The 90,059-nt window shown below is 54.2% G+C and carries 81 protein-coding genes and 2 pseudogenes; 32 read left to right on the forward strand and 51 right to left on the reverse strand.

Annotation, left to right across the window (positions count from 1 at the left end; all coding sequences use genetic code 11):
• Window positions 1-1,094 (reverse strand): MFS transporter (locus tag KB554_RS12115; protein ID WP_211036340.1); only part of this gene is annotated, 1,094 nt, incomplete at its 3' end.
• Between the two features lie 272 nt (window positions 1,095-1,366).
• Here KB554_RS12115 and KB554_RS12120 point away from each other — a divergent pair.
• Window positions 1,367-2,065 (forward strand): pirin-like bicupin family protein, encoded by a 699-nt coding sequence (locus KB554_RS12120; protein ID WP_211036341.1) that lies wholly within the window; start codon window positions 1,367-1,369, stop codon window positions 2,063-2,065.
• A 176-nt stretch (window positions 2,066-2,241) separates the two neighbouring features.
• Here KB554_RS12120 and KB554_RS12125 read toward each other — a convergent pair whose 3' ends face one another.
• Entirely contained in the window at window positions 2,242-3,825 is a 1,584-nt protein-coding gene (locus KB554_RS12125; RefSeq protein WP_141428818.1) for a peptide chain release factor 3, read from the reverse strand.
• A gap of 154 nt (window positions 3,826-3,979) precedes the next feature.
• Window positions 3,980-5,536, reverse strand: a complete 1,557-nt coding sequence (nadB, locus tag KB554_RS12130; protein ID WP_141428820.1) for an L-aspartate oxidase — start codon at window positions 5,534-5,536, stop codon at window positions 3,980-3,982.
• A gap of 69 nt (window positions 5,537-5,605) precedes the next feature.
• Here nadB and KB554_RS12135 point away from each other — a divergent pair, with 69 nt between their 5' ends.
• A complete protein-coding gene (locus tag KB554_RS12135; protein WP_211036342.1) occupies window positions 5,606-6,817 on the forward strand; it encodes an S-adenosylmethionine:tRNA ribosyltransferase-isomerase in 1,212 nt (403 codons plus the stop codon).
• Window positions 6,818-6,891: 74 nt separating this feature from the next.
• Here KB554_RS12135 and KB554_RS12140 read toward each other — a convergent pair whose 3' ends face one another.
• Together KB554_RS12140 and KB554_RS12145 are read right to left on the reverse strand one after the other, a co-directional pair.
• Entirely contained in the window at window positions 6,892-7,533 is a 642-nt protein-coding gene (locus KB554_RS12140) for an outer membrane beta-barrel protein (RefSeq protein ID WP_211036343.1), read from the reverse strand.
• Window positions 7,530-8,732, reverse strand: a complete 1,203-nt coding sequence (locus KB554_RS12145) for a sodium:proton antiporter (RefSeq protein WP_211036345.1) — start codon at window positions 8,730-8,732, stop codon at window positions 7,530-7,532. The genes KB554_RS12140 and KB554_RS12145 overlap by 4 nt, the downstream gene beginning before the upstream one ends.
• Before the next feature lie 326 nt (window positions 8,733-9,058).
• Here KB554_RS12145 and eno point away from each other — a divergent pair, with 326 nt between their 5' ends.
• Window positions 9,059-10,345 (forward strand): phosphopyruvate hydratase, encoded by a 1,287-nt coding sequence (eno, locus tag KB554_RS12150; RefSeq protein WP_141428826.1) that lies wholly within the window; start codon window positions 9,059-9,061, stop codon window positions 10,343-10,345.
• Between the two features lie 398 nt (window positions 10,346-10,743).
• On the opposite strand, the gene KB554_RS12155 is transcribed toward eno, so the two are convergent.
• The gene (locus KB554_RS12155) at window positions 10,744-11,505 is read right to left on the reverse strand and encodes a DeoR/GlpR family DNA-binding transcription regulator (RefSeq protein WP_232522855.1); all 762 of its coding nucleotides are present in this window, start codon (window positions 11,503-11,505) and stop codon (window positions 10,744-10,746) included.
• A 309-nt stretch (window positions 11,506-11,814) separates the two neighbouring features.
• Here KB554_RS12155 and KB554_RS12160 point away from each other — a divergent pair, with 309 nt between their 5' ends.
• From KB554_RS12160 to KB554_RS12215, 12 genes and pseudogenes are all read left to right on the forward strand, one after another.
• Window positions 11,815-12,948, forward strand: a complete 1,134-nt coding sequence (locus KB554_RS12160; RefSeq protein WP_141428830.1) for an SIS domain-containing protein — start codon at window positions 11,815-11,817, stop codon at window positions 12,946-12,948.
• A gap of 24 nt (window positions 12,949-12,972) precedes the next feature.
• Window positions 12,973-14,199 (forward strand): class II D-tagatose-bisphosphate aldolase, non-catalytic subunit, encoded by a 1,227-nt coding sequence (locus KB554_RS12165; RefSeq protein WP_211036347.1) that lies wholly within the window; start codon window positions 12,973-12,975, stop codon window positions 14,197-14,199.
• A 12-nt stretch (window positions 14,200-14,211) separates the two neighbouring features.
• Window positions 14,212-15,171: a PfkB family carbohydrate kinase gene (locus KB554_RS12170; protein ID WP_211036349.1), complete on the forward strand. Its 960-nt coding sequence runs from the start codon at window positions 14,212-14,214 to the stop codon at window positions 15,169-15,171.
• A 2-nt stretch (window positions 15,172-15,173) separates the two neighbouring features.
• Complete coding sequence (locus KB554_RS12175; RefSeq protein ID WP_211036350.1) at window positions 15,174-15,998, forward strand: class II fructose-bisphosphate aldolase; 825 nt, start codon at window positions 15,174-15,176, stop codon at window positions 15,996-15,998.
• Between the two features lie 37 nt (window positions 15,999-16,035).
• The gene (locus tag KB554_RS12180) at window positions 16,036-17,142 is read left to right on the forward strand and encodes an amidohydrolase family protein (RefSeq protein ID WP_141428837.1); all 1,107 of its coding nucleotides are present in this window, start codon (window positions 16,036-16,038) and stop codon (window positions 17,140-17,142) included.
• Window positions 17,143-17,155: 13 nt separating this feature from the next.
• Window positions 17,156-19,168, forward strand: a complete 2,013-nt coding sequence (locus tag KB554_RS12185) for a glycoside hydrolase family 36 protein (RefSeq protein ID WP_211036351.1) — start codon at window positions 17,156-17,158, stop codon at window positions 19,166-19,168.
• A gap of 34 nt (window positions 19,169-19,202) precedes the next feature.
• The gene (locus tag KB554_RS12190; protein ID WP_211036352.1) at window positions 19,203-22,187 is read left to right on the forward strand and encodes a TonB-dependent receptor; all 2,985 of its coding nucleotides are present in this window, start codon (window positions 19,203-19,205) and stop codon (window positions 22,185-22,187) included.
• A 24-nt stretch (window positions 22,188-22,211) separates the two neighbouring features.
• Window positions 22,212-23,894, forward strand: a complete 1,683-nt coding sequence (locus KB554_RS12195; protein ID WP_211036353.1) for a RagB/SusD family nutrient uptake outer membrane protein — start codon at window positions 22,212-22,214, stop codon at window positions 23,892-23,894.
• Between the two features lie 34 nt (window positions 23,895-23,928).
• Complete coding sequence (locus KB554_RS12200) at window positions 23,929-25,356, forward strand: hypothetical protein (RefSeq protein WP_211036354.1); 1,428 nt, start codon at window positions 23,929-23,931, stop codon at window positions 25,354-25,356.
• Window positions 25,357-25,464: 108 nt separating this feature from the next.
• Window positions 25,465-26,862, forward strand: coding sequence for a DUF4832 domain-containing protein (locus KB554_RS12205; protein WP_211036355.1), 1,398 nt, complete (start codon window positions 25,465-25,467; stop codon window positions 26,860-26,862).
• Between the two features lie 10 nt (window positions 26,863-26,872).
• On the forward strand, window positions 26,873-27,757 hold the full coding sequence (locus KB554_RS12210) for a DMT family transporter (RefSeq protein WP_141428848.1): 885 nt from the start codon (window positions 26,873-26,875) through the stop codon (window positions 27,755-27,757).
• A gap of 751 nt (window positions 27,758-28,508) precedes the next feature.
• Window positions 28,509-28,976: pseudogene (locus tag KB554_RS12215) on the forward strand (multidrug DMT transporter permease); the annotation flags it as partial.
• 218 nt (window positions 28,977-29,194) lie between these two features.
• Here KB554_RS12215 and KB554_RS12220 read toward each other — a convergent pair.
• From KB554_RS12220 to KB554_RS12230, 3 genes are read right to left on the reverse strand one after another with little or no spacing between them, the layout of a single operon-like run.
• Complete coding sequence (locus KB554_RS12220; protein WP_211036356.1) at window positions 29,195-30,316, reverse strand: glycosyltransferase; 1,122 nt, start codon at window positions 30,314-30,316, stop codon at window positions 29,195-29,197.
• A complete protein-coding gene (locus KB554_RS12225; RefSeq protein WP_141428854.1) occupies window positions 30,313-31,038 on the reverse strand; it encodes a glycosyltransferase family 2 protein in 726 nt (241 codons plus the stop codon). Before KB554_RS12225 ends, KB554_RS12220 begins: the two co-directional genes overlap by 4 nt.
• Window positions 31,039-31,094: 56 nt before the next feature.
• On the reverse strand, window positions 31,095-31,493 hold the full coding sequence (locus KB554_RS12230; RefSeq protein ID WP_339328769.1) for a DapH/DapD/GlmU-related protein: 399 nt from the start codon (window positions 31,491-31,493) through the stop codon (window positions 31,095-31,097).
• Between the two features lie 1,047 nt (window positions 31,494-32,540).
• Between KB554_RS12230 and KB554_RS12235 the strand changes: the two genes are divergently transcribed.
• The 10 genes from KB554_RS12235 to KB554_RS12280 all read left to right on the forward strand — a co-directional run bounded on the left by KB554_RS12235 (window position 32,541) and on the right by KB554_RS12280 (window position 36,800).
• Window positions 32,541-32,756 carry a hypothetical protein gene (locus KB554_RS12235; RefSeq protein WP_008645962.1) on the forward strand — a complete coding sequence of 72 codons (216 nt, stop codon included), beginning with the start codon at window positions 32,541-32,543 and terminating at the stop codon, window positions 32,754-32,756.
• 11 nt (window positions 32,757-32,767) lie between these two features.
• Window positions 32,768-32,989, forward strand: coding sequence for a hypothetical protein (locus KB554_RS12240; protein WP_005850431.1), 222 nt, complete (start codon window positions 32,768-32,770; stop codon window positions 32,987-32,989).
• A gap of 12 nt (window positions 32,990-33,001) precedes the next feature.
• Entirely contained in the window at window positions 33,002-33,598 is a 597-nt protein-coding gene (locus KB554_RS12245) for a hypothetical protein (protein ID WP_008645966.1), read from the forward strand.
• Window positions 33,599-33,614: 16 nt separating this feature from the next.
• The gene (locus KB554_RS12250) at window positions 33,615-34,037 is read left to right on the forward strand and encodes a PcfK-like family protein (protein WP_008645968.1); all 423 of its coding nucleotides are present in this window, start codon (window positions 33,615-33,617) and stop codon (window positions 34,035-34,037) included.
• Window positions 34,038-34,039: 2 nt separating this feature from the next.
• Entirely contained in the window at window positions 34,040-35,329 is a 1,290-nt protein-coding gene (locus tag KB554_RS12255; RefSeq protein ID WP_008645969.1) for a PcfJ domain-containing protein, read from the forward strand.
• A gap of 24 nt (window positions 35,330-35,353) precedes the next feature.
• Window positions 35,354-35,611, forward strand: coding sequence for a hypothetical protein (locus KB554_RS12260; protein WP_008645971.1), 258 nt, complete (start codon window positions 35,354-35,356; stop codon window positions 35,609-35,611).
• Window positions 35,612-35,631: 20 nt separating this feature from the next.
• Window positions 35,632-35,865, forward strand: a complete 234-nt coding sequence (locus KB554_RS12265; RefSeq protein ID WP_008645973.1) for a DUF3873 domain-containing protein — start codon at window positions 35,632-35,634, stop codon at window positions 35,863-35,865.
• Window positions 35,805-36,107, forward strand: a complete 303-nt coding sequence (locus KB554_RS12270) for a hypothetical protein (RefSeq protein WP_171028087.1) — start codon at window positions 35,805-35,807, stop codon at window positions 36,105-36,107. The genes KB554_RS12265 and KB554_RS12270 overlap by 61 nt, the downstream gene beginning before the upstream one ends.
• Window positions 36,108-36,152: 45 nt before the next feature.
• Entirely contained in the window at window positions 36,153-36,461 is a 309-nt protein-coding gene (locus KB554_RS12275; RefSeq protein WP_008151539.1) for a hypothetical protein, read from the forward strand.
• 117 nt (window positions 36,462-36,578) lie between these two features.
• Window positions 36,579-36,800, forward strand: coding sequence for a hypothetical protein (locus KB554_RS12280; protein WP_008645976.1), 222 nt, complete (start codon window positions 36,579-36,581; stop codon window positions 36,798-36,800).
• A gap of 63 nt (window positions 36,801-36,863) precedes the next feature.
• Here KB554_RS12280 and KB554_RS12285 read toward each other — a convergent pair whose 3' ends face one another.
• From KB554_RS12285 to KB554_RS12370, 18 genes are all read right to left on the reverse strand, one after another.
• Window positions 36,864-37,391, reverse strand: a complete 528-nt coding sequence (locus tag KB554_RS12285; protein ID WP_032536910.1) for a lysozyme — start codon at window positions 37,389-37,391, stop codon at window positions 36,864-36,866.
• Window positions 37,388-37,891: a DUF3872 domain-containing protein gene (locus KB554_RS12290; RefSeq protein ID WP_008645978.1), complete on the reverse strand. Its 504-nt coding sequence runs from the start codon at window positions 37,889-37,891 to the stop codon at window positions 37,388-37,390. Before KB554_RS12290 ends, KB554_RS12285 begins: the two co-directional genes overlap by 4 nt.
• On the reverse strand, window positions 37,888-38,790 hold the full coding sequence (locus tag KB554_RS12295; RefSeq protein ID WP_008645979.1) for a toprim domain-containing protein: 903 nt from the start codon (window positions 38,788-38,790) through the stop codon (window positions 37,888-37,890). The genes KB554_RS12290 and KB554_RS12295 overlap by 4 nt, the downstream gene beginning before the upstream one ends.
• A 10-nt stretch (window positions 38,791-38,800) precedes the next feature.
• Window positions 38,801-39,376, reverse strand: a complete 576-nt coding sequence (locus tag KB554_RS12300) for a conjugal transfer protein TraO (protein WP_008645981.1) — start codon at window positions 39,374-39,376, stop codon at window positions 38,801-38,803.
• A 2-nt stretch (window positions 39,377-39,378) separates the two neighbouring features.
• Window positions 39,379-40,365 (reverse strand): conjugative transposon protein TraN, encoded by a 987-nt coding sequence (gene traN, locus KB554_RS12305; RefSeq protein ID WP_008645982.1) that lies wholly within the window; start codon window positions 40,363-40,365, stop codon window positions 39,379-39,381.
• 42 nt (window positions 40,366-40,407) lie between these two features.
• The gene (gene traM, locus KB554_RS12310) at window positions 40,408-41,757 is read right to left on the reverse strand and encodes a conjugative transposon protein TraM (RefSeq protein WP_008645984.1); all 1,350 of its coding nucleotides are present in this window, start codon (window positions 41,755-41,757) and stop codon (window positions 40,408-40,410) included.
• Window positions 41,738-42,046: a TraL conjugative transposon family protein gene (locus KB554_RS12315; RefSeq protein ID WP_008645986.1), complete on the reverse strand. Its 309-nt coding sequence runs from the start codon at window positions 42,044-42,046 to the stop codon at window positions 41,738-41,740. Before KB554_RS12315 ends, traM begins: the two co-directional genes overlap by 20 nt.
• 5 nt (window positions 42,047-42,051) lie before the next feature.
• Window positions 42,052-42,675, reverse strand: coding sequence for a conjugative transposon protein TraK (traK, locus tag KB554_RS12320; RefSeq protein ID WP_004308925.1), 624 nt, complete (start codon window positions 42,673-42,675; stop codon window positions 42,052-42,054).
• A gap of 30 nt (window positions 42,676-42,705) precedes the next feature.
• The gene (gene traJ, locus KB554_RS12325; RefSeq protein ID WP_008645989.1) at window positions 42,706-43,710 is read right to left on the reverse strand and encodes a conjugative transposon protein TraJ; all 1,005 of its coding nucleotides are present in this window, start codon (window positions 43,708-43,710) and stop codon (window positions 42,706-42,708) included.
• Window positions 43,711-43,713: 3 nt separating this feature from the next.
• Window positions 43,714-44,343 (reverse strand): DUF4141 domain-containing protein, encoded by a 630-nt coding sequence (locus tag KB554_RS12330; RefSeq protein WP_008645990.1) that lies wholly within the window; start codon window positions 44,341-44,343, stop codon window positions 43,714-43,716.
• 23 nt (window positions 44,344-44,366) lie between these two features.
• The gene (locus KB554_RS12335) at window positions 44,367-44,747 is read right to left on the reverse strand and encodes a DUF3876 domain-containing protein (RefSeq protein WP_008645992.1); all 381 of its coding nucleotides are present in this window, start codon (window positions 44,745-44,747) and stop codon (window positions 44,367-44,369) included.
• Between the two features lie 50 nt (window positions 44,748-44,797).
• Entirely contained in the window at window positions 44,798-47,302 is a 2,505-nt protein-coding gene (locus tag KB554_RS12340; RefSeq protein WP_032535928.1) for a TraG family conjugative transposon ATPase, read from the reverse strand.
• A complete protein-coding gene (locus tag KB554_RS12345; RefSeq protein ID WP_032535929.1) occupies window positions 47,299-47,631 on the reverse strand; it encodes a DUF4133 domain-containing protein in 333 nt (110 codons plus the stop codon). The genes KB554_RS12340 and KB554_RS12345 overlap by 4 nt, the downstream gene beginning before the upstream one ends.
• A 10-nt stretch (window positions 47,632-47,641) precedes the next feature.
• Window positions 47,642-47,953 carry a DUF4134 domain-containing protein gene (locus KB554_RS12350; protein WP_008645602.1) on the reverse strand — a complete coding sequence of 104 codons (312 nt, stop codon included), beginning with the start codon at window positions 47,951-47,953 and terminating at the stop codon, window positions 47,642-47,644.
• Between the two features lie 198 nt (window positions 47,954-48,151).
• Complete coding sequence (locus KB554_RS12355; RefSeq protein ID WP_008645601.1) at window positions 48,152-48,880, reverse strand: hypothetical protein; 729 nt, start codon at window positions 48,878-48,880, stop codon at window positions 48,152-48,154.
• A gap of 21 nt (window positions 48,881-48,901) precedes the next feature.
• Complete coding sequence (locus KB554_RS12360; protein ID WP_008645600.1) at window positions 48,902-49,249, reverse strand: DUF3408 domain-containing protein; 348 nt, start codon at window positions 49,247-49,249, stop codon at window positions 48,902-48,904.
• Between the two features lie 2 nt (window positions 49,250-49,251).
• The gene (locus KB554_RS12365; protein ID WP_005944168.1) at window positions 49,252-49,692 is read right to left on the reverse strand and encodes a DUF3408 domain-containing protein; all 441 of its coding nucleotides are present in this window, start codon (window positions 49,690-49,692) and stop codon (window positions 49,252-49,254) included.
• Window positions 49,693-49,694: 2 nt separating this feature from the next.
• Window positions 49,695-50,744, reverse strand: coding sequence for a ParA family protein (locus KB554_RS12370; protein WP_008645599.1), 1,050 nt, complete (start codon window positions 50,742-50,744; stop codon window positions 49,695-49,697).
• Between the two features lie 422 nt (window positions 50,745-51,166).
• Between KB554_RS12370 and mobA the strand changes: the two genes are divergently transcribed.
• From mobA to mobC, 3 genes are read left to right on the forward strand one after another with little or no spacing between them, the layout of a single operon-like run.
• Entirely contained in the window at window positions 51,167-51,592 is a 426-nt protein-coding gene (gene mobA, locus KB554_RS12375) for a conjugal transfer protein MobA (RefSeq protein WP_005944180.1), read from the forward strand.
• Window positions 51,571-52,821 carry a conjugal transfer protein MobB gene (gene mobB, locus KB554_RS12380; protein WP_008645598.1) on the forward strand — a complete coding sequence of 417 codons (1,251 nt, stop codon included), beginning with the start codon at window positions 51,571-51,573 and terminating at the stop codon, window positions 52,819-52,821. The genes mobA and mobB overlap by 22 nt, the downstream gene beginning before the upstream one ends.
• Window positions 52,822-52,853: 32 nt before the next feature.
• Entirely contained in the window at window positions 52,854-54,863 is a 2,010-nt protein-coding gene (gene mobC / locus KB554_RS12385) for a conjugal transfer protein MobC (protein ID WP_008645597.1), read from the forward strand.
• 113 nt (window positions 54,864-54,976) lie between these two features.
• Here the strand turns inward: mobC and KB554_RS12390 are convergent, their stop codons facing one another.
• The 8 genes from KB554_RS12390 to erm(F) form a co-directional block, all read right to left on the reverse strand.
• Window positions 54,977-56,971, reverse strand: coding sequence for an ATP-binding protein (locus KB554_RS12390; RefSeq protein WP_008645594.1), 1,995 nt, complete (start codon window positions 56,969-56,971; stop codon window positions 54,977-54,979).
• Between the two features lie 2 nt (window positions 56,972-56,973).
• Window positions 56,974-58,431 carry an ATP-binding protein gene (locus KB554_RS12395; RefSeq protein ID WP_008645592.1) on the reverse strand — a complete coding sequence of 486 codons (1,458 nt, stop codon included), beginning with the start codon at window positions 58,429-58,431 and terminating at the stop codon, window positions 56,974-56,976.
• 149 nt (window positions 58,432-58,580) lie between these two features.
• The gene (locus KB554_RS12400) at window positions 58,581-59,198 is read right to left on the reverse strand and encodes an RteC domain-containing protein (protein ID WP_008645591.1); all 618 of its coding nucleotides are present in this window, start codon (window positions 59,196-59,198) and stop codon (window positions 58,581-58,583) included.
• A gap of 210 nt (window positions 59,199-59,408) precedes the next feature.
• Entirely contained in the window at window positions 59,409-59,822 is a 414-nt protein-coding gene (locus KB554_RS12405; RefSeq protein ID WP_008655868.1) for a dihydrofolate reductase family protein, read from the reverse strand.
• Window positions 59,823-60,101: 279 nt separating this feature from the next.
• On the reverse strand, window positions 60,102-61,424 hold the full coding sequence (locus KB554_RS12410) for a sigma-54 dependent transcriptional regulator (RefSeq protein WP_008645588.1): 1,323 nt from the start codon (window positions 61,422-61,424) through the stop codon (window positions 60,102-60,104).
• Complete coding sequence (locus tag KB554_RS12415; protein ID WP_008645587.1) at window positions 61,417-63,735, reverse strand: ATP-binding protein; 2,319 nt, start codon at window positions 63,733-63,735, stop codon at window positions 61,417-61,419. The genes KB554_RS12410 and KB554_RS12415 overlap by 8 nt, the downstream gene beginning before the upstream one ends.
• Window positions 63,735-65,660, reverse strand: a complete 1,926-nt coding sequence (gene tet, locus KB554_RS12420) for a tetracycline resistance ribosomal protection protein (protein WP_008645586.1) — start codon at window positions 65,658-65,660, stop codon at window positions 63,735-63,737. The genes KB554_RS12415 and tet overlap by 1 nt, the downstream gene beginning before the upstream one ends.
• Window positions 65,661-65,946: 286 nt before the next feature.
• On the reverse strand, window positions 65,947-66,747 hold the full coding sequence (gene erm(F), locus KB554_RS12425) for a 23S rRNA (adenine(2058)-N(6))-methyltransferase Erm(F) (RefSeq protein WP_004295323.1): 801 nt from the start codon (window positions 66,745-66,747) through the stop codon (window positions 65,947-65,949).
• Between the two features lie 39 nt (window positions 66,748-66,786).
• Between erm(F) and KB554_RS12430 the strand changes: the two genes are divergently transcribed.
• A complete protein-coding gene (locus KB554_RS12430) occupies window positions 66,787-67,767 on the forward strand; it encodes an IS982-like element IS1187 family transposase (protein ID WP_032536584.1) in 981 nt (326 codons plus the stop codon).
• 474 nt (window positions 67,768-68,241) lie between these two features.
• On the opposite strand, the gene KB554_RS12435 is transcribed toward KB554_RS12430, so the two are convergent.
• Window positions 68,242-69,099 (reverse strand): GNAT family N-acetyltransferase, encoded by an 858-nt coding sequence (locus KB554_RS12435; RefSeq protein ID WP_007366527.1) that lies wholly within the window; start codon window positions 69,097-69,099, stop codon window positions 68,242-68,244.
• Window positions 69,100-69,110: 11 nt separating this feature from the next.
• A complete protein-coding gene (locus KB554_RS12440; protein WP_007366528.1) occupies window positions 69,111-69,488 on the reverse strand; it encodes a nuclear transport factor 2 family protein in 378 nt (125 codons plus the stop codon).
• 139 nt (window positions 69,489-69,627) lie between these two features.
• On the opposite strand from KB554_RS12440, the pseudogene KB554_RS12445 reads away from it, so the two are divergent.
• A pseudogene (locus tag KB554_RS12445) lies at window positions 69,628-69,885 on the forward strand (DUF418 domain-containing protein); the annotation flags it as partial.
• 186 nt (window positions 69,886-70,071) lie between these two features.
• On the opposite strand, the gene KB554_RS12450 reads toward KB554_RS12445, so the two are convergent.
• The 6 genes from KB554_RS12450 to KB554_RS12475 form a co-directional block, all read right to left on the reverse strand.
• Complete coding sequence (locus KB554_RS12450; RefSeq protein WP_008655861.1) at window positions 70,072-75,912, reverse strand: N-6 DNA methylase; 5,841 nt, start codon at window positions 75,910-75,912, stop codon at window positions 70,072-70,074.
• The gene (locus KB554_RS12455; protein WP_008645575.1) at window positions 75,902-76,354 is read right to left on the reverse strand and encodes a DUF1896 domain-containing protein; all 453 of its coding nucleotides are present in this window, start codon (window positions 76,352-76,354) and stop codon (window positions 75,902-75,904) included. The genes KB554_RS12450 and KB554_RS12455 overlap by 11 nt, the downstream gene beginning before the upstream one ends.
• A 163-nt stretch (window positions 76,355-76,517) precedes the next feature.
• Window positions 76,518-78,608 (reverse strand): type IA DNA topoisomerase, encoded by a 2,091-nt coding sequence (locus KB554_RS12460; protein WP_008645574.1) that lies wholly within the window; start codon window positions 78,606-78,608, stop codon window positions 76,518-76,520.
• 59 nt (window positions 78,609-78,667) lie between these two features.
• Window positions 78,668-80,245: a DUF4099 domain-containing protein gene (locus tag KB554_RS12465; RefSeq protein ID WP_008645573.1), complete on the reverse strand. Its 1,578-nt coding sequence runs from the start codon at window positions 80,243-80,245 to the stop codon at window positions 78,668-78,670.
• Window positions 80,246-80,264: 19 nt separating this feature from the next.
• Entirely contained in the window at window positions 80,265-80,615 is a 351-nt protein-coding gene (locus tag KB554_RS12470; protein ID WP_008655857.1) for a helix-turn-helix domain-containing protein, read from the reverse strand.
• A gap of 3 nt (window positions 80,616-80,618) precedes the next feature.
• Window positions 80,619-81,011 carry a helix-turn-helix domain-containing protein gene (locus tag KB554_RS12475; protein ID WP_008655856.1) on the reverse strand — a complete coding sequence of 131 codons (393 nt, stop codon included), beginning with the start codon at window positions 81,009-81,011 and terminating at the stop codon, window positions 80,619-80,621.
• Between the two features lie 250 nt (window positions 81,012-81,261).
• Here KB554_RS12475 and KB554_RS12480 point away from each other — a divergent pair, with 250 nt between their 5' ends.
• Window positions 81,262-81,555: a helix-turn-helix domain-containing protein gene (locus KB554_RS12480; protein WP_032535412.1), complete on the forward strand. Its 294-nt coding sequence runs from the start codon at window positions 81,262-81,264 to the stop codon at window positions 81,553-81,555.
• A 39-nt stretch (window positions 81,556-81,594) separates the two neighbouring features.
• Complete coding sequence (locus KB554_RS12485) at window positions 81,595-81,900, forward strand: helix-turn-helix domain-containing protein (RefSeq protein WP_008645571.1); 306 nt, start codon at window positions 81,595-81,597, stop codon at window positions 81,898-81,900.
• A gap of 79 nt (window positions 81,901-81,979) precedes the next feature.
• Here KB554_RS12485 and KB554_RS12490 read toward each other — a convergent pair whose 3' ends face one another.
• The 8 genes from KB554_RS12490 to KB554_RS12525 all read right to left on the reverse strand — a co-directional run.
• Window positions 81,980-82,342: a hypothetical protein gene (locus tag KB554_RS12490; protein ID WP_008645570.1), complete on the reverse strand. Its 363-nt coding sequence runs from the start codon at window positions 82,340-82,342 to the stop codon at window positions 81,980-81,982.
• Between the two features lie 11 nt (window positions 82,343-82,353).
• On the reverse strand, window positions 82,354-83,589 hold the full coding sequence (locus KB554_RS12495; protein ID WP_008645569.1) for a site-specific integrase: 1,236 nt from the start codon (window positions 83,587-83,589) through the stop codon (window positions 82,354-82,356).
• A gap of 487 nt (window positions 83,590-84,076) precedes the next feature.
• Entirely contained in the window at window positions 84,077-84,901 is an 825-nt protein-coding gene (locus tag KB554_RS12500) for a glycosyltransferase (protein WP_211036358.1), read from the reverse strand.
• Window positions 84,898-86,040: a glycosyltransferase gene (locus tag KB554_RS12505; protein WP_211036359.1), complete on the reverse strand. Its 1,143-nt coding sequence runs from the start codon at window positions 86,038-86,040 to the stop codon at window positions 84,898-84,900. The genes KB554_RS12500 and KB554_RS12505 overlap by 4 nt, the downstream gene beginning before the upstream one ends.
• Before the next feature lie 18 nt (window positions 86,041-86,058).
• On the reverse strand, window positions 86,059-87,084 hold the full coding sequence (locus KB554_RS12510; RefSeq protein WP_211036360.1) for an EpsG family protein: 1,026 nt from the start codon (window positions 87,082-87,084) through the stop codon (window positions 86,059-86,061).
• Window positions 87,085-87,111: 27 nt separating this feature from the next.
• On the reverse strand, window positions 87,112-88,098 hold the full coding sequence (locus KB554_RS12515; protein ID WP_211036361.1) for a glycosyltransferase family 2 protein: 987 nt from the start codon (window positions 88,096-88,098) through the stop codon (window positions 87,112-87,114).
• A gap of 21 nt (window positions 88,099-88,119) precedes the next feature.
• On the reverse strand, window positions 88,120-89,658 hold the full coding sequence (locus KB554_RS12520) for a sugar transporter (protein ID WP_211036362.1): 1,539 nt from the start codon (window positions 89,656-89,658) through the stop codon (window positions 88,120-88,122).
• A gap of 36 nt (window positions 89,659-89,694) precedes the next feature.
• Window positions 89,695-90,059, reverse strand: a 365-nt coding sequence (locus KB554_RS12525; RefSeq protein WP_211036363.1) for a GDP-mannose 4,6-dehydratase, incomplete at its 5' end; no start/stop codon positions are given.

Consider the following 90,059-nt stretch of genomic DNA (forward strand, 5'->3'; position numbering starts at 1 on the left):
TGCGCCCATGCGGCGCCCGAGAGGAATGTACCCAGCGTGCCGCCCGCGAAATAGGTGCTCATGAAGATCGTATTGATGCGGTTCGAGGCCGCAGGGCATAGCCCGAACAGCGGAGCCTGGTTGCTCAACTGGATGCATTGCATTCCGATGTCGATCGCTACGATTCCGAAAACGAACGAGGCGTAGCTCTCCGCGCCGAACAGGAACAGCGCCCAGGCGATGAACTGCAGGAGTGCGCCGATGCAGTTGAAGCGGTGTATGCCTACGCGGGTGATGTATTTTCCGGCGACGGTGGCGGTCAGTGCCCCTGCGATGCCGCATAATCCGAGTATTCCGACGATGTCGCTGCCGGCATGGAACGGCGCCTGCGCCATCTTGAAAGCCAGCGAAGCCCAGAAACAGAGCAGTGCGCCGAATGCGAAGGCGGCGCGCACGGAGTACAGCCGGAGGAGCGGGTATTGCCTGAGAAGCGTGAAGAGCGAACGCATCAGCGCGCCGTAGCTGCCCGAGAAATTGGGACGGGTGTCGGGCAGGATGCGGAATGCGGCGATGGCCGAGAGCGTCATCAGCCCCGTGGCCATGACGTACATTTCACGCCATCCGAGCCATTCGCCCACGGCGCCGCTCACCACGCGCGAGGCGAGGATTCCCGTGAGAAGTCCCGAGAGGACGATGCCCACGTTGCGGTTTTTCTCCTCGGGGCGGGAGTATTGGGCCGCGAGCGGGATGAAGAACTGCGGGACGACAGAGCAGATGCCGATGACGAGCGAGAAACCGTGGATCGCCCGGATGTCCGAGGCCGCGGCGGTCGCCGCCAGCGACAGGATCAGCAGGGCGAAGACCGCAAGAAGGATGCGGCGGCGGCTCACGAGATCGGCGAGCGGGATGAGGAATAACAGTCCGAGGGCGTAACCCGCCTGGGAATAGAGAGCGATGTGGTTGGCCGCGAGCGTCGAGATGCCGAGGTCCTGCCGGATCATGTCGAGCAGCGGCTGGTTGTAGTAGAGGTTGGCGACGGAGACGCCGGAGATGACGGCCAGCGTGTAAAGCAGCCGGCGCGGAAGCCCGGCGTCCTCTTTCAGCATCGTTTTCATCGTTTGCGGTTTTTTCGAAAGCAAAGCTACGAAGAAAATCGGCAACCCCCGAACCGGTCCGGAGAAAACTCCGGCCGGACCGGTTGCTGCGGCCCGGAGTGTCGGTTGGAGCGGCACGAACCGCTGTGTAACTCTGTCGGATTGTAACGTGTTGCTGTCGAATATGTTGCCGGCCGAGTCCTTCCCGCTCCGGCGACCGGCCGCCGCCGGAGTGACGGATGGAAGTCCGGCCCGGTTTTTGCATCGTGACCGAAAATCGAAAGGAGAAAAAGATGGACAAAGTACTGCACCGTGCGGCGACGCGCGGCCATGCCGACCACGGTTGGCTCGATACCTATCATACGTTCAGTTTTGCGGACTATTACGATCCGAAGCGGATCCATTTCGGGGCGCTTCGGGTGCTGAACGACGATACCGTGGCTCCCGGCGAGGGGTTCGGAACCCACCCGCACGCCAATATGGAGATCGTTTCGATTCCGCTTTCCGGGGCGCTGCGACACCGTGACAGTATGGGGTATGTACAGGAGTTGCGGCCGGGCGGGATACAGGTGATGTCGGCCGGTACGGGAATCACGCACAGCGAATTCAACGCCAGCGACACCGAGCCGGTGAAGTTCCTGCAAATATGGGTGCTGCCCGATGCCCGCGGGCACAGGCCCCGGTACGATCAACTGACGCTGGCCCCCGCCGTGCGCAATGAGCTGCGGCCGATCGTGGCGCCCGAGGGTTTCGGGAACGAGCATGTGGGATGGATTCACCAGCGGGCCTGGTTTCATACGCTCGACCTCGATGCGGGACGCGGGGCGGATTATCGCCTGCGGCTCTTCGGCGACGGCGTTTACCTGTTCGTGCTGGAGGGGTGCGTCGAAACGGCCGGAGAGACCCTGTCGCGCGGGATCTGCGGCGCGGGGGAACTGCGTATTGATGCTGCGGCCGATGCCTCCGTGCTGCTGATCGAAGTGCCGATGTGATTCGTCCCGGCCGGTTCCGGCCGATTCGTCCGGGTTCTACCGCATGCCGTTTCCCGGTGGGGAGGGTGTATTCGATCGGGAAGGCGGTTTTTCCGTAGTGCCGGAGAGGCGGACGCATCGCACAGCTTTTGTTCCGGGACCGGCCTTCATGTCAGACGAATGGGCTTTTCGTCGGATCAGAACTCCGAGGTGAAGTGGAAGCGGATCTCCTTGAAATTCTCCTGCGCCAGGGCGAGCGCATAGCTCGTGTCGGCGAGGAAGACGTCGCGGCCGTGCTTGTCCACGGCCATGTTGGTGTGCTTGCGGCGTTTGAAGTCGGCCAGTTGCGCGGCGTTGTCGCTCTCGATCCAGCAGGCTTTGTAGATCGAGATCGGCTCCCAGCGGCAGGAGGCGTTGTATTCGTGCTCGAGGCGGTACTGGATCACCTCGAACTGTAGCGCGCCCACCGTGCCGATGATCTTGCGGCCGTTGAGCGACGAGGTGAAGAGCTGCGCCACGCCCTCGTCCATGAGTTGGTCGATGCCCTTGGCCAGTTGCTTGAACTTCAGCGGGTCTGCGTTCTCGATGTAGCGGAACTGTTCGGGGGCGAACGACGGGATGCCCGTGAAGCGGAGCTTTTCGCCCTCGGTGAACGTGTCGCCGATCTTGAAGTTGCCCGTGTCGTGCAGGCCCACGATGTCGCCCGGGTAGGCGAAGTCGATCACCGACTTCTTTTCGGCCATGAAGGCCGTCGGCGAGGAGAATTTCATCTGCTTGCCGCTGCGGACGTGCAGGTAGTTCCGGTTGCGTTCGAACGTGCCCGAGCAGATTTTCAGGAAGGCGATGCGGTCGCGGTGGTTGGGGTCCATGTTGGCGTGTATCTTGAATACGAAGCCGGTCATTTTCGGCTCCCCGGGCTCCACCGTGCGCGTCTCGGTCGGGGCCGGACGCGGCGAGGGGGCGATGCGCACGAAGCATTCGAGCAGTTCGCGGACGCCGAAGTTGTTCACGGCCGATCCGAAGAATACGGGCGCCAGCTCGCCCCGGAGGTAGGCGTCGCGGTCGAATGCGTCGTAAACCCCTTCGACCAGCTCGACGTCCTGCCGCAACTGGTCGGCGAATTTCGCGCCGATGCGCTCGTCGAGTTCCGCCGATGCGAGGTCTTCGATCTCGACCGTCGAGGCGTCGGCCGTCAGTTTCTCGTCCGAGGTGAAGAGCGACAGCCGCCGTTCGTAGAGGTTATAGACTCCCTTGAACGTCGGGCCGTTCGAAATGGGGAAGGCCAGCGGACGCACGCGGATGTGCAGCTCCTTCTCCACCTCGTCCAGCAGGTCGAACGGCTCCTTCGAGGGGCGGTCCAGCTTGTTGATGAAGACGATCACGGGCGTCTGCCGCATCCGGCAGACCTCCATCAGCTTGCGCGTCTGCGCCTCGACGCCCTTCGCTCCGTCGATGACGATGATGACCGAATCGACGGCCGTGAGCGTGCGGTAGGTGTCCTCTGCGAAGTCCTCGTGGCCGGGGGTGTCGAGAATATTGATCTTGCATCCCGCGTATTCGAAGCCCATCACGGCCGTGGCCACCGAAATGCCTCGCTGGCGCTCGATCTCCATGAAGTCGGACGTGGCGCCCTTCTTGATCTTGTTGCTCTTGACGGCTCCGGCCACGTGGATCGCGCCGCCGAAGAGCAGCAGTTTCTCCGTGAGGGTGGTCTTGCCCGCGTCGGGGTGGGCGATGACGGCGAAGGTTCGCCGGCGTGTGATCTCTTCCTGTTGTGTCATAGTCGTATGGCGAATTGGCTCCGGGACCGGTCCCGGATTGCGGGACGCTGTTTCGCGGCGGGCCGCCGCGCCTGCGGGGCCCTTTCGTCCGGCCCTTTCGGCAAGGACCCGCCGCATTGCGTCCGGGATGCGGGCGGGGGCGTTCCGGGCGGGGCTACTCCTTGGGGTAGTCCATGTTGTAGTGGCAGCCCACCGACTCCTTGATCTCGCGCCCCTGCTTGATTACGAGGTACGCCACGGCGATCATGTTCCGCAGCTCGCACAGCTCGCGGTTGGGCTTGGTCTTGCCGTAGAGCTCTTCGGTCTCTTCGAAGAGGATCGACAGCCGCCGCATGGCGCGTTTGAGCGAGAGGTTCGAACGCACGATGCCCACGTAGTTGGACATGATCTGCTGCACCTCGCGTTTGGACTGGATGAGCATGAGCATCTCCTCGGTGTGCTGCGTGCCTTCGAAATCCCAGTCGGGAATGCCCTCCTGGAAATCGACCGTGCCGACGAGCGACGCCGTGCGGCGTGCGGCCTGGTCGGCATAGACGACCGCCTCGATGAGCGAGTTCGAAGCCAGCCGGTTCGCGCCGTGCAGCCCCGTGCAGGAGGTTTCGCCCAGCGCGTAGAGGCGGCGGATGGAGGTTTCGCCGTTGGTGTCCACCTTCACGCCGCCGCAGCAGTAGTGCGCCGCGGGGGTCACGGGAATCCAGTCCTTCGTGATATCGATGCCGATCGAGCGGCACTTCTCGTAGATGTTGGGGAAGTGGCTGCGCACGGCCGCGGGATCCTTGTGCGTCACGTCGAGGTAAACGAAGTCCTCGCCCCGGCGGGTCATTTCGCGGTAGATGGCGCGGGCCACGACGTCGCGCGGCGCCAGCGAGCGCATCGGATGGTACTTGTCCATGAACTCCTCGCCCGACTGCAGGCGCAGGATGGCCCCGAAGCCGCGCATGGCCTCGGTGATGAGAAAGTTGGGCTTCTCGCCCGGGTTGTAGAGCGTCGTGGGGTGGAACTGGATGAACTCCATGTTCTCGGTGATGGCCTTGGCGCGGTGGCACATGGCGATTCCGTCGCCCGTGGCCACGACCGGATTGGAGGTCGAGGAGTAGATGTTGCCGCAGCCGCCCGTGGCGACGACGGTGAATTTCGAAAGCATGGTCTCGATCTCGTTGGTCCGCTCGTTGAGCACGTAGGCGCCGAAGCACGTCAGCCCCCGCGTGTGGCGCGTGACGAACTCGCCCAGGTGGTGCTGCGTCAGCAGGTCGATGGCGAAGTGCCTCTCGAGCACCGTGATGTTCGGGTGGCGGCGCACCGACTCGACGAGGGCCCGTTCGATCTCGGCGCCCGTGAGGTCCTCGTGGTGGAGAATGCGGTGCTCCGAGTGGCCGCCCTCGCGGTTGAGCTCGAAGCGTCCGTCGGGGGTCGTGTCGAAGCGCGTGCCCCAGGCGATCAGGTCGCCGATCAGCTCGGGAGCACGCCGCACGACCAGCTCCACGGCCTTCCCGTCGCATTTGCCCGCGCCGCATACGAGCGTGTCGGCGATGTGCTTCTCGAAGGTGTCGGGGGCGTAGGTGACCGAGCAGATGCCGCCTTGTGCGTAATTGGTGTTGCACTCCGCGATCTCGCCCTTGGTCACGACCGTGACATGGCCGTGGGCGGCGGCCTTCAGCGCGAACGAAAGGCCCGCCGCGCCGGAACCGATAACCAAAAAGTCGGTTTTCATTGTTTTCTGACCATTAAGCGCCGCAAAGTTACAAAAAATAGTAACTTTGCCGCACAAATTCCGGCAAATATGGAGCGACATATAGATATAAACAGTTTCGACTACGCGCTTCCGGACGAGCGGATCGCCCGGTTCCCGCTCGCCGAGCGCAGCGCCTCGAAACTGCTCGTCTGGCGCCGCGGACGGATCGCCGAGACGCGTTTTTCCGACATCGGCGACGTGCTGCCCGCGGGCGAGCTGCTCGTGTTCAACAACACGAAGGTCATCCGCGCGCGGATCATCATGCACAAGCCCTCGGGGGCGCGCATCGAGGTATTCTGCCTCGAACCGCACGCACCGGCCGACTACGAGCGGGCGTTCGCCGTGCGGGGCGCGTGCGAGTGGTCGTGCATCGTGGGCAACCGCAAGAAGTGGAAGGAAGGGTATGTCGCCGTCGGCTTCGACTGCGCGGGGCGGGCCGAGCACCTTCGGGCGCGGATGGTCGAGGACCGCGGGCGCGAATGCGTCGTGCGTTTCGAATGGACGGCCCCGATGACTTTCGGGCAGTTGCTCGAGCACTTGGGGCGGATTCCGATTCCGCCCTACCTGAACCGCGAGAGCGAGGAGATCGACAACACGCGCTACCAGACCGTCTATTCGAAAGTGGAGGGGTCGGTGGCAGCCCCTACGGCGGGGCTGCATTTCACGCCGGAGCTGATCGGGGCGATGGAAGCCCGCGGATTCGGTTTCGAGGAGGTGACGCTCCACGTCGGGGCGGGCACGTTCCTGCCCGTGAAGGACGAGGACGCCGCGAAGCATCCGATGCACACCGAGCATTTCGAGGTGCGGCGCGCGACGGTGGCCCGCCTGCTGGAGCGGTGGGGGCATATCACCGCCGTCGGGACCACCTCGGTGCGCACGCTCGAATCGCTCGCGGCTCTGGCGTGGCGCATCCGCACGGGCGGAACGCCCGATGCGGAGCGGGCGATCGGGCAGTGGGAGCCGTACGACATTCCTTCCGGTTATACGGGGCGCGAGGCGCTGGAGGAGCTGCTCGCGTGGATGGATGCGCACGGCTGCGACCGGCTGAAGGCCGCTACGCGGATCATGATTACGCCGCTCGGTTACGAGTTCCGCATCGTAAGGAATATCGTCACGAATTTCCACCAGCCCAAATCGACCCTGCTGCTGCTCGTCTCGGCCTTCGTGGGCGAGGAGTGGCGGAACATCTACGACTATGCGCTGGACCACGGGTTCCGCTTCCTGAGCTACGGCGATTCGTCGGTGCTGCTGCGGGAGTAGCGGCCGGATGGCCTGCCGGACCGGAAAGACGAAAGGACGCCCCGCAGGGCGTCCTTTCGTCTTTCCGCAGCGGTTCAGAAGCGGTAGCCGATGCCGATGGAAAGGTTGCGGCTGCGGAATCCGTCGAATCGGAACTTCGTCAGGTCCCCGTCGGGATCGGAGGGAAGGGTGTACTCTTCGGAAAGGGTGTTCAGACATCCCACGTCGCAGCCTGCGCGGAGCTGGATCCGCCGCCACTCCATGCCGAGGGCCAGCCGGATGCCGAAATCCGACCGGCGGAGCGCGCCGTGCGGCCCGAACAGGTCGTACCATGCCCCGCTGCTGCGGATCTTGCCGCCCAGCCCCACGGCATACCACGCTCCGGCCGCCGGGATGAGATCGAGCCGCCGCCCGAGGCGGATGCGGACGTTCAGCAGCAGGGGAACCTGCAGATACATGGGACGTATGGCGAGCCCCTGGTATGCGCCGCCGGCGCTCGTGAAACCGATGCCCGTTTCGACGTAGAGGGGCAGACTGCGGTGGAGCAGCACCTCGTCCGCCACTTCGATATGGTAACCCGTGCGTGTTTCCGTGGCGGCCCGAAGCGAGCCGAGCGTGACCTGCAGGTGGGCGAAGGTCGCGCCGCCGCGCACGGACAGCATGTTCTTCGCGCGTTCCTGCGCCGCGGCGGGCGCGATCAGCAGCACGGCGGCGACGAGCGGCAGCAGACGTCTCATTCGGTTTTTCCGTTGGCCGTCTCCGGCGTGTAACTTTTGAGCGCCAGTTGCTTGACCCATACGACGAAGCCGCCCGTGAGCACCAGATTCAGCACCAGCGTCAGCACCGAGACGACGAGCGCCGGGCCGCCCAGGTTGTATCCCAGGGCGATGAAGATGACCCCGGCCCCCACTTCGCCGCGGGTGAACATGCCCACCGAGAGGGCCAGTCGTTCGCTCAGTTTCCGGTCGCGGTAGAAGAATAGCGGGACGAGTTTGCCGAGGTTCGAAAGCAGCGATACGGCCACCACGTGCAGGGCCACGACGCCCCACGGCATCATCGGCTGCGACGCCGTGACGGAGGAGGCCGCGGCTGCGGCGGCGTCGGCTCCGGAGCCGGTCATCAGCGGCATGCTCATTCCTACGAGCAGCATGAAGAGGAACGAGATGCCCGTGGCGATGCGGCGTTCGGCGGGCGTGTCGATATGCCGGTGGCGCATCAGCATCCCGACGACGAAGGCCGGGAGCAGCACCTCGATATGGATGCTGTTCTCGGGACCGTACCAGTGTTTCGTGGCGAGGTAGATCGCCTGCGTCAGCGCGCAGACCGCGACCGAGAGCCCGAGGATGCGTTTCCAGTCCTGCCGCACGTCCCACGTGCCCTGCCGGCGCCAGCCGACGGCGAGCAGCACGACGACGATGGCCACGATGGCGAACATCTGCCACCGCAGGCCGATCATCAGGATCTGCAGGGGGATCATCAGCAGGATGGTGTCCAGGTCGTCGAAGATGGCGAGCACCTGGATTTTGCGGTAGATCCAGCTCTCCTTGAGCTTCAGCGCCGCCAGCATCGTGAAGAGGATGCCCGCCGAGGTCGGGGCGGCGAAGCGGCTCAGCAGCAGGTTTTCCTTCCAGGCCGCCGGGTCGCTCCAGAGATCGGAGGGAAGCAGCACGAAGACGTAGTAGAGTACGATGAGCAGCCAGGGAAGCGCCGCTGTGGCCATGGCGATGAAGTAGTCGGCCGTGTAGGAGCGCCAGCGCGTCTTGTCGATTTCGAACTCGCGGCCCACGTTGATCATGATGAATCCCAGGCAGACGTACAGCAGCGTGTCGGCCGCGGCCTTGAACGGGCCGTAACCCGCGCCGAGCGCGCCGGGAAGCAGTTGGGAGGCCACGAGTCCCGCCATGAGGAAGAGGGAGAAGGAGAGTACTTTGCGCATGGAAGCGAATCTTTGTTTGGACGGTCCTATTCCTTCGGGCGCATCCGGCCGCGGGGGCGCCGGTGCATTCGAAAGTATATGAACACGTTCGGTTGTCGTGTGCGGACGCCGTTCCGCGGAACGGCGTCCGGGTTCACGGGACAAAGATACGATTTTGCGGCGGATTCCCAAACCGGGGGGGGGAAGCGGTCGCGGCCTTCGGCGTGGAATTCCGCGGCGTGAAAAAAATAACAGCCGGCGAATCCGCAATTCACAATTATTTTGTAACTTTGCGGTGCAAAACGGACAGAAAGTTTTAAGACCGTATAATTCAAATTATTACAACTATGCAGATTGTAGAGATTCACGCAAGGGAGATCCTCGATTCGAGAGGCAATCCGACCGTCGAGGTCGAAGTTCGTACCGTATCCGGCGCATTCGGCCGTGCCGCCGTTCCGAGCGGCGCATCGACGGGTGAGCACGAGGCCCTCGAGCTTCGTGACGGCGACAAGAGCCGTTATCTGGGCAAGGGTGTGCTGAACGCCGTGAAGAACGTCAACGAGGTGATCGCTCCGGCCATTATCGGCATGAACGTGGCCGATCAGGTGGGCATCGACAAGGCGATGATCGCCCTCGACGGCACGCCTACGAAGTCGAAGCTGGGCGCCAACGCCATTCTCGGCGTGTCGTTGGCCGTGGCCCGCGCCGCCGCCGACTACTTCGGCATGCCGCTCTATCGCTATATCGGCGGTTCGAACGCCAAGACGCTGCCCGTGCCGATGATGAACATCATCAACGGCGGTTCGCACTCGGACGCTCCGATCGCGTTCCAGGAGTTCATGATCCGTCCCGTGGGCGCTCCGTCGCTCAAGGAGGGCCTGCGCATGGGCGCCGAGGTGTTCCACAACCTGAAGAAGGTGCTCCACGAGCGCGGCCTCTCGACCGCCGTGGGCGACGAGGGCGGTTTCGCTCCCGCGCTGAACGGTACGGAGGATGCGCTGGATTCGATCATCAAGGCCATCGAGAAGGCCGGCTACGTTCCCGGAAAGGACGTGATGATCGGCATGGACTGCGCTTCGTCGGAATTCTATAAGGACGGCGTGTACGACTATACGATCTTCGAGGGCGAGAAGGGCGCCAAGCGCACTTCGAAGGAGCAGGTGGAGTACCTGAAGGGCCTCGTGGAGAAGTACCCGATCGACTCGATCGAGGACGGTATGTCGGAGAACGACTGGGAAGGCTGGCAGATGCTGACCGCCGAGATCGGCGGCAAGTGCCAGCTCGTCGGCGACGACCTGTTCGTCACCAACGTCGAGTTCCTGAAGAAGGGCATCGAGATGGGCTGCGCCAACTCGATCCTCATCAAGGTGAACCAGATCGGCTCGCTGACGGAGACGCTCGACGCGATCGAGATGGCGCACCGCGCCGGCTATACGTCGGTTACGTCGCACCGTTCGGGCGAGACCGAGGATTCGACGATCGCCGATATCGCCGTGGCTACGAACTCGGGTCAGATCAAGACCGGTTCGATGTCGCGTTCGGACCGTATGGCCAAATACAACCAGTTGCTCCGCATCGAGGAAGAGCTGGGCGACGAGGCCATCTACGGCTATAAAAAGGTTTACCGCAAGTAAAATTTCCGGCGGCTTCGGCCGCGGATATTCCGAGGGTCCGGTCTGTGAAGGCCGGGCCTTTTTTCATATCCGGATTTTTGCATCCGGGTTCCGTGCGGGCGGGGGCGTGGTCAGGGATAGGCCGGAGAGTATGCGTCGGTCGGACGTATCCGGCTGAACCGGGGTCCGGGGATTCTGCCTCCCCGGGGGGGCCGGCTCCGGTTTCCGCCTGTTTTTGTTCGGGCTTTTTCCGGTGCGTCTTCCGGACGGACGGGCCGGAGATGCGGAAGAAGGGGGGGGCTGCGATCCGGAACGATCGCAGCCCCCCCCCTCTTCGGTCTGTCCGTCCGGTTGGTTCCGCGGACGCTGCGGGCGCCTGACAGGCAGAAATATATTTCGAAAGTTTCGAATGCGGCCGGTTACGGATGCACTTCGGCCGCGTAGACTTTGATCTGCATGGACCGTAGCTGGTTCCGGATATTGGCCGGCAGGTTGCTGTCCGACACCACGACGTCTATTTTGTCCACCGGGGCGATGAAGGCGAAACTGCGCTTGTTGCACTTGCTCGAGTCGAACACCGCGATCACCCGTTTCGACATCGAGAGCATCATCTGGTTGATATTCGCCTCTTCGATATTCGGGGTGGACAGTCCGCATTCGATATTGAAGCTGTCCACGCCCAGAAACAGTTTGTCGCAATAGAAAACCTTGAGGTTCATTTCGGCGATGGGTCCCACCGTGGACTGCGACGCTCCGCGCAGATTGCCTCCCAGCAGAATGATATTGAACCGTTTGTAGCCCAGCAGCTCGGCCGCGATGTTGATTGAGTTGGTGATGATCGTGAGCCGCTGGAACTTGTGGAGGTTGCGCGCTATTTCGAGTGTCGTGGTGCCCGAGTCCAGCAGGATCGTGTCGTTTTCCTCGATCAGCGTGGCCGCGACGCGGCCGATCGCCTGTTTTTCTCGCGTGTTGAAAAACCGCTTGTTGTGGATCGGCGTGTCCTCCTTGCTCTCGGCCTCGGTGTTGGGGAGGCCGATCGCTCCGCCGCGGGTCCGAATCAGCAGATTCCGTTCGTCGAGTGCGTTGAGGTCTTTGCGGATCGTAACTTCCGATACGCCGAATTCCCGGTGGAGTTCTTCGACCGAGATCGCCGACTGGCTTTTCAGTCGTTGCAGAATCATTGATCTTCTGCCTTTTGTCGTTTTTAGCGTGTTGTCCATCGTACTGCCCGGTGTAAGATTGGGTTAGAGGTCGTGTTACGGATGCAAAGATATGAAAAATTTCCGTCATAAACTGAAATGGGAGTTTCGAAACTTTGTGAAATTAAATTTCGGCCCGGATTGTTGAGGATTATTTCATTGTTTTATAGTTTATTATGTGCTATTTTTCTCTCTGGTCCGGTCGTGGTGTCTGAAAAAATATCGTATTCGAAACATTGCGAAATTTTCGGTTTGCGTATTTTTGCCTTCGTCGAATTAAAAGTCCTGATTATGCAAAGTAAAGGCCAATATACCTATGCCGAGATCATGCAGCAACCCCGTGTCTGGAAACAGCAGTACGACCGGATCGCGGCGCGGCGGCAGGAGATCGAAACGTTCGTGCGCTCGCACATCGAGCGAGGCTACCGGGTGCTTTTCACCGGAGCGGGCACTTCGGCCTATATCGGCGATGCGCTGGTTCCGGCCGTCGCGGGTTCGCTCTTCGAGGGGGCGGCGGCGGTTCCCACGACCGACATCATCACCCATCCGGCCTCCTGGTTCACTCCGGGGCGCAACGTGCTGCTCGTGTCGTTCGCCCGTTCGGGCAACAGTCCCGAGAGCCTCGGCGCTATCAAGCTGGCCGACAGGCTGGGAGGAGAGCGGGTCGCGCATATCTTCATTACCTGCAACGCCGAAGGGCGGCTGGCCCGGATCGCTGCGGCGCACCGCGATTCGCTGCTGCTGCTCCTGCCCGCCGAGACGGATGACAGAAGTCTGGCCATGACCAGCAGTTTCTCGACCATGCTGCTTACGGCGTTGCTGGTTTCGCGCATCGACCGGATCGGCGGGGACGCCGCGGCGGTCGAATGCCTGGCGAACCAGACCGCCCGTGCGCTGGAGACTTACGACAGCCGGATCGCGGCGGTCGCACGGCGGAACTTCTCGCGGGCGGTCTTCCTCGGATCGGGCGCGCTGAAGGGTATCGCCGAGGAGTCGCATCTCAAGTTGCAGGAGCTGACCGACGGGGGCGTCATGTGCGGCTTCGATTCGTTTCTCGGATTCCGCCACGGTCCGAAGGCCGTCGTGAAGGAGGATTCGCTGCTGGTTTACCTCGTTTCGCGCGATCCCGCCGTGCGTCGTTACGAGGAGGACCTGATTCGGCAGATTGATGCGAACAACCGGACGGCCGCCGTGGTGGCCGTTTCGGCGGAGCCTTACGCCGTCGGGGGCGTCTCCTTCGATCTGAACGTGGTGCTCGGCGGCGGCGATACGGGTGTCTATGGCTGCATCCCCTATGTCTTTACGGCCCAACTGCTGGGTTATTACAAATCCCTCGACCGGGGGCTGAATCCCGATTCGCCCTCCGTGTCGGGCAATATCCACCGTGTCGTGGAGGGGGTCACGATCTATCCTTACGAACGATAATACAACCGACTTTCCGGAATCGCTATGAAAAAAACCGAACAACTGCTCGAATCCATCGGCCGGATCACCCGCGAGACGGGGATTCCCCGCACCATCTTCGCTGTGTGCCCCAATTCGGTGGCCGTGACGAAGGCCGCATTCCGCGCCGCACGCCGCAACAACGCCCCGATCTATTTCGCCGCGACCCTGAACCAGATCGACGTGGACGGAGGCTATACGGGGATGACGCCGGCCGACTTCGTACGCATGGCGCGTCTCGAGGCCGAGGCCATCCATTATACGGGTACAACCGTCATCGCCATCGACCACGGCGGTCCGTGGCTCAAGGACCGGCAGGCCGTCGAGCGCTGGTCGCCCGAGGAGGCCATGAACGGCGTGAAGAGGTCGTTCGAAGCCGCCGTGCTGGCCGGCTACGACCTGATCCACGTCGATCCCACGGTGGATATTTTCGTGCCGAAGGGGGAGATCATCAGCATCCATCTGGTGGTCGCCCGCACCGTCGAGCTGATCGCCCATGTCGAGCGGTTCCGCCGCGAACGCGGACTGCCGCCCGTCTCCTACGAGGTGGGAACCGAGGAGGTGCACGGCGGACTGGCCGACGAGAAGACCTTCGACACGTTCCTCGCGGAGCTGAAAACCGCTCTGAAGGAGGCCGGGCTGGAGGACGTATGGCCCTGCTTCGTCGTGGGCAAGGTGGGGACCGACCTGCATACCGCGACGTTCGATCCCGGAGTGGCGCGTGTGCTGACGGACAAGGTACGCCCCTACGGCAGTTTCATCAAGGGCCACTATACCGACGGGGTGAGCAATCCCGAGCAGTATCCCCTCTGCGGCATGGGCGCCGCCAATGTGGGCCCGGAGTTCACGATGAGCGAATACGACGCGCTGGCCGAGCTGGAGCTGCTCGAAAGCCGCGAGCTGGAGAAAGGCACGGTGGCGATGGCCTCGCGCATGACCGGGGTGCTGGAGCGGCTGGTCCGCGAGTCGGGGCGCTGGCGCAAATGGCTGCATGAGGAGGAGGCCGGACTGGAGTTCGATCAGCTCGGCGCGGAACGCCGGATGTGGCTCGTCAAGACGGGCTGCCGCTATATCTGGCAGCGGCCCGAGGCGCTGGCCGCCCGCTACATGCTCTGCGACAACCTGCGTCGTGCGGGATACGATCCCGAGGAGATGGTGCTGGGGCGTATCGAGCGCGACATGGACAAGTATTTCACGGCTTTCAACCTGGTCAATCTGAACGACCTGCTCTAACCGAGACGCGCTATGAAAACTTTCGATGTCATCGCGCTGGGCGAACTGAACGTGGACCTGATCCTGAACCGGATCGCCGGGTTTCCCGAGGTGGGCAAGGAGATTTTCGCCCGGGACATGATCTGTACGCTGGGCAGCTCGACGGCCATTTTCGCCGCCAACGTCTCGGCGCTGGGCGCCCGCACGGCGTTCGCGGGCATGATCGGCCGCGACGCCTTCGGGGAGCTGGTGCGCGGAAGTCTCGAGGCGCGCGGCGTGGATACGCGCTATGTGATCGAGGCGGCGGACCGTGCCACCGGCGTCACGGTCGTCATGAGTTACGGCGAGGACCGGGCCAACGTCACTTATCCGGGAGCCATGGAGGCCCTGCGCTTCGCCGACCTCGATCCGGAGATTTTCCTGTCGGCCCGGCATATTCACCTCTCGTCGCTTTTCATGCAGCCCGGGCTGCTGGCCGATATCGTGCCGATCCTGCGGGCGGCGCACGACGGCGGCGCGACCGTCTCGCTCGATACGCAGTGGGACCCCGCCGAGGAGTGGCGGATCGACTGCCGCGAGGTGCTGCCGCTCATCGACGTCTTCATGCCCAACGAGGCGGAACTGACGGCGCTCGCGCATGCGGCGTCGCTCGACGAGGCGATCGGGAGCGTGCGGCCGTGGCTGCGGCGCGCCATGATCGTCAAGCGCGGCAGCCGGGGCTCGGTGCTCGTCACGGCCGGCGGGGAATGCCGCGAGGTCGGGGCGCTGCTCAACCGCGAGGCGGTCGATACCATCGGTGCGGGCGACAGCTTCAATGCCGGGTTCATCCGGTGCTTCGTCCGCGGCGGTTCGCTCGGGGAGTGCCAGGATGCGGGCAACCTCACCGGAGCGATCTCTACGACGGCGGCCGGAGGCACGGGGGCGTTCGCCGACCGGGAGGCGGCCGTCCGTACGGCGTGCGAGCGGTTCGGAAAACAACTGAATCTGGATTGATTATGCACATACGGGAACGACTCAAGGCGTGTCAGGCCGCCGGAACGGCGGTCCTCGCCACCAATTTCTACAATTTCGAGACGCTGACGGCCGTCCTGAAGGCCGCCCGGGCGGTCGATGCTCCGGTCTTGCTGCAACTCACGCGCAGCTCGATCGACTACATGGGGCTCGAACAGGCCGTCCGCATGGGGCGTCAGGGACTGGCCGACTACGGTCTCGAGGGGTGGATACATCTCGACCACGGACCGAGCGTCGAGCTGGCGCAGCGTTGCCTGGAGGCCGGATTCGACTCGGTGATGATCGACGCCAGCGAGCGGCCTTTCGGGGAGAACGTGACCGTGACGCGCCGTGTCGTCGAGCTGGCGCGTCCCTACGGGGCCAATGTGGAGGCCGAGCTGGGTTACGTGGCCAAGCTGGGGCAGCGGCAGGGCGGCGGGTTCACGACTCCGGAGGAAGCCGCGCGCTTCGTGCGGGAGACGGGCGTCGATGCGCTGGCCGTGGCCATCGGTTCGGCGCACGGCTTCTACCGGGAAACGCCGCATTTGGATATGGAGCGGCTGAAGGCGATCCGTGCGGCCACCGACGTGGTGCTGGTGCTGCACGGCAGTTCGGGCATTCCGCATCCGATGGTCCGCGAGGCGATCGCGGCCGGCATTTCGAAGGTGAACCTGGCCACCGAGATCAAGGATACCTTCATGCGCTCGCTCAAGGGCGTCCTGACCGCCTCGGACGAGATCGACCTGCGCAAGGTCTTTCCGAAGGCCGTGGAGCCCGTGACGGCGCTGCTCGAAGAAAAATACCGGATGACGGGCACGGCCCGTCGCTGACCGGAACCGAAGATACTGACCTGAAAACCATGATCCGATGAAACCTGTTTGTCTGATGACCATCGCCCTGCTCGGGATTCCGGCCGCCGGCTCCGTGTCGGCGCAGAGCCTCGAAGAACGGAAAGCCGCCGTGCAGGAACTCCGGCTGAAGGATTACGAACCGCGGTCCGTATTCCGCATTCCCCGGACCGATGTCCGGCGGGCCAAATTCCCCGTCGTGGACATGCATTCGCACGACTACGCCGCCGACGATGCCGGAGTGGCCGCATGGGTGCGTACGCTTGACTCGTGCAACATACGCTATTCGAGCGTCATGCACTGCGAGTGGATCGGTGCGCCCTTCGAGGAGTATATACGCAAATACCGGCCCTACGGCGACCGTTTCCTGTTCTGGTGCTGTTTCGACTACACGGGATTCGGCGAACCCGGATGGGCCGAACGGGCCGTCCGCGAGCTGGAGCGCTGTCATGCGCTGGGAGCCCGCGGCGTCGGCGAGATGGTGGACAAGGGGCTGGGCGACACCTATGCCCGTCCCGTGCCCGGACGGGGCATCCACCTCGACGATCCGCGCCTGCGCCCGCTTATCGAACGGTGCGGCGAGCTGGGAATGCCCGTTAGCATCCATATCGCCGAGCCGATCTGGATGTACGAGCCGCTGGACCGGCATAATGACGGACTGATGAACGGTGCAGACTGGGCCGTGGACACCTCCGCGGAGGGCTGCCGCGGTTACGAGGAGCTGATGGCGACCTTCGAACGCGCGCTGGCCGCCTATCCCGGGACGACCTTCATCGCCTGCCACTACCTGAACATGAATCAGGACCTGGAGCGGCTCGGGAGGCTGCTCGACAGGTATCCGAACCTCTATGTGGACATTGCCGGCCGGGCGGGCGAGTCGGCCGCCACGCCGCGCGCCACGCGCCGTTTCCTCGTCCGGTATGCGGACCGCGTCCTCTTCGGCACGGACAACGGTACGGACCCCGGCATGTACCGCATGGTCTTCCGGATTCTGGAGACCGACGACGAACACTTCTACAACCCCGACTACGGGTATCACTGGGCTTACAGCGGCTTCCGTCTTCCCGACGACGTGCTGCGGAAAATCTACTACGGCAATGCCGCCCGGCTCCTTCACCTCGACTAACACCCGAACGAACATGAAAAAACTGCTGATCATCGCCCTTCTGCTCTCGGCGGCCGCGTGCTCGTCGCCGCAGCGCATCTCGAACGGCGGAATTGAAATGGAAGTGGACGGCCGCATGCATGTGCGTATCCGTTCGCTGCACGGGGGGACGGCCCCCTTCTGCGACGACTTCAGACCCTTCGACCGGCTGGTGTGCGACGAGGCCGAAATCGTCGATTTCAGGCTCGGACGCGTCGAACGCTGCGAGGGCGGCTATTGCCTGACCGGGCTTGCGGAGTGCGACGGCATCGCGGTCGAAAAACGGATGACGGTCACGGTCCCCGAAGGGGATTGCGACGGAATGCTGCTCGTAAGCACGCGCTATATCAACCGGGGCGGCGACCTGCACGTGCGCCGTCTGGTGGCGAACGAACTGCGCATCGGGGCCGACTCGCTGTTGTGGTCGTTCCAGCCCACCTCCACCTCGGCCCGGGCGGACTGGGTGCTTCCGGTGCGTCCGGGATTCCGGCAGGAGAACTACCTCGGCATGAACAACACGGATTACGGCGGCGGCATTCCGATGGTTTCGCTCTGGCGGCGCGACGGCGGCGTGAGCGTCGGACTGACCGAACCCTGTCTGCGTACGGTCTCCATGCCCGTCGTCTGGAGCCGCAGCAGCGACGCGGCGACGATGTCCCTCGTGCGCGGATTCGACGAGGAACTGCTCTTCGCCCGGGGCGACACGCTGGCGGCTTACGACAGCTTCGTGGCCGTGCAGCAGGGCGATTTCTTCGATCCGCTGCGCAGCTTTTCGACCTACATGCAGCGCCACCGCGGCATCCGCATGGCCGCTTCCGAACCCGGGGCCTTCGAGCCGGTCTGGTGCGCTTGGGGATACGAACGGCAGTTCACCGTCGGCGAGGTGATCGGAACGCTGCCCAAAGTGGCCGAACTGGGCTTCAGGTGGGTGGACGTGGACGACGGCTACCAGATCGCCGAGGGCGATTGGGAGACGAACTCCCGTTTTCCGGGAGGCGGCCGCGACATGCGCCGTATGACCGATGCCATTCACGCGCTGGGCATGAAGGCCAAGCTGTGGTGGGCGCCGATGGCGGCCGATCCCGGCACGCGCATCCTGCGCGAACACCCCGAGATGCTGTTGCAGACGGCCGAAGGGACGCCCGAATACATCACCTGGTGGGACAGTTACTACCTCTCGCCGGTCAATCCCGCCACGGAGCGCTACACGCTGGGATTGGTGGACCGTTTCATGCGCGAGTGGAATTTCGACGGTCTGAAACTCGACGGACAGCATCTGAACCTCTGCCTGCCGGATCACAACCCGGCGAGCGGGCTGGACGATCCGGAGCAGGCCGTGGAGCGCTTCCCCTCCTTCTTCCGCGCGATCTTCGACCGGGCGCGCGCCATCAAGCCCGATGCCGTGGTGCAGCTCTGCCCGTGCGGATGCGCGGTAAACTTCTTCAACATCCCCTATATGAATCAGGCCGTGGCCTCCGATCCCACGTCGAGCTGGCAGGTGCGGCTGAAGGGCAAGAGTTACAAGGCGATCAATCCCGGGCTGGCCTATTACGGCGATCACGTGGAGCTGACGGACGGAGGCGACGATTTTGCCTCGCAGATCGGGATCGGCGCCGTGATCGGTTCGAAATTCACCTGGCCCGAGAACAACCCGGCCGTCGAGGCGGATTACCGGCTCACGCCGGAGAAGGAGCGGCTGTATAAGAAATGGGTGAAGATCTACACCGACAGAATGCTCTCGCTCGGCGACTACCTGAATCTTTACGACATCGGTTTCGACCGGCCCGAAGGACACGTCATCCGCAAGGACGGGGCGCTCTACTACGCCTTCTATGCCGACCGCTGGGACGGCGGTCGCATCGAGCTGCGCGGTCTGGAGCGTGGCCGGACCTATGTAGTCACGGAGTATGCGGCCGACTATCCGCGCAGCTACGAAGTCAGCGGCGACGACCCCTTCATCGCTCCGTCGTTCGATCGCAGCTATCTGATCGAAGTCCGTGAAAAATAGCAAGCATAAACCAAACCATCAAAACCTAATTCGTATGAATCTTAAATCATTCCTCAGAACTCAACTGCCGGCTTTCCTCCTCTTGGCGGGGAGCGCCCATGCGCAGACCGCCGTTCAGGGTACGGTGCTCTCGGCAGAGGACAAATCGCCCCTCCCGGGTGCGACGGTCGTCGTCGAGGGCACGACGCGGGGAACATCGGCCGGTGCGGACGGTCGCTATGCGCTGGAAGCCGTCCCGGGCGAAGTGCTCGTCTTCTCGTTCGTGGGATTCGAGGACCGGAAGGTGACCTACAGCAACCAGACGACGATCGACGTGGAGCTCGAGCCGCAGTCGAACAGCCTCGACGAGGTGGTCGTGATGGGTTATTCGTCGCAGCGCAAGACGGAGCTTTCGAGCGCCGTGGTTTCGCTCGACGCGGAGCAGCTCACCGACGTCACCTCGCCCGACATCGGGAACATGCTCCAGGGCAAGGCCGCCGGCGTGCTGGTCTATAATACTTCGGGGCAGCCCGGTTCGCAGGCTACGATCCGTATCCGCGGCACGGGCTCCATCACCGCAGCCAGCGACCCGCTCTACGTGGTGGACGGCATCATCGGCGGTACGTTCAACCCCAACGACGTGGAGACGCTCACCGTGCTCAAGGATGCCGGAGCGACGGCCATCTACGGTTCGGAGGGTGCGGGCGGCGTCATCGTCGTCACGACCAAGTCGGCGAAGCAGGGGCAGAAGACGACGGTCAATTTCAAGTTCTCGGCCGGCGTGAAGTCGGTGTTGCAGGGCCGCCTGAAGATGATGGATTCGGAGGAGCTCTACTATACGCAGAAGAGCTACATGCCCGAGGTGCTTTTTCAGGCGCAGCGTCCCGAATCGCTGCTCGGACAGGATTTCGACTGGGTGGACGCCATCTTCCGCACGGGCGTCGTGCAGAATTACTACGCTTCGGTATCCGGCAGCTCGGGCAAGACCAATTACTATGTCAGCCTCGATCATTACAGCGAGGACGGAACGCTCATCAATACCGACTTCCACCGCACGACGGCCCGCATCAACCTTTCGACCGAACTGGCGCGTTCGCTGCGCATGACCACGCGCGTCGCCTACACCAATTCGCGCGATTACAGCTCCTCGTCGTATCAGACGCTCGAGTGGGCCTACTGCATGGTGCCGTGGGACAGCCCCTATTATGCCGACGGCTCGCTCATCGACCTGAACAAGGACACCGAACACGCCTGGCTGTCGCAGTACCGCTACAATCCGCTCTTCGCCGAAAAGTACAACTACGCCAAGTCGCATTCGGACGATCTGGTGGGCGACCTGCAACTGGTGTGGAATCCTACCGACTGGCTGACGGTCTCCTCGTCGAACCGGTTCAACCGCAGCGGTTCGAAGTACATCACCTGCATCGACCCCCGCACGGTGGGCGAGTCGGAGCACGGCAGCCTTGCGAACAGCCTGTCGGAGGGATGGGGCATCTCCTCGTCGAACCTCGTCAAGGCGGCGCACTCGTTCGGCGACCACAACCTCGGCGGACTGCTGGGCTACGAGTACGGAATCAACAAGGAGGAGTACCTCGACGTGACGGGACAGGACATGCCCGAAGGGATGGGTTCGATGAACTCGACGATTCCCTTCGAGAACGGCGGGTACGACCTCTGGGGCGAGGGCTGGTCGGTCTTCGCGCAGGTGCAGTACAGCTACCGGAACAAGTACACGCTCACGGCGTCGTTCCGCGCCGACGCCAGCTCGAAGTTCGCACCCAGGAACCGGGTGGGTTACTTCCCGTCGGTGGCCGCTTCGTGGGTCGTCAGCCACGAGAACTGGCTCAGGGACGCCGCATGGCTCGATCTGCTCAAGCTGCGCGCCAGCTACGGCGAAACGGGTAACTCGTCGATCGGGTCGTACCTCTACCTCGACTCCTATTCGTTCGCCTCGAAATACCACAACAAGGTGACGGCCATTCCCGTCCGCAAGGCCAATCCCTATCTGGGCTGGGAGACGGCCAACATGACCGGCGTGGGTCTCGACGCTTCGTTCCTCGGCCGGATCGACCTCACTCTCGACTTCTACAACATCATCAACTCCGAGCTGCTGCTCAACGTGCCGCTGTCGCCTTCGACGGGCTTCTTCGACCAGACGGCCAATGCGGGCAAGGTCCGCAACCGCGGTTTCGAGATCGCGCTCAATACGACCAACGTGAAGACCCGCGGCGTGACGTGGACCACGGGATTCAACATCGGGTTCAACCGCAACCGCGTGCTGACTACGCCGACTCCCGAGGGATTCCTCCAGTCGAGCGGTGGCAACGGAACCGTCTCGCAGCAGGTGAAGGTGGGGCAGGACATTTACAGTTGGTACATGCCCAAGTGGCTGGGCGTCGATCCGGGCAACGGCGATCCCGTATGGGAGAAGGTCGTCTATGACGAACACGGCCGGGTGACCGGACGCATTCCGACCAACGATTACAGCGAGGCGACCAATCAGGTCGTGGGTGTCGCCACGCCCAAGTTCAGCGGCGGCGTCTCGACCTCTCTGCGCGTCTTCAACTTCACGCTGAGCGGCGTGGCCAATTTCGTGTACGGCAACAAGATCTTCAACAACGACCGCCTGACGATGGACGCCGACGGCGCGTTCCTGACGCACAACAGCGTCTCGCTGGACAACGGACTGAAGTGGAAGCGCTGGGAGAAGCCCGGCGACGTGGCCACGCACCCCAAGGCCGTCGCGTTCGGCAACAAGAACTCGAACGCCGTGTCGTCGCGGTTCCTCGAGGACGGCAGCTTCTTCCGCATCAAGAACGTCACGCTGGCTTACGACCTGCCCGAAAAGTGGGTCAGGAAGATGCGGATGCAAGCCATGCGCATCTACGTTTCGGGCGACAACCTGGCCACCTTCACCCGCTTCTCGGGCATGGACCCCGAGGTCGATCTGCAAGGTACGGAGTACACGCTGGCCGGCATGTACAGCACGCCCTATCCCGTGGGCCGGACCTTCATGTTCGGCGTCGATCTGACCTTCTAATTCCAACCGTAAAACCGACAAGACATGAAAAAGATACTTTTGGGCGCAGTCGCCTCGCTGACCCTCTCGGCCTGCGACCTGGACTATTTCCCCAACGATTCGATGACCTCGGACCAGATGGCCGGGAACCCCTCTTCGACGGAGTATTCGACCGACGGCAACTACTCGATGTTCAAGGACGTGCTGGAGTACAAAGGTTCGGAGTATTCGGGCAGCACCTATGTCCGCTACTTCTTCCAGATGTCGGAGTTCCGCGGCGATAACGTCTGCCTGGCCAACAAGACCGAGGACCCGCTCTACAACGAGATCTGCTACAACGACCTGGAGACCGATCTGCCCACTTCCTACTTCTGGTGGTGCGCCTACCATATCATCTACGGCGCTAACGCCGTGATCGAGTCGCAGCCCGAAGGGGCGAGCGACGAGGGCGACCGGATGCTGGGCGAGAACTATTTCCTGCGCGCCATCTGTCACCTGCACCTCTCGATGCTCTACTCGCGGCCCTATACCTTCGGCCGCGACAACATGGGCGTCGTGCTGCGCACCTCGACCGACACGCCGGCCACCGAGCGCTCGACCGTGGGCGCCGTGTACGATCAGATCCGCGACGACCTCGTAAAGGCCGCCGGACTGCTCAAGGACAAGGCGCGCCGCGGCGATGCCGGATATGTCTCCTACGATGCGGCCATGGGCCTGCTCTCGCGGGTTTACCTCTACCGCGGCGAGGACGACAAGGTGATCGAGACCGTGAACGGCCTGCTCGGAGGCGCTTCGGCCGAAAGCAAGCTCGATCCCGGCTATGCCCGCTATTTCGAAAATGCGCTCTCTTCGCCCGAAACCCTCTGGGCCGTCGCGCACGAGGATTACGAGGACCGCGGACGCGAGTCGGTCGGTTCGATGTACTGGACGCCCGACCAGCGCGGTGTGGGCGGCTGGGCCGAAATGTACTACTCCGATCCGCTGATCGCCCTCTACGAACGCCATCCCGAAGACATCCGCTTCACGGCCTACTGCGAGCGGCTGAATCCCGACGAGACGGGACAGTTGCAGGTCCGCTGGGCGGTCGCCTCGGAGGGAACGGATTTCCGCGTCAATCAGCTCTACGACTGCTTCCGCGACGACAACGGCTATTATTACGAGGAAAACGGCTCCCGGCATTATTTGCAGGCCGAACAGGAGTACGGCCGCACGCAGTTCTACGTGACGGTCGGCGGCGAGAAGACGCGCGCCTACGTGGACGTGAAGACCGAGAGCTTCAACACCTGTCCTGCCTTCATGTGCAAGAAATTCGCCAGCCCGACCAACGCCGCCCATCCGCTGCTCTCGTCTCCCGTGATGCTGCGCTGGGGCGAGGTGATTCTCAACCGTGCCGAAGCCTATGCCAAGACAGGCAACGAGCAGGGGGCGCTGGATGACGTCAATGCGCTGCGCCGCCGCGCCGGACTGCCCGAGGAGGCCCTCTATACGCTGGACAATTACCGTGAGGCAGGGTATTCGTCGGTGCTCGACGTGGTGCTCGACGAGCGTCGTCTGGAGCTCTGCTTCGAGGGACAGCGCGCATTCGACGTTTTCCGCAACGGGCGGTCGCTGGACCGCCGTTTCGCAGGCGTCCAGCCCTGGGAGGTGGTCGATTGCGACGATCCGCGCATCCTCTACCGCATTCCCTACGACGAAATCTCGGTCAGCGGCATTCCGCAGAACGACTAACCCGATTCCCTGACGACTAAAACGTGAACCGATTATGAAAAGACAACTCTTTGCGCGAATGGCGCTGATGCTGGCGCTGCCGCTCTTCGCCGCCGGCTGCATCATCGACGATCCCGAACCGGGTCCCAACCTCTCGGGCGACTGGACGGAGCCCGAAGAGCCGGCGGGGCCCGAGACCTTCATCACCGTGGACGGCGACTTCTCGGACTGGGACGCGATTCCCGCCGACGAGCTGGTGACGGCCACGGTTCCCGACGACGCCTTTTATTCGGCCGGCCGCCGGCTGAAGGTCTATGCCGGAGCCACCTATATCAATATCTACCTCGAATATTCGGAAGCGGAGCAGCCCGTGCAGATCATGCACCTCTATTTGGATTCCGACATGGCCTTCGACGGCGAAGGCCGTCCGACGACGGGCATGGGCAATGCGGCGTGGACGAACGACGGCGCGGACATCCTGTTCGAGGGAATGCTCAGGGACGATACGGGCGCTCCGACGGCCTACGATCCGACGATCTTCACCTGGTCGGGCGAACCGCTCTCCGGCGGCTGGGACTGGACGGAGGCGGTGGCCGCGGGGGCGGGCATCTGCTCGAACTGCGAGCCGGTCGAACTGCCCAACGGCAACATGGCGATCGAGATGACCATTGCCCGGAGCGCCGTTCCCGGCCTGGGACAGAGCTTCCGGCTGGGCGTCGGACTGCAATACGACTGGAACGACATCGCCTACCTGCCCGCCGGGAGTGCGGTCGAGGAGAACGGCGAACCGAAACACGGCGCCGTGGAGAATCTGCTGATCGGAGCGAAGTCCGGACCGGCCCCCGAGGTGCTGATTACCGCCGACGGCGATTTCTCGGACTGGGAAAAGGTTCCGGCGAGCGAAATGACCGTCGCCACGGTTCCCGACGACGCCTACTACAAGGCGGGGAAGGTGGCCAAGGTCTATGCGGGCGAAACCTACGTGAATTTCTATGTGGAGTACGAGGATTCGGCGGAGCAGCCCGTGCAGATCATGCACCTCTATCTGGATTCCGACATGGCCTTCGACGGCGAGGGCCGTCCGACGACGGGCATGGGCAATGCGGCGTGGACGAACGACGGTGCGGACATCCTGTTCGAGGGGATGGTCGTGGACGACGCGGGCGCTCCGGCGGCCTACGATCCCACGATCTTCAACTGGACGGGCGAGAACCTTTCGGGCGGCTGGGACTGGACCGAGCTGCTGGCCGCGGGATCGGGCGTCTGCTCCGCATCGAAACCCGTGGAGCTGGAGAACGGACGCAAGGCCGTCGAGGTGGTCGTGGTGCGCTCCTCGATCCCGAATCTGGGCAGTCGTTTCCGGGTCGGAATCGGGTTGCAGTACGATTGGAACGATATCGCTTACATCCCCGCCGGCAGTGCGGTCGAGGAGAACGGCGTCGTCGGACACGGGGCGGTCGAGAACATGCTCGTCGGCCGCTGACGAACGGCAAGGCGAACGCCCGCCTTTCGGTTCAAACCGATCGAATCAACTGTTTCGGCCGGCGTCGCGGCGTTGCGGCGCCGGCTTTTTTACGGATTACCGACTACGATGACGATACCTGTTTTTTTCGGGGCGGCCGCGCTGCTCTCTTTCTGCGCGGCGGCCTGTTCGGACGGCGGCGCGGCCTCCGGCGGCGACGGATTGCGCCGGGTGGCGTACGTGTCTTCGGACGAGGCGTTTCCCAATCCCGAACGGGGATTCTACTACCCCTATGATTTCCGGTTCGCCGGGGGCGGAACGCCGGAACCGCTCTCTCCGGAGACCCTGCGGGGACAGCGGCGCCTGAACCGCTCGCTGGTCCTGCTGGAGTATTTTCTCCGCGACTTCATCGACCGCCCGCTGTCGGAGGAGTGTCTGGAGCTGGTGGAACGGAATTTCGAAGCCCTGCGCGAGGGCGGCTGCAAGGCGATCGTGCGTTTCGCGTACAGCGATTCCGAGCGGGAGAAGCCCTGGGATGCGGCCGAGCCGGTCGTGCTGGGGCATATCGCCCAGCTCAGGCCGCTGCTGCAACGGTACGGGGCGGTGATTTGTGTCCTGCAGGCGGGGTTCGTCGGCGTGTGGGGCGAGTGGTATTACACGGACCATTTCGGGTTCGAACCCGTGACGGAGACCGATTACGCGCCCCGCCGCCGGGTCCTCGACGCCTTGCTCGACGCCCTGCCGGCCGACCGCATGGTGGCCGTGCGCACGCCCGTGGCCAAGATGCGGTGCTGCGGGCTCTCTCCGGCGGATACGGTCTCCGTCCGGACGGCCTGGGACGGGTCGGCGCGCTCGCGCGTGGCGGCGCACAACGACTGTTTCCTGGCGAGCCGCGACGATGTGGGGACCTTCGTCGGGGAGGCCGACCGGGAGTTCTGGCGGACGGAGAGCCGCTATGTGAGCATGGGCGGCGAGACATGCAGCGTGTCGGAGTACTGCGACTGCACCGACGGGGTGGCGGACATGGAGGAGTACCATTGGAGCTATCTGAACAGCGCCTACCATCCCGGAGTGATCGCCCGGTGGCGGCAGGAGGGATGCCTCGGGGAGATCGAACGGCGGCTGGGATACCGGTTCGTTCTCGAGACGGGACGTTTCACGCGGCGGCCCGTTGCCGGCGGGGAGTTCGTCGTCGGGCTGGAACTGCGCAACGAGGGGTTCGCCTCGCCGTTCAACCCCCGTCCGGCGAAGCTGGTGCTGACCGACGCTTCGGGTCGGAAACGGCAGGTTTTCGACATGCCGTGGGATCCGCGCCGCTGGTTCGCGGGGAAGACGCATACGCTGACGGCCGGGTTCGCCGTGCCGCCGCAGTTCGTCGCGGGCGACGTCTGCACGTTGTGGTTGTGGCTGCCCGATGCGGACGAACGCCTGGCCGAAAGTCCGTGTTTCAGCATCCGGCTGGCCAACGAAGGGATATGGGATGCGGCGAGCGGATACAACCGCCTGCTGGATTTCGAACTCGAATAGAGAGCATGTTATGAAGGATTGGATCGGAAAACACCGTTGGCTCTTTTTCGGGCTGGTGACGATGCTGACCTGGGGCGTCTGGGGCGAACTGAGCGAACTGATCGAGCGGGCGGGATTCCCGTCGGGACATGTTTACGTCGTGTGGGCCTTTTCGATGGTCCCGTGTGCGGCGGCGGCCCTGCGGATCGCCCGGTGGCGGCTGGACCGTTCGCCGCGGGCGTTGCTGCTGGGGCTGAGCGCCGGACTGCTCGGGGCCGGCGGTCAGCTCGTGCTGTTCGAGGCGCTGCGCTTCGGGCCCGCCTATATCGTATTTCCGTTCGTGTCGATGTCGCCGGTCGTCACCATCGCGCTGTCGCTCGCGCTGCTGCACGAACGGGCCAGTCGCATCCAGATCTTCGGGATCGTTGTGGCGCTGGCGGCGATTTTCTTTCTCTCGTGGCAGGAGGGGGCGCACGACGGAACTGCGGAGGGCGGTCTGTGGCCGGTGCTGGCGGTCGTCGTCTTCGTGGCGTGGGGCGTGCAGGGCTATGTCATGAAGTTCGCCAACGCCTCGATGAGCGCCGAGAGCATCTTCTTCTACATGGCGCTGACGGGATTGATGCTGGTTCCCGTGGCGCTGCGTATGGCCGGACCGCAATCCGGGCGGATCGGTGCGGGACTCTGGATCGGAGGATTTCTGACCCAGTTGCTCAACGCGGTGGGCGCTCTGACGCTGGTGTACGCCTATCGCTACGGCAAGGCGATCATCATTTCCCCGATGCAGGGGCTGGCTCCGCTCATCACGATGGTGCTGTCGCTGGTGATCTTCGCCGTGGTTCCCGGACCGATGCTGACCGTCGGACTGGTGCTGGCGGTCGTGGCGCTGGTGGCGCTGTCGGTCGAGCGGGACGGATGACATCCGCCGGGAGCGGTTTCCGGGGAAGCTCTGCGGCCGCCCGTTTCCGGGCTGTCGCAGGGCTTTTCGCGTCGGGTCCCCGGAGAGACCTTCGTGACGTGGCCCGCCGGACTTCTGGCAAAGATGGCGGAACGGCAGTCCGTGCGGCCGGTCAATGTCCCGGTCCGGCCTGTCGGCCCGCATTGCGGGTTATGACTTCCGCAAGGCCGACTCCCGTGAGCCGCGATTCGATCCAGGCGGCGAAATCGAAATATTTGAGCAGCGGGCGTTCGTACTCGGCCCGGACGATCGTTTCGACCCGTGGCCGAAACCGGCTCCACAACCGGTTGCGTTCGTGCCGGCTTCGGCGTTACGGGCAATCAGGAGCTGCGTTGGAAGCGCACGAAGGACCTGCTTTATACGTACAGCGTTCCCGTGCCGCCCAATCTCTACTCCTCGACCTTCGCCAGCGTGGGAACCATCGATAACTCGGGTATCGAACTGACGATCGCTTCGACGCCGGTCACGACCCGGAACTTCCGATGGGACCTGGGAGCTACGGTCAGTCATAACCGGAACGAACTGGTGCGATTCTCGAACGATCAGTACGAAATGGTTGAAATCAAAACCGGATATTTCGCCGACGATCTGAAGATGTACACGATGCGGATTGTCGAAGGCGAACCGCTGGGCAACTTCTGGGGACCGAAATTCCTCGGATTCGACGCTGCGGGCGGAGCCGTTTACGAAGACCTTGACGGTGCGTCGTTGAGGTTCGTGGGGGAATACCCAGAAACTTGCCGCAAAGACGTGGCGCTACGAACTTTTCTATTGGGACTATGTGATAGTTCTGCTGCTTTTCTCGACTTTTCTCGGCGGGGTCGTTTTCAAGGCGTCGAACATCCTGCTTGCGGCGGCCGTGGCGCTTTGCGGCATGTCCGTGGCTTTTCCCGTCGGAGTGGGATTGGCGCTGGTTCTGGGCGTATTGATCAATTATTTCGGTGCGGCCAAAGGCGATCCGCTGTTCATTTTCCTTGGCGTGGCGCTCATCGCTGCGGCGATCGTCATGAACGGTCTGGCATACAGGATGGCCCGGACAGGGAAACGGAAACTTGCGGCGAAAGGGCTTCTGATCTCGGTCGCGGCGGGCACGATCATGGCCTTTTTCTACCGGTTTGTCGCCTCTTCGATGGACCTCGACAGTTTCACGGCGCCCGCAGCCGGAAAGATGATTCCCTACATAGTCCCTTTCCGTGCCATACTTTCCGGAGACATCCGGAAAAACGAAAAGCCTTACGTATTCAATACGTAAGGCTTTTCGTTCCGTTACACTCCTTTCGGTTGCTTTTCGGTCGGAAACGGGATTCGGACCTGTTTCTTGTCTTCGCTATGTATCAATATGTTGCGATGTATCTTCTTTTTTATTCTGTTCCCAGATTATCCGATTTTGATTTCTGGTTATATCCGATCATATATATCCTTCAGTTTTTCCGAGAAAATCTGAGATGTAAACAATTCACCTACCCGCCGATGACCGGCTTCAGCCATCTTCAAGCGAAGCGTATCTTCGGAAAGCAACCTGTCTATGGCCCGTGCAAATTCCACTGCATCCGAATTAGGTGCTTCCAAACCCGTTTCACCGTTTAGCGAAACATAATTGACTCCCGATGCGGGAATGGAGAATGTTACCGGAGGCGTATAGCAATACATACTTTCGAGAAGCGTTACTCCGAATGCCTCGGCCCTTGTTATGGAGGGGAATGCGAATACGTCCGCAGCGTGAAGATAATATTTGAGTTGATTGTCCGGAATCCGACCGAGGAAATGAATTCGAGGAGATTTTGCCTGCATCCGAAGCCGGGGTGTTAAAGGTCCGTCGCCTCCGATCAGCAGCACGCATTCTTCTTTTATGTATTTTTCCGCTTCAATGAGATAGCGCAGACCCTTGTATGGAACATGGCGGCCGTAAGAGAATACGATCTTTCGATCGCCATAACAAGTTCGTATTTCCCGAATATGCGTGCGGTCCTTTTCTGCTTTTACGAGATCGAATCGCCGGGTATCTATGACATTGGCCAAAACCACACATTTGTTATGGTATGGAGCCAAAGGCTTTGCCTCATCTCGTAATTTGGGACTCGTTGTAAGAATCAGATCGGCACGGCGGAACAACAGACTTTCGAAAGGACGATAACAAGTGTATAAAAACGCTGATGTTAATATTTCAGCATGGTAGTGTACGATCAATCGGACCCGCCGAGGTAATACGCATAAAAGATAGAATCCGACCAAAGGATTCGGAGCATGAAAATGAATAATATCAGGGTTGAAAGACCGGATTTCAGCACGCAGCCGCCACATATAGCCGAAGGATAGTGCCTGACTTGCGATTTTTGCAAAAGTCCCCACCCGAATGACCTTAATTCCTTCGTAAGATGAGATTCGGGTATTCCGACAATCGTTGAAACAAATCACCTCATGTTCGTATTCGGATAACGAAGAAACGGCCATGTGACAAACCTGTTCGATTCCGCCCGTATGCGGTGGATAATAATTGGGGATGTGCAAAATCTTTTTCATCTAACAGAAATTCTTTTCAGAAAAGCAGTCAGACAATGTACGCGATAGCGGATTTTAAACCAAAAAGGGAAAAAACTTTTGTCGCACGAGGCGGATACGGTCGCTTCATGCCTGCGATAAATCATCAATGGAACCGGCAGATAAGAAACTTTACCGTAATAAGATGCCAACAAACCCAACCATATATCATGCGGCACGGAGTGGCGTGGACATGGTAATGCTTTATCGAGTAACTCTCTCCTGAAAGCCATGCAGGACCCCAAAAACGAATTTCGGATCAGATTCCGCAAAATACCTGTTCGTAGTCCGTTCAACTTGAAGTAGGAATCATGAATAATGTGCAAAGAGGCATCGGCCACTTTGCAGTCAGATAAAACCAGCAAATGATTTTGCAGCTCCTTTTGCATCGTATCGACCTTACCCGGTAACCAGACATCGTCCTGATCCGAAAGAAAAATAAATTCACCGGAGGCATGACGAAGCGCATTTTCGAAATTGTGTGTGACATAATCAAAACGGCGAGGATAAACCGTTGTCTTGATATGTTTTATAATTCGGATGCGGGAATCATTTAGCTCTGAGATAATTGCAAAAGTACGATCGGTCGATCCGTCATCTGAGATTATTATCTCATCTCGAGGTCCGAGTTGCGAAAGAATAGAAAGGAGTTGCTCCCGTATAAATTTCGCGCCATTATAGGTCGCCAAACAAACTGAAATCATATTTTAATTTGCGTATTCTTCCCGTTGTATTTTTGACCGAATTTTATCGCCATCAGTTATCTAAGGATTATCCTTGGTTTGCTCAGGACACAAGTTGAGTTATCGGGCAGATCTTCCACAACGACACAGTTTGCTCCGATTTTGACATTATTGCCGATTCTGACATGCCCCAGAATTTTAGCTCCAGCCCCGATCAGCACATTGTCTCCTATCGTGCACCCCCCCCCGTGACTTATGGTAACCTGCTGAGCTATGGTGCAGTTTTTCCCAATACTTACATCATGACCGATAATTATCCCGTTGGGGCCATGTAGCAGGATCGGAGGGGTTTTAAAGAATGCTCCGGCTCCTAAATTTGTGCCGAAAGAGCAATTATGGTAAGCGTCGCATTTTTTTATATAGTATAGATAGTACAATTTTAAAAGAGTAGGAGTTTTGTTGTTCGGATCGGTCACTATAGCTCTTCTTTTCCAATACTTTTCATGATTATAGTGTCCCGAAGTTACGAAAAGAGTGTAATTTATTGGAGCTGAGCGTAGGTTAATTGCTCATGATAGTAATAGGTTACGATTTAGTTAGTTATCTACTGCATCATCCTTCTGCGCGTTGCGTAACCTTCAAAGAACTCTTCGTATGCAAAAGTAACAATAAAACGGGAGATTTTGAAATGAATCTCCCTAATTTTTTTCTTCTCATACAAGTTTTTCCGTAAAAGCGATTTTATCCGTCGGCACACCATCGTACAAAAGGATTTTGAACGAACGTATGCCGACTGCCGCATAAGCGGAGAAAAGGGCTTTGCATCACGCCTAAACAACAGTTTAGACTGATGATGCAAGGCCCATTTCTTTTGTGCTTATGCCAAAGAGGTGCTTTTACGGGTTTCTGACGATTTTTCTTTTTTGCTGTTCCTTTGAGCCGTAAGCGGAAAGCCGTGTCTGACCGCCCGATCCATGAATGGAACAAGCCGTCACACACGGCAGGCAAACCGGGAAGAATGATTTTATCCGTCAGACCGGACACGCTCGGCCAAACATATAAAATCATACTTCCTTGCCGGTGGTTTGCCCGGTTTCACGCCTCCGGCAGTGTCCCTTTTCCTTTTGGCGTTTTCCCTTTTTCACGGATTTCTCTTTCGAAGTTTTCCTGTCCAATCTGCCTCCACTTCCGTTTACCTCCATTTTCGCATCTTTCAGGGAGCGCATCAGGTTGTCATTTCCGTTCTGGGCGCAAAGGTAATTCCGGGATTGGACGGGAATGCAAGGTCAAGCCTCCTGTTTTCGGAAAAAATCTCCAGCCCTATGGGTAGTATTTTTCCCGAAAAACCTTGCATCCCCTAATCCCTACCTTTTCAAGCACCCGAAACGAAAACGACCGATGCGACAGAAAGACGCATAAAAAAAATGTCGGATAAACGAGAGGCAGATAAGATAGTTTGAAACTCAACTCCCTCAACTCTTGAATCCGCATTAAAAAAACAAAAAATCAAAAACAGCGAAAATATGACGGCAACGGCAAATTTCAGACAAATGGCGCAGTACATAGGGCTTGCGATATGCGGCTTGATTGTGCGCACCGCCTTCGTGGTGTTCGGCATCCTTTGGGGCATCATTAGAGAGATTGTAAACGGAGTGTTCCGAGTGGCGATAGGCGTAATCGTGGCTATCCTTTCCGCAACCGCCTTCTTCGGTTTCATCCTTTGGTTATTCACCCTTTAACCCTTACCGACATGGCAAAGAGAAGCAGCAAAACGGCAGCGCAGCAATGCAGATACTACGAGGTGGACAACATCTTCGTGTACATGGTGGAAACGTACATCAACGGCAACATATCCGTGTTCCGTGAACTCTACCGAGAACTGAACAAGGACGCACGGAGGGACTTTACAGACTTCCTTTTGAGCGAAGTGCAGCCGACCTATTGGAGAGAGATACTGAAACAGACCATCTAAAATGACAGCGATATGAGAACGATAACAAGGACATACGACCTATTCCAATTAGCCGAACTCTCCGCAGCAGCGAGAGATACCGCATACAATGAATGGCTACGCACTTTTGAATACGGTTGGGACAGTGACAACCGCAACACGCTGGAAGCATTTGAAAGTGTGTTCAAAGTCAAAGTGAACGATTGGAGTTACGACACGTGCCGTTATTCCTACCGTTTCACCTCACGTTACAGCGGAAAAGAGGAGGAACTCTGCGGCATACGGCTTCTGAAATACATCGTCAATAACTATTGGCACATCCTATTCAAGCCGAAAACCTATTACCTCAAAGGAAATTTCAATAAGCAACGTAGAAGCCGGATATTCACGGATAACTGTTGCGTACTGACAGGCTATTGCGCAGACGAGGACATCCTGCGACCCATCTACGACTTTCTGAAAGCCCCCGACACCCGAACCACTCTGTACGACCTCATGGACAAGTGCCTTGACAGCTTCTTCAAGTCGTGCCGTGACGATATGGAATACCAGTGCAGCGAAGAGAGTTTTGAGGAGAGTTGCGCAGCCAACGACTACGAGTTTTTGGGAAACGGAAAAATGTATAACTGATAAAAACGACAGCGATATGAAAGGAACAGAACATTTCAAGAGAACGATACAGATGTACTTGGAGCAACGTGCGGCGGAAGATACGCTCTTTGCCAAGAACTACCGCAACCCTGCCAAGAACATAGACGATTGCGTCACCTACATTCTCAACTATGTGCAGCGGAGCGGTTGCAACGGCTTCACGGACGGGGAGATATTCGGGCAAGCAGTCCACTACTATGACGAGAACGAGATAGAGGTGGGCAAGCTAATCCAATGCCAAGTGGCGGTGAACCACGTGGTGGAACTCACGGCAGAGGAAAAGGCGGAAGCACGGCAGAACGCACTCCGCAGATACCAAGAGGAGGAACTCCGCAAGTTGCAGAACCGCAGCAAGCCGAGAACCGCCACCAAAGCGACCGCACAAGAAGTACAACAACCCAACCTATTCAATTTCTGATTATGAAACCGAGAACACCCATACAGCAGGAAGTCGCACGATTGAGCGAGCGACTGCCGAAATTGACCGCCACACAGAGGGCATACGCTTTCCGCCATTGCTTCAAGCATTACGCCATCAAGAGGGCGGACGGCACGAACATCTGCACCGAGTGCGGACATTCGTGGAAAAGTGAACACGACCTTGCGGACACCGTTTGCGGATGCACATGCCCGGATTGCGGCATGGAGTTGGAAGCGTTGCGCACCCGAAAGAGGGTTTTCAACGAGAACGAGTATTTCTGCATCATCACCACCTGCAAGCAGTACCAAGTGATACGCTTCTTCTTCGTCAAATCCCGATACAAGGCAGGGCAGGCAGCCGAGTATTCCATTTATGAAGTGGTGCAAAGGTGGATTTCGCCCAAAGGCACAACCGTCACTGTCGCCCGACTGCGAGGAATGTCCATACTTTACTACGACCTATGGGCGGAATACAGCGACATGGAGGTACGCAAGAACAACAAACTCCGTGCATACGATATAAACCCCGTCTGCACTTATCCCCGACAGCGTTTCATTCCCGAACTGAAACGCAACGGCTTCAATGGCGAATACCACAACATACTGCCTTACGACCTTTTCACGGCTATCCTTTCCGACAGCCGATCCGAAACGCTGTTGAAAGCAGGGCAATATCCCATGTTGCGCCACTATATCCGCAGTTCCTTTGACATAGAGAGGTATTGGGCATCCGTGAAGATATGTATCCGCAACGGCTACACCATTGCTGACGGCTCCATGTGGCGTGACACCATAGACCTCCTGCGGCTTTTCGGCAAGGACACGAACAGCCCGAAGTACGTCTGCCCCTCCGACCTCAAAGCCGAACATGACAGACTTATGCACAAGCGCAACAAGGAGATAGAGCGCAAGAAATTGGAGGAACGCATCCGCCAAGCGAAGAAACACGAGAAGGCATACCGCAAACTCAAAGGCATATTTTTCGGCATAGCCTTCACGGACGGCACTTTGCAGGTGCGTGTGTTGGAGAGCGTTGCGGAGTTTGCAGCGGAAGGGACGGAACTGCACCATTGCGTGTTTTCCAACTCCTATTTCCTTGAAAAGAACTCCCTTATCCTATCCGCAACCATTGACGGCAAGCGCATAGAAACGGTGGAGGTTTCCTTGAAGACATTGGAAGTGGTGCAAAGTCGTGGCTTGCACAATTCCAATACCGAGTACCACGACCGCATTGTAAACCTTGTGAACAGCAACGTGAACCTTATCCGCCAGCGGATGGAAGCGGCATAGTATCAACCTATAATACCCAATAGTATGGAAGTAAGAATTGAAAGCATGGTTTGTCTGTGGGACGATAAAATCCCCACGATGTTCATTGAATTTGTGAACCTCCTCACTCTTGCAACGAGTGAGGGGCAGTTAAGACGGAGTGTAAAGGACTTTGCCGAGAAGCACGAACTTGACAGGTTCTTCCTTTACGGCTTCGGCTCCCACCATTTCTACCTGCACCAACGCTATACAAGCGACCCCGAAATGGTGATGCGCAACAGAGTTTTGTCAGTACATTTTTAACCACTCTAAAATCAACGATTATGGCAACACGAATGACCATCAACGGAATAAGCACCTGCACTGAAGCAGGTACGGAGAAATACGAGCGTTTCCAATTAGGTATCGGCAGACGCAAGCGGACACTTGTGCAGTACGACTACCGCCATCCCACAAACGGAGAGTTGTTCTCTTGTGTCAAACCCACATTGGACGAGTGCCGAGCCGCACGGGACAAGTGGCTCACGGCAAAGGAAGAAAAGGAGGACAGACGATGAACGCAGCCTACCAAACGCTGATAGTGAAGTTCAGCGAGCCTATCAAAGTATTGGACGGTATCTTTGACGATGCCGAAGCGTGGGGAGTTGATACCCTAAAAGGGTGGATAGACGACTACGAGAGCTGCAGGTTTACCGCCATTGACAGCCATACGGCAGTCATCACAAGCGAGTACAATATGGAGTGCCTGATGGAATGGCTGAAACGAAACACACCCATTGCCGAGATAACAGAATGTTAAACAAGTTGGCGGTATCCGCACCGCCAACCTAAAACCAAGAAAAGCATGATAGCAAAGACGATTTTACAGCAAATAGGCGGCAGACGCTTTGCCGCCATGACGGGAAGCAAGGACTTTATAGACATGGGCAACGGCTTACGCATGAGCCTTGCGAGGAACAAGACGAGCGCAAACCGCCTTGACATCATCTACGATGCCGGCTTAGACCTTTACAATATGCGTTTCTACCGCAGGACGTTCAGTAAAAAGACATTCGAGTGCAAGACAAAGGATATAGCAACGCACGAGGGCATATACTGCGATATGCTGGAAGAAATGTTCACGATGGTAACGGGACTCTACACCCGTTTTTGAGTGGCGGCGGCGAAAGCCGCCCTACTTTCTTTCGGTGAGCATGATGGCGGACAAAGAAAGTAGCAAAGAAACCGCTGTCCCAATCTACGATAGTATTCACAAAAACAAGTTTTAATCATGGAAGAAATCAGACAGAACGGAAAAATCATCCTGTACAGTGATGACGGAACAAGCATAAGGATGATTTTCAAAAACCTCACGGGGAGGAATTTTCAAGGTCAGGAATATGCGGAGTATATCCGGCATATCGCAATCGGGGAGATGGGATTTTTGCCCGGCATCATAGAGCATTGCAGGAACGGTGAAGTAATCGGCAAAGGAAAAATCCCGAATGTATGAAAAGCGGAAAATCCGATGAAGTTGCGGCTTCATCGGATTTTCATTTGTCAGGCATTTGCCATGTTACGGAATGTACAGCAGCGCAAACTCCGCCTTTCTCCGTTTGAGCAGCATGGCGTGCCGTTTACCCTTGTAGTTGCAGAAAGCGATATATTCCCGGTAAATGTTCCTGTCGCCAGCCTCCAGCTTTCGGATCAGTTTGCTTTTGGGTATCTTCCCGCTCCCCAAAAGCCGGTATGGACCGACATTGTAGGCGAGCGTGGCAAGGAGCAGACTGTCACGCCCGAACTGGCGGAACATGGCGCAGAACTTCCGCAAGTCTTTCCGCAGAAGCGCGTCCGCCTGTCGCTTCGTCATGGTGCGTGCCGAATACCTTTCCCCCGGCTGCAACCGGTGTCCATACCCCACATACGGGTGATGTTTTTCCGAGTGCCAGCCTTCAAAATACTTCGTACACCGAACTGCCCACTCGAAAGGCGGCAGGCGGTAGATTGCCGCCTGCCCGTCCGTCCCCTTCTGACGGCTGTCCCGTGCGGACACGGAGCAGACCGCCAGCAGCGAACAGAGGATAGCCATGAATACACGCATCATCTTGGCAGAGGTTTGTAATTGCCTATGGGGATGACGGTCTGAATGTCGTCCTTCACGTTCCGGTTGTTGAAGTCAAATTCCAATTCGTAGGAATTTTTGAAATTGTCCTCCACCACCACGATGAAGTTGTGCGCCTCGTCGCCATCTGCCGTGTAGTACAGCCTGAACTTATCGTTTTCAAGCAGGTAGCGGTCGTTGGGCAGGAAGGTAATGCCGCCCGCCATCTTCAGCGTGCCTTCCCCCTCGAACTGGAAATACCGGATGGTGTAGAGCGTGTTGGCAAATTCGCCCGTCCTTTTCAGCTCACAGCGGATTTCCACCGTCTGCCCCTTCGTGACCTTGTTCGGCACGGGCATGGTTTCCACCGTGAAGGGATAGGATTGCTGGATGTCCATGTCGTCATCGCACGATGCGAGCGTGAGCGACACGGCGGCGAACAGGCAGAGTGCCAACGCCTTGAAGATGGATATTCTCTTGTTCTTGTTGTTCAGTATGTTCATTGTCCTTTGATTTTTAAGTTATTGTTCATTTCTTTTTTTGCTGTCAGTTGCAGATACTCGTTCAAGTCCTTGCAACCGTCATAGAGTGCGGAACGGTCACAGACACGTCCGCCGTAGTGTCCTTTGAGGGCTTCCAGCGTCCTCCGCCCGGCTTCGTCACGGTCGAGGAAGCAGTCGATGCGTCCATACCCGTCTAAGTGTTTCACCGCCTTACCCACGTTGGCGACGGAGTTCAGCACAAGGCTGTCGCCATTGCCGCCTATGCCGAGTGTGTCAGCGGACAAAAAGTCCATGAAGCCCTCGAACACGCTGCATACGTCAGAGGCGGTATCTTCCGGTTTTATCAGTGACACATCTTTCGGTGGTATGCAACCTTTGAATAGTTTGCTCCTGATTTCATAGCCGCCCGCCACGTTCGGGAAACCGATTGTGAAATACCGCTTTCCACGCACGCCATAGTTCAGGCGGCAACAGTGGCGGTATGCAACGGCATAAGGGATGCCCCGTTCCGCCAGATACTCTGTTAATGGTGAGCGGAGCAGTGGGACGGCTTCCACCCCCTCAAAGGCAGGTTCGGACGGTTCCGGCAGGTACAACGGCTTTTCCGATGCGACAAACGGCATACGGGCGGTTTCCGCTATGAATCTTGCCTGCGCCATGAAGTCACCGCTTCGGGCAAACTCCCCGGCAAGCGTGAAGATGTCACCGCCCTTGCCCAAACCGAAGTCGTACCAGAGCTGTTTCGCCACGTTCACACGGAAAGAGGGGGTGCGTTCACTGCGGTACGGCGCACGATACCACAGCTCGTTTCCGCTCCTCCGTACAGGCTCATGTCCCAACCGTGCGAGAAAGTCCGCGAGGGATATTTGCCTCATGGCGTCTATATTGGTCCCTTCCATGCGGCGTGTGTCAGTTGATGACGAACTTGATGCCCAGCCCCCATTGGCAGTGGAACTTCTTCGTGTCGCCACCCCACAGGCAACGCTCCCGGAGGTTGGCGAGCAGGGCGATACGGTCAGCCACGTAAAACTCCACATCGAGCGTCAGCGCACCGCCGTAGATGAAGGCGTCCCGGTCATGCAGCGTGGAGCCGTCATACAGCACCTTTTCGCCCCAATTCACCGATTCATACCCGGCGAGAGCCGAAGCCCCCGCATAGACGAACACGATTTTGCGGGCATCGGAAAGTATCTTGAAATAGTAGCCGCCCTCCGCCGTGAACTGCGCCACAGGTATGGAAGTGTCCTTGTAGGGGCTCTTTTTCAGGAGATACTCACCTCCGAATACCCATTTGTTCCCCTTCTTCGTGTAAGTGGAGAGAGCAGCCCCTAAACTGTACCCGCCGTCGTTGCCGCCGGGTTTGAATCCGTCCGCCAGATTCGCCCTTACCTCGATGCCCTGCATCTTCGGCAGGCATCGCTGGGCGTGCGCCTGCCCCGTGAACAGGGCAAGCGACGCGATGATTATTGCGATGTACTTTCTCATGGTCAGCGCACTTGAAGTTCGTTGATGGTATTGGCGCGCACCAAATCCTCGTTCTCGATCACGAAGGACTGGTGACGACCGCCGTTCTTCTCGTTCAGTTCCACAACGAGGCACTTGCCGTCGGGTATGGTGAACTTCGCCATCGTGAAGACCGTGCGTTCGCTTTTTTTGCCCGGCACGAGCGTGGCGTAGTTCTGCGCGCGAAGCGGCAGGATGATACGCTCCTGCACGGCGGTACGCTTCGCCACCTTCTTGTCCACGATTTTCCACGTGATGTAGTCCACATCGAAAGGCACGTTGCTCTGGTTCCTGATTTCCGTGTGGAAATACAGAAGCCCGTTGTGCGTGTAGATGCCTTTCAGAAGGTACTGGATGCCGAAACGCTTGCAGCCGATATGCTTCACCTCACGCTTGTTCTGCTTGTGGATGGACTTCATGATAAGGCGCACCAGCATGGGACTTTCACTGCCCAGCTCTTTCAGGTAGATTTCCTGCGCGTTGTTCGGACGGTTCACCGCCTCGCCGTCATGGATGAAGTCGCACATCTCCACGTTGAGCAGCAGCGGTTCGGCGGCGTACTTCACGTTGAAGGTGTAGAAACTCCCGTCCTCCGTGATTACGGACATGTTGGTTTCGTTCGGGAAGTTCCTCACGGTTGCCTTCACGCGGATGACGTTCTCCGCACCGTCGGCTTTGCCCGCAATCAGATCGGGCGAGCCTAAATCGACATAGCGCACTTCCGCCGGGAAGATGACATGCACGGTCTTGTCGTAGGTCACTTCCAAGCCGTGCGGGGGGACCATGCGGTCAAAGCCCAGCTTTCTCGTCAGACCGTGATACAGGTCTCCGTCCGCTTCTTTCTGCGGATAGACCTCCTTTGTCAAGGTCAGTTGGTCACTTCTGTTGGGCGTTTCAACGGTTACGTTTTCCTGCGCGTTGGCAGTTGCGATGCCCATAGCGAGGGCAAACATCATGATTACTTTTCTCATTACTTTGGATTTTTAGTGGTAAATAAAAATTTGATTGTTTCCTTAATTCACTTCCTGATAGAGCATGACCCTGTACCCGGCTTTCAGATGCACTTTGACGGTACGCATCTTCTTGGCAATGTACTGGCTCGTGCCTTGTATCAGTCCTTTTCCCAAGTCGGAGGCAAGCTGCGCCCCGGCATTGGTGGAGATGTTGATGCTGCTCCCCAGCGAGCCGCCCATGTTGGCGGCAACCTCCCGGACAGCGTTCATCTCCATCGAGTTGGGTATGAATATGCCGGGCTGCCCATCCGTGTCATAGACCTCCAACTCCACCGGGATAACCGTGCCGTCGTGTTCCAGCGAGGTGATTTCGATGGCAAGCCGTTCACCCTGAATCTTGGCTGCGCCGACCACCACCGCATTACGGGGGATGATCCTATCAGCTACCGCCATCGGCTCCAACAGCCGTAACCTGACCGCCTGCCCGTCCGTCACGCTCTGCGCCCCATAGACACATGCCGGTATGGTGTTCCTGTCCGATACGGTCGTGACACCCACCGCCGTGTTGAAACTGCGGTTGCGTTCCTGCGAGAAGGAAGCGACAAACTCGGCATTACTCATGGGCTGTCCGAGCGAGGACACCACCTGATGCGTCACCTGCCTTACGGGTTTTGCCGTGTTCTTTCCGGCTTTCTGCACGGGGGACGGCTCTGCGGTCTGTCCCGCTGCCGCCCGCGTGCCGTTCTGATTTCCCATGTACTTCGCCGCCAGCTCGTAGGATTTTTCCATGAGTGCCACCTGCTCGTCCATCGTGGAGCTTCTCTCTTTTCCGCTTTCCAGTTCGGATTCGAGCGTGGCGATGCGTTCCAGCAGTTCGTCCATCTCCGCATTGTCGTTTTTCGGCTGCTCGTAGAAGTTGCCGAGCGTGGCATTGAGGTCGCGGTAGGCGGCTGCCGAGGACTGGATGGTCTTCGGTGCGGGTTTCTCCGCCTCTTCCGTTCCGCCGGGATTGGCAAGGTCGAAATCGCTGTCCCTATCCGCTGCCGCCGTTTCGCGGTCGAACAGGTCGCCCAACTGCTGCATGGCGCGGCTGCGGTTCTCCTGCCGTTCCTCCATTGCCCCCTGCTCGTAGGCTTTCGCCTTGTCACCGATAATCCGGCGGTTCTCCTTGTCCGCATCGGGCATCTCGATATTGTAGCCGCCTGTTCCCGGCTCCTGCTCCTTGCCGGAGGACGGGGCGAATATCAGCCACATCGCCCCGATGAATACCAGCACCATAGCGGGAAGCACTATCATTTTCTGGCGTTTCAGCCGTTGGGCTTCGGTCAGCGGCTTGCGCTCCTTTTTCGGCTTGCCGTTACCGGGAGCCGCCTTGTTCTCGTTTTTTGGTTCATTCTTCGTCTGTTCCATATAAATAAGGTATTACATTGTGATTGTTATCCGGCTTCACGGACAGTTCCACCTGTCCGGCATGGTCTATCTCCATCCGGCTGCCGTCATTCCTGCCGATGTCATACACGGCTTTGCCGAAGGTGTAGAGGGCAAGTGCGGCGAATGCGGCGAGCATTGCCAGCACGATGCGCCTGCGTATCTTCGGCGGCAAGCCGTCCAGATAGCCCTTGAGCCTTGCTATCAGCATTTTCTTTTTATCGTGGAGTTTCCAATAGGTACTCCATAGTGATTTTCCGATTCCTTTCATGCCTGTTACCTTTTGATGGTTTGTAAATCCTTGTTCTCGATGATGGTGAATCCCTCGATGGTGAAACCGTTGGGGTTGTCGTCCGAACGGGACGAGTTCAAGAGGCGGCAGGTGGTCACGAGGCTGCGCTCGGTGACGTTGCTCTGCCGGATGATCTTCTGCGTGGCGTAGGTCACGGCACGGTAGGGATAGCCGTTGAAGTCGCACACCACGCTGTCCACCTTCAGCACTTGGTTGATGTTACCGGCGATGATGCGGTTGTAGTACCCCTTCTCGGCGAAGTCCGAATAGTAGTTGTACACGCTCTTGTCCGCCAGCAGCAACGCACGCTTCACGTTGTGTTCTATCGCGCTCTTTTCGGGCGAGAGCGTGAAGAACAGCTCGTGGAAGCGGCGCACATGCTCCCTCGCTTCCGCCGGACGGTTCTGCGAGAGGTCCTGCGAGAGTGCCAGCATCAGCGACTTGCCGTTGTCCAGCACATAGATCTTCTCACGCTGCCGCTCCGCGAAGCGGTAGGAACTCCACACGCTCCATACCGTTATCACGGCGCACAGCGAGAGGAAGACGATACCGAACAGGCGTATCTGCCGGAACGATGATTCGATGTTTTTAAGTGATTTGAATTCCATTTTACTTTTCCGTTTATAATTGCACATTGATTATTTCAGCAGTTTCCCGGCACGTCCGACCATGTTGCCTGCGGCTGCACCCGCCACGCTGCCCGCCATGCTTCCGGCGCGTCCCGCCATCTGGTTCACGTTGCGCCCGTAGCCGCCCATGCCCCCGGCTTGGATGATCCAGCCCGCCACCGTCGGAATGGTGAAGTAGCCGATGATGCCGATTATCATGAACACGATATACACCCCGTCGCTGGAATCCAGCGAGAAGTTGGGGTCGGTCTGCATGCGCTCGATGTCGCTCTGGAGCATCAACACCTGAATCTTGGCGAGTATGGTGCTGAATATGTCCGACACGGGCAGCCACAGATAGACCTGTATGTAGCGGCATATCCACTGCGTGAGCGTGCTTTGGAAGCCGTCCCACACCGATATGGCGAAGGCTATCGGACCGAGTATCGCCAGCACCACGAGGAAGAATGTGCGGATGGTGTCTATCACGAGGGCGGCGGCTTGGAACATCAGTTCCAGTATCTCGCGGAAGAAGTCGCGGATGCCCTTCTTCATCTTGTACATCCCCCGGTCGATATACATCCCCGCCATCGTCACCATGTCGGAGGGCGACCAGCCCAATTCCTCCAGTTGCTTGTCAAACTCCTCGTTGGACACGAGGTAGGCGGTTTCGGGATTGCGCACCATCGCCTCGTATTCCAGCCTGTCCTTCTGCTCCCGGTACTTGTTCATGTCCAGCGTCTGCGTTTCGAGCAGTTTCGCCGTGCCCTGCACGACGGGCGAGAGGACGCTGTTTATCGTGCCAAGCACCACCGTAGGGAAGAACATGATGCACAGACCGATGGCAAATGGGCGGAGCATCGGGAAGACGTCTATCGGTTCGGCTCTCGCCAACGACTGCCATACCCGGTAGGCGACATAGAAGAGCGCGCCCAGCCCGGCGATGCCTTTCGCCACGCCCGCCATGTCAGCGCACAGCGGCATCATCTGCTCGTAGAGCGAGCGGAGAATCTGGTGAAGGTTGTCGAACTCCATAGGCTACCAGTATCTTTCGTTCATGCTCCCGTACAGCCCCATGATGCGGTCGAGGTCGTTTTTCTTCTTCGCACGCAGGTAGCTCACGCTGATGTTCTTGTTGGTGTAGTAGCTCACGAGGTTGCGGTAACGCTTCATCTTGGAGTGGCAGCGTTCCACCACGTCCATGCGCTCCTTGTCCGTCATGGAGAGCGTGGTGATGTTCACCACGTTCTTCAGCTCCGTCAGCACGTCGTTGGATTCTTCCAGCAGCTTCGTGTACCCAAAGGCGATGGCTCCGAGTTCCTCCACCGTGAAGTTGTCGTCGCGCAGCATCTTCTGGAAGCTGGTCACGTAGATGTCCGTGATGTCGCCTACCATCAGGATGGTCTGCTGCACCTTGCGGGCGTCCTTGACCAGATTGTTCACCGATTTGAGGGCGTCGTAATACTTCTTGCCCTGCTCGTAGATTTTCACCGTTTCCTGAAAGTTGTTCACCATGTTGGCGGCGGTCTTCGAGGTGTGGATGATGTTCTTCGAGGCGTTGATGATGCCCTGCGCCAGATTGCCCGGATCGCTCACGACCCATTGGGCGGAAGCCCTGCCCGCGAAAAGCAGGCACAGGCAGATGGCGAATGTTATTCTTGTTCTCATGTTTCTTTGGATTTTAGCGGTTCTTATTTTTCTGCCGGAGTTTCCGGCTGCTGCTTCACACGCACGTAGTCCCCGTTGGGTGAGAAGGTCAGCACGTCGGAGGCTTCGTTATACGCCACGTCGATGCGGAAGCCGGTGTTCATGAACAGGTTGCCGTTCTCCTCCTGCAAGAGGTAGGTTTCCGGTTTCAGCTTGCGGCGGATGCCGCTCCGTTTGAATACCGTCACCTTGTAGGCTTCGCCCTCCTTGTAGATAAGCACGTCGGGCTTGCCCTCCACGCTTTCCCAGTTCCCGCACAGCAGGTCGCGGCGGTTCTCCGCCACGTCGCAGGATTGCAGCACCATGACCGCCAGTCCGATCAGACACTTGCTGACTTGCAGCATCTTCATTCTTGATATGCTCATACGCTTTTCTTTTTTTCGTTGATAAATCTGTTTTACCGATTATTGATTACTTATTTCTTGTTTCTCCGCCTTTCGGCAAGCTGCCGGATGGCGGCTTCGATGTCTCCGCCCAGCTGCTCCGCCAGACGGTACACCTCCACCTTCTCCGTTTCCTCGGTGGTGTACGCCAGATACTCTTCCGCGCTCACCTCGGTGGCATAGACCGCCGACTGCGTGCCGCCCAAGCCTATCCACACCTCCTTGTAGAGCCGTGAGGGGTTGTTCGCCATGTTGATGGAGAGTATCTGCGACTTCTCCTTCTCCGTCAGTCCGAGCAACGCCTGAATCTGGTCGAACTTGTTCATGTACTTGCGCTGGTCAAGAAGTATCTTGCAGTCGGAGTTGTTGATGATGCTCTCCTTGACGACGGGCGAGGAAATGATGTCGTCCACCTCCTGCGTCACCACGATTGCCTCACCGAAATACTTGCGCACCGTCTTGTACATATAGCGCAGGTAGTCAGCCATATTTGCCGACGAGAGAGCCTTCCAAGCCTCTTCCACGATAAGCTGCTTTCTCACGCCCTTCAACCTGCGCATCTTGTTGATGAAGGCTTCCATGATGATGATGGTCACTACCGGGAACAGTTCGCGGTTGTCCTTGATGGAATCGATCTCGAAGACGATGAACCGCTTGCCCAGCAGGTCGATGTTCTCCGCCGAGTTGAGCAGGAAGTCGTAGCGTCCGCCCCGGTAATACTGCCGCATGGTGGTAAGCATGTTGTCGATGTTGAAGTCCTCCTTCTCCACCTTGATGTCACGCTCCGCCAGTTCCCTGCGGTAGTCGTCGCGCATGTACTCGTAGAAGGTGTTGAACGAGGGGACGATGCTCCTGTCTGCCCTGATGCGCTCGATGTAGGCACTCACGGCACTGCCCAATTCTCCACTTTCGGTTTTCGTCACCTTGTCGTCCTCCGACTTCCAGAGCGTCAGCAGCAGCGTCTTTATGCTGTCCTTCTTTTCCACGTCGAACACGTAGTCGTCGGTATAGAACGGGTTGAAGCTGATGGGCTTCTCCTCCGTGTAGGTAAAATACACGCCGTCCGTGCCGCCCGTCTTGCGCCGTATCATCTCGCATAGCCCCTGATAGGAGTTTCCCGTGTCCACCAATACCACATGCGCGCCCTGCTCGTAGTATTGCCGCACGAGGTGGTTCATGAAGAACGACTTGCCACTGCCCGAAGGACCCAATACGAACTTGTTACGGTTCGTGGTGATGCCCCGCTTCATCGGCAGGTCACTGATGTCGAGGTGCAGCGGCTTTCCCGTGAGCCTGTCCACCATCTTGATGCCGAAGGGCGAGAGCGAGCTGCGATAGTTGGTTTCCTCCGTGAAGAGGCACACAGCCTGTTCGATGAAGGTGTGGAAACTCTCTTCCGCCGGGAAGTCCGCAGCATTGCCGGGCATAGCCGCCCAATAAAGTGTCGGGCAGTCGATGGTGTTGTGGCGCGGCACGCACTCCATGCTTGCCAGCTGGCTGCCCACGTCGTTCTTTATGTGTTTCAGTCCCTCCGCATCGTCGCTCCACGCCATGACGTTGAAGTGCGCCCGCACCGAGGTCAGCCCGTAGGAGTGCGCCTCGTTCAGGTAGCGGTCTATCCACTCGCGGTTGATGCTGTTGCTCCTCGAATAGCGCGAGAGCGACTGCATATTCCTTGCGGACTTCTCGAATTTTTGGAGGTTCTCCTCGCTGTTGTCGATAATCACGTACTGGTTGTAGATGTGGTTGCAGGAGAGCAGCAGCCCCACCGGGGAGGCGAAGGAGAGGCGGCAGTCCGAGCGGTCGGTGGAGAGTTTCTCATACCGGGTGTCGGTAGCCACCGTGCCGGGCAGGTCTTCCGCGTCGGACAGGGTGTGCAGGCACAGGCGGTTGTCACCGATGCGCATCTCCCTTGCCGAGAGGTCGATGTCCTGCAACGTGGCGTCGCCTTCGGGCATGAGTGAGAAGTAACGCTCTATCAGCCCGGCTTTGCCGTCCGTCCCCACGATCTCGTCGGTGGAGAGGCGGCGCAGCCTGACGAAGCCGCTGTCGTTGATGATGCGCTCGAACTGTTCCGCAGCCTCCATGAACTTCGCGGCGGTTTCCTTATTCAGCTCCTTCGGGATAATATGCCCCCGGCACAGCGTGCTGAAATTGCTCTGCATCCGGTTACGCTCCTTTGTCGTCTTGGTCAGGTAGAGGTAGCACGTGTGCTTCAGGTACGGACGCTCGTTGAAGTGACGCTCGAAAGAGCGGCTCAAAAAACTCATGTCGTCCTTGTGAAGTTCCGGCGTGTACTTCTCCTTGATGAACCAGTCCTGCTTGTGGACGACGGAGAAGTCCGGCAGCACCTTGATCGCCTTGCACCAGCAGCCGTGTATCGCCTCGTACTCCGCGCCCGTCACGGTATAAAGCTCCGGCAGCTCCACCTCGAAAGCCACCGTGATGTCGGCGTCTTTGGATATGATGCAGCCTTGCTCCACCGCCATTAGCGGGAATTTGTTTTCCAGTGTTGTCATTTTGGATGTATTCCTCATGTCGTTTCTTCCTTTCGTTTCCGTTTGAATAATCGGGTGATCCGCCGCCGGTTGATAAGGTATCGGGGATGGCTCCTTGTTGCCCCTAATTTCATCAGTCCGTGTTCGCCGTACCGGGCGTTAAGCGCGAAGGTCTGCCATACGAGGACGGAGGACGATGCCACGCCGAAGCCGATACATATCCACTGGTCGATGCCGACCATGTAGAGGATGATGAACAGGACGAAGAGAGCCAGCAGACCTCCGCAGAAGATGAAGAGGTACTGAGCCTTCAAGCCCTTGAACTCTACCGGACGGCCGATACCCTTGTTTATCGGGTATTCAGCCATACATTGTTTATTAAAGGAAGAATGAGCGCAGGATGGTGGCGGCGACAATCAGGAAGATGCACGCCCCGAACCACGAGGCGGCAGTCTTGGAGGTGTCGGGATCGCCGGACGAGAATTTCCCGTACACTTTCACGCCCCCGATAAGCCCGACTACCGCGCCGATGGCGTAGATGAGTTTCGTGCCGGGGTCGAAATACGAACTCACCATAGAGGTGGCTTCGTTGATGCCCGCGATGCCGTTTCCCTGCGCGAAGGCGGAGGCGGTTGCGGCAATAAGAAGTGCCGCAGATAGGATAAGTTTCTGTCTGTTGTTCTTGTTCATAAACTGTTCTTGTTTTGTGCCGTCAAAAGGGTGGATGGTCCTTTATCGGGCGGTTGATACTCGGTTACTTTTCTTTGGTTTAGTGGGCTGCCCGTTTGTTTCTACGGACTTGGGTGTGTCCGTTGCGGACCGGACGTGCCTTGCGCTTCCTCGCCGCATGGGTGTAATTTTACATTTTCATTACCATTTCTTTTTTCGTTATACATAGTCGCGGATGTCGAAGTCCTCAATATTGTCCGGGACGACAAAATCCTTTTTCGGCTTCTTCAGCCGGATTTCGATAAGCCCCTTGATGCGGATGCTCATTTCGGACGAGCCGGTCATCAGCTTCTCGTACAGCTCCGTCCCTTCCATGTCGGTGAAGACCTTTGCCGCCCGCTCCCGTTCCGTCGCTGTCGCTTCCGGTTTTTTGGCGGTTCTGACCGCATCGTCTATCTCGTCGAAACTGCTTCCCGATGCCCTCGGCGCGTCGGGCGTTTCTTCCTCCGGCTCGTCCTCCCCGAACTCCAGTTCCGAAGGCGTGAGGCTCGTGAAGGTTTCGTCGAGTTTATCCTCCGGGACTTGTGCGGGACGGGACACGGTTTCCGTGTTTCCGTCGTCAAAAGTAGCCTCTTCCTCCGTCAGCTCAATGCCTTTTTCCGAAGTGGCGGCTTCTTGCGTCGGTATGGCAGCGGTTGTCCGGGTCGGTGCCATCCTGAAACGGCTCTTGCCGATGATGTCCGGGGTGTCTGCGGGCGGTGTTTCCCTTACTGTTTCGGGCTTTGCCGCAGTGCCGCCCAACGACCGCCACAGTCCGGCTATGCTTCTGAGGAAGCGGACAAGTCTGGTTTCCATGATCCTGTCATAAAGGAGCAGGAACAGAAACCACAGGTTGCAGCCGACCGATACGGTCAGCAGAATATCAGTCATGCTTATTGTTTCACTCATGCACGTTCTCTTTTTTGAGGGTTAAAATACTGCGTCGTAATTCCGGGCGTAAAGGCTCTTTATCGCCTCCTCGCACTGGTTGAAGTGGTGCGTAAGCACATGGTCGATGTAGGCGGACAGCGACAGCCGGTCGTGCCCGATCACACGGGTGATGCGCATGATGCGGTCGTGGTACTCCGGGCGCACATACGCCATCTTTCCCTCGCGTGCCTTCACTTCGGCTTCACGGATGAACAGCCGTTCATAGTCCTTCTCACCGCATTTGCCGCCTAACGGCACGGGGGACAGGATTTCCACACTCGCCTGCACTTGGGCAAGCATACCGCCGCCGTCATGCTGCGGACTTCTGTTTTTCCGGTTCTTTTCCATATTCAAATCAAGTCTTCACGTTGTTTCTTGTACAGTTCGTTTATTTTCTCCTTGTGCTGTTCCAGATGTTGGCGCAGCACGGTGTCCACGTAGCCGCCTACCGAGATTTCACGCCCGGCGATGTCGTTCACGATTTTGAGAATCTTGCTGTGGACGTCACGGCTGATATAGACGCACTGGCGCGTCTTTATCTCGTTGCGGCGGAGGAACAGCCCGGAATAGTCGTCCTCCTGCCGTTTGCGGCGGACGGTGTCCCTCTGCGGTTTTTCCTTTGCCGTGTATTGCACGGGCGGCGGTTCCGTCTCAGGGACGCTTTCTTCTTCGGGAGCAGGCGCGGGCGGCTCCTGCGCGTGGTACAGGGTCCCGTCCTGCCTGCGTCTGCCGATGGAGGCTATCAACAGTTCCTCGTCAATGCCTTCGGTGTTCACTTTCCTGCTGCCCATGATTATTGAGGTCTGATGATACGGCTTATCTCTTCCGAGAACTCACGGATGCCGCTTCCTTTCAGCAGGGACGCATCCATCGGGAAGATAGTCGAGCGGAACACGCTCTTGCGCTCTTCCGAGAGGTCGCGCCGGAACTTCTTGCTGTCGGGCAGGCGGGTGGACAGCACCGGCAGCCCCATCTCGGCGATCACATCCTCATACAGGTCGTAAAGCCCGTTCTTCTCCCTGCCGTCCACCATCGTCCAGAACAGGTACAGCCCTTTTGTTTTCGCCTGTCCCGTCGTCATGAGGTTGTCACGGAACATCACGGCGAATTGCAGGGTGCTTTCCACGACAAAACGGTCGGCACTCATGGGCGCGAAGATGTAGTCCATCTGCGAGAGGGTCTTGACCACGCCGTTGCTTTTCAGGGTTCCCGGCATGTCGAAGAACACGACGTCGGGTTTCACCTCTTCTGCGGCAAGCATCCTTTCGGCGTCATCGAGGGCGTCAAGGGCGTCGCTTGCGATGACCGGATAGGCGTTCTTCCTTATCTTGCGGAAGTGGTCACACGCGAGTGCCTTGAAATAGAGGCTCCCGCCGATAAGTCCCGTTTCACGTTCACGCAACCCGTGTATGCTGTGCTGTGGGGCGTCGCAGTCTATGACGGCGACATTGTGTCCTTTCACGTTGTGGAGGTAGTTGGCGGCAAGTGCCGTGACGGTGGATTTGCCGATACCCCCTTTCTGTGTTGCGAATGCAACGAATGTTTCATTACTCATGGTTCTGTTGGTTTTAATGGTTGATGAATTGTTTTCCTGCTCCGATACGGAATCGGTGACATGTATATCCGCATCCGCGAATCTCCGCCCGTCCGGTTCGTCACGTATCCGCTTCAACGGTGAGGCAGGGATTCGGATAACTGGTGAATGACGACATTGCGTCATGAAGTCATTGAATCCGTGAATCACCGCGTCATTGGAAAGCCGGGTATCCGAAGGTTCGGGTATCCGGTCAGGCAAATAGCCGCCGAAGCGGTTTGCCGGGTATTTGAAAGCCTCATTTTTCATATCTTCAAATTGTTCGTTTCTTGAATCATGCTGCAAATAAACAAGGATATTTTGGAACCTGTACCACTTCCCCGGCAAGTGGCGGCATGTTGCGCCGGTTGGCACTGATTGTCCGGGTCAAGCCTCTGTCCGATACCGCTTTAAGGGCGTAACTTTGCACCCGAACGGCAGGGTTCGCCGCAGGTGGTGCAGCCCGGAGTTTGAAAGGCATTCCCCCAATCCGTCCCCGACGGATTTTTATGTTCGCCTGAACATAGCAAGATGTCTTTTCAGCCGCTCAAAACGTTTTGAGCAGCCACGAAAAGCACTTGCCCTTGCAGGGGGCGGGCTTCCTCTCCGAAGTCGGGAAGCCTTTCAAACCTGCGGTGTCTGTGCCAAGAAGCGGCGGCTTATGCCGTCCATCCGCTAAATCCAAAGTTTATATGAAAGAGAAAAGAAACAAGACCGGGAGAAATCCCAAACTTGACCCGGCGGTGTTCCGTTACACCGTCCGTTTCAACGAGGAGGAACACAACCGTTTCCTCGCCATGTTCGAGAAGTCGGGCGTTTACGCCAAGTCGGTTTTCATCAAGGCGCACTTCTTCGGGCAACCGTTCAGGGTGCTGAAAGTGGACAGGACGCTGGTGGATTACTACACCAGACTGTCCGATTTCCATGCGCAGTTCCGCGCGGTAGGCACGAACTACAACCAAGTCGTGAAGGAACTCAGGCTGCATTTTTCCGAGAAAAAGGCGATGGCGTTGCTCTACAAGCTGGAGCAACAGACCGTCGAACTCGTGAAACTGAGCCGTCAGATTGTGGAACTTTCAAGGGAAATGGAGGCGAAATGGTCGCAAAAATCAGTGTAGGAAAGTCGTTGTACGGCGCGCTTGCCTACAACGGGGAAAAGATCAACGGGGCGAAAGGGCGGCTGCTCACCACCAACCGCATCTACAATGACGGCACGGGGACGGTGGACATACGCAAGGCGATGGAAGGTTTTCTCGCCTGTATGCCGGAGCATACGAGGGTGGAGAAACCGGTACTCCATATCTCGCTCAACCCGCATCCCGACGACGTGCTGACAGATACGGAATTGCAGGACATCGCACGCGAGTATCTGGAGAAACTCGGCTACGGGAACCAGCCGTACCTTGTTGTCAAGCACGAGGACATAGACCGTCACCACCTGCACATCGTGACAATCAATGTGGACGAGAAAGGCAGGCGGCTCAATCAGGATTTCCTCTTCCGCCGCAGCGACCGCATCCGCAGGGAACTGGAACGGAAGTACGGGCTGCACCCGGCGGAGCGTAAGAACCTACGGCTGGAAAATCCGCTGCGCAAGGTGGACGCTTCGGCGGGCGACGTGAAGAGGCAGGTCGGAAATACCGTCAAGGCTCTGAGTGGACAGTACCGTTTCCGGACGATGGGCGAATATCGCGCCCTCCTATCCTTATATAATATGACGGTGGAGGAAGCGCGGGGAAACGTGCGCGGGCGTGAGTATCACGGGCTGGTCTATTCCGTCACCGATGATGCCGGGAACAAGACTGGCAACCCGTTCAAGTCCTCGCTTTTCGGGAAGTCCGCAGGCTATGAAGCCGTGCAGAAGAAGTTTGCCCGTTCCAAACAGGAGATTAAGGACCGGAAACTCGCCGACATGACGAAACGCACCGTGCTTTCCGTGCTTGAAGGCACGTATGACAAGGAGAAGTTCGTTTCGCGGCTCAAGGAAAAGGGCATCGACACCGTACTGCGCTACACGGAGGAAGGGCGCATCTACGGAGCCACGTTCATAGACCACCGAACGGGCTGCGTGCTGAACGGCTCGCGCATGGGCAAGGAACTTTCCGCCAACGCCTTGCAGGAACACTTTACGCTGCCTTATGCCGGACAGCCGCCGATTCCGCTGTCCGTTCCGGTGGAAACAGAAGAGGATATGCGCGGACAGACCGCATCCGACCACGAGAACACGGCGGGCGGTGTCGGTCTGCTCACTCCCGAAGGTCCGGCTGTGGATGCCGAGGAGGAAGCCTTTATCCGGGCGATGCAGCGCAAGAGGAAAAAGAAGAGGCGCAAGGGCTTGGGAATGTAACCGTAAGTATCAACATCAAAATTTTTCAATCTATGTCACAACAAGAAGACGATTTGAGGGCATTGGCGAAAATCATGGATTTTCTGCGTGCCGTGAGTATTATTTTAGTGGTCATGAACGTGTACTGGTTCTGCTATGAAGCCATACGGCTCTGGGGCGTGGACATCGGCGTAGTGGACAGAATCCTGATGAACTTCAACCGCACGGCGGGGCTGTTCCATTCCATCCTCTACACGAAACTGTTCGCCGTCCTCCTGCTTGCCCTGTCCTGTCTGGGGACGAAGGGCGTCAAGGGAGAGAAAATCACTTGGGGAAGGATCTGGACGGCACTTGCCGCAGGGTTCGTGTTGTTCTTCCTCAACTGGTGGATACTGGCATTGCCGCTGCCGGTTGAAGCGGTGACGGGACTTTACGCGCTGACCGTAGGCACGGGCTATGTCTGCCTGCTGATGGGCGGTCTGTGGATGAGCCGCCTGTTGAAACACAACCTTATGGATGACGTGTTCAACAACGAGAACGAGAGCTTCATGCAGGAAACACGGCTCATCGAAAGCGAGTATTCGGTCAATCTGCCCACCCGCTTTTATTATAGGAAACGTTGGAACAACGGCTGGATCAACGTGGTGAACCCATTCCGCGCCTCCATCGTGCTGGGTACGCCGGGCAGCGGAAAGTCATACGCGGTGGTAAACAGTTTCATCAAGCAGCAGATTGAGAAGGGCTTCTCGATGTATGTCTATGATTTCAAATTCAGTGACTTGTCCACGATAGCCTATAATCATCTGCTCAACCACCCGGAGGGATACAAGGTGAAGCCGAAGTTCTACGTGATAAACTTCGACGACCCGCGACGCAGCCACCGTTGCAATCCCATTCACCCAGATTTCATGGAGGACATTACGGACGCTTACGAGAGCGCGTACACCATCATGCTCAATTTAAACAAGAGTTGGGTGCAGAAGCAGGGCGACTTCTTTGTGGAATCGCCCATCATCCTTTTCGCGGCTATCATCTGGTATCTTAAAATTTTTCAGAACGGCAAGTATTGCACGTTCCCCCATGCCATCGAGTTCCTGAACCGCCGTTACGAGGATATTTTCCCGATTCTGACCTCTTATCCCGAACTGGAGAACTATCTCTCGCCATTCATGGACGCGTGGCTCGGAGGGGCTGCGGAGCAGTTAATGGGGCAGATTGCTTCGGCGAAAATTCCGCTGTCACGCATGATTTCCCCGCAGCTCTATTGGGTAATGTCGGACAGCGAGTTCACGCTGGACATCAACAATCCCGAAGAACCGAAAATTCTCTGCGTGGGCAACAATCCCGACCGACAGAACATATACGGGGCGGCTCTCGGTCTGTATAATTCCCGTATCGTTAAACTTATCAACAAGAAAGGGATGCTGAAGTCGTCGGTCATCATAGACGAGCTGCCGACGATATACTTCAAGGGGCTGGACAACCTTATCGCCACCGCGCGAAGCAACAAGGTTGCCGTGTGTCTGGGTTTTCAGGATTTCAGCCAGTTGGTGCGTGACTATGGGGACCGCGAGGCGAAAGTGGTGATGAACACGGTCGGCAATATCTTCTCCGGGCAGGTGGTGGGCGAAACAGCCAAGACGCTCTCGGAGCGGTTCGGAAAGGTGCTTCAAAAGCGGCAGTCCATCTCCATCAACCGGCAGGATGTTTCCACCTCCATCAACACGCAGATGGACGCGCTTATCCCGCCGAGCAAAATTTCCGGCTTGACGCAGGGGATGTTCGTCGGTTCGGTGTCCGACAACTTCAACGAGCGTATCAAGCAGAAGATTTTCCACTGTGAGATTGTCGTGGATGCCGAGAAAATGAAGCGCGAGGAGAAAGCCTACAAGCCGATACCCGTCATTACCGACTTCGCGGACGCGAACGGCAACGACTGCATGAAGGAAATGGTGAAGGCGAATTACAGGCGCATCAAGGAGGAGGTGAAACAGATTGTCGCCGACGAGTTGGAGCGCATCGCTGGTGACGAGAATCTGAAACATCTGTTGCAACAGAAATAATATATAACAACAAGATGTATCAGACTCCCGTTTTGAGAATTACTCCTGCTACAGCTATCTGTGACAGGAGTAATTTGTAATTCTTTATATTGAGCATTATGACTATATTAAGTTCAACTAACCATTGCGGCCGTGTTATTTGAAACTTCATTCATTACCTCATTTAATGATTGGGATTTAGATAAAGTGGCTCTTTCTATTTTGAGCTTATCAAGCAAATATTTCAGCCTACGTTCCACCTCATTTGTTATTTCACTCCATTTTTTTACATAGAGGCTATAATTACTGTCATTTTGGACTAAACCAGTAAGCTTATTTATGACCCTTCGACCTACAATATCATCATAGTCTTGTCCTATCAAAATGAAAGTCCAGAACTCATTAGCATCATTAAAACAATCTTGTTTTAGAATAACATCCATATATTGTTCTAATTGATTTAACTGTTCTGATTTTAATTGTTTTATAGTTGTCGGATTTTTGATTTCCACAACTATATTATGAGGTCTCCCATCCCTAAAATCAGTACCAGTAAGAAATAAATCCATTTCTTTGTATTTATTAGGGTGAGCAATATATTTTTTCTCGCTAACTCCACGCAGAATATAAATGTATTTTCTTAAAGCCTCTTCAAATTTGACCTCTTCCGCACATACCATTCTATATTCTTCGCCAAAAATCCAATAGTGTTTTTCTATGAACGACTGCAAATCACGAACTTCATTGGCTTGTAAAGTATGATTAAAAACAATCTTTTTTAGATTCTCCAGTGTCAGCAATCTGTCTGAAATAAGCTTAATCGTGGAAACGACTTGTTTTAACCTCGTTATTTCTAATATTTTTGCAAATTCTTTCCTATCGTTCGAGTCTAATTCAACAACTGCATCTAAAATCTTAAACAGACTATCGCGCTCACCGCTATCCATCACCAAATTTAGAAGTTCTAAGAAAACTCTTTTTTGTTCTTTGTTCAACTTCATGAAAACAGCAGGTTCTACTTCGTATAGTTCCTTTACGAAGTTTTCCAAACCTTCTCTACGCACTATATCCCAATCTTCAGTACCAAATTTAGGGAAAACATCTTCATTCTTATATTTGGTTACCATAACTTCTGCTTGCTCCTTTAGGAATGGGCGTCTTTTCTTTTTGAGAAACTCATTGAGTTGCGTAATTAGTTCCTTAAATAATTTTCTATCAGCAGAATTATCAAACAATTTAGGTTGAATAGCATTATCGTCTAATTCGTTATCACAATTGATTTCATTGAAGAAATCATCAATCACAATTACAGAATGCCAAAAATTATCTCCTTTTTTATTTAATAATGTCGTTTTGGTAAATTTTAACTCCAAGTCATTATTCAAGAAGTAAAATCGAGAATATTCATCATTCATCTTTACATTCCATCGGATATACTTGCATTGAAAGTTGATGTTATTTTTCTGGTTATGTGATAATATCGGTGATATTGATTCTTGTTCTGCTATTATAGAAGAATAATCTAATTCTTGCCCATTGATGTATATTTGATATTCGGATTTCAATTCTAAAAACCACGCAAATTCAGCCTTTAGATAAGGGATAAGAGTCTTCGTTATAAACAAACTGGAAATATCAGAAGAAATCTCATTAAAAACGACACAAGTACCTGTTGTTGTGTCATCAGATACAAGTGGCTCTGTTGTAGTGTAGTCTTTTAAAGTATCGCTATCAATTCTAATGTCATAAGACATTATTTGTGCATCTTTACTATAGCGTGTTTCCCAATTAGCAAATCTCGCAAATTTATAGAAAGTAAAACGACCATAACCGTTTTTTCCTCTTGTAAATTCAGTATTATTCTCGTTGGCTATTCTCTTTTGAGACTCATAGAATTTTTTGAATTTTATAGGTAATTCTTCATAGCAGATGCCTGTACCATTGTCTGTTATTCTAATATTTTTGATTGTGTCCAATTCTGCATTGTCAATTTCAAAATCAATATTTACAACGGTTGCTTTTGCATCAAATCCATTCCATACATATTCGGCAATAGCTCGCTCTGGAGTATATTTATTCAATATTTTCCTAATGCCAGCAGATGTTATTTCTACAGTTTGCGAGTTCATGACTATTTATTTTTAATTAAATCCAGACCTTTCTCCGTAAGACGGTATTTCTGTCGCGGGTGTTTCGGCTTTTCCGGATAAATCGGTTCTACTAAATCCAACCTTATTGCAGGATACAGATAAAGCTCCAGAAAATTGCTTTTGTCCTTCAATCCTATCATTTCCATAACATCTTTTGTCGATAGTGTCTGATTCCCGATTGCAGACAGAACTTTTCCCACTTGCGGGGTAACTGTCGGGTAACTATCGGGCGACTGTGGGGTGACTGTCGGGTATGACCCGACTGCTTTCCGGGTATAGCGGAAAACGACCCATACGCTGTTTCCGTCCGTGTGAAATTCGGGGTCCGGAATGCCGACACGCCGGCACTCGCTTATCATAAGCCCGATGCCCCGTCCCCAACTTTCCAAGACCTCGCTTTTATACAGCACGTTTGCTATGATTAGATTTTGCGGTTCTGAATTATGCCCGCTTAACAGTTTTTCCATTGTTATATCCGGCGGAAATGTCCCGCTGTTCTCTATTTCCACACGGTCGTCATAGATGGCGATTCCCACCGAACTGCCGGGACGGTGGTACAGGCGGTGGCACAACGCATTTGTGCAGCACTCTCTCAATGCCTTGTACGGGATTTCCAGTTCTTCCTCACGGTACAGCCCTTCTATCTTACCGGAAAGTGACAGATGTTTGAAAAAGAACGCCATTGCAGCATCCAGCAGCGCGTAGATATTCCCAGTGACACGTTGATTGTCTATAAACTCGTCTTTCGTCGTGCCTTTGAAACGCGCCAGACGGAGCAGGCATTGGGGATAATAATAAAAATCATGACCGAACAGCACTGCTGAAGCATTGTTAAGTTTCCCGTCATGCAACAGACTGAATTTTTCGAGAATGGTCGGCAAGTCTTCCCTTATGGTTGCTTCAGGTAAACGACCGCTTCTGATTCCCCCGCGAACAGCACTAATGACGGCATGTTCGTCAAGGTCGGATATTTTAAGGTCAGGATTTGCTATTGCCTCCCAAGCGTATTTCCCGCCCCGCTGTATCAGATATTGGTTATATATCTCCTGCGGCATGATGGATGTCGCGCTTTCCACCCGCAGGTAAGCCCGTCCTTTGTAAGAGAACGGACGCATATATCTTTGTTCTTCCGCAGACAGTGCGATGACACTTTTGCCAGTGTCTGGTATTTCAGTATAAGAAACTTCAACTGTGGCAAACGGCTCGATACGCCGGATCGCGTCCGCTATATCCCGCTTGGTTTTGTCGCTCACGTCTTGTCCGATGATTTTTCCCTTGTCGGTGACACCGAACAATACCGTGCCGCCTTCGCCGTTAAGGAAGGCGCAAAGCGTTTCCATGCCGCGCTCCAACTGTCCGGTGGTTTCCTTGAACTCCACCCGTCCGCATTCTTTTTCGGCTATCAACCGTTTTATTATGTCGAGGTTGTCTATGCTCATATACAATTCTGTAACGTGGGTACAAAGATAGTGCTTTTCGCTGGTTTTCGGGCGAATAGATAACGAAATGTATCTACACAGCAGGACAAAACCTACAAAAAATCAGAGAATGACATAACGTCACCCCCTGATTCATCATTGGTACAGGATTATTTTCTCAAACGTTCCATTTCCTCGTCGCGGAGCATCCTCTCGTTCAGTTTCTCCTGCATCCTGTCAAGGAAGTAAGTGCGGCTTTCGTTTTTCCGGCGTTTGATGTCGATATAGAAACGGTAGCAGTCCTTTGATTCGATACCGAAAATCTTGTAGAGGAGCGGGGCGAGCTGTTTGAGCGGCATGTTGCCGTTGTTGATGCAGCCCATCTCGTTGATGCCGTAGATAAGTTCCACGAGGTCGATGGCGTTGCCCGTCCATTGCAGGGGTGAGGCGGGATTTTCGGTTGTGTTGTCGGAGGATGTACGGATGGGGATTAGTGGTGGCACTTGGGGAGCGGCAAGGAACTTCTGCATCTTCCTCACTAAAGAGAGTGCCTTGCTGATATAGGCTGCAACCTCCCTCTTTTCTTCGGGAAGATTGCGCATGGGATGGTGCTGCAACTCGATTTCGATGTAAGCCAGTGCGATGATGGTGCGGTTGGTGTCCACATTGCCGCTGCATAGCTCGATTACTTGCGTGGCGAAAGCCGTATATGCCGTTTCCATATTGCAGTCCCCGGCTTCGTTTATACGGCGGAAGAACTCGGTTTCCGCCAATAAGAAATAATTCATATCCTGTCAATTTTGAAATTTTACACTCTGTTTTTCGGTATGCGCACATGAATATGATTGGCAAAAAGCGTGTTCATAAAATAAAAAATCCGGCACACTCTCTGCAAGGTGCTGGATTTCAGTGTGATAATTTTGCAATTTATTTGTCTGTCAGGAATTATTTTCGACTTAAAGTGTTCATTTCCTGAACATTCGTCCATTTTCCGGACATCAAACGCACGCTTTATAGATATGGCGGACCACTCCGTTGCGGTACACCTTCTGCGAGGTCAGCGTCCATTGTTCCTGTGGCAAGGCGGACTGGAAGAAACGCTTTCCCGTTCCGGCAATGAAAGGAAGCGTATAAAGTATGATTTCATCCACCACACGCATACGTAACAGCCCATTGATGTAGTCCGCCTTTTCAGGAGTGACTTCCGCCAGATAGCAGATGTCTGTTGCGGATTTCCGCCATTCGTCGAGCATAGAGATGGAATAGTCGGGTGTGATATGATAAAGGGCGTTTTCCCTTATCTCGTTGATACCGCAATCTTCAAGGCGCAGTTCCTTATACGCTTTGCAATATAACTCGGAGCTTTGACAACCGTCCATCGTGAGGACGGCAAGAATCTGTACTTTACCCATTAGCGTTTCCTTTCGTTGGGCAAGGGCAAAAAAGTAGCGTGCAATCCACGCTATCACTAATGGAGGCTCTGGAATGCCCTTAACAGGAATAGGTGAATGCACGCTATGCGTAGGCATAGCATAAGCAATCACGCAATAGTTCCTGTTAATGTTAATTTTCCAGATTCCCATTAGGACGCCTTGCGGTCTTATGTTATATATAGGCGGCAAAAGGCTCTGCCAATCGCCGTTACCTTCTGATATGTCATGCAAAGATAGCCATTTTCAGCGAATTGCGGGCTATGGTTGCTCAAATTTATACTTCAATCCATATTCTTCCAGTTTATTATAGAGTGTTGTCCTGCCTATTCCAAGCAATTCGGCAGCGACCTTCCGGTTCCCGTCAGCCTGCTTCAAAGCACGCAGAATCCGCTCTTTATCTTCCTCGTCGTTGCGTAGGGAGAAGCCGGTAACAGAGGTTGTTTCGGTTATCCCAAGTTCCAGATGCTCTTTTGTGACAAGTCCCGTCTGAGCCTGCAACACCGCACCCATGATTTTCTGTCGAAGTTCGCGCACGTTGCCCGGCCATGAATGGGTCAGCAACGCTTTCCGTGCTTCGGAACTGAAACCGCTAACCTTGCACTCCAATTCCTTATTGGCAATCTCACGGAAGAACTCCGCCAGCGGCATGATGTCCTCCTGACAGTCACGTAAGGGCAGAACGGTTATTTCAAAGTCATGTAGGCGGTATAACAAATCCTGCCGGAAACGCTTTTCATTGACCGCCTTTTCCAGATTCTCGTTGGTGGCGGCGATGATGCGGACGTTGAAACTGCGGTCGGACTTGTCGCCAACGGGACGGAACCGCCGTTCCTGTATGGCACGGAGTAACATCTGTTGAGTTTCTGGTGCGAGATTACCCACTTCGTCTAAAAACAATGTGCCGCCTTCCGCCTCGTGGAAATAGCCTTTCTTTGTGTTTTCAGCACCAGTGAACGCTCCTTTGACGTGTCCGAAGAACGCCGATGGTGCAAGCTCTTTGGTGAGTGAGCCGCAGTCCACCGCCACGAAAGGCTTGCCTGAACGCTTGCTTTTATCGTGCAGTAGATGGGCAATATGCTCTTTGCCAGTACCGTTCTCCCCGAATATCAGTACGCTCATGTCGGTAGGAGCTACCAGCCTTATCCGGTGCATGATTTTCTGAAAGGCTGAACCGTCACGGGCAAATACGGGCATGCGGCTTCGCCCGATATTCCGCTCTTTCAGTATGGTGCGGAGCAAAGGCACGAGTTTGTCCTCCACGAGTTGCTTGGGTATGTAGTCCAGCGAACCGAGTTTCATGCTTTCAACCGCCGTATGTACTTCGGCATAGTCGGTCATGATGATGAACGGCTGCGTCATGCCTTCTTTGCGCATCCAGCGCAATAGGTCGATGCCGTCACCGTCAGGCAAACGCAAATCAGAAACTACTATATCATTGTCAGTGGCTTGTTGCAGAAGTTTCTTCGCTGTCGAGAGGTGGAAAGCCTGCACGGTACGGAATTTCTCCCGTGCCAGCAGGTTGCAGACAAACTCGCAATATACGATGTTGTCCTCCACCACGATGATTTTTGTTTTATCCATTTTCGTATTTTCTCCTTTCTTCTTTTGCCAGCCGGATTATCTCCGAACCCTTATCCAATACGGCAGTCACGGCGTTGTTCAATGCTTCATAATCGGGAACGGCACTCCCATGAAGCTGTTTATAAAGTTCCCTTAATGGTTGGTCGGCACGCAGTATCTCCCACGAACTATGTAGGTGGTGTGTCAGGGCGTCCAGTTCTTGAAAGTCTTTCCGTTGTTCCGCATCCCTGACCGACTGCATTTCCTTTTCGGTTTCCGCTATCAGTTTATCCAACATGACGGATTCATTGCCGTAAGACAGTAGGGAGGAGAAATCAGGCTTTTCATTTTGTTTACCTTTCATGGCGCACTTGTCGGAAACTTCCATCAGCTCCGATATGGAAAACGGCTTGAGAAGGCAATCGGAAAATCCACGTTCTAAAAGTTCCTCTCTGTTGCAACTGCCCGAAGCGGTTGTTACAATAATCGGAATGATCCTTGAATTGCCCACATTGGAGGTGCGTAGCAGTTCCAACAGCTCGAAGCCGTTTATATCCGGCATATTCAAATCGGTCAGAAGCAGACTGTATTCTTTCCGGCGTATCATTTCCATCAGTTCCGCAACATCGGTGCAAGTGTCGCAATGTATCCCTTCTTGTGCATACATTTCTTTCAGCATTAGGAGAAGTACCTTGTCATTGTCGATGGCAACAATATCATGGAGTGTTCGGTTATGATGAATCTGTGTTTTATTTATCCGTTCCGGCAATTCCTCGGCTGACTGCATGGGTATCTCCACCGTGAAACGGCTGCCCTTGCCTTTCTCGCTCTTCAGCTGGATTGTGCCGCCGAGCATTGTCACAATGCGCTGAACAATGGAAAGACCTAATCCGAAGCCGTCCTTTGCGGCAGCGTTTGACAAACGTTCAAACGCACCGAACACACGTTGCTGTTCCTCTTCGGTCATACCCGAACCCGTATCTTTGACGATAAGTTTCAGCATACCGTTATCATACCCCATTGTCAGAGAAACGGCACCGTTCTCAGTGAACTTGATGGCGTTTGACAGCAGGTTATTTCCAATTTGTAGAATGCGTTCCTTATCGGTCAGTACAACAGCATCCGTGTGATTCGTCACAGTAAGAGCAAGTCCCTTGTTTATGGCAATTGGCATAAACTCTGATTCGAGCGTATGCGCTATTGATGAAATCCTACACGTGGAGAAATTAGGCTGTTCCTTGCCGTCGTCCAGCCGGAAGAAACTCAGAAGAGTATTAAGCATTTCACGCATACGGTCGGAGGATTGCTGAATATTTCGGATATACATCCCGGTTTTATCCGCATTGAAGTTTTTTTGTATCAGTCCGGCATAGCCCGTTATTGCAGTCAGCGGTGTGCGTAATTCATGGGTAATGGTATGTACGGCTTTCTTGCGGGAGGTTATCAGTGCCTCGTTTCGCTTTGCCATTTGTTGCAGTCGCTCGATTAAATCTGCGGTTTCCTGTTTATATCGCTTGATGCGGTTGGCATTTCGGTGTATGATGATATATGATATGACCAGTAGCAGTATAACGAACCCTGTCAAGCCCCCAATCTGAATGAACGACCGTTCCCGCATGGCTGTTATCTCGGCTTCCCGCTTTTGTAGGTCAGTTTGTACTTTCCCGTCTATTTGAACAACCAGTCCTTGCAGTTGCCTGTTAAGTTCCGCATTTCGTGCGGCAAGGCTATCGGCATGAACCGATAAGCGGCGGCTTTGTGCCTGTTGTTCGGTTCTCATATTCCGGTTAAAGGAACGGTGCATCGTGGTAGTCACAGTTGGTTTCGCTTCTTCCTTTTTGCCGAAGATGCCCAAGAAACCTTTGCGCTTGGACTTCTTGGGCTGTTCCTGTACACTCTTCTGCACGATTACAGGTACTTGACTGGTTATCTTATCGTTGATGGCTTGTTGTTGTTCAAGTATTTGAACGATTTGGCACATCTGCCGTTCCTTATCTTCGAGAAGATGGCGTACGCTGTCTATACGCTCTGCCGGATAGGTAGCTTTGAAACGGCAGAGCATACTATCCATTGCCATACGCTGTGCATGGTAATGTTCGATATCTTTATCGTTCCATTCCAGTATTGTTTCACCAAATAGAGAAAATTTTATCATTTGAATATTGATATTGTTTATCTCTTTTCGGAACTCGTCTATTTTTTTATTGTCAAGTTCTAATGCTTCTATCTCCTGCCATTCATAGAAGCTATTATATGCTATACATCCGATAAGAACGGAGATAAGTATATACCCCAACCGTATTGTCTTATAGAAATTCCTGGATCGTTCCATTATTTTGATGATACTGATTTTTCAAACATGAATAAAAGTTTATCCTTTTCTTCCATACGGGTATTATCAGAATAACCGCCTTTTGTTATTTGATACCCACACGGCTTAACCATAAAAGTGCCTAAGCCTTTAGTGTATGAACTTACTTCTGAAGCATAGTCTTTACTTGTATTTAATGGAACTTTCCCTTCAATAAGACACCACTCTTTATTACAACTGATACCTTTAATCTCAGACATCATTTTTTGCAGATCTGTAATAGCTTTGGAACTTGCTACTTGTGGTATCTGTAACTCAAAATAGAGCATCGGTTCGAGAATATCCACTCCTGATTGTTGCAAAGCCAACCTGAAGACATAAGGAGACAATTGTCTAAAATCGGCAGGGGTACTTATCGGACTATAATAAAGGGCATAAGTAAAGGTTACTTTCAAATCCGTCACTTCCCATCCATGCAATCCCGATTGGCAAGACATACGGATTCCTTCAAAAACGGCATTTTGAAAAGAATGGTTCAGATAACCAAAGGAGATTTCACTTTCGATTTGCACCCCTGACCCTATCGGTAAAGGTTCCAGAGTCAGTCCTATTGAGGCCCAGTAAGGGTTGGGAGGGACTTCGATATGGATAATCTTATTCACCTTCTTTTTAGGTCGTTCTTTGTAGATAGTCTTGATTTCATCAAAATGGGTCTTTACGGAGAATCGTTCTTCCAGCAATGTTTGTATGATTTCTTTTTGGGTTAAACCATATAACGAGATTTCCAATTCATCACTATATGAATTTATGGAAAAGGACAGAGACGGGTCTTCAATAAACAATACATTTAGAGCGGATATCAACTTGCTTCTCTCTTCGGGCTTGTCTGGTCGGACAGAAGATTTGAGGGCGGGATGCTGATGAGATAATCCTTGAATCAGACAAGGTTTAACACCTAAATAATCTCCGATTCTTAATTCTTCTATATCTTCTATAATTGCGATATCATTAGCAACCACTTCATCAACATTTATCTCTTTGCCCTGATAAATGGTTTTTAGATTTTTAATCTTGATGAATTTTTCCGAATCATTGACTTTTATAACGGTTCGAAGTCTCAGACTTCCGTCAATAATTTTTAGAAAACTTCTTTTATGCCCTTTGGGGGCATGTTCTATTTTATAAAGATAAGCTGAAAGTCTATTTGGGACTGATGCCGGAGGAAATATAAAAGAAATGATGGCGTCTAACAACTCATTGATGCCAATATTGCACATTGCTGATCCATGCAAGACCGGATAGGCTTTGGCTTTTGCCACAAGAGCGATTATCGCATTCCAATAATCTGCCGGTAAGATTTCTTTATCCGCCAAATATAGTTCTAATATATCGTCGTCATGGTTGCATACAAATTCTTTGTGTTCTGCCCTTATATCTGTTGAGGTGCAAATCGGGTAAACTACTCCATCGACAACCGTTTGCATAAACAAGACGTCTTGCGACAGATTTGTTTTTATGTCCAGATATAAACGCTCAAGATTTACGCCGGCACGATCAATCTTATTGATAAATATAATTGTCGGGATTTGCAGTTTTTGCAAAGTCTTGAACAGCAACTTTGTTTGTGCTTGTATGCCTTCCTTTGCCGATAATATGAGGACTGCTCCATCAAGCATTTTGAATGTCCGCTCCACCTCTGCAATAAAATCCATGTGTCCCGGAGTGTCAATGATATTGCATTTCACACCATTCCAAACAATAGATGTCGTAGAAGCCCGAATAGTAATTCCTCTACGTTTTTCTATATCCATAGAGTCTGTTATGGTGTCACCTTTATCAACACTGCCGCGCTTTTCCGTTGCTCCGCAGGCAAATAGCAGATTTTCGGTTACGGAAGTTTTTCCTGCATCAATGTGAGCAAGAATTCCTAAATTTATAATGTTCATTTGATTAAGCAATAATATACTACAATAGATGCATTGCCGAAACGCACCTTTTAATACCTCCTCGTAGCATGTGGAAAACTACAGGATTCTTAACTCGTATTAATATGTATATTATTACTGCCGCATAATTGAACGCAAATTTACGAAAAAAAAGTTCCCTGACAAAAGCACAAAGAACTTTTTTAATCTATACGTATTTTTATTTGGTATTATTAATTTGTTATGCGGCAGCTTAAAAGACGACACCAAACCAGAAAAATCATCTTGACAACCACCCGACTTTGAACTACGAAGGATGAAATTTTTCAGGGACAACTTCCAGCATTTCCAAAAAACAGTTTACCCATTGACTTGGAGACAAACAAACAATTTGAGCATTAAGGTTTAAACCGAATTTTTCCGAAATTGACCTGACCTGACTTTTCCTGAAAATCGACTTTAAAGCTGTTTTTACAGATAAATCAGGTTTCTCTAACAGACAGGAAATAAATGCTAAGTATTTGGCTTTAAACTTAAAATCAAAAAATAACTGTTTTCTTTTAATGTTTAACAGGGCTGATTTGACAGTTGGCGGTGGAAAGAAACTTTCAGGACCTACCTCATAGACAAGTTTCAAATCAAAAAAAGTATGATAGAAAACGGTATATGGATTGTAAAGCTTCCTCGAAAATAACTTTTGTGTAGGTTCTAACTGAAGGACAATGGAACCTCCCAGAAAATTTCCAAGACTCTCAAACATCAGGATTTTGAAAATATCGGAAGTAATGCCATAAGGAATATTTGACACCACTTTGAAAGGAAATTTCGGAACTGCAAAATTCCTAAAATCACAACCGACAACTTGAACATTTCGGGCATCAGAAAATAATTTTCGTAAATGTTCAACCAAAGCTGTGTCGTTTTCAATAGCAACAACATTGTTGGCGATTTTTAATAAATGAACAGTAAGAAACCCCTTGCCTGCCCCAATATCTAAAACCGTATCCTGATTACTTATATTTGCTTGTCTTATTGCATCTTTTATTAGCACTTTATCAATAGTAAAGTGCTGACCCGTAAAACGAACGGGCAATTTCTTTTTTGTCATTAGTAAACCCGTTGGCGGAATTAATTTAAGTTGATAAATATGAGTAAAAAGTTGTACATGTCGCTGATTTTTAGTAACTTAGTGGTGATTAAAACATTAAGTTCAAACCATCGTATGTACAACCTTTATGCAAAATTCGTCAAAATACTTGAGATATGCAAGCAATTCTCTGAAAATCTCGTCAATGATTCGGGTAATGTTCCACGTCGTGGTCCTGTTCCCAAGTTTTCGGATTTGGAAGTGGTGGCGCTATCCCTGACGGCAGAGACCGAGAGCATTGATAGTGAGAAGTGGTTGTTCGACTATAAATTGCAAGAATACAAGGACAGCATTCCCAATCTCATATCAAGGAGACAGTTCAATGACCGCAGGAAGAAAACGTCAGGCCTGTGTGAGGAACTGCGCAAGCGGATTGCCATGGAAATGGATGGCGGAGAGGAACAATTCTTTGTTGACTCCAAGCCGATAGAGGTCTGTAGGGTTGCAAGAGGAAAACGTTGCAAGATGGGGCGTGCCGGCAATTTCTCGCAAGCTCCCGACTTCGGCTTCTGTGCTTCGCAGAACACGTATTATTTTGGTTATAAGTTACACGCTCTCTGTGGGTTAAGTGGAGTTATCCATTCCTATGATCTGTCAAAGGCAAGTGTGGCTGACCTCCATTATATGAAGGATGTAAAACATACTTATCACGACTGTAGCATCTATGGTGACAAAGGGTATATTGGAGCTGACGTACAGCTTGACTTGTTCGAAACCGCACACATAAGACTGGAGTGTCCGTATCGGCTCAACCAAAAGGATTGGAAACCGACATTCATTCCGTTTGCAAAGGCAAGAAAGAGGATTGAGACAATATTCTCACAACTTACAGACCAGTTCTTGGTCATCAGGAACTACGCGAAAATAACGAATGGTTTGTTTGCCAGAATCATTGGCAAAATTAGTGCACTTACCATTCTGCAATACGTAAACTTCATTAACGACAAGCCCATTGGCAGAATTAAGTATGCACTAAATTAATTCCGCCAACAGGTTTAGTAACTTCTTACAGGTGAATACTTGAATTCAAATCGTGGAGAAGTGAATAGACAGTATTACCCGACAGAGCAACTATGACAACGTAACGCCTTTACAAAAAAGTCGGTACACGAAACCCATAGACTAATTGTCTTGACCTAAAAGAGATTGGAATTTTCAGGACTGCCTATCACTTAGATAGAAGTCCAAGGTCTGCTGAAATACATAATTCAAAAATTGAAATTGCTTGACTGCAAATTTAGTAACTTTGCTTGACAAATTAACGAGAAAGAAGAGAAAATGAAAACCGACCGCATAACATCACCTATACGCAAGCAGGGCTTTCGTGCTTCGTAGGACAGTTAAGTGGTAAATTTAAAGTTCAGTTCTTCGTAGGAAGTTCAGTGGTTAAAATCCCTGCCTGCGTATAGCTGAGAACCGTTATTTGATGATGAGGGCTATTCATATAAATGTAGGTTAAATTTTTCTGACCATTTCAAACTGTTGTCCTTTTGGGGTAAGTCCTAATGATGACAAGAAACCAGTGACTGATTCACAATCGCAATCAACATTAGTAAATTTGAGTACATCGCTTTGAAAATGACTGACAGCACTTTTAAGCAAGGACTTACCTATTCCTTTACGCCGGTAATCTTTTGCAACTGCGAGGGATGAAATATCGCCTGATGCCGGTTCAAAGATAACAAATCCGACAAGTTCTTCTCTTTCATAAGCTCCCAATATGTCCAAATTGTCGATTCCGCGTTCCAGTGAAGCCCTGTCATTTTGCCATGAAGGATGAAAATCGAACCAGGCCGTTTGGTTAAGGCAGTTTTTTAAATCCGATGGGAGTATGCGACATGCGGTATGGTTTACTTGCAATACAGGAACAATATCGCTCAGTTTGGCAGAGTAGTAGTTGAAATTTCTCTGTGTTTCAAAGCCTAATTTGCGATATATTTTTATTGCTTTGTGATTGTGTTGCAAAACTTCCAGTACATATTGCCGAACTCCTTGTTGATATATCAATTCGAGGCTGAAAGTGAATATTTTTTGGGTTAGGTGTAATCCCCGGAATGAAGGTACGGTTCCCGTCCCTGTGTCATAGGCCGTCAAGATGTTGTTGTACATGCCTGTTCCGTTAAACACAAAAGAAATCAGCCGTCCTTCGAAAAATGCTCCGAAAGATAGTTGTGGATTGTATCCTCGTCGGTCGAGCATGCGTCGCAATTCATCCGCATTCAAAGAGAAATCATAATCTTTGAATGCGGATGAGAATGCCGCATACAAATCTTTGAAAGAAACGGACTCTAAAGAATGAATGATGATTCCCATATCGGACGGTGTTATGTGTTTGGATTTTTATCACTATTCTCTACGGTTAAACCGTGCTGTTTGAGAAAGCTGAGCTTATCCCAATAACCTCTTTGGAAAACGATTTTATCGTTTTGCACATGGAAGAATCCGCATCCTCGCAACCCGAGCGGATCTTTCCATTCCATGATAGCCCATTCTCCATCCTCGAATATATGCTCAACAATACAAACCATTTTTGAGGTTGCAAATTCATTTACAAACATTTTATGGATAGCTGTTTTTCCTATAACCGGGGTGTTTGCGACTTGATGGTTTATGGCATCCTGAGCGTATAAGTTTGCCAAAGCGACTGCATCGGCGGCGTTGAAGCAGTCAATCCATTCTTGTAGTATCTCTTTTGGCGTCATATTTTTCGTATCTTTTATTCTTTAATATTTAATTGTTGCTTTTTCCTCTATAAGTTAGAATTAGACATTTTTTCTAATTCCTTTTGAAATGATCATCAAAAACAAAATTAGTATTTTTTTCTGTTTTACTGATGATTCTGTAGAAATATTCTCGTTCATATTATTGTGTCATAAGGAACGTGTCAAAAAAGCGGTTTCCACATTACAGCTTTATGGTAAAATGAGTTTAACCAACTACATAACGCAATCTGTTGTCGGTACTGTTATCTATTTCCCATTCGTATTCTATTTAGCCCCTTATTGTGGGTATGCAGCAAGTTATCTTATCGAATTCACTCTCTTTGGGAGTCAAATATGGTTGTGCAAATGGTGGCTGACAAAACATAAACAAGGTTAGTTGGAATGTTTTTGGTATAATGTTTATAAACATAAATCAAGAAAGAATAAATAAATTTAATAGAGGCTGCCCAAAAAGAAAGAAATTCTTGCAATCACTCTTCTACAGATACTTGCAGAGGGGATAAGATTTACTTTTAGACCTTTTGGATAGCCCCTATTAATATTTTATATAAAATTCATAATTTTAAATTTTTATCCCTTTCGATCGGTTTTCATCCTTAAACTGAAAACCCGGACGCCCGATAATGATATGATTGGCAATGAAATTGCCAGACGGACTTCGTTTATCCATCGGGCTGCGAATCTGCGGGACATCATCGGTTTGTTGTGGCGATATGCTCCGTACACCTTCCGCATCTGGCTTGATCTCCTGCCCGTTCTTTTCTTTTTCGGTGACTTCCTGCGCGGGCGGCGCAAGCTCCAACTGTATCTTGCGGTCAAGCGCGGCAAGTTCGGACTTCAACTGTTTCAGTTCGTCCTCTTTCTTCCACACCTTGCCCGCTATCTCCTGCAACTGCGGAACCTCCTTTTCCAGCACCTCGTTCTTCGCCTTATACTGGTCGATGATGGACGGAATCCTCTCCAATGCATTCAGGAAATTACGTGCGGCGGCTACCGGGTCAGCCATCGCCAGATGCCCGTTGTTATAGGTGTATTTGTAATTCCCTTCCACCACGAAGCGATTGTCGGTAAATTCCAGCCCCTCTTTGAGTATCCTCTCGCTGACCACCATTATCGGGAAACCGTAAATCTCCCCGACAGGCTTGTACAAACCGCCCGTCGTGGCGTTCTTGGCTATCTCCTGCAAACGCTTTCCAATAACTTTTTCGTCGGTTGAATCCACGCCGTCCACCTTGACAATATTAAGGCGACTACCTTCCTTATCAGTCTGCACAACGGAAAGAAAACGGTTCCAGTCCTCCGTCATGGCTTCGATGACAGCCGTGTTGTTGCGCAGTTCCCCCGTCTTGGCTTCCAGCTTGAACTCCGAATCGCGCTTGCCCTTGTTGAACGACTTGCGTTCCCCTTCAAGCGATGCGATACGCTTCTCCAGTTTCGCCTTGTCCAAAAGGTCGGTATTGCCGGAGAGCAACGCCATGTACTCCGAGAAGTTCATGCCCGATTTCTCGTCCATAGCCCCCTCATCGATGGTACGTGCGCCCATCGCCCCGCTTTTGAGCTGCGAGATGAACGTCTGCTTGCAGTGCAGCAGGTTGAACTTGTAGCTGTCCAACGACTTTTCCACCGCGTAGATGATGACATCCACATTGTTCCCGGCAAAACGCTTGGCAATCTCGTTGCCCGCCCTAACTCCGCGTCCGTCACGCTGTTGCAGGTCGGATGGACGCCACGGCGTATCCAAATGATGGATTGCGACACACCGTTTCTGCGCGTTCACACCCGTTCCGAGCATGGAAGTGGAACCGAACAGCACGCGCACCGTTCCGGCGTTCATGGCGTCTATCACCCCCTTGCGTGCCTTGTCGGTCTTGCACTCCTGAATGAAGCGCACCTCGCTTGCCGGGATGCCGTAGTCCTCCGTCAGCTTCCGCTTTATCTCGCTGTACACGTTCCATCCGTCGCCCGGCTGGTATGTTCCCAGATCCGAGAACACGAACTGCGTGCCTTTCTGCGCGTCGTATTTGTGGTAATACTCCGCAATCGTCTTGGCGCAGTGGGAAGCCTTGTTGTCGGGGTGGTCCTCATAATGCGGGTCTATCATGCGCATGTCGAGAGCCATCTTCCGCGCGTAATCGGTGGCGATAAGCATCTTCGCCTTCTCCTCCGTTTCCGACAGGGGCGGTCTGCCCAGCAGCGTGGCGTCACCCGTCTTGGCGAACTGCATCAGCTGTTTGATGAAATACTCTTGGTCGGGCGTGGGAGGTATGTGATGCAGTATCTCGTTCTTACGCGGACGATCCACACCCACGTCCTCCGCCGTGCGGTAATCGGTAATCTCGTTGTAGAAGGCGGCAAGCTCCGGCACTTTGATGAAATATCGGAAACGCTCCTTCTGAACCACATTGTTCGTCACGTTGAACTCGAAGTCGGTTGTCTTTTTGGCGAAAATTGCCGCCCATGCGTCGAAGCATCGGATATCCTGCCTTTCCAATTCCTTCGGACGCAGATACTTGAAGAGCAGGTACAATTCCGTCAGACTGTTGGAAATGGTTGTGCCGGACAGGAACGTAGCCCCCAAGTCCTTGTCCGTGCGCTCCTGTATAGTTCGTATGGCAAAAAGCATATTCAGGGCTTTCTGGCTTCCTTCCGAGTTTCCCAACCCCGCCACACGGTCATGCCGGGTGTTGAAAGTCAAGTTCTTGAATTGGTGGCTCTCGTCAATGAAGATGTGGTCGATGCCCATCTGCTTGAAGTCCACTACGTCATCCGTGCGGGATTTGATGGCGTGTTCCACTTTCTCCAACTTCGCCACAAGGTTGTGCTTGCGTTTCTCCAATCCTTTCAGCATCGCCCGCGACACGTTCTTGCCCTGCTGCCGCAGCACTTCAAGGTTTTCCTCCACCGTGTCAAGCTCCGCTTGCAGGATGCGCTGTTGCAACTCCGGCGACTGTGGTATCTTGCCGAACTGGTCGTGCGACATGATGACGCAATCGTAGTCGTTGTTCTTGATGTTGTTGAAAAAACGCACGCGGTTGGCAGTCGAGAAATCCTTTTCCGAAGCGTAGAGAATCCTCGCATTAGGATATGCCGCCTGATAAGTGGCTACTATCTCCGCCACGTTCGCCTTCAAGCCGATAATCATCGGCTTGTGCGCCAAGTTCAGACGCTTCATTTCATGCGCTGCAATACACATTATCAGTGTTTTACCTGTTCCAACTTCGTGGTCACAGATCCCGCCTCCGTTCTGTTTTATCATCCAGACGCAATCCTTCTGCGACGGATAAACGCTTTGAATACCCCGGCTTGCCAATCCTTTCAGATTGAGGTCGGGAAACGTCTGGTGCGAACCGTCATACTTCGGTCGCACGAAACAGTTGAACTTGCGGTTGTACATTGTCGTCAGCCGTTCCTTGAACTGCGGCGACTGCTCTTCCAGCCATTCCGAGAACCCGTTACGGATTTCGTCAATCTTGGCGTTGGCGAGCTGTATGCCCTCGCTGTCGCGCACCTTGATGTCATTGCCATGCTCATCCTTGCCGATGGACTTCATCATGTCGGGGCAGGTGTTGTGCAGGGCGTGTTTCAACAGGTGCATACCGTCATAGTTCCGGTAATAGCCCTTCACTAAAAACTCGTCCGTGATTTTCATGGTGCGGTAGCCGCACGCCACCGAATACTCGTCCATGCTTGCGGAGTAGGCGATTTTCACGTCCGTGTCGAAAAGATGGCTCATGTAGGCGGCGTACACGCCCGTCGGAATCCAGCGTTCCCCGAAATTGAAGTCGAGGTCCTCGAAGGCGATGCGCGGCGGCTCGGCTTCTTTCAGAGCCAACAACGCCTGCTTCACTTCCGGCATACGCCCGTTTTCTGGGTTGTCACCCATCCATGCCTTGATGCGCTCCGCCTTCTCTATCACGTTCCCGGCGATGAACCTGTCCTTTATCTCGTAACCGGTTACGAGCGGGTTGTAGAAGATGCGTCCTTTGAGGGCGTCAAGCAATCCCTCTTCCGTGCTGTCGGTTATCTCCCGCATATAGTCGAGATTGACCGTGCCGAACTTGTTGAGCGATGCGGAGAGTGCCTCTTCGGGAGAGCTTACGTTGGCATGGCTCTCCACCGAGAAGGAAACGGGACGCTCGAAGATGTCCGCCTTGACGAACCTGCCGTCTTCCGCACGTTCCAACGAAAGGATGTCGCGCCCGGCGGCATCCATCATCAACAGTTTCACGTTCTGCTTGGCATTGAGGTTGCCGTAGCGCATGACAAACTCATCGTAGCAGGTGTTCAACGCTATGCGTTGTGCAGACCCTTCATCGTGATACTCCGCCTCGTAGCGGTAAAGCCGCTCGTATGAATCACGGAGTGACACATACAACATCGCTTTCTCCTTCTGGTAGCCAGTCAGGTCAAGCGGTTGGAATGTCGCGCCGTAAGGCGTGAGGTCTTTCAAATAACCGAGATTGCGTGAAGCATCCAGTACCATAGAGCCGTCACGATAGTGCGGCTCCAGCATGCCGTTGAACGGACGGGGAGAAAGGTCGAGAGGTTCCTCCTCCGGTTTTTCCGCTTCCATTTCGGGGAAAAGGGAGGTTGCAGCCGTTTCCGTTGCGTGAGCGGCAGGAGTGGCGGCAACTTCCGGCTGCGTTTCGGGTTGCCGTGTTTCCTGCTCCGGTGCGGCTTTCACGTCCGGGACATGCTGCCGTTTCTCCTGATGCTGTGCCGCCAGCCTGCGAAGCTCCTTGCGTCGCTCCGGCGTGAGGTCCATCATCATTTCATAGAAGCCGTTGATGGGCGGGTTGGTATCCCAATCCAAAGTGGCGTAAATATCATCCGGATCGGCTTTGGCTGCGACACTCACCGGCTTTGTTTCTTGGCTGTCCCTGTTCTCCGTCGGTGGTGCGGCAGACGGCTGTGGCGGTGCGGTCGTAACCTTCGGCGTAACCTGCGCCTGCGGTTTGGGAGGCATACGTCTTGCCGGGCTTTCCTTTTTCGCCGTCTTTTTCTTCTTGGAGGGTGCTTCCTGCTTGCGTACCTCCTCGGTCATGCCCCAGAGGTCGAGCAGGGAGAGCTGCACGCCCTCCGAATAATCGGGACGGTGCGGCTCTATCTCCGGCTTTTCTTCCTCCGGCTGCGGTGTTACCGCTTCGGGCTTGGCTGCCATTTCATTACGTGGCTGTATCTCAGGAGTGACAACTGGTATGGAAATGGTTTCCGTAACCGTGCTTTTCCCCTGTGCCGGATGCAGGCTGTACATTTCATACAGTTCTTTGTCAAACTGATGCAACTCGATTTTCAGATGTTCCCGCAAGTCCTCCGCCATTTGCCCGATGCCGCCCCGGTGCAGGAGTTGATAGGCAGGTTTCCCGTAAGGGTCTGTGCCTCTGATTAAATCCGTATTGGAAAGAGAGCTGATGCTCCATACATACCCGTTCACCGAAGTGCCGATGGGCGTCTGTTCGGTCTGCATGAAAAGTTTCTCGTTGTAGTACAGTTCCCCGTTCTTTCCGCTGTTCTTTTGCAGGATAATCAGGTCGCTGCCCACCTCCGTACCCGCGTTGTCCGTGAAGAGATTGTTCGGCAGGCGTGCGACACCCACCAGATTGGCATTACGCATCATATACTCGCGTATGGGTGCGTTGGACGGTGCGTCCAGCACCCCCTGCGAGGTGATGAACGCCACGATGCCGCCCTCACGCACAGCGTCAAGGCTTTTCAGGAAGAAGTAGTTGTGTATTGCCTTCGGTGCGGAACGCCTTGCCGGGTCTTGGCTTCCTGTAAACTCCGGGTCGAACACAGCCACGTCGCCGAACGGGATGTTCGAGATGGCAAGGTCGAAATAATCCGTGAAGGGCTTCTCTATCTTCTCGAATCCCTGCACCCTTACCTTTTGGTCGGGATGCAGGTGTCCCAATATCTTGCCCGTCATCAGGTCTTTCTCGAAAGCCATGATGTCCGCGTCCGGCTTGTTTTCCAGCACGGCATCCACGAATGCGCCCACGCCCGCCGACGGCTCCAACACACGGTCGGGACGTATGCCGTGTTCATGCAGAGCCTCCGCAATCGTGCCGGTTATCTCCGGCGGTGTGTAGAATGCGGTCAGCACGGACTGCTTCATGGCATCCGCGTACCGCTTGTACTCCGTATCGTCCTTGCTGTTTTCACGCACCAGCCTGTGCAGTTCCACCGTAGGGGCAAACAGTTCGAGGTCCGATTTCGCCCAATGCACGGCATCCGTCAGTTCCTTTGCCGGGTTCAGTATGCACTTCAACCCGCCGAAACCGCAATACTTCCGAAGTATGGCTTGTTCCTCGGCGGTTGCCGTCCTCCGTTCCCTGTCAAGGATGAATGCCGTCCGTATCGCCTCGATGTTGTCCCGCAGCCGTTGTTTGCGGTTAAACGCCATATTCCCCGATATAAAGGACGACGGCTCCCGTCAGCTCCGTGTAGAGCAGGTCGTATTCGGGCGACAGGGCGAAGTTGTCGTCCGAAAGATCATAGGCGGAGAATACGTTGCCGACAGGCGGCAGCAGCTTTCGGATGAAGGCTTCGCGTTTCTTTTCCGGCACTTCGTCGGCAAACTCGTTTTCCACGACTTCGCGGAGGATGGCGTACTTGGAATAGCGAAGACCACGCAGGAGCGTGTCCATCGCCAACTCCTGCGCCCCCTCGGACGGATAGCCTTCGAGCCGCGCACGCTCATACGTTTCGGCGGCACGGTCGGCACGTTCCCGGATGAAGGCATCGTCGGAAGCCTGTTCAAACCTGTTCGTGCGGAGATAGTCCAGCAGGTACAGACCGTAATAGGAAAAGTCGGTCTGACCTTCGTTTTTCTTCTTGTTGTTCATTACTTTGGAATTTAGTGGGTTGATAATGATGGGGATAATCGTCTGAAAAGGAGAATGAAAAGGCACTCGGTATCCCTCCGAGTGCCACCACTAAATCCAAAGTATGAGTGTAATCCGGTATCGAAGAACAATTCATTACTCTGAACAAGTGGCAAAGTTAATACTATTTCTTCCGTCCTGAAAATTTCCTGCTCGTTTTCCTTTCGGGGAACACGAAAGTCGTGTTATAGTCCCCGTCAAAGGCGACTATGGCGTCGAAGCTCTTGCCCTGCTTGCTCTTGAAGCCTTTGAGCGGCTTCGTATGCCCATCGGTGAGCAGCTCTTTGATCTCGTCATCGGAAAGGGTGCGGTTCGCCTTCAGGCGGAACACGGGTAGCCCGCAGTCCGCGTTGTCGCAGCGGACGACCTTGCCGTAGAACTGCATACTGCCCGTTCCGCACTTGGGACACTTGCAGCCGGAATCCCTGCGGGCGAACAGCTTGTCGCACGAGAGCAGTTCGGAGGTAATCTCCTTTGTGTACGCCTCTATCTCCTTGCAGAAGGTGTCGGCGGGCAGCTCCCCGCGCTCGATGCGTGCCAGATTCTTCTCCCATTCGCCCGTCATGGCGACGTCGGCGATGCGCATCGTCTTCACGACAGAGTAAAGGGCAAGCCCTTTTTCTGTCGGCACAAGCGATTTCTTGCAGCGTTCCATGTAGCCGCGCTTGAAGAGCGTTTCGATGATGGCGGCACGGGTGGCGGGCGTGCCGATGCCGCAGTCCTTCAAAGCCTGACGGAGTGCGTCGTCCTCTATGTCCTTGCCCGCCGTTTCCATAGCCGAGAGCAAGGTTGCTTCGGTATGCAACGGCTTGGGTTTGGTCTTTCCCTCCGTGATGGAACAGCCTTTCAACGTCAGCGTGTCGCCTTCCCGCCAGCCGGGGATGGCGGTTTCTTCCTTGTCCTCCTCACCATATACGGCACGCCATCCGGCTTGCCTGATGACGCTGCCTTTCACCGTGAACTCCACTCCGGCACACTCCGCCGTGACGGTAGCGGTGTCCTTGACGCATTTCTCGGAGAACGCCTCGATCATGCGCCCGGCAACCATCTGATAGACGGTGTTGTCTTCTTTGGAGAGGAACAGCGGTTTCTCTCCCGTGACGAGCAGGGCGTGGTGGTCCGTCACCTTGCTACCGTCCACGCTTCTGCGTGTCGGGACGGCTTTCGGCTGCACCTTGCCTTTCCATTCGGGCAAAGCCCCGATGAAGGCGAGCAGCTTGGGGATTTCGGCGAACACGTCTTCGGGGATGTAGCGGCTTCCGGTTCTCGGATAGGTGATGAGCTTCTTCTCGTAGAGCTTCTGCGCGATTTCAAGCGTCTGTTCCGCCGTGAAGCCGTGCTTGGTGTTGGCTTCCTTCTGGAGCGTGGTCAGGTCGTACAGGAGCGGTGTTTCCTCCGTCTTCTCCTTGCGTTCGGCTTTCGTGACGGTGGCTGTGCCTGCCGACTTCACCTTATTATACAGTTCCGTCGCGGGCTCTTTCTCTTTCCATTTTTCGGAAGAGGAAAACTTCACAGTTCCTTCGTCGCAGCCGTCCGTTGCGATATGGAGCTGCCAGAAGGCTTCGGGCGTGAAGCGGCGGTTCTCCCAGTAGCGTGCGCACACCATCGCCAATGTAGGTGTCTGCACCCGCCCGACGGAGTAAGTGCCGTGTCCGGCGGCGATGGAGAGTGCCTGCGTGCCGTTGATGCCCACGAGCCAGTCCGATTCGCTCCGCGCTTTGGCGGCAAGATAGAGGTCGTCGTATTTGCCGCCCGCTTCAAGGTTGCGCAGTCCCTCGCGGATAGCCTTGTCGGTAAGCGAGCTTATCCAGAGGCGGACGAACGGGGTGGCGCATCCGGTGTAATGGTAGAGGTAGCGGAAAATAAGCTCACCCTCGCGTCCGGCATCGGTCGCCACGATGATCTGTTCACTTTCCTTGAATAGCCGGGTGACGGTCTTGATCTGCGTCACCACGCCGCTGTCGGGCTTGTAGCCCTTCTCCGTCTTTACCTGACGGGGGACGAGCGTGAAGGTGTCGGGGATGACGGGCAGGTTGTCACGGACGAAGCCGCGTATGCCGTAGCCGTCGGGCATGGCAAGCTGTACGAGATGTCCGAACGCCCAAGTCACGGCGTAGCCGCCTCCCTCGAAATATCCTTCCTCTCTCTTTGTCGCGCCCACGATACGGGCGATCTCACGTGCCACAGACGGCTTTTCTGCAATGATTGTCTTCATATTCTTCTGTCGTTTTGAATTTTACAAATGTTACTTCGGATTTAGTGGCGGACACCGGATTACATCTTCATGCCCTTATTGTTTCTTTTTTGCGGCTTCTCCTGCTGCTGTTGCTGCGCGGTGTCCTTCGGGGCGGTCTGTCCCTTCCGCAACGGCTCCTTCAGGTTCTTGGTAGCCTCGTTGGTCTTGCCCTCGCTGTTCACCGCCACCTGCGTGCGGCTCTCGTTGGAAGGCGCGACCTTCTGCGCGTTGTCGGGGTTGGTGTCGTAGCGGTACGGGCGTCCCTTCTCCGGGTTGAACTTGATGTACATCGTGGCGTGGAAGCCCTGCTTGTCGGTCACGTTCTCCAGTTTCACGGCTTTGCCCGCCACGTAGTCGGCTTTCTGCTGCTCGGTGAAGTCCACGCCGCTCCATTTGCTGATGGGGCGGATGCTGCCGTCGGCGTTCGTCCACGTGTTGCGGCGTTGCTCCTTGTTCGTGTTGGCTGTGTTTTCCGTACCTTGCGCCTGTTTCTCCTTATTTTCCTGTGTCTGGACGGCACGGGGCGACCTGCCGGTTCCCGGCACGAACTCCACGCCGCGCTGCTCCACGTTCACTTGCAGGGTGGTGACGAACTTCCTGCCGTCCTTGCGTTCGATGAGTTTGTCACGCACGGGCAGACCGGCACGCAGCATGTCCTGCTCCTGCTTGGTGATTTCCGTCTTGCCGATGCGTTCCGGTATGCGCACCTTGCTGGCCGAGACATCCGTGATTTCGTTCGTCTTGCGGTCGATGCTGACGAACGAGGGGATGATCTCGCCCGTTTCCCTGTCCACGAGGTCCACGACCCTGCCGAGGTTGCCCGTTTCGCGCAGGTTCTTCCGGTCATCGTCGGAGAACTTGTGTTCCTTGTAGTCGTCGAGCTTCTGCTCCTTGCGGATGAAGTGCGGCACAAGGCTGACGTTGCCCTCGCCGTCCTTCTTGAAGGAGAGGCGGGCGTCCAGTTCGAAAGCCTCTCCGCCGAAATTGGGCGACACCCTCACCAAGTCGGACTTGCCGTAGTTGAGCATCCTGTTAAGGTCGCCCGACTTTTCAAGGTCGTCGCGCTTCACGCCCCATTTCTCCTCCAACTTCTGCCAGTTGATCTTGCTCTCGTCGATGGGCTGGTAGCCCCGGTTGCCCTGCGTCTGCTGAGGACTTTCCTGATTCTGTTCGTTTTTCTGTTCCATTTCTTCCTGTTTTTTAGGTTCGTCATCTTGTTTCTGTTCCGGTTGTTCCTGTTTTTCGGCGGACTGCTCCTCCTGTACTTTCTTTTCGTAGCCGGAGGTGTCCACCTTGTGGGGCGCAAGCATCTCCTTGTTGCCGTCGGGATCTTTCAGCAAGTCCTTGATAACCTCCAGCAGTTTGTCGGCTTGGTCCGCCGCGACACGGTAGAAACCGAAGCGGCTGGGTTCCCTGCACTGCCGGAAGAAGTTCCTGAAGAAGTTGTCCAGCACGTCGCCGTGCCGGTCGAATTGCAGGAAACTCTGCGCGTTCTCCGCTTTCGCGGGGATACGCTTGGGGGAGCCGTCGGCGTTCAGCCCGGCTACCACGCTGATTTCGCCCGTCTTCTCGTCACGGACAACCAGCACGTCCTTTTCGTCTTTTTTCTTTGCCATCTGAAAAATGTTTTAATGGTTATTTTTGAAAGAAATTATGGATACGAGCCTTGTAGAAGGCTATGTCTTCCTTGCGGAAATCCTTTACATGTTCGGAGAGGAACGTCAGCACGTCCGCCTCGCTGTAATAGGTCTTTTTGCCGAGCGTCTTGTAGGGCAGCGCGCCGATGCTGCGGTAGCGTTGCAGGGTGCGCTTGCTGATCTGGAGCAGTATGCACAGGTCTTGGTTGTCGAAAAGCCTGATCCCGTCCATCGGGTTCGGGGCTTTGCCGGACGGCTGCATGGAGAGCAGCATCTCGTCCTGACGGTCGAGCCGTTCCATCACCTTCTGCATCCAGTTCTCGAAATTGTTGCGGGTAAGCAGTTCCATGTCTTACGTCCTCCTTCCTTTGGGTCTGCCGCCCGTGCGCAGCGTGTGGTTGCGTTTCAACTGTTCCGGTGTCGCGGCTTCGCCCGTAACGGTGCTGTCTTCGAGCAGGCGGTCGATTTCCGACTGCCGGTAGCGGCACTTGCCGCGCAGCACGACATAGGCGATGCGCTGTTCGCTGCGCATGCGCTGGAGGGTGCGGCAACTCACGTTCAGCAGGTGCGCCGCCTCGCGGGTGGTGAGCAACCTGTCGGGAGCTTCTTCCTTCCTACCGCCGGAAACGGCACGCACGTGTGCCGCTATCTCGGCTATCTGTTCCGTCAATGCGGTGAAGGCGGAACTTTCCATCGTTATCACTTTCATATTCAGTTCTTTCTTTTGGTTTATTTGCATGAACATAGGCTGCGCCTCGGCATACCGTTCAAGCGGGCTTGACGTTCTGCGCTCGGCTTGCGCTATGTTTCTGCGACAAAATTCGGCAATAAACCAAATGGGCTTTAACAGCTCACTACGTGGCTCACGTAAGATTTTTACGGATAATGGCTCCGTAACCCGGACAGACGGCGCAACAAGCTGCCTTTTAGCGGGAAACGGTACGTGTTCAAGGCGGCTTCGTTACCTTTGCGGCAAACTCTGAAATGTTTTGCTTATGGAAATAGTATCTATCGAGAAAAAGACCTTCGAGATGATGGTGGCGTCCTTCAACGCCCTCGCGGAGAAGGTAGCCGCCCTGAGGCGCAGGAGCGACGGCGGGCGGATGGAAAGGTGGCTCACGGGCGAGGAGGTCTGCGGGCAGTTGAGGATCAGCCCGCGCACGTTGCAGACTTTGCGTGACAGGCGGCTTATCGGCTACTCGCAGATAAACCGCAGGTTCTATTACAAGCCGGAGGAGGTCAAAAGGCTCATTCCGCTTGTCGGCACGCTCTATCCCGGCGGAAAATGATTTGATTTTTATTATTCACAACCCACTGAATCCGAAGTTATGATGAACGAGAACAATGAAGTGTTTACGATGGAGGACGAGCCGCTTGCCACCGTCGTGCAGAACATGCGCAAAGGCTCGAAATGGCTCTCCGCCTTTCTGGAAAGTTACCGCCCGCCGTTGGACGGGGAGCGTTACCTGACGGACAGGGAGGTGGCGGAACTGCTCCGTGTCAGCCGCCGCACCTTGCAGGAGTACCGCAACAACAGGGTGCTGCCCTTTATACTTTTGGGAGGGAAGGTGCTTTACCCCGAATCGGGGTTGCGTGAACTATTGGAGGCGAACTACCGCAAGCCGATGGAATAAGGCGGCTGCATGAAAAAAGGAAACGGGCAACTCCATACGGGCTGTCCGTTTCCTTTTTCTTTTTTCTTTTTATGCGTGTTTAGCAATACCCGGCTTTTCCGTTCTGTATGAACATCACGTATGCCTGCCGCTTTTCCTTCGAGAGTGCCTTGCCCACCAGCCACGTGCGGAACACGTGTGCATGGTAGGTGTTCAGCCGGAAGGCGATGGGGATGATGATTTCCAGCGAATACACGTCGGCTGAAAGCCCGTTTTCAAGCCGCATGTAGCGACACACCTCGTAGTCGTTCAGCACGTCCGGCTTGCGGACGGCTCTGATGGCGGCGTTCACTGCCGGGACGCCCGTGTGGAACAGTCCGGCGATTTCTGTGGAGGTCATCCATATCTCGTTACCGGTTACGCTGACCGCCTTGTCCTCTATGATGATTATGTCACGTTTCATGGCTTTTCTTTTTAGATGGTGCAACCTGCAAATTCCTCGATGCCGTTCAACCTTGCGGCAAGGTTCTCCATGTCTTGGTTGAGCTTTTCTTTGGTGATTTTCGCGTATATCTGCGTCGTTTTTATGCTCTTGTGTCCCAGCATGGAACTGACCGTTTCGATGGGTACGCCGTTGGAGAGGAACACCGTCGTGGCTGCCGTGTGTCGGCTCTGATGCCACGTGATGTGCTTGGTGATGCCGCAACGCTTGGCGACGGAACGGATTCCGGCAAGGCACGTGTTGTAGTGGGGAACGGGGAAAATCCTGCCGTTCCCGCACAGACCCCGGTATTTGTCGATGATGCGCTTTGCGATGTCGAGCAGGCGGATATTGGACACCACGCCCGTCTTCTGGCGGTTGATGTTTATCCACTCGTGTTCGTCGAAGTAGGTATGGATGTTCTCTTCCGTCAGGTTGCGCATGTCGGCGAACGACAGGCCCGTGAAGGCGCAGAACAGGTAGAGGTCGCGGTAAAGCTCCTGCTTGGCGTTTTTCAGCCTGCCCTCCATCAGCAGCCGGATTTCCTCTTTCGTCAGGAAACTGCGTGTCGTTTCCTCCTTCTTGATTTCATACTCCCGGAATGGGTCGCGTGTGAGCCACTCGTTGTTGATGGCGATGAACACCATCGTCCGCAAGGGGCAGACATACAGCCACACGGTGTTGGTGCAGCAGTGCTTGTCCGTGCGCAGGAACATCTCGAAGTCGGAGATGAAGGCGGGCGTAAGCTCTTTCAGCGCGATGTCCTTCACGCGGTAGCGGATGGTGAGGAACTCTTGCAGGTGCTTGTAAACGGTCCTGTACTTCAGGAGCGTGCCTTTGGCTTTCATGCCAGCATCCACCTGTTTCTCGTAGTCTTCGTTGTGCTGCCGGAACACCTGCATCAGCGTGTGATAGCGATGTTCCAGTCCGAGAAAGGCGTTCTTGACCTTCTCCGCCGTGACGAAGTTGTCACGCTCCATGATTTCCTGATAGTGTTTGTTGATGCGCACACGCATCTTGTCGAGCATGCGGTTCGTTTCGAGTGCCGCCGAGCTTCTGCCCGTGACACGTCCCCCTTTGGTGTCCCACAGCTTGGGATCGACGGTCAGTTTGCAGCTGAACTGCGTTTGGCTGCCGTCCACCGTAATGCGTCCCATGACGGGTACTGTCCCGTCCTTTTTCACTACCTGACGTTTGAGGTAGTAGATTACTGAAAATGTACTCTTCATCGTCCTTATTTTTTTAGGTTCAAAATTAGTTGGTGAAGAGTCCGTCGCCGGTACGCAAAACGGGGAGGAACGGCGCAATCTTTTTCCGTAACCGGATTTGTTGCGTGAGTTGTCAGTAACTCACTAATCCTTAACGCCTTGTTTCGTTATCCGTGTCCGTTTGTCGCCATTCCGTGCATGGTTACGGACAAGTAACGTAGCGGCGTCCTGATTTGGCTTCAGCGGTGATTGCGATGGCTTCACGAATAATCGGAAGCACGACTGAAACCCTTGTAACTCAATTCTATCACTATATCTTTCCGCATTTCTCTTTTTTGTAGTAACTTTGTGCTGAATAAATCCCAAGATCCATTTACCTAATTTATTGTCGTTGGAGAATGGTTTCATATGTCGTCTTAAGCAGCATTTTCAGATGTTGTCCGTGGAATCCTCATCTTATAGCATATTGGATTGAATTCCCTATTCAACTATATCAGTGAATAATTTTTTATCTTCGCATCCAATATTTCGTTATGCTTTTTGTCAGAAACGATATTTTCCGAGTTCGTATCGTCAAAGATAAGGTATGCGAAATGACACAATATTGCCGGAATGCCCAATCGGGGAAATCCAAAAATTTACAATTTTTTCCGCACTCCAGATAAATTTCGAAGCGACTTTGCAGTTTTTCAATATTCGTTTGTTCATTCGAAAAATTTTGAAAGCATTTACACGGAAGCAGATAGAAATATCTTTCACCCGAATGCCACAGTTTCCGGACAAATTGCGTGTCTGCGAAATCGAGCCATATCCGTTCGTCGTATCCGCCGCTACGCTCGAACAATGATAACTTTACGCATAATCCGCTATTTATGAGTAAGTAATGTTTTATCGGATAAATTCTGCCGGGGGACAACGGATTTTTCTGTGCTTTCCAGCGTCTGAAAGGAGAAAACTCCGTACCTTTCGGGAGAAAGACCTGTGGAACGAAAAGTTGCAGATCCGGATGAGCAGAAATTGCATCGATGTAACTATCGAAAAAACCATCCGGTAAAATCGTATCTTGATCCAAAAGCAGCAACCAGTCCAGTTTTTCCTTGCTCGCATACCGGGCGGCTGCATTATAAGCATAACCTAACCCTTTGTTATCGGGGCAATGATCGTATCGAATATCCGGATAGTTTCGATGATTGCTGTCGGCATCCGGAGAATTGTCAAAAATAAAAAGACGAATCTTATGATGCGTACCGATTTGTGCATAGGCGCTTTGGAAAGCCGGAGATTCGCTCAATTGCATTTTATACAAAACAATCGCGCAACAGATTGAAATCATTTTTGCCGTAATTTTTCAATGACAGGATATAATACATGTTCCCACGATAATTCCACCGGCATCCCGATCGTGGTGTTTATTGGAGTTTGCAGATCAATGATTCGCTGTAATGCTTGTTGTAGCCCCACTGTATCTTCCTGTTTTATATATTCTCCGTACTCATTATTCCCGATCAAATCGCGGGCTGCCCCGACGTCCGTTGAAACGAGATAGCAACCGAAACGTCTTGCTTCTATCAAAACAAGGCCGTAGCTTTCCCACCGGGACGTCAGCACGAAGACCTTGGCCGAATTGTAATGTTCCCACAATTTTTGCTTGTCATAAATAGGTCCGGTAAATATGATCGAACTGAGCTTATCGGGGAAATTCTTGTAGAATCTATCTATTTTGGATTGAAATGCCGGTTCGATCGGGCCTATGAAATAAAATTTCCATCCTGCCGGATTGATATGCGCCAAAGACTCAAGCAGCATGTCCGTGTTTTTCTGTTTTGTTCCTAACCGGCCGACTGTTATTATTTTGTTCTCTTTTTCATCGAACGACTTTATCTTGATCGGCGTTTTCCGGAGGCTTGTTTCGTCAAAACCGTTCGGTACGTAAACCAGTTTGTCACCGAATGCGAAATAGGGAGAATCGGATTTTGTCATTAATGCATATGCTTTCGACGTCTCACAAGAGATAACATCAATAGCAGCGATCCCTTTTTTATACAGCAATCGTCGAATTCCTTCCTTTATGCCTTTCCGCTGCGGAAATTTCTCGGTAATATGATGATCTGTGTCGCATTTGACATAAACTTTGCCGTCCGGATTGAATATTTTGTATATAATAGCCTCGATAATGGTAGGTATCGAATAATGAAACCGCATCAGGATATCGATTTTCCGGGCATTGCATACAAGGTACCACCAGAAAAAGATAAGTTTATACCATCCGTTTTTTCTGTCGCCCCGGCGGAAAAGAAATTTGTACCGTATTCCGTCGTTTTCAACCGGGAAATTCCGGTTCGTTGCACTTGTCAGCGAAACGATTTCGACATCATAGCCGAGCGCTTGTCCAAGATAATATGGAACACAGGAGACATCCTTGCCGATATGTTCGCGCTCCATATAGAGAAAGGTCAATGTCAATTTAGGCATATATGCTGTGCAAATAAATTATTTGAGCAACTCTTCCACGAACAGCCTGCCGTACATGATTGCAGCGCTGTAACCTACAACGAGCCATTTGCCCAATGCTTTCGGTGAAAAAAGATAGATTACCATGGGAAAAAGCAGGATATCCACACATGTAAGGAATTCCGTAATGCGCAGTCCGGCCGTAAGATTATTGCGGAATAAAGGCAGGGCGGTCAGCCCGCATGCCATGATCTTTAATAACAGGACCGAGTAGCGATTGTGCGGTTGGATTTTATGAATATTCCAAAGCAGAAACAGGAATATTCCGATTCGGGTTATTTGGAAAAGACCTAAGATATTGGCTCCGCCATTGCCGTCATCGGTTATTTCCACACTATATATCAAGAATTTTTCCTGGATGAATTCAATCGGAACAAACGAAATCAAAGATGTCAGATAAATTCCATTTAGCGAAAGCAGGTATCCTGTTAAAATGACACAGGTCCAAATTCCCCGATTGATTCTGTCGCTTGATAAAAACCAGAGCGGAAGCATCAGTAACGCTGACGCATGGAACATTGTAGCCAATAGTACCCAGCCGAAATAATGCAGCCAATTCCGATGATAAAGAGCTCCGATTGACAACAGCAGGATACCGCAAGCCGCAGCCGCCCGGATTTGTGTCATATCCTGCAAGATCATCAGGTTTCCGATCCAAATGATAAGACTAGGAAAAATGAATTCCGAATATCGTTTGATGGCGACGAATTTGATCGTAACGCTGATTATGGCATAAACGAACATCAGTCCGGTAATTCCACCTCCGCAAATATCTCGTATTAAAAACCGGATCAATAAGAAAGCCGGTTCTACCAAAATCGAATTGTCGGCAAACATTGCGGTATAAGCCGCATAGTCATTATCGATCGCTCCGCGAAAACCTATAAAAAAGATCGCAAGGACACAAAATGCCCAATAAATCGTTTGAATCTGCCGATTTTTATACGATGGATTCCATATACAAAAAAGTATATTGATGGTAAAAAAAATTAAAACAAAAAACATTCTCTATCCGAAATAATCCGCAAGAAATCAACGTGTCTTTTTATAAACGGAAAGAAACGGTTGCAATACAGGCGCTGTCCATCGGCTAATCATTCCCCGATAAACAATTTTTTTCCATCGGGGAATTTGGATATTCGATAAGGATGTCATTATTTCTGGCCAAAGGTTGCGCCATCGTGATAAATTATCTTTGTCCATTGTCCACCAACTCAATAAAGTCCATTTTACTTTGAATAAGAAACCATATAAATCGGACGTCAGTCGAGTTCGATCATCCGAAGGCATATTCGCTATAAACTGAATTATTTTTTCGGAATTATGAATAATATCATCGGCTCGTCGTAACATAATCGATGAATCCATTGTCCTGCAAACGCTTTCCTGATGTACGATATAATGATAATACGCTTCAGGAACATGTATGATGGATTTGGCCAGATAAAATAAATTGATGGAAGCGACAGTATCCTCGTACATCGGACGAATATCCGAAAAAGAAACGGCTTTCTGATATAAGGATCTTCGTACTAATTTTATCCATACTCCAGGATTAATATTGGCTCGCAGAATTTGCTGAACAGCGTTTACTCCTCCAAGTGTATCAAGCTGATTGACATGTTTCTCTATATTATCGACAACAAACATCAGATCGCAATATGCAATGTCGGCATGATTGGATACCGCTGCCCGATATAATGTTTCATACATATCCGGTTCGACCCAGTCGTCACTGTCGCACATGATTACATATTCTCCGGAAGCAATGTTTATTGCCGTTTGACGGGCGGCTGTTATATTCAAATTACATTTATGTCGAACAATTTTGACACTATTCTGACGCTGTGGATATTCCGTTAAAACCCGATGTAAGATATTCAGACTTTGATCCTGCGAACAATCATCGACAAAAATATACTCGATGTCTTCAAGTGTTTGTTCGAAGAGCGAGCGGACACATTTTTCAATATATTTTTCAACATTATATACTGGTACGCAGACGGATACTTTGGGCATATTGAAAGATGTATTTAATGGTTATCTTATGATTCTTTGGCAGCGGCGCACAAAGATTCGCATTCCTTTGATTGCAATGTAGAGGGCCCCGAAAAGCAGCGAGAAGAAAATACCGATTACCAGGACTCCGTACATCAACCAAGCCCCGATTCCCGCCGTCGGGTCGAATGGCAATACGCCAAGAATCAGATGCATGACGGCCGACACCGCCGATACGAGCAGTATATGTTTCGCATACATTCTGACATATATCCACAGATTCTCTTTGAGGCCTCTCCGGAACAGGAAATAGGGTTTCCAGCAGAATACTACGATCAACAGGCTCAGCAATACGCCCGCAAGAATTCCGTGCAGGCCGAAGAACCATCCCAGCAGCACCGACATTCCGATATTGATCGACGCTTCGACCACCGGAGCCCAGATGTCGCTGAACAGACCGTAGGCATTGACATATGCCTCGACCGTCGTCCTCGTCAATCCGATATACAGCGTTGCGACCATCAGGCCCAGCGTCAGGTCGTCCAATACGTATTCGGAACCTATCCACAACGTAATGAAGGCCGGCGTGAGCATATAGACTCCGAAGCATACCGTGCAGCTCAGCAGAAACCGCACCGAGAACAGCTCCTCGAATACCGACATGATGCGCTCCTTATTCCCTTCGGCCACCAGATTTCCCACTCCGGCATTCATGCCGTTGAACACGGCTCCCATCAACGAAGTAATCCCCAGAACAATGAGCATGTAGTTGCCATAGAGCGCCACCAGAGTCAGCGAAGCATAGGCATAAATGATGATCGGGCTGGTCTGTGTCAGAGCGAATCCTGCCACTTTATGAAAGAACAGTTGCTTGATCTTGGTGATGACGTCGGGATATTTCCGGCTCAGCGCCTTCCCTGCCGACAGGTCGGTCCGCAGATAGGGATACGTCCGCCGGATCACCGCGTTCAGCGCCACCGACGCCACCACGGCAAAGCCCACCTCAAGCGTCAGCCACCAGACATACCCATCGTCGAAGTATTTGATCGCTACGATCTGGCACAGCGTCTTCGCCAGCATCGACGCTTTGTAGCTGTACTGTATCCTGTACTCCTTCTGGTCAGCCGAGAGGACGATTTGTTTGTAATTGACGAAATAGCTCAGCAGGGCACTTACGAGCAGCGCGCCGAACGAGGCATAGGCGTACCACAACGGCAGCGGCATCTTCTCGAAAATCCACGGGAAGAAGCACATAAGCACCGCAGCGCCGGCTATCACCACCCAGGCGATGCGGCGGTACATCCAACCTTGTAGCGATACGATCTCGTTGATCGCAGCCGTATCCCGGTCGAACAGCGGCTTGTAGAGCGTGCAGGCGATGGCGGCGCCGATTCCCAGCTCCGCGAGGTTCAGGAACTGCAGAAGGTTCGTTGCCGTGGTGTTCAGGCCCAGCACCTCCGCGCCCAGATGGTCGAGGAAGATCTTCCGGGAGAAGAACTGCAGGATCAGGTTCACGAAGTAGAACCCGAGCGCCACAACGCTGTTCTTCAGACTTTTTGCCGTACGCGATTCCGCTGCCATCGACAATCGACGAATCAAATGCAAGTTTCGAAAACCCTACGACCGGCTTCCGTACATACTCTCGTAATAGTTCTGGTACTTTCCGGAGGAGATATTTTCGAGCCACGCTTGGTTTTCGAGGTACCAGCGTACGGTCCGTTCGATCCCCTCTTCGAACTGCAGCGAAGGCTCCCATCCCAGTTCTCTCTGGAGTTTTCGCGAGTCGATGGCATATCGCAGGTCGTGCCCCTTTCGGTCGGAGACATACGTGATCAGGTCGTCCGAATATCCTTCAGGGTTTCCCAGCAGACGGTCCGCCGTGCGGATGAGCACCCTTACGATGTCGATGTTCTTCCACTCGTTGAATCCCCCGATGTTGTACGTCTCTGCGACCTTTCCCCTGTGGAATATGGTGTCGATAG

It is taken from the genome of Alistipes sp. Marseille-P2263 (assembly GCF_018101075.1).
Lineage (GTDB): Bacteria > Bacteroidota > Bacteroidia > Bacteroidales > Rikenellaceae > Alistipes > Alistipes dispar.

Coding starts and splice junctions, on each gene's coding strand:
- KB554_RS12120 (WP_211036341.1), top strand. CDS start 1,367: ATGGACAAAGTACTGCACCGTGCGGCGACGCGCGGCCATGCCGACCAC.
- KB554_RS12125 (WP_141428818.1), bottom strand. CDS start 3,825: ATGACACAACAGGAAGAGATCACACGCCGGCGAACCTTCGCCGTCATC.
- nadB (WP_141428820.1), bottom strand. CDS start 5,536: ATGAAAACCGACTTTTTGGTTATCGGTTCCGGCGCGGCGGGCCTTTCG.
- KB554_RS12135 (WP_211036342.1), top strand. CDS start 5,606: ATGGAGCGACATATAGATATAAACAGTTTCGACTACGCGCTTCCGGAC.
- KB554_RS12140 (WP_211036343.1), bottom strand. CDS start 7,533: ATGAGACGTCTGCTGCCGCTCGTCGCCGCCGTGCTGCTGATCGCGCCC.
- KB554_RS12145 (WP_211036345.1), bottom strand. CDS start 8,732: ATGCGCAAAGTACTCTCCTTCTCCCTCTTCCTCATGGCGGGACTCGTG.
- eno (WP_141428826.1), top strand. CDS start 9,059: ATGCAGATTGTAGAGATTCACGCAAGGGAGATCCTCGATTCGAGAGGC.
- KB554_RS12155 (WP_232522855.1), bottom strand. CDS start 11,505: ATGATTCTGCAACGACTGAAAAGCCAGTCGGCGATCTCGGTCGAAGAA.
- KB554_RS12160 (WP_141428830.1), top strand. CDS start 11,815: ATGCAAAGTAAAGGCCAATATACCTATGCCGAGATCATGCAGCAACCC.
- KB554_RS12165 (WP_211036347.1), top strand. CDS start 12,973: ATGAAAAAAACCGAACAACTGCTCGAATCCATCGGCCGGATCACCCGC.
- KB554_RS12170 (WP_211036349.1), top strand. CDS start 14,212: ATGAAAACTTTCGATGTCATCGCGCTGGGCGAACTGAACGTGGACCTG.
- KB554_RS12175 (WP_211036350.1), top strand. CDS start 15,174: ATGCACATACGGGAACGACTCAAGGCGTGTCAGGCCGCCGGAACGGCG.
- KB554_RS12180 (WP_141428837.1), top strand. CDS start 16,036: ATGAAACCTGTTTGTCTGATGACCATCGCCCTGCTCGGGATTCCGGCC.
- KB554_RS12185 (WP_211036351.1), top strand. CDS start 17,156: ATGAAAAAACTGCTGATCATCGCCCTTCTGCTCTCGGCGGCCGCGTGC.
- KB554_RS12190 (WP_211036352.1), top strand. CDS start 19,203: ATGAATCTTAAATCATTCCTCAGAACTCAACTGCCGGCTTTCCTCCTC.
- KB554_RS12195 (WP_211036353.1), top strand. CDS start 22,212: ATGAAAAAGATACTTTTGGGCGCAGTCGCCTCGCTGACCCTCTCGGCC.
- KB554_RS12200 (WP_211036354.1), top strand. CDS start 23,929: ATGAAAAGACAACTCTTTGCGCGAATGGCGCTGATGCTGGCGCTGCCG.
- KB554_RS12205 (WP_211036355.1), top strand. CDS start 25,465: ATGACGATACCTGTTTTTTTCGGGGCGGCCGCGCTGCTCTCTTTCTGC.
- KB554_RS12210 (WP_141428848.1), top strand. CDS start 26,873: ATGAAGGATTGGATCGGAAAACACCGTTGGCTCTTTTTCGGGCTGGTG.
- KB554_RS12220 (WP_211036356.1), bottom strand. CDS start 30,316: ATGAAAAAGATTTTGCACATCCCCAATTATTATCCACCGCATACGGGC.
- KB554_RS12225 (WP_141428854.1), bottom strand. CDS start 31,038: ATGATTTCAGTTTGTTTGGCGACCTATAATGGCGCGAAATTTATACGG.
- KB554_RS12235 (WP_008645962.1), top strand. CDS start 32,541: ATGACGGCAACGGCAAATTTCAGACAAATGGCGCAGTACATAGGGCTT.
- KB554_RS12240 (WP_005850431.1), top strand. CDS start 32,768: ATGGCAAAGAGAAGCAGCAAAACGGCAGCGCAGCAATGCAGATACTAC.
- KB554_RS12245 (WP_008645966.1), top strand. CDS start 33,002: ATGAGAACGATAACAAGGACATACGACCTATTCCAATTAGCCGAACTC.
- KB554_RS12250 (WP_008645968.1), top strand. CDS start 33,615: ATGAAAGGAACAGAACATTTCAAGAGAACGATACAGATGTACTTGGAG.
- KB554_RS12255 (WP_008645969.1), top strand. CDS start 34,040: ATGAAACCGAGAACACCCATACAGCAGGAAGTCGCACGATTGAGCGAG.
- KB554_RS12260 (WP_008645971.1), top strand. CDS start 35,354: ATGGAAGTAAGAATTGAAAGCATGGTTTGTCTGTGGGACGATAAAATC.
- KB554_RS12265 (WP_008645973.1), top strand. CDS start 35,632: ATGGCAACACGAATGACCATCAACGGAATAAGCACCTGCACTGAAGCA.
- KB554_RS12275 (WP_008151539.1), top strand. CDS start 36,153: ATGATAGCAAAGACGATTTTACAGCAAATAGGCGGCAGACGCTTTGCC.
- KB554_RS12280 (WP_008645976.1), top strand. CDS start 36,579: ATGGAAGAAATCAGACAGAACGGAAAAATCATCCTGTACAGTGATGAC.
- KB554_RS12285 (WP_032536910.1), bottom strand. CDS start 37,391: ATGATGCGTGTATTCATGGCTATCCTCTGTTCGCTGCTGGCGGTCTGC.
- KB554_RS12290 (WP_008645978.1), bottom strand. CDS start 37,891: ATGAACATACTGAACAACAAGAACAAGAGAATATCCATCTTCAAGGCG.
- KB554_RS12295 (WP_008645979.1), bottom strand. CDS start 38,790: ATGGAAGGGACCAATATAGACGCCATGAGGCAAATATCCCTCGCGGAC.
- KB554_RS12300 (WP_008645981.1), bottom strand. CDS start 39,376: ATGAGAAAGTACATCGCAATAATCATCGCGTCGCTTGCCCTGTTCACG.
- traN (WP_008645982.1), bottom strand. CDS start 40,365: ATGAGAAAAGTAATCATGATGTTTGCCCTCGCTATGGGCATCGCAACT.
- traM (WP_008645984.1), bottom strand. CDS start 41,757: ATGGAACAGACGAAGAATGAACCAAAAAACGAGAACAAGGCGGCTCCC.
- KB554_RS12315 (WP_008645986.1), bottom strand. CDS start 42,046: ATGAAAGGAATCGGAAAATCACTATGGAGTACCTATTGGAAACTCCAC.
- traK (WP_004308925.1), bottom strand. CDS start 42,675: ATGGAATTCAAATCACTTAAAAACATCGAATCATCGTTCCGGCAGATA.
- traJ (WP_008645989.1), bottom strand. CDS start 43,710: ATGGAGTTCGACAACCTTCACCAGATTCTCCGCTCGCTCTACGAGCAG.
- KB554_RS12330 (WP_008645990.1), bottom strand. CDS start 44,343: ATGAGAACAAGAATAACATTCGCCATCTGCCTGTGCCTGCTTTTCGCG.
- KB554_RS12335 (WP_008645992.1), bottom strand. CDS start 44,747: ATGAGCATATCAAGAATGAAGATGCTGCAAGTCAGCAAGTGTCTGATC.
- KB554_RS12340 (WP_032535928.1), bottom strand. CDS start 47,302: ATGAGGAATACATCCAAAATGACAACACTGGAAAACAAATTCCCGCTA.
- KB554_RS12345 (WP_032535929.1), bottom strand. CDS start 47,631: ATGGCTGAATACCCGATAAACAAGGGTATCGGCCGTCCGGTAGAGTTC.
- KB554_RS12350 (WP_008645602.1), bottom strand. CDS start 47,953: ATGAACAAGAACAACAGACAGAAACTTATCCTATCTGCGGCACTTCTT.
- KB554_RS12355 (WP_008645601.1), bottom strand. CDS start 48,880: ATGAGTGAAACAATAAGCATGACTGATATTCTGCTGACCGTATCGGTC.
- KB554_RS12360 (WP_008645600.1), bottom strand. CDS start 49,249: ATGGAAAAGAACCGGAAAAACAGAAGTCCGCAGCATGACGGCGGCGGT.
- KB554_RS12365 (WP_005944168.1), bottom strand. CDS start 49,692: ATGGGCAGCAGGAAAGTGAACACCGAAGGCATTGACGAGGAACTGTTG.
- KB554_RS12370 (WP_008645599.1), bottom strand. CDS start 50,744: ATGAAAAATGAGGCTTTCAAATACCCGGCAAACCGCTTCGGCGGCTAT.
- mobA (WP_005944180.1), top strand. CDS start 51,167: ATGAAAGAGAAAAGAAACAAGACCGGGAGAAATCCCAAACTTGACCCG.
- mobB (WP_008645598.1), top strand. CDS start 51,571: ATGGTCGCAAAAATCAGTGTAGGAAAGTCGTTGTACGGCGCGCTTGCC.
- mobC (WP_008645597.1), top strand. CDS start 52,854: ATGTCACAACAAGAAGACGATTTGAGGGCATTGGCGAAAATCATGGAT.
- KB554_RS12390 (WP_008645594.1), bottom strand. CDS start 56,971: ATGAACTCGCAAACTGTAGAAATAACATCTGCTGGCATTAGGAAAATA.
- KB554_RS12395 (WP_008645592.1), bottom strand. CDS start 58,431: ATGAGCATAGACAACCTCGACATAATAAAACGGTTGATAGCCGAAAAA.
- KB554_RS12400 (WP_008645591.1), bottom strand. CDS start 59,198: ATGAATTATTTCTTATTGGCGGAAACCGAGTTCTTCCGCCGTATAAAC.
- KB554_RS12405 (WP_008655868.1), bottom strand. CDS start 59,822: ATGGGTAAAGTACAGATTCTTGCCGTCCTCACGATGGACGGTTGTCAA.
- KB554_RS12410 (WP_008645588.1), bottom strand. CDS start 61,424: ATGGATAAAACAAAAATCATCGTGGTGGAGGACAACATCGTATATTGC.
- KB554_RS12415 (WP_008645587.1), bottom strand. CDS start 63,735: ATGGAACGATCCAGGAATTTCTATAAGACAATACGGTTGGGGTATATA.
- tet (WP_008645586.1), bottom strand. CDS start 65,660: ATGAACATTATAAATTTAGGAATTCTTGCTCACATTGATGCAGGAAAA.
- KB554_RS12430 (WP_032536584.1), top strand. CDS start 66,787: ATGAGTAAAAAGTTGTACATGTCGCTGATTTTTAGTAACTTAGTGGTG.
- KB554_RS12435 (WP_007366527.1), bottom strand. CDS start 69,099: ATGGGAATCATCATTCATTCTTTAGAGTCCGTTTCTTTCAAAGATTTG.
- KB554_RS12440 (WP_007366528.1), bottom strand. CDS start 69,488: ATGACGCCAAAAGAGATACTACAAGAATGGATTGACTGCTTCAACGCC.
- KB554_RS12450 (WP_008655861.1), bottom strand. CDS start 75,912: ATGGCGTTTAACCGCAAACAACGGCTGCGGGACAACATCGAGGCGATA.
- KB554_RS12455 (WP_008645575.1), bottom strand. CDS start 76,354: ATGAACAACAAGAAGAAAAACGAAGGTCAGACCGACTTTTCCTATTAC.
- KB554_RS12460 (WP_008645574.1), bottom strand. CDS start 78,608: ATGAAGACAATCATTGCAGAAAAGCCGTCTGTGGCACGTGAGATCGCC.
- KB554_RS12465 (WP_008645573.1), bottom strand. CDS start 80,245: ATGGCAAAGAAAAAAGACGAAAAGGACGTGCTGGTTGTCCGTGACGAG.
- KB554_RS12470 (WP_008655857.1), bottom strand. CDS start 80,615: ATGGAACTGCTTACCCGCAACAATTTCGAGAACTGGATGCAGAAGGTG.
- KB554_RS12475 (WP_008655856.1), bottom strand. CDS start 81,011: ATGTTCATGCAAATAAACCAAAAGAAAGAACTGAATATGAAAGTGATA.
- KB554_RS12480 (WP_032535412.1), top strand. CDS start 81,262: ATGGAAATAGTATCTATCGAGAAAAAGACCTTCGAGATGATGGTGGCG.
- KB554_RS12485 (WP_008645571.1), top strand. CDS start 81,595: ATGATGAACGAGAACAATGAAGTGTTTACGATGGAGGACGAGCCGCTT.
- KB554_RS12490 (WP_008645570.1), bottom strand. CDS start 82,342: ATGAAACGTGACATAATCATCATAGAGGACAAGGCGGTCAGCGTAACC.
- KB554_RS12495 (WP_008645569.1), bottom strand. CDS start 83,589: ATGAAGAGTACATTTTCAGTAATCTACTACCTCAAACGTCAGGTAGTG.
- KB554_RS12500 (WP_211036358.1), bottom strand. CDS start 84,901: ATGATTTCAATCTGTTGCGCGATTGTTTTGTATAAAATGCAATTGAGC.
- KB554_RS12505 (WP_211036359.1), bottom strand. CDS start 86,040: ATGCCTAAATTGACATTGACCTTTCTCTATATGGAGCGCGAACATATC.
- KB554_RS12510 (WP_211036360.1), bottom strand. CDS start 87,084: ATGTTTTTTGTTTTAATTTTTTTTACCATCAATATACTTTTTTGTATA.
- KB554_RS12515 (WP_211036361.1), bottom strand. CDS start 88,098: ATGCCCAAAGTATCCGTCTGCGTACCAGTATATAATGTTGAAAAATAT.
- KB554_RS12520 (WP_211036362.1), bottom strand. CDS start 89,658: ATGGCAGCGGAATCGCGTACGGCAAAAAGTCTGAAGAACAGCGTTGTG.